The organism is Collinsella sp. AF18-8LB, assembly GCF_003459795.1.
GTDB lineage: Bacteria > Actinomycetota > Coriobacteriia > Coriobacteriales > Coriobacteriaceae > Collinsella.
This window is the reverse complement of sequence record NZ_QRWU01000005.1, coordinates 1-115343: the sequence shown is the minus strand read 5'-3', so window position 1 is coordinate 115343 and position 115343 is coordinate 1. Positions and strand designations below refer to the sequence as shown.

Sequence of the window (115343 nt, the reverse complement as noted above, 5' to 3'; positions counted from 1 at the left end):
ATCTGGCTCGAAAACGCTCCCCATCTTATATCGAACGTATTCCGAAAAACTCAACGGAAAAAGCTCTCGTATAAGAGAACGACCCCTGAACTCGCTCTTAAGTTCTGAGGACAGCATCTTAGAAGAAGATCCCGTCACATAGACGGTCGCTTTCTCCGTATCGACTACACGCCGCAGAAACGCACCCCATTCGGGAATTTCCTGGATCTCGTCAAAGAAAATGTAAGCGCCCTCGGTTCGAGCAGCAGGATGCAGCGCATAGAACGTGTCGAGCACGTCCGCCAGCAACGATGGCTCATACGGGCGCAAGCGCTCGTCCTCAAAATTAAAGTAAAGCATCCGATCAAGCTCGACGCCCCGGCCCCGAAGCCGCTGCATCTCCTGATACAAGCGATACGTCTTTCCACAACGGCGGGCCCCCACAACCACATTTACGATGTTGTCGCGCTTTGGCTCCTGTGGGTTTCCCAGATCAAGGTCTCGCTCAAAGACCTGTGGAACCCCCTGCTGTTCAAAGTCCTTTATTTTCTGGGCGATCAAGTCGTTGAATGCCATGATTCTCCAATCTTGCTCTCTAGCTAATCAAAATTATACCGATTCTTGATTAGCTAGAGAGCAAGATTACGTGCAACTTGATTAATAGAAAATCAAGTTTTACTGTTGCCGAGCATCAAGGTCCAAGACTAGCAGCCCGCGACACCCAAATTAGCTACTTAACGCCAGGGGTCAGCTTCGAAGAGAGGTTCGCGCTCGGGGCGGCGATCGCTGTAGGGATCGTAGCCGTCGTCGTCCTCGTTCTCGGCACGGATGTAGGGGTCGCGCGGCTTGGGTGCCGGCTTAGGCGCAGGCTTGGGTGCGGCGGGTGCGGCATCGGTCGCCGGCGCGCTTGTCTTGATCTCGTCTTTCATCTGCATAGCTCCTTGCATCGCATCCGTTCAGCATCATCGATTGTCGCACGAAAAAGGGCGGCGGACCCCATTGGATCCGCCGCCCTTGGCGTTCGGCTCAAAAGGTAGATTATAAGGCATGCGCCAAAAACCTACTGCGCGTCGGGCACCTCGTAGGTAGCAGACGGCGTGTTATCGCACACGACGGTAAAGCCGCCGTCCTTGTCGGCATCGACCGTCACCTGATCGCCCTCGCGCACCGTACCGTCGATGATGGCGGCGGCGATGGCGTCCACGACCTCGCGCTGGACCAGGCGCTTGAGCGGACGGGCACCGAACACGGGGTCCAGGCCACCCACGGCGAGCATCTGCTTGGCCGCCGGGGTGATGGCAAGCGTCATGCGCTCCTTGGCAAGACGTGCGCGGACATCGGCAAGCTGGATATCGACGATCTTTTCGATTTGCGCCATGCCGAGCGGATGGAACACCACGATATCGTCGATGCGGTTGAGGAACTCGGGGCGGAAGGTCTGAGCCATGGCCGCATCGACCTGGTGGCGCATCTCTTCCTCGTCCTTGCCCGAAAGATCGGCGATGGCCTTAGAGCCCACGTTGCTCGTCATGATGATAATCGTGTTCTTGAAGGACACTTGGCGACCCTGGCCATCGGTTAGACGGCCATCGTCGAGCACCTGCAGCAGCACGTTAAAGACATCCGGGTGAGCTTTCTCCATCTCGTCGAGCAAGATCACGGAGTACGGACGACGGCGCACGGCCTCGGTGAGCTGGCCGCCCTCGTCGTAGCCCACGTATCCCGGAGGCGCACCGATCAGACGCTGGACGCTGAACTTCTCCATGTACTCGGACATGTCGATACGCACGAGCGCGCGCTCGTCATCGAACAGGCACTCGGCCAGCGCCTTGGCGAGCTCGGTCTTGCCCACGCCGGTGGGGCCCAGGAAGAAGAAGCTGCCGATGGGCTTGTCCGGATCGGAGAGGCCCGCACGGCTGCGGCGCACAGCTGCGGCGACGGCGGAGACGGCTTCGTCCTGGCCGATGACGCGCTTATGCAGCTCGCCCTCCAGACCTTTCAGCTTGTCGAGCTCGCCCTGCATCATCTTGGACACGGGCACGCCGGTCCAGGCGCTCACGACCTCGGCGATCTCATCGGAGGTCACCTGTTCGTTGAGGCCCTCGCCGTCCTGCTGCTTTTGCGCCTCGAGCGCGGCCTCGGAATCCTGAATCTGCTGCTGCAGGCCCGGAATCACGGAGTAGCGCAGCTCGGACGCACGGCCCAGGTCGCCGCTGCGCGTCGCGCGCTCCTCTTCGCTCTTGGCCTCGTCGAGCTGACCCTTGAGCTCCTGCACGTGGTCGATGGCGTTCTTCTGGTTGAGCCAGCCGGCCTTTTGCACGTTGAGCTTTTCTTGGACCTCGGCAATCTCCTGGCGCAGGGCTTCCAGACGCTCCTTGGAGGCGTCGTCGGTCTCCTTCATGAGCGCCTGCTCCTCGATCTGCAGCTGGGTGAGCTGGCGCGTGGTGGCGTCAATCTCGACCGGCATGCTGTCGAGCTCCATGCGCAGGCGACTTGCGGCCTCATCGACCAGGTCGATGGCCTTGTCGGGCAGGAAGCGGTCGGCGATGTAGCGATCGGAGAGGTCGGCGGCGGCCACGAGCGCGCTGTCGGTGATGTGCACGCCGTGGAAGATCTCGTACTTCTCCTTGAGGCCACGCAGGATCGAGATGGTGTCCTCGACGGTAGGCTCGCTCACCATAACGGTCTGGAAACGACGGGCGAGCGCCGCGTCCTTCTCGATGTACTTACGGTACTCGTCGAGCGTGGTCGCGCCGATCGCGTGCAGGTCGCCGCGGGCGAGCGCCGGCTTGAGGATGTTACCGGCGTCCATGGAGCCCTCGGTAGCGCCCGCGCCCACGATGGTGTGGAGCTCATCGATGAACAGGATGACCTTACCCTCGGACTTCTGCACCTCCTTGAGCACGGCCTTCAAGCGGTCCTCGAACTCGCCGCGGTACTTGGCGCCGGCGACCAGCGCGCTCATGTCGAGCTCGATGAGGTCGCGGTCGCGCAGGGTGCTCGGCACGTCGCCGGCCACGATACGCTGGGCGATGCCCTCGACGATGGCCGTCTTGCCGACGCCCGGCTCGCCGATGAGCACGGGGTTGTTCTTGGTGCGGCGGGACAGAACCTGGATGGTACGGCGAATCTCGTCGGTGCGACCGATGACCGGGTCGAGCTTGCCGGCACGGGCGAGGTCGCAGATGTTGCGGCCGTACTGCTCCAGCGCTTCAAACTGGGTCTTGTCCTCGGCAGACGTCACGCGGTCATCGCCGCGCAGCTCCTCGTAGACCTGCTCGATACGCTCCTTGGTAACGCCGGCGTCGCGCAGCACGCGGCCCGCCTCGCCCTTGTCCTCGGCAAGCGCCATCAGCAGATGCTCGGTCACCACAAAGCTGTCGCCCATCTTGGTGGCCTTCTTCTCGGCCTTTTCGATCACGCGGACGAGCTCGTTGGAAAGACCCATCTGCTGGCCTTCGCCCGAAACCTTGGGCGCGCGGTCGATGGCGTCCTGGGTGGAGCGCGCAAGCTGGGCCGGGTCGGCACCGATGCGCTCGATAATCACGGAGATATTGCGCTCGCCGGCACCGAGCAGGGCGGACAGCAGGTGAATCGGCTCCACCGCGCCGGCCTGCGCGTCGGCAGCCGTGCTCATGGCGGTCTGTAACGCCTCGCGCGACGTCATTGCTAGCTTATCGATTCTCATGGAATCACCTCTCTTGGGGCGGCCGCCCTACGGGGCGGCTTCACGTTGTTCGAGAAGTATTGTTGCCAGCTTTACGCGATCTTATACATAAATCTAAGTCTCTATATATAAGATTTTCTGAGTGATTGAGAGATAGGGAGCAGGCACGCTCACCCGCTACGGCCTCGTCCCCTTACTATCTCAATCTGTAACATCTACTCGGCAAATAGAGCTCTACCTGTTACAGATTGAGACAAACAGAAGACACCCGAATCGAAAATCTAAATCTGTAACACCAGGCCCACTTTTAGCGGCCAAGATGTTACAGATCGAGACAAACAGAAACCACCACAAAGGTTCCCCAATGTGGTGGTTCTTGTGCGCTAGATTGCGCCGTACTCTTTGAGGAGCTTGGCAATGTCGGTGCCCTCGACCTTCTTGAGCACTTCTTTGAGTGCAATTCGCTCGACCATGGGCAGCTTCATGCTGGTGATGGGCTCACCGTCGCGTAGTTTAACGCTGCTCATAAGGAGGTCACGCACGTCAAAGACCGAACCCCAGACCTCGGGTACGCCGCGGTCGACATCGCAGAGCGTGTAGACGGCTTCCATGCCGGTGCGCATGGAGTACTCAGTCGTAAAGATCGTGTCACGCGGCGTCTCGGCAAACTGGCCCAGGAACGCGAAGTTCACGGCGCCATCGGGCACCACGTCGGGGCGGTCGCCTGCTTCACGCGGCATAAAGAAGGCGGTGATGTAGGGCATCATGACGGGCACGGTGTTGGCGTGATTTGCCGCCAGCTCAACAATCTTATCCTCGGGAACGCCCAGGTGATACAGCCATTCCTGGCAAATCTCCTCGCCGGTGCAGTCGCGCATGGCCTTCTTGACGTAGTTGCCGGGCTTGTCGGTAAACAGGCCATACACCCACACGCAAAGCTGGTCTTTGGGCTGATCGCGGAACTGCTGTTGGCGGTTGATCGTCCAGCTCATAAGCCAGCCCGAATCCTCGCAGGTCACAATGCCACCGGTCACGACGTGCCCGGTAAAGGGATCGCGATGGCAGATCTTTTGGATATAGGGCACAATCTCGCCGTCGAGCGTGGTGACCGTGGCGCTCATCCAGTTGCTCTTCTCGGGGTCACCGCAGAACTTATCGGGATGACCAAAGCTCGGATCTTGCGCTGCGATACGACGCCACATGTCCCAACCGCCACCGGGGCGAATCGTCGGATCCCATGCGGCGGGCTTATCCTGCGCGCCGATCGTCGAGTTTTCCACACAGCCGCCGTTGGTGATAAAGACCAGGTCATCCTCAGTGAGGTCGATGTTCGAAATCTCGCCTGCATGCGTCACGGTGATGCGACGCGCGACCTTCTTGGTGCTCGTACTGTAGGGGTTGCGCGCAAAGGCGGCCTGCTGGATGCGCTGAATCGTGTCCTGGCCGGTGCCAGTGACGGCGCGGCGCGGACCCTCGCCGCCGCCCACCTCAAACACCACGTTTTCGACCTTGGTGTCAAAGTGGAACTGCACGCCGTGCGCCTCGAGATAGCGCTGCATGGGCAGAATCATCGACTCGTACTGGTTGTAGCGGGTGAAGCGCAGGGCGCTAAAGTCGGGCAGACCCGCGATGTGGTGGATGTAGCGGCGGATATAGAGCTTCATCTCGAGCGCCGAGTGCCAGTTCTCAAAGGCGAACATGGTGCGCCAGTACATCCAGAAATTCGAGTTGAGCACCTCGTCGTCAAAGAAATCGGTGATGGGACGGTTCGCCAGCTCCTCGTCGGGCGTAAAGAACAGATCCATGATCTCGGTCGCTGCCTTGTCCGACAGGCCGAACTTGCCATCGGTGCCGCCGTCTTGGCCACGGTTCTTAGTCGAGCGGCACAGCGAGTAGTTGGGATCCTCCTTATTGAGCCAGTAGTACTCGTCGAGCACGGAGATGTCCGGATCTTCAATCGAGGGAATGGAGCGGAAAAGATCCCACATGACCTCAAAGTGGTTGTCCATCTCGCGGCCGCCGCGCATGACATAGCCCACGCCGGGGATGTCGGCGCCATCGCAGGCGCCGCCCGCAACGGGGTCCTTTTCGAGGATATGGATGTGGCTTCCGGGCATTTGCGCATCGCGCACCAGATAGCAGGCTGCGGTAAGCGCGCCCAGGCCGGTGCCGATGATGTAGGCGCTCTTGTGGTCGATGCCCGCAGGCTTCTTGGGACGAGCAAAGGCTTCATAGTTTCCACTTGAATAGTACATGGTTCCTCCTTGCTAACGAAGTTCGTTAACAAGCTTTTGCCCTGATCAACGCAGCCTAGCCGATACAAGATCGTCACCTTGTACGATTTTTAATCAACGGGGGCGGATTGTACAAATCTGCTTGGCTTTGGTCTCCCAAGGTCATGCCGGGCCGGGTTTCGGTTTGGGAAGTGGGCTTCGCTAACTTCCCAAACCGAAACCCGGCCCGGCATGACGCACTTGGTCGCTTTGCGCTCCAACGTGAAATAGTCAAAATCTCGCCAGCGCTGCGTCAATCTGGCCTTCGCATATTTTGGAAACGCGCTCGGCTACTGTGCTCGGGTCCTCGGCCATGCCTGCGGCAATCCAGTCGAGCATTACACCTATAAATGCATGTGCGAAAAAGCGGGACAGAAAGTCCTTGTCGCCTTGTGAGATGTTCTTGCCCGCGGCGTGCTCTTCGACCACGCCTTCGATCAGGTCGAATGTCACGGGCTGCAGAAAACGCTGGATGCGCTCGGCGCTCACACAGTGATAGACGTTCATGATAAAGGGCTTGTTGTCGCGCACCGCGAGCATGATGTTTTCCAGGCCCACCTGCCAGGTATCGGCCGTCTTGTTGTTGGCGAGCGCGCGGCCGGCGTCTTCCTCACATGCCCATTCAACCAGGTCGTAGATGTCCTGAAAGTGATAGTAGAACGTCATGCGGCTGACCCCGCAGTCCTCAGTGAGGTCCGCGATGGTGATCTTAGTCAGTGGCTTTTGAAGCAGTAGTCGCTTAAGAGAATCTTCCAACGCGCGCTTTGTCAGTTGTCCAGCCATTGCTCTCCCGCCATCAAAGTTGAATCATGAAATATTCCCATGGTACCCCGCATGCAATCACCATCCACGAAGGGAACAGACACCTTTGTGGTGGTCGCGCTCTCTACTCTTTCGCCGAACCCGTGCTTCCCGATTCGGCGTTCCAGGGCATCTCATCCTCGAACAGCCATGTACGGGCAGATCCACTATCGCGTGCAGTCTGCGGGTCGGGTAAGCAGGTCTGTTTATAGGCATCTTGGATACACTTGCCCATAAAATCGTTGAGCTCGGTCTGGTCGCCCTCCATGACATAGGCGACATCGCCGTCCATGATGTAGATGCTCGGACCCTCATTGCCCTCGTAGCCCGGATCGTACGAAACATCACATAACTTGGCGCCATTCGTGGTGTCCAACTCGATGGACGAGCGGTATCCGCCAACCATGTCGTTCGCCTTTGCTCGATAGGACGCATATCCATACCAACGCTTGAAGGTTTTACCCTTGAGTAGCTCGGACGCCCTATCGATCAGGCTTGTATCCGTGGTATAGCGCATGGCCCCAAGCTGAATGCGCGGATAATTGCTAATTCCCAGCGCAGCCGGTTGCTCATCAAAATCAACAGTAATGGTCTCGGGCTTGTCGTCGCCGGTCAGAAGTTCGATAGATTGAATCACAGGCTTAACCACCGGTTCCGTCACCGCAGCAGGTAGCAATGCCATGCCGACAACGCCCGCGCCAACCACGGCGATCGCAAGCGCCAAGACAATCAATCCAATACGGGTTGAACGGCTCACGGCAAAACACCTCACAATACAAACCTGCGACGTGCGCTAATGATACCGCCAGCTAACACTATCACCAAAAGAAACCGTCCACTCCCCACCACCACGAAAGGGACAGGCCCTTTTGTGGTGGTTTTCGACTCTGGCGCTCAACTGTCTCGATCCATAACATCTAGCTGCCGTTTTGGACCTCAGATGTTACAGATTGAGATGAAATGTTCAGCAGCTCCCGTTTATCTAAATCTGTAACAACTACTCGGCAAATAGAGGTCCACCTGTTACAGATTGAGATAAACCTCGGACACCACCAAGGCGCCCGTCCCCAATGCGGTGCTTCGACAAAAAGAAGCCGCCCCGATAACAGGGGCGGCATCAAGCAAGTCTATTTATTAGCGTCCCTCAAGACCCAACGAGAGCGTCGCGGTAGCCCCGGACACACCTTTCCCTCGGGCGGCCCTCGCGAAGCGCGTGAGCACGAGGGAAAGGTGTGTCCGGGGCGCACAGCAACGTTACTCGGCAGCGGCCTTGAACTTGTTGTAGTTGATCAGACAGCCGGCCTTGACGATGGCACGCTCCTCCGCCGTCATATCGGCAATGTAGAGCTCAATCTGCTCGACCGCACCATCGCCGCGTACTACGTACGCGGCGATGTTCTTCAGGTCGCCATCGAGCGCGGCGCGGATACCCGGCACAAAGACGTAGTCGCCCACCTCAAAGTTGGGCTCCGTCTCCATCTGGAAGGGCACCATGCCCCAGTTCATCACGTTGGAGCGATAGCGCTTGGTGGCGTACTCGTGGACGATGTTGGCCAGACCGCCGATCACGCGCTGGCAGCTCGCGGCCTGCTCGCGGGCGCTGCCGTCGCCGGGCTTCTTGGCGTAAATCATGGAACCGAACTCGGTCGCCTTGGCATCGGCCGCGACACCCGCGCCGGCCAGCGCCTCAAACACACCGGCAAGCTCGACATCGAGCACCGACAGGTCACCCGCGGACTCGCCGGCAACGCGACGCTTCTCCACAGCGTCAACCTCCTTGGAGCGGCCCACGTAGGCAGGGTCGCGGCGGCTGAGCGTAAACTCGGCCAGGCCCAGCGGGTTGGAGCGGAAGGAGCTCGTCTCGCCCGAGGGAATGAGCTCGTCGGTCGTGGTGACCGGGTCCATGATCTTGGAGCACACCTTGAGCAGAATGTCGTCGCCGAGCGGCTCCATCGCAGGCCACGGCTTGATATTGGGACCTTCGACCAGCTCGTCGGCAGGCTCGGCCTTGCCAAAGCCCCAGTATACGCGCTTCTTGTAGGGAGCGTCGTCGAAGGTGTACTCGCAGGCCTCGTCCCAAGTCTCCTCGGGCAGATCGGTCGCCGGAGTGAGCACGCCGCCGTTGGCCGCGGTCGCCGCAATGGAGCGGGCGTCCATCAGGGCCACGGCACTCAGCTGGCCATTGCCCGGCTTGGAACCCTCGCGGTTGGGGAAGTTGCGCGTGGTGTGGCGGATGGACAGCCCGTTGTTGGCGGGCGTGTCGCCGGCGCCAAAGCACGGACCGCAGAACGCCGTGCGCACGATCGCACCGGCCTCCATGAGGTCGTACATATAGCCGCGACGCGTGAGCTCAAGCGCCACGGGCTGGCTTGTGGGATAGACCGACAGCGAGAACTCGCCGCAGCCGGTATTGGCGCCCTTGAGCACGCGGGCAGCCTGCACCACGGAGTCGTAGTTGCCGCCCGAGCAGCCGGCGATAACGCCCTGCTGCACGTGCAGCTTGCCGTCGACGATCTTATCGAGCAGGCTAAAGTGCGTCTTGCCCTCGCCGATCTTGGCGGCCTCAAGTTCCACCTCGTGCAGGATGTCCTCGAGGTTCTCGTTGAGCTCGTCAATCTCAAAGCCGTTGGAAGGATGGAACGGCAGCGCGATCATGGGCTTGATGCTCGACAGGTCGACCTCGACGCAGCCGTCGTAGTAGGCAACATCGGCGGGCTTGAGCTCGCGGTAGTCGTCGCCGCGGCCGTGCATGGTCAAAAACGCGTGCGTGTCCTCGTCGGTTGCCCAGATGGAGGAAAGGCAGGTGGTCTCGGTGGTCATGACGTCGACGCCGTTGCGGTAGTCGGTCGTCATGCTCGCGATACCGGGGCCCACGAACTCCATGACCTTGTTCTTAACGTAACCCTTGGCAAAGACGGCACGGATGATGGCGAGCGCCACGTCGTGCGGGCCGACGCCGGGGCGCGGGGCGCCCGTGAGGTAGATGGCAACGACACCGGGATAAGCGACGTCGTAGGTGTCGCGCAGCAGCTGCTTGGCCAGCTCGCCGCCGCCCTCGCCCACGGCCATGGTGCCCAGGGCGCCGTAGCGGGTGTGCGAGTCCGAACCCAGAATCATCTTGCCACAACCGGCGAAGTTCTCGCGCATAAAGGAGTGGATGACCGCGATGTGCGGCGGGACGAAGATGCCGCCGTACTTCTTGGCCGCAGAGAGGCCAAAGACGTGATCGTCCTCGTTGATGGTGCCGCCCACAGCGCACAGCGAGTTATGGCAGTTGGTAAGCACGTAGGGCAGCGGGAACTGCTCCATGCCCGAGGCACGCGCCGTCTGGATGATGCCGACGAAGGTGATGTCGTGGCTCGCCATGGCGTCGAAGCGAATCTTGAGCGCCTCGGGGTCGCCGGACGTATTGTGTGCCTGAAGAATCGAATACGCGATGGTGCCACGCTTGGCATCCTCGGGCGTCTGCGTAATACCGCGCTCAGCAGCCTCGGCCGCAGGCACAACCTCGCTGCCACGGCGCAGGTAGATGCCGTCCTCGTACAGCTTGACCATACTGTCTCCCACTCTGCCCAAAAGATTTGGGCGCATAGCATACATTCGTTCAATATCGTGCCATAGAACGGTTGCGAGTGGGTTACGAATCTGCGCGTTCACTTTATCTCAGTAAAGCATAAGGCGAGCCGGGGGCGGGAAGACGGGTTTGGCGCACGGAATGTCCCCAAGTGCCGGCAGAAAAGGAACGTCCCCAAGTGCCGAAATGGCGAGAGTGGATAATCTCCCACTTTGAGCCTGCACAAAGGCCAAAAACGGGAGATTATCCACTCTCATTCTGTGGGCACTCATTTAAGTACGTCCCCAATGAGTGCCCGGCGGCGCCGGCGGAACTACAGGTCGCCGCCCGTGCCCAGTAACTTGCGCATGACTTGCTCGGGGTTGACCGAGCCATCGCGCGGGGCCAGTGCGGTGATCTTCTTCTGCATCTTGTACTCGTGCAGCTCGTCCTCGAGCTGGCGCACGCGGGCGCGGAGCTTCTCGTTTTCGCGCTCGCGCTCCTCGGCACGCTCCTTCATATCGAGAATGCGCACCACGCCGGCAAGGTTGATGCCCTCATCGGTCAGCTGGTTGATGAGCTCCAGGCGCTCGATATCGGCACGCGAATACAGGCGCGTGTTGCCGCCCGAGCGCTGGGGGTTCACCAGGCCCTTGGACTCGTAGACGCGCAGAGTCTGCGGGTGCATGCCGGTCAGCTCAGCCGCCACGCTGATCATGTACAGCGGTTTGTTCCTATTGTCCTCGGCCATGCTACCTGACCCCTTTCCGTTTCGCACGTCTACATCATAAGCCCGCGGACGCGGGCGGGCACACAGGCGCCCTAGTACGTCGCCTTGTAACGGTTGACCTTCTCGCGATAGTCGCGCGTGTCGGCCTCGCGCAGTTTGGTCATCGCGTCGCGCTCGTCATCGGATAGGTTCGTGGGAACCTGCACCCTGATCTCGACGAGCAGCGCACCCGTGCGGCCGCGGTGCTTAACGTCGGGCGCGCCCATTTCCTTAAAGCGGAACTTCTTGCCCGTCTGGGTACCCGCGGGCACCTTCAGACGAACCGTCGCGCCACCGGGCGTGGGCACGTCCACCGTGCAGCCGAGTGCCGCCTCGTAGACCGAAATCGGCACCTCCATGGTCACATCGGCGCCCTTGCGCTTAAACAGCGGGTGCTCCTCCACGTGCGTGGTCACGACCAGGTCGCCGCGCTCGCCACCGGCGACGCCGTACTCGCCGCGACGCTTGTAGCGCAGCTTGCCGCCATCCACGGCGCCCGCGGGAACCGAGACCGTAATGGTCTGCTGCTCGCCCGTCGAGGGAATGCGGTAGGTGACCTTGTGCGTCACGCCGCGAAACGCGTCCTCGGCCGTTACGTCGACAGTCAGCGACAGGTCGCCGCCCTTGCGCGCGCGGTTGCGGCCCGCGCCGGCACCGGCATTACCCGCAGCCCCAGCAAAGCCAGAGCCCCAATCGCTGCCCCAGGCGCCGTTGCCGCTAAAGATGCTGTCGAAGATATCACCCCAGCCGCTGGCGCCCGCGCCGGCGCCGTAGCCACCGCTATACGCGCCGCCCGCGCCCGGCATGCCGCCGAACATGAGCATCTGGTCGTACTCTTTGCGCTTCTTCTCGTCCGAAAGCGTCTCGTAGGCCTCGCTGATCTCCTTAAACTTGGCCTCGTCGCCGCCGGCATCGGGGTGATATTTTTGCGCGAGCTTGCGAAACGCGCTCTTGATCTCTTTGTCGGAGGCGCTCTTGGATACGCCCAGGATGTCATAGAAGGTTTTGCCTGCAGCCATCGTAGCTCCTCTCCTGTTTCATCCACCGTCCAACGGGCGGCGGCTCATACTGTCATATGGCACTAGGCCAGAAAGGGCCCCGGGTGTTGCCCCGGGGCCCTTCTCAATTACTCCTCGGTGCTCTCGGCCGTGTCGGCCGCAGCATCCTCGGGCGCCGCTTCGGGCTCCGGTGCGGGGCGCTTCTCGCCACCGTAGGTCACCGTCACCATCGCGGAACGCAGGATGCGGTCCGCCATGCGGTAGCCCTTCTGGTACACGTCGTTGACGGTCTCGTCGTACTGCGACGCGTCCTCGACGCGACCCACGGCCTGGTGCTCGAGCGGATCGAACGCCTCGCCCTTGGGGTCGATGGGCTCAACGCCCTCGTGTGCAAACACATCGAGCAGCTTGGCATGCACCGCATCGACGCCGTCGACGAACTGCTTAAAGTCGTCGGCAAGCTCCTGGCTGCGGGCATGGTCGATCGCACGCTCGATATCGTCGACCACCGGCAGCAGCGCGGTGACGAGCTTCTCGGTCGCGCGCTCGCGCTCGGCGATGCGCTCGTTGGCGGTGCGACGACGGAAGTTCTCCCAGTCGGCCTGCAGACGGGCGGTGCGCTCGGTGGCGTCCTTTGCCTTGTCCTCGGCGGCCTTCTGAGCCTCTGCCGCAGCATCGAGCTCATGACGAACGTCGGCAAGCTCCTTCTGGGCCTGCTCGAACTTGAACTTAAAGTCGTTGTCGGCGGCTTCCTCACCGGCGCGGATAGCGGCTTCCACCATCTCGTCCTCGGTCATCGTCGCCTCCTTGTTGGAATCCTCTACCTGGTTCTCGGCAGCCTCGGCGGCCGGGGCCTCGTTGGCCTCGGTATCGTCTACGGCCTCTACGGGAATCTTCACGTCCTTCTCCTCAGAGTCAACGGGGGCGGCGCTGGTGGCAGCCGCCTCCGTGCGAGCTTTACAGTCGGACATGATTACTTGTCCTCGTCGTCTACAACCTCGTAGTCGGCGTCGACCACATCGTCGTCGGTCTGGGCGCCGGCGGCACCGTCGGTCTGCTGCTGAGCGTCGGCGTAGACAACCTGAGCCAGCTCGTAGGCCACGGACTGCAGGGACTCGCCAGCGGCCTTGATGGCCTCGACGTCAGAGCCCTCAAGCGCCTTCTTGGCGTCGGCGATAGCGGCCTCGGCCTTGGACTTCACATCGGCGGAAACCTTGTCGCCCAGCTCGTTGAGGGTCTGCTCGGTGGAGTAGCACAGGCTGTCGGTCTGGTTGCGGACCTCGACCTCTTCCTTCTGCTTCTTGTCCTCCTCGGCATGAGCCTCGGCGTCCTTGACCATACGATCGACTTCGTCGTCGGAAAGCGCGGTAGAGCCGGAGATGGTGATCTGCTGCTCCTTGCCGGTGCCCTTGTCCTTAGCGGAGACCTTGACGATGCCGTTGGCGTCGATGTCGAAGGTGACCTCGATCTGCGGCACGCCGCGGCGGGCGGCCGGGATACCGGTCAGCTGGAACTTACCGAGCGACTTGTTGTCGCGAGCAAGCTCGCGCTCGCCCTGGAGCACGTTGATCTCGACGCTGGTCTGGTTGTCGGCAGCGGTGGAGTAGACCTCGGTCTTGGAGGTCGGGATCGTGGTGTTGCGGTCGATCATCTTGGTCATGATGCCGCCCATAGTCTCGACGCCCAGCGACAGCGGGGTAACATCGAGCAGCAGGATGCCCTCGACGTCGCCGGTGAGCACGCCGCCCTGGACGGCAGCGCCGTCGGCAACGACCTCGTCGGGGTTCACGGACATGTTGGGCTGCTTGCCGGTCATGGTCTTGACGAGCTCCTGGACGGCGGGCATACGGGTGGAGCCGCCGACGAGGATGACCTCGGTCAGATCGGAGAGCTTGAGCTTAGCGTCGCGCAGGGCGTTGGTGACAGGCTGCTTGCAGCGCTCGAGCAGGTCGCGGGTGATCTTCTCGAACTCGGCGCGGGTCAGCGTGTAGTTGAGGTGCAGCGGGCCGGACTGGTTCATGGTAATGAACGGCAGGTTGATGGTGGTCTGCTGGGCGGCGGAGAGCTCCTTCTTGGCGTTCTCGGCGGCCTCCTTCAGACGCTGCAGGGCCATGGGGTCCTGACGCAGGTCGACACCGTTCTCCTGCTGGAACTTATCGGCCATCCAATCGATGACGCGCTGATCCCAGTCGTCGCCGCCCAGGTGGTTGTCGCCCGAGGTGGACAGAACCTCAAACACGCCGTCGGCGAGGTCGAGGATGGAGACGTCGAAGGTGCCGCCGCCCAGGTCGAAGACCAGGATGCGCTGGTCGGTGCCCTGCTTGTCCAGGCCATAGGCAAGAGCAGCAGCAGTCGGCTCGTTGACGATACGCTTGACGTTGAGGCCGGCGATCTTACCGGCGTCCTTGGTGGCCTGACGCTGGGCGTCGTTGAAGTAGGCCGGGACGGTGATGACGGCGTCGGTGACGGTCTCGCCCAGATACTTCTCGGCGTCGGCCTTCATCTTTGCGAGCACCATGGCGCTCACCTGCTCGGCGGTGTAATCCTTGCCCTCGATGTCGACGACGGCACGGCCGCCCTGGCCCTCCTTGACCTCATACGGCACGGTCTTGAGCTCGGAGGTGCACTCGGAGTACTTACGGCCCATGAAGCGTTTGATGGAGAACACGGTGTTCTTGGGGTTGGTGACAGCCTGGTTCTTAGCGGCCTTACCCACGACGCGGTCGCCGTCGGCACGGAAGCCCACGACGGACGGGGTGGTGCGGTCGCCCTCGGCGTTCACGATGATGGTCGGAGAACCGCCCTCGAGGACGGCCATAGCGGAGTTAGTAGTACCAAGGTCGATACCAAGAATCTTGCCCATTAGAAATTCCCTCTCTCTTGTGCGTTTGCGCCGCCTCGGCGGTCTGTCGCGCGGCGCTTCGGCTTGTCTTTCAGGATGTAGTGTATCCCCTTATGGGCCGGAATATACAAAATCTAAGTCAATTCATATAAGATTTCTTATTGCTCAGAGTTTAGGTTCGAAAAATCGCAGGTAGAAGCGCTATTTGAGTTCTCGGCAAATCTATTGAGATCTATGTAGAGATAACTGAGGTTTGCGACCCGGAGCCCTGCATGTCATTTCTAGCCCGTCCACAAATGGCAGGATAACTTGCCCAATCGCTCAATATTTCGAGTCACCTATAGCTAACATTTGCGCAGCTCAACGGCCCCACCTGCGCGTTTTTTAGTAAACCTTGGCATACTCGGCGAACGGTATGAAGATGCCGGCCAGAGGGTATTGCAAACGGTCGCTCCCGTGGTATGTTTTTGCCCGAATCAAACCGGCGCGCATCGCCTGTAGCGTCGGTCAACAGAGAGGAAACTACCATGGCTCATCCCGTAATTGATGCCGACGAGTGCATCGCTTGTGGCGTTTGCGTCGACTCCTGCCCCGCTGGCGTTCTGGAGCTCCAGGACGTCGCTACCGTCGCTGACGAGGACTCCTGCGTCGCCTGTGGCGCTTGCCAGGACGCTTGCCCCGCCGGCGCGATCACCGAGATCGTCGAGGAGTAACAACTCCCCCACTTGCACACTCAAAAGTACACCGTGCACAAATAAAGGAGGCCTCCGCATCGCCGCGGAGGCCTCCTTTTTTGTGCGGATAACTAATTTGGCACCGTCGCAGGTTGAGCTCACGTCAGCGAAAACGCCCCTAAGCGAGCAAGGTGACGTGAAAGAGGAGGGAAGCGTACTTTGGTACGCGACCGACGATTGAACGTCAGATTGCCGCTTAGGAGCGTTTGCAGCGTCGGCTAAGAGAGATCGTCCTCGTAGGGCATTAAATCGGCAAGGTAGCCCTTCTCCTTGAGCATGGCCTCGATCTCGTCGAGGGTTTGCTCGTCCTCTGCCGCAATGCGATGGAAGTGATAGCCGCTCGTCACCGTTAGCAGTGGAAAGCTCTTGCCGCTCTCGATATCGTGCAGATAGCGCTCAACATCGCGACGGTTGCGGATGTCCAGGTCGGCCGTGATCTTACCGTACACGCGGTGATTGACGATCACGTTGAGCACGGCGCCGCCGGCGTCGACGATACTCGTGAGCTCATCGCCTGCCTGCTCCACGCTGTGGCGAACCTTGACCAAGCGCGTGGGCACGGCGGGGCTGCTGGGGGCCTCCTGCAGCACATAGCCACGGTTGGTTGCCACGACATCGTGCCCATCGGCACGCAACAGGGCAATATCCTGAACCACGACCTGGCGGCTCACGCCAACCTCGCGGGCAAGTGCGCTGCCCGAAACGGGCTCCCTGGCTCCCTCGAGCACGCCCATGATGGCACGACGGCGCTCGCGGGCGTTCATTATTTACCGTCCAGCAGACGCAGGTGCTTAAGCGAGAGGTCGAGAATCGGCGCAGAGTGCGTCAATGCCCCCGAGCTAATAAAGTCAACGCCCAGGTCGGCGAGCGCGCGGATATTGCCGGCATCCACATTGCCCGAGCACTCGGTCTTGGCGCGGCCGGCGATAAGCTCAATCGCGGCAGCCATGTCATCGTGGGTCATGTTGTCGAACATGATGATGTCGGCACCGGCCTCCACGGCCTCGCGTACCATGTCCAGGTTCTCGCACTCAATCTCAACCGTCGTGGTAAACGATGCGTGAGCGCGTGCCATCTCAATCGCACGCGTCACACCACCGGCGGCGTCGATATGGTTGTCCTTGAGCATGACAGCCGTCGACAGGTTGTAGCGGTGGTTGCTGCCGCCGCCGATCTCGACCGCGGCCTTCTCAAAGACGCGCATGCCCGGCGTGGTCTTGCGTGTGTCGACAAGCACGGTCTTAGCACCCTCGAGCGCCGCCGCCATGTTGTGTGTGTAGGTGGCGATACCGCTCATACGCTGCAGATAGTTGAGCGCCACGCGCTCGCCCGAAAGCAGCACGCGCGCGTCGCCGCGCACCTGGCCCACGTGGTCGCCGGCGTGCACCTCGTCACCGTCGGCAACATCAAACAGCACCGAGCTCTGCGAATCCAGCAGCTCAAAGGTGCGAGCGAACACATCCAGGCCGGCAATGATGCCATCGGCCTTGGCGATGAGCTCCACCGTGGCGGGGCGCGCCGTGGGGCACACGCTCGCCGTGCTCACGTCCTCAAACGTAATGTCCTCGCGCAGAGCCTGCAGAATCAGATCATCGACGACGAGTTTCATAGTAATGGGATTCATGGTCTACTCCTCCACGGCCTGCGTGCCGGCGGCACGGGCCAGATCATCGATTGCCAGGGTGTCGGCGCTCAGGGCGCGATGACGGCCATCGAGCGCGGGCTCGCCCACCTGCTCCACGGCAAGCGACTCGCCGGTGCACATACGCCAAGCAGCGCGGCGACCCCAGACTAGGGATTCGAGCAAGCTGTTGGAAGCTAGGCGATTCTTGCCGTGAACGCCGTTGCAGGCCGTCTCGCCGGCGGCGTAGAGCTCGGGCATCGAGGTACGGCCGTCCTTGTCGACCCACACGCCGCCCATAAAGTAGTGCTGTGTGGGCGTGACGGGGATAGGCTCATCCAGGATGTCGCGACCGTCCTCAAGGCAGCGTGCGCGGATGTTGGCGAAGTGCCCGGTCACCACGTCGCGCTCGACGGGGGCAAAGCTCAGCCACTCGTGCTCGGTGCCGTCCTGCTTCATCTGCTCGCGGATAGCGGCGGCGACCACGTCGCGCGGCTGCAGCTCGTCGGTAAAGCGCTCGCCGGCGGCGTTAAGCAGAATCGCGCCCTCGCCGCGGCAACTCTCGCTGATCAGGAAGGTACGGCCCGGCTGCGGCGAGAACAGTCCCGTGGGGTGAATCTGCACGTAGTCCAGATGCTCCATCGTGATGCCGTGCTCCTGCGCGATGTAGCAGGCGTCGCCGGTGAGCTGCGGGTAGTTGGTGGAGTGATCGTACACGCCGCCAATGCCACCCGTCGCCCACAGCGTATGGCGGGCATGGATCTTAAACGGCTCGCCGGCATGCACGCCCTCGGCGGCATTTGCCAGCTCGTCGGCGGGACGAACCGAGTTGTCCTCGTCCACGGGAACGGCGATGACGCCGCCGCACACCGTGGCGCCGTCGCGCTCGGCCGTCAGGATGTCGGTCATGGCCACGTGCTCCAAAATCTGCACGTTGTCCAGCTTGCGCACGGCCTGGAGCAGCTTGGTCGTGATCTCCTTGCCCGTAATGTCGGCGTGGAAGGCGATGCGCGAGCGGCTGTGCGCGCCCTCGCGGGTAAAGTCGAGGCTGCCGTCGGCCTTGCGCTCAAAGTCCACGCCCATGGCCAGCAGGTCGTTGATGACCGAGCGGCTCGAGCGAATCATGATGTCAACGCTCTCGCGGCGGTTCTCGTAGTGGCCGGCGTGCATGGTGTCCTCAAAGAAGGCATCGTAGTCCGAGCCTTCGGGCAGCACGCAGATGCCGCCCTGCGCGAGCATCGAATCGCACTCGTCGACAGCGCCCTTGGAGAGCATGATTACGCGCGTGCTCGTCGGCAGATTGAGAGCCGCATACAGGCCCGCCACGCCGCAACCGGCAATGACGACGTCGCACTCCATGTCGGGGTATTGTTTGGTTTCCACAGGAATCCTCTCCCTTGTAATGTGACATGCGGGACCGTCCCTCATGTCACATTGTTCTAGCGCGCCGCGTACTCGAGCATGCGGTCGAGCGTGAGTTTGGCCTGGTCGGCGGCCTCGTCCGATACGCCGATCTGCACCTCGCCCTCGCCCGTCTCCAGGCAACGCACGAGCTTTTCGAGCGTGATGAGATCCATGTTGACGCAGGTGGGCTGCACCGCGGGGAAGTAGAACTTCTTGCCGGTGCCCTGACAGCGGCGCTCGAGCTCGTAGAGCACGCCGCGGACCGTCACGATGATGAACTCGTTTGCGTCCGACTCCTCAGCGTACTTGATGATGCCGGCGGTAGAGCCAATGTAGTCGGCCTCGGCAAGGACATCGGCCTTGCACTCGGGGTGCGCCAGCACGAGCGCGTCGGGGTGGGCCTCCGTCGCATCGACGATCTGCTCGACGGTGATGATGTGGTGGCGCGGGCAGTAGCCGTTGTTGAGAATGACGTGCTTTTGCGGCACCTGCTCGGCTACGAAACGGCCCAGGTTTTGATCGGGGATGAACAGGATGTGCTGTTGCGGCAGCTCGGACACGATCTTGACGGCGTTGGAGCTGGTGACGCACACGTCGCTCCAGCTCTTGATCTCGACCGTCGAGTTGACGTAGCAGACCACGGCAAGGTCGTCACCGTACTCGGCGCGCGCCGCGTCGACCGTCTCGCGCTTGACCATGTGAGCCATGGGGCAGTCCGCACCCGGCTCGGGCAGCAGCACGGTCTTAGTGGGATTGAGCAGCTTGGCGCTCTCGCCCATAAACTCTACGCCGCACAGCACGATGGTCTGCTGCGGCAGGCTCTTGGCGAGCTTAGCCAGGTAGAAGCTGTCGCCGACGTAATCGGCCACAGCCTGGACCTCGGGCGCCACGTAATAGTGCGCCAGGATCACCGCGTCGCGCTGGGTTTTAAGTTGCTGAATGGCCTCGACGAGCTCTGCGGGCACCAATGCCGCGCGCTCCGTTGCCGTCGTTGCCGATGCCAGGCCGGCCGCGATATCGCGTGCAAGCTCCGACGCATCCATGTTCGCGCTCTGTGCCATCAAGGCCCCTCTCTTTTAGCGAATCTTGGGGCTTTAGTATGACACCTAGGTTTACAGCTGACAAGACAGCTGTAAACCTAGGTGTAAAGTTGAAATAAAGATTCAATCATGCGGCAGGTCCATTTTCGAACTGGCAAGCTGAGGATAGTTGAAAATGGACCCGCCCCAAGATTCGAGCAGCCCTTTTGTCCTGGCCCGAGAGGCAGTGGTCAAAAAAGGCCAAATATGAGTACTGTCACCAAATTAGTAGCAGCGATTTTCCGGTCCAGATCAGCAAAATCGCCTTGTTTGGAGCCCGATCGTGACTCTGACGGACGAAAATCGATGCGCTTTTGGCCGCTGGCACCGATTTTGGAGGCCATGTGGCTGCCACTAAACTGGTAACAGTACTCATATTTGGCCTTTTTTGACCACCGGGCTTCCGGCAGGCCCCAAAAGCGGGCCCGAATCGCTCGATCCGGGCCCGCTGGGGGTAACGCGCACAGTCGTGGTGCAAGAAGCAAGGGAGGGCCAGCGCCTAGATATTCGACGAAAGGAAAGACGATGGCCCGCAGCGACATGCTATCCCAGCCGGACCGGGGGCTCGGCCTCGACCGGCCCCAGACCGAGGCATTTCACCGACGAGTTCAAGAGGCAGATAGTCGACCTCCACAACGCCGGAAAGCCCAGGCGCGAGGCCATGGACGAATACGACCTCGGCAAGAGCACCGTGGAGAGGCGGGTCAAGCCGATAAACGCGACCGGCTCGCCGCGCGCCGCCGATAACCGCACGCCCGAGCAGAACCGGATCCTGGAGCTCGAGCGCGAGAACCGCAGGCTCCGGATGGAGGTCGACATCTTAAGACGAGCGGCGCCGGTATACGCTCGGAAATGAGGGCCATGGCGGCCAACGGGGACCGCTACCCCATATCGGCGCAGCGCGGGCATCGAGGTATTCCACACGGACCGCGGCAGCGAGTTCGACAACGCCGAGATCGACCTGATGCTCGAGGTCTTCGGCATAGAGAGGTCGCTGTCGGCCAAGGGCTGCCCCCACGACAGCGCCGTCGACGAGTCGGCCGACGGGATACCGAGGGCCGAGCTCGCCCGCCGCGAGGCGTTCGGCACGATGCGCGAGCTCCGGGCCAAGCTCTCGGACTACGTGCACCGGTACGACAACTTCAGGATCCACTCGGCGAGCCCGGCGGTGGACAGGCCCGCCAGCGCCTTGGTGACGCTCGTCTTGGAGTAGCCCAGCAGGCACGCTATGTCCACGTTGTGGCAGGAGCCGCGCTCGGAGCGGATGCGCAGGATGGCCTCCAGATAGTCCTCCGAGGATTCCGTGGAACGCTGCTTGTTCATCGGTTTACGCCCCCAGCCTCCAGTCGGCCGCCTCTTCGCGCATGCGGATGAAGCGGTGGTAGATCCCGTCTTCACGCATGAACTCGTCGTGCGTGCCGCGCTGCACGATGTGGCCGGCGTCCACGACGAGAATCTGGCCGGCGTTGCGCACCGTGTTCAGGCGGTGGGCGATGGTGACGAGCGTCTTGCCGCGCGTGAGCTCGCCGATCGCCTCCATGAGCAGATGCTCATTCTCGGGGTCGACGGAGCTGGTCGCCTCATCCAGGATGACGATGGGCGCGTCCTTCATGATGGCGCGCGCGATGGATATGCGCTGCCGCTCGCCGCCCGACAGGTCGGCTCCGCCCTCTTCCAGCACCGTGTCGTAACCTTGCGGAAGGCGCTCGATGAAGTCGTGGCATCGCGCGCGCTTCGCCGTGGCGACCACCTCATCGCGCGATGCATCCGGCCGCCCGAACCGTATGTTGTTCTCCACCGTGTCGTTGAACAGGTATACGTTCTGGAACACCAGGGATATATGCGAAAGTAGGCTCTCCGCCGTGCCGTCACGCACGTCCGCGCCGCCCACGCTCACGAATCCTTCATCGACGTCCCAGAACCGCGCGAGCAGGTTCACCAGCGTGGTCTTGCCCGACCCGCTTGGCCCCACGATGGCGCACGAGGTGCCCTCGGGGATGCGAAGCGTCACGTGGTCGATGACGCGCCGGTCGTCGTAGCCGAACGACACGTCGTCCATCGCCAGGTCGAAACCTCTCGGCGCAAGAGGCTCGTCGGTCGTGTCCTGACGCGGAACCGCGCACACCTCGTCCACGCGGTCGAGCTCGCCCTCTATCTTCTTAGTGAGAAAGGCGCTATTGTTCGCGCTGATCAGCTCGCCATAGATCATGAACGCGGCGACGAGCAGCGTGAGCGCCCACGAGAGTGGCAGCCCACCCGTGAGGTACAGGGCGCACGCCGCGAACAGCACCGCGCAGCTCGCCAGATTGAACACCAGCGCATAGAGCTTGAGAATTCCCTGGGCCGCCTGCTCCTGACGGTAGTCGACCAGGCGCTTCTGCTCGAAAGACGCCTTCGCCTCGGCAAGCGCCTCGTCGGGCGTGGCGAACGTGCGCAGCACCGCCATCCCGCGGGCGTACTCGATCACCTTGTCGGTCATGGCCTCCTGGGCGGCGGTTACCTCGCGCGTCACCGCGGTGGAGCGGCGGCGCAGCCATTCGAGCACCACAAGCCCCATGGCGATGCCCGCGAACGTGATGAACGCCACCGGCGGCGCGAACAGCATGAAATACAAGCTCATGATGACCGCCATCGCCACGCCACCCGAAAGACCGGTGAGGCAGATGGTCATGAACTCCTCCAGCTGGTGCAGCGTCGTGGTGAGCGTGGTGGTGATGGCGGAAAGGCGCTGCTCGGAGAAATAGCCCATGGGAGCACCCTTCAGCCGATCGCCCACGCGCAGGCGCATGTCGCGGAAGATGTGGAACCCCTCGGCGTCCATCTTGATGTCCACGAGGTATTGGAAGATATACTGGCCCGCCACGCTCGCCAGCAGGATGCCCAGGCACTGCAGCGCCACATCCGCACCCATATGGTCACGATTCTCGAGCGCCCACCACACCGCGGCAAGCATCCCGGACATGAAGAACGCTTTTAGGACGTTGCACACCATGCCAACAATGAGACTGCGTCGCGACGCAGGCGAGAAACTTCCCGCCACGTCGAGTATGCGTTTTACGATGGCGAACATCTACCTCGCCTCCTCGGGGCGGATGGCCGCCCAGTCTTCCACGTTTTTGTCCGTGAGCACCTCTGCCGCGCCCTGATGCTCACGCCACATGCGGGCGTACAGCGGGCAGCTTTGCAGCAGCTCATCGTGCCGCCCGCGCCCCACGATGCGCCCCGCGTCCATAACGAGAATCTGGTCGGCGCCCGTGATGGTCGAGAGCTGCTGCGCGCGAGGCGGGCGGGCGGACGCTCCGTCCGAGGTGCGCGGGAACGCAAATCCTTCCGGCGAGGATGCGCCCCCGGCGGGGGCTATCGCCTCGTCGACATGCACTGCCACCTGAGCCACATGGCGAACGGCCCAGAAGTCGCAGCCGCCGTACGGCAACGCGGTATCGCCCTGCTCGACGCCACGCTCGCACCGTCCGAGTACCCGGCAGCGTGCGAGCGCTTCGCCGCGGCACCCAACGTGCGTGTCGCTTCCGGGCTCCATCCCTGGCGCATCGAGGCGGGCCCTGCCGGCGAGAAGACGGCTGCGTGGGCGAAGTCGGGCTCGACTTCTCGCGCGCCCATGCATCGACGCGCGCGGCGCAGCTCTGCGCCTTCGACCGCATCGTGGCCGCCTGCGCCGCGCAGCCGCGCGCGGGCCGCGTCGTGTCCATCCATGCCGTGCACGCCGCCACAGAAGCGCTCGACATCCTCGAGCGCCACGGCCTCCCCGCGCACGCGACCTGCATCTTCCACTGGTTTTCGGGCAGCGGCGAGGACTTGAACCGCCTGCGCGCGCTCGGGTGCCTCGTCTCGGTCAACGAGTGCATGCTCGCGACCAGGCGCGGGCGCGCCTACGCGCGCCAACTGCCGGAAGACGCACTGCTCTTGGAGACGGATGCGCCCGCATGGCTCGATGCCCCCTGCTCCGCCGCAGAGCTGGAAGCCTCGCTCGCCCACACGCTCTCCCTGCTCGCCGAGATCCGCGGCACCTCTACGCAAACGCTCGCCCCCGCTCTTGCGGAGACGAGCGTGCGTCTCTTGCGATTGTAATCAGCAGATGCGCGGGGCGGCGCATCGCGCAACTCGATTAACCGCCCCGCCGCAGTCCGGACGGTTAGACCACATTGAACGTGAAGCGCGTGCCCGCACGCAGGCCGTCGAGCAGCATGAGCTCCGCGCCATCGATATACCCCACCACATTCGTCCGCCCGCTGTTTTCCATGGCCGCGAGCGCAATCTGAACCTCGCCGGCATACTGGCCGTAACCGTCGTTGTCCACGAGCACATCGCCCCGCCGGATATCGACCGTGTTGAAGGGAGCGACCTCCCCTTTCACCATCCGGCTCTCGACGGTGCGCACGAGATAGCCGTTTTGCTCGGGACGACACGACAGGCCGAGGCGCAGGCGCCGCTCAAGCTCCTTCGGCAAACCGGGAGCACGATGCAAGGTGAACGCCATCGGGGCTGCGACGCCCGCAGCGATTGCCGCAAGCTCGCGCTCGCTCGCAAAGCAGTTGCCCACGATGATGTCATCCACGCAGCCGAGTTGCACGAGGTGACGGGCCTGCACGGCGGCGGGCAGATCGCGATGCATCTCAAGCGTAGGCAAACCGTCGCATGCCGGCCACGGGCCGAAGGCCTCCGGCTCCTGCGATGACACGAATGCCTGGAGTGGAAGCCCGCGCTCCTTCCACCGACGCGAGCAGGTCAGAAAATACTCGAGCGTCAGACCCGTGTAGCGATGCGGATAGTAGTTATGGCAGCCTACGATGCGCGCCGGCTCCCCACCGCTCGCGAGCAGCGCCCCGATGTGGTCGCACGCGTTTGCCGAGGCGTTGAGGCACACCCCGATGCCCGCCTCGTTGCGCGTGAGAAACGCCTCCTCCATCTCGGAGAGACCGAGATCGAGACGCATGACATCGCAGCCTATCTCCTGGAGAAATCCCAGATCGAGCTTGCCGCGCAAAACGCTCGCATTCACGCCGAATCGCGCAAGCACCGAAGGGTTCACGTCGCAGAACACCTCGAAGCCGAGCGCATGCGCCTCGTCGGTCAAAGCCCGGTAACGTGCCGTGACTTCATCGCGTTCATCGCGGACGCCGAGCAGCGCCACGAACAGCACGCGATAGCCGTGACGGGCGGCGAGGCGCAGGTATTCTCGGCACGCCTCGGCAGAGGCGAATTCCGGGTAGAGGGAAATGCCCAACCGCACCTCACGCATGGGAGACCTCCCCGCCGAGATCCTCGCCGTTCGTCTCGATCACGCGCTGGTACCAATAGAACGAGTCCTTGCGGCTGCGCTCGAAGGTGCCCGTTCCGTCATCGTGGCGATCGACGTAGATGAAACCGTAGCGCTTCGCGAACTCGCCGGTCGAGGCGCTCACCAAGTCGATGGGGCCCCACGAGGTGTAACCCATGAGGTCGACGCCGTCGGCCACCGCCTCGGCCATCTGCTCGATGTGCTGGCGCAAATACTCGATGCGGTACGGGTCGTGGATGGAACCGTCCTCCTCGACCGTATCGTAGGCACCCAAGCCGTTCTCCACGAGCATGACGGGCTTCTGATAGCGATCCCAGATGGCATTCAGCGACCAGCGCAGGCCCACCGGATCGACCTGCCAACCCCAGTCGCTCGTCTTGAGGTAGGGATTCTTTGCGCCGAAGGCGAAGTTGCCGCCCGTCGTCTCGAGCTTCTCGGGATGCGCGGAGAGGCAGACCGACATGTAGTAGCTGAACGTGACGAAGTCGACCGTGCCGCGCGCGAGCGTCTCGGCGTCGTCCGGCTCCATCGCGACCTCGATGCCCTTCTCGGCAAAGTGGCGCCTCATGTAGCTGGGATAGTATCCTCGCACCTGAACATCGGAGCAGAACCAATTGGCCACGCGCATGCGCTGCTGCACGAGCACCGCGTCATCGGGATCGCAGGTATAGGGGTACATGAGCGCAAACGAGGACATGCAGCCGATGCGGTACTCGGGATAGCGCTCGTGGGCCAGAGCCGTCACGCGCGCGGCAGCGACGAGCATATGGTGCAGCGCTTGGAAGCGCTCGGCGGGGTTATCGGGCAGGCCGTTGACGGGCCCCTCGTACCCGCGGACGGTGCTCAAGTTGAGCACGGCCCCGCCGCGACCGATGCCCGTATTCATCTCGTTCAGCGTGAGCCAGTAGCGCACCTTGCCCCGATAGCGCTCGAACACGCAGGCGCAAAAGCGCTCGAAGCACGCGATGAGCTCATGGCCGGCCCAGCCGTTGTACTTGCTCGCCAGCGCATAGGGCATCTCATAATGGCTGAGCGTCACGATGGGCTCGATGCCGTGCTCGCGGCAGCAGTCGAACACGCGATCATAGAACGCCAGACCGAGCTCGTTGGGCTCCGCCTCCTCCCCCGTAGGGAAGACGCGCGTCCACGCAATCGAGAGCCGCAACGCCTTGAAGCCCATCTCCGCGAGCATCGCGATGTCCTCGCGATAGCGATGGTAGAAATCGCACGCCTCGTGGCTCGGATAGAACGTGTCCGGCTCAAGGGTCGGCGTGATGCGCTTGTCGACCTTATGCGAACCGGCCGTGCACACGTCAGGCACCGAGACGCCCTTGCCGTCCACATCCCATGCGCCCTCGATCTGATTGGCCGAGATGGCGCCGCCCCACAAGAATCCATCGGGAAATCTACCCATGGAACACCTCCAAATACAACGAGGGGCGAGACTCGAAGAGCCGCGCCCCAATCACAAGTCACCCGCAGAGAGCGGGGCACATGCGCACATGCGCCAAGATGGTCCCTACGCTTCGGAAGCGGCCTTCTCGGCAGCCTCCTTCTCGCACAGCTGATGGTCATACACCTTCACGAACGGCAGGTAGACCAAGAAGGCGATGACGAAGGCCATAGGGGCAATGAAGAGGTTCTGCCACGCAAGGGAGGGCATGAAGCTCTGCATGATGATCGGCAGCTGCGTCATGATGAGCAGGTGGCCGGGCTGGAAGAAATCGAGCGAGTAGCCGATATAGGCAAAGAACATGATGATCATGGGGTTCAGGATAAACGGGATGGCCATGATGGGGTTATAGATGATGGGAGTACCGAACGCCATGGGCTCGGAGATGTTGAACACCGCAGGAACGATACCGGCCTTGCCCACAGCGCGAAGCTGCTCGGACTTGGAACGCATGCAAAGCACGGCGAGCGGCAGCACGTTGCCGCTACCACCGCAGCAAGACATGACGCCATACAGGGCGATCGGAGCGAACATGGCAGCCTGGCCGGAGGCGACGAGCTCGGCGTTCTGGGTGTAGAACTGGATCATGGGGGCCATGATGACCGGAGAGAGCACCATCGCGCCGTGGATGCCGAGACTCCAGAGCAGCTGGCACACAAACGCGAGTACGAACATGCCGGGCACCGACATGAGGGGCGTCAGCGGGATGGACAGGATACCGGCGATGGCGCCCGGGAGCACGACGCCGATGGTCATCTGGGCAAGCGTGTTGAGACCATGCCAGAGCAGGATGCAGATGACGAGCGGCACGAGGGTCGCGAAAGCGTCCGAAAGGAACTGCGGAACCGCGTCGGGCATCTTGAGGCTCACGTGATGCTTCTGGCAGAAATCGATGATCTTGACCGAAACCAGCGGGATGATGAGCGCGGTGAAGAGACCGGTGCCGCCAAGGTAGGTGGTGGCGAGCACTCTCATGGTCGAGCCATCCTGCAGGGTGACACTCTGAACGGGAGCACACACGAGCAGGAAGAGAATCATGGTGACGATGCCGTTCGCCAGCGCGCCCTCCATCTCCAAGTTCTTGGAGTAGATGTAGCCCACGGCGAAGGCCACGACGACGCCCAGGATGCCCATGGTCATGTTATAGGGCGTGGTGAGCCACATATAGGCGGCGTCGGTCGTCTCGAGCACGCCTACGATATCCAGCAGCGTGGCGACGACGGTGAAGATGGCGCCGGCGAGGATGACCGCCATGGCCGCCATCATGCCACCGCTGATGGCGGACAGGGCCTTGTTGGCCTGGAGCTTGCCGCCCCATTCCTGCAGCTTCATCATCACTGGGGATTGATACAGGTTGTCAAGTTTGGACATTGGTGTTCCGTTTCTCTTCGATCGAGACGGGTATCTAGCCCTGGACGAGAGACTCGATGAGCTTCATGATATTGGCGCAGTTGCCCGTGCCGTAATCGGTCGGCGGAATGACGGCGACCGGCATGCCGGACTCGGCGGCGATGTTGTCCTTCTGATAGGAAATCTGCGGACCCATGAGGATGCAGTCATACTCATGGCAGACCGTCTTGTACGTGTTGACGCTCTGGGCGGCGATGCTGAAATTGATCCCCTGCTCAGCGGCATACTTCTCAAGCTTCTTCATGAGAATGCTCGTGGACATCCCCATGGCGCAAACCAGCAATACCTTCATTGTTTTGATTCTCCTTGCATAACGGTCGTATCAACAAAGACGGCGGCCTTGAGCGCGCCATCCCGCCCGCATTACTCGGCGCGCGTCGCGTCGAGCTCGCGATACACATTCACGATCTCCTCGACCAGCTCCTGCGCGAGCATCGAGGTCATGAGATGGTCCTGGGCGTGCACGAGCATCACGTCGACGACGGTATGGTCGCCCGAAGCCTCCTTGGAAAGAAGCTGGGTCTGCACGTGATGGGCCTCGAGCGCGGCCTCCTTGCTCTGCTCGAGCAGGGCCTTCGCCGCCTCGAAATCATGCTCCTTGGCCTTCTTCAGCGCCTCGAAGGCGAGGCTGCGCGCCTGACCCGCCGAAGCGATGATGCCGAAGGAGATCATCTCGGTGCTCTGTTCCTCCTCTGCCATGGTTTTCACCTCCCTCTCGGTTTGCAAATATCTCAATGGAAAACGTATGGGCTATCGTGCGGAGCACGACTCGATGGGATCGACCAACTCGATGAGCGTCTGCCAAGAGCGCTCGGAAAGCAGGCGGTCGATGAACGCCTCGCTCAAAACCAGCTCAGACATCGCCGAGAAGAAGCCCTCGGAGACGTCGGTCGCATCGCGGGCGATTGAGACGAGGAACACCGCCTGCACCTCGCGACCTCCCCAGATGATGGGTTCGTCGGTGAGGGCGAGGGCCACGAAGCTCTGCGTGCTCGCCGCTTCGAGCGGGTGCGGCATGGCGACCCGGTTGCCGAATGCCGTCGGAGCCGTCTGCTCGCGGCGATACACCAAATCGAGGAAATCGGGCGAAAGGTCGTAGACGCGCGAGGCCTTGCCGACCAGCAGCTCGATTGCCTCCTCGGGCGTCGAGCACGACGCATGCGGCAGAAAAAGCTCCTCGCAGAACAGCGGGCGGGCATCCGACCGCCGCGAATCGGAAAGCAGGATTTCACGCACGTCGCTCACCTCTGCCGCGTCCAGAAAATAGCCCACTTGGCGTACCGGGACCGGCACCTCCTCGGCAAGCGGAACCGTCGTGAACACATAGTCGATGCGCGAGAAGTCGACGAAGCGCACGTGGGCGGCATCGCATGTCTCGATATGCTCGACGTACGAACCGAACTCCTGACGATAGCGGTGCTCCAGCAGCCGGGCGCTGCCCGAGCCCGAGGCACAGACCACCAGAATGCGTTTCTTGGGGGCATCGGTCTTTTGGCGCTCGAGCGCCAAGGCGAAGGAGAGAGCGATGTAGCCAATCTCTTCCTCGGAAAGCTCAGCTTCATAATGCGCCGCCAACGAGGAGCCCGCCTCGACGGCCATGGAATAGGCAAGCGGAAAACGCGACTTGATGTCCCCCAAGATGGGATTATCGAGATGCAGATGGTGATGCAAGCGCACCTCGAGCGGCACGAGATGGCGCGCGAGATTCATGCGCAGCTCCAAATCGTGCCTCAAGTCGAATCGGAACGTGCGCCACACCGCGTCGAGCATGCCCGTCACGACATCCCACACCTCATCCGAGATGACAAGCCCCGCCTCCTGATCATCCCCGGCATCGAAATCCCCGAGCAGGCGCTTGCCCGCCAGATGGATGGCGATATAGGCGACCTCCTCGTCGGGCAAAACGACGCCGGTGCGTGCGCCGATGGCATCGGAGATGCGCCGGGCAATCGGGAAACTCGGGGACTTCCGAATCTCGGTGAGCTGCTCGCCCTCCATGGGCACATAGCAACCTTCGCGTATCCGCAACAAAGCGATGACGATATGCGTGATGAGGTTGCGGTAGGCGACCGAGTTGATGGCGAAGCGTTCCTCGGTCGTCACGTCGTCGACGCAATCGGAAACCACGTCGAACAGCGCACGATACGCCTCGGCGTCGACCGAGAGGCGCGCCGCGCCCTTCAGCTCATCCGAGCCCTCCATGGCGAGGCTCGCGAGGCACAGACGCTTGGCCATCTCGGATCCGATGACCTTGATGCCATGATGGCTGCGCCTGTCGATGGCGAGGCCAAACTGCGCCAAGCGCTCCTCGACCTGTTTCAAATCGTTCGATATGCTCGTCCGGGATACATAAAGGACGCTCGCCAGTGTGTCGATGGCGATGTAATCACTGCGCGAGAGCAAATCGTTGAGGAGATAGGAGACGCGGGCCTCGGCCGTCTGGGGCAACGACGCACGCCGCTGCTTGCGCGCCTGCTCGAATATCGCATCAAGCGCCTGCTCGTCGGCGACGGAAACGGTATAGCCCCGCCCGCGCGCAAGGTCGATAGACGCGACGCCCTCAAGGCTGCGATTGACCGCCTGCACATGGTTGCGCACGGTACGAACGCTCACGCCGAACGCCTCGGCAAGCTCAGCGGGCTTGATGCCCTCGTGCTCCATGATGTGGAGCGCAAATCGCGCCAGCTGCACGTCCATCGGCTTTGACCTCCTTTCGCCTAGCTATGATACCAGCGGCGATGGGACGGGTTCTATACCCGGCTTTTCCCTTCCGAGAAGGAAAGCGTTTGCCGAAAACGAGCGCGCGGCGTGCGTGTGGCGCTCGCCGCGCTCTTTGAGACCCGCCAAGACCTCGTGCACGCCGGGATTCATCAGTGCGGCGTAATCGACCTCGCGCCCGTTCTTCCAATCCCGATAGATGCGCAGGGCCTCGTCCGGCGTCACCACGCGCCCGATGCGGCCCAACCAGTCGACGAGGGAGCGCTGGAACGACTGGAACGAGGCGCCCACGGTCGCCAACAGCTCCTCGTCGCTCACCTCGATGCCGAATTCCTCGAAGAACTCGCGCTGCTCGATCTGGTAATACGCCTCGGTATCGACGATGACGCCGTCCATATCGAAGATGACGGCTTTGAAGGGAAGGCTCCTTGGACCATGATGATGGTTCTCCTGAATCCACTCGTGCGCCGCAACGGCGAAGGGCGCCCTTCGCGACGCTACATCGAAAAGGTGTATCGCGACCCGATGATATATTGCTGCCCCACGTACAGCGGCTTGTTGAATTGATCGCGATACCTGCCCCTCAGATTGAAGAGGGGCTCGGCGAGAGGGACCTCGAGCAGTTTCGCGAGCTCGTCATTTGCCAGTTGGATACCAAGCGACTGCTCGCTGCCGCGAAACGCGCGACGATCCGTCCGCTCGCGAATCGCCGCCGTTTATGTTGCAGCTGGCGCTTCGTGCAACATTGAGGGCATATTGCTACCCTGTTTGATGTTGAACAGCCATCAAGTTTGCTCAACCCGCCCGTTAATCTTATCGTTCACGTAGACCGTGCCATCGATGTAGATCCTCACAGGATTAATCCGAGACGCATCCGGCGCGTCGATGGTGCAACCCGAAGATGGCGTGACCTTACCCTCAGCCGTCTTAAGTACGTAACTGCCCGGCTCGGAGATTTGGATGGATTCGTTGTTGGCCTGCGTAAGCGGCAGCACCTCCGCCTTCACCCCGTCTGGCATGATCTGAGTCTCGGCGCTGGCCACCGCTGGCGTCGCCACGAGTGCGCATGCCACGGTGGCGATGCTCAGCAGACGAGTCAACACAGCGCGCATCCCCATCTTCTTCTCCCTCATCACAGCTCCCCTTACCCCTATGCTTTCGCGATGTCCGATATCGCTTGGCACTGGCGGCCGGCATGCTCCCTCGTCAGCCGTCAGCTCAAATTGACATATATATCCACCTGGTATTGTGCAACCGCATGTTTTGACACCCTGCTGCTCGGCGCGAGTTGCGTACCGTGAGGCGCAAATGGAACGCACCCCCGCGGGCGGCGCGTGCACGATGTGGCAAAATCGAGGTACTAAGGGGGCCCAATATGCTCAAAATCATCGCCTGCGACGACGACGTCGCCTTTCTAGATAATCTGCACCGCATGATCAACCGCTGGTCGGCCGAGACGGGTACGGCGGTCGATGTTGCGCTCGTTACGCGCGGCGAGGACCTGCTGGCACGCCATGCCGCATCGCGCGCCGACATTATCATGCTCGACATGATCATGCCGCTCGTCAACGGCATGGACACCGCCCGCGAGCTGCGCCAATCCGATACCGCCGTACGCTTGGTGTTTCTGACCTCATCGCCCGAGTTCGCGCTTGAGTCCTACGAGGTCCGCGCCTTCGACTACCTGCTCAAACCCGTGACCTACGAGCGCTTGGCGCAACTGCTCGACGAGCTTTCGAGCCTGCGTCCGGCCGCGACCGAAGAGCTCGTCATCAAAACGTCCTTTGGCTACCATGCCCTGCGCCTATCCGATATCGAATATGCCGAGGCTCGCAACAAGCACGTGGTCTTCCACCTGCGCGATGGCCGCGATATCGAGGCGCTCGAGCCGTTCCGCAGCATCGAGGACCAGCTGGCCCAAAACGCGACCTTCTTTAAATGTCACCGCAGCTACCAGGTCAACCTGCGCAATATCGACCACTTTAACCGCACGGATATCGTCATGCGCTCGGGCGCGTGCATCCCGCTGACGCGCAGCTGCAAGCAGGGATTCCAGGATGCCTACTTTGCGGCACGGTTCGAGGGCGGGAGGCGCTGATGCTTTCCTCGGCAGAACTGGTACTTTGGGCAATCCACCATGCGACGACATTGCTCTTTGGCGTCTTTGCCTCGGCGGCTCTATGCGGCGTCGAGATCGACGGCCGCCATTCGCTCGAGCTGGTGGGGGTCGGCGCCGCAACCGGATGCGCATTCGGCCTCGCCAATGCCGTCGGCGGCGAGCTTTTCGCCCGTCAGGCCTATCCGCTCGTCGTGCATCTGCCGCTTGTCGTCTACCTGTGCGTACGCTATCGCCTGAGTCCGCTGCTCGCCATCCTGGGCGTTACCAGTGCCTACCTGAGCTGCCAGTTTAGCAACTGGATGGGCATCGCCGCATTCGCCGCCACCGATTCGCAGGTCGCATACTACGTGGCGCGCATCATCACCACGCTCGGCGTCTTTGCCGTCTTATTGCATTGGGCAAGCGACATTGGCCCCCGCCTGGCGATCAAAAGCCCCACCGAGCTGGAGATTCTGCTCATCCTGCCGCTCGTCTACTACATCTTCGACTACGCCACCAACGTCTATACCACGCTCTTCCACTCGGGCTCGGTGGTAACCGTTGAGTTTTTGGCGTTCGCTCTCTGCGCCTTCTACCTTATGTTTCTTGCCGTCTACCTTCGCGAATACGAAGCAAAGGAAATCGCCGAGCGCGAGCGCTGGATGCTCGCGACCCGCGACAACGCGGCCATCAAAGAGCTCGAAGCCTGGCGCCAGTCCGGACGCGAGCTCTCGGTTCTCCGTCACGACATGCGCCACTACCTGCGCGGTCTAGCGGCCCTGATCGAAGAGGGTCACACCGATGAGGCACTCGAGCGCATCGACGCGCTCTGCGAGACCAACGACCGCACCGCCGTGCGCCGCTACTGCGCCAACGAAACGGTCAACATTGCGCTCTCGTCGCTTTCCGCGGACATCAACGCGCACGGCATCACCGCCGACCTGCGCGCCGCCGTGCCCGAAACCGTCCACGTGGGCGATGTCGATCTATTCAGTGTGGTATCGAACGCCCTGGACAATGCCATCGCCGCGGCGAGCGCCGCCCCCGAAGGCGAGCGGTTTGTCGACCTGGACCTTCGCTACGAAGACGGTCAGCTTCTATTGCTGGTTTCCAACACGTTTGGCCGTGCGCCGCACATGGTCGACGGCATGCCCGTGGCTCAGCACACTGGGCACGGCTTTGGCACCAAGAGCATTAAGCTTGCCGTCGAGCGCATGAACGGCAACTGCCAGTTCCGCATTAACGGCGACCGGTTTGAGCTGCGCGCCGTGATGTAGGGGCCGCCGCCAGCCTCGCTACAGCGGTGCAGCCGCCGGGGTCAGCTGCTTAATGTAGGCCCACATGCGCTGCTTGGCGGCCTTGTCGGTGAGCGCCGCCTCAAAACCGTCGAGCGCCAGCACGCGGCGCCCCTGCACATGGGCGACCAGGCCGGGCTTGAGCATGGCGGTGTCAAAGTCATCAATCGCCACAAGCATATCGGCATAGGTCTCGCGCATGACATCGGCCGCACTGTTGTCCAGCAGCAGCACCGCCTCGGGGTCCAAGGTCTCCAGCGCCTCGCGGAACAGGTCACACGTCAGGGCATCGCCCGCCGCGACCGCTCCGTCGCCCGCGCCGGCGACGCTTGCCAGCACGCAAAAATCCTCGGGGGCATATCCGATGGCGCCGAGCGCCTTGCGCAACGCGGCGCCATCCGCGCCGGCGGCCAGCTCGCCGCCCAAGCACTCGGCTTCATCCAAATCGCCTTTGACCAGCACAATCGGCGAGCACGCGTTGCCCGCGATACGCACACCGCGATCTGCAAGCGACGCGAGCTCCTGCTCGGTCGCCTGAGCGATGGCTTCTTTTTTCTGGCTTTGTGACGTGGGCATGCGCTCTCCAATCGTTTGCGTGCCCACCATTATATAAAAGAGCCGCCCGCGAGTGGTTGCTTTGCGGGCCGCTGGGTATAAGCACGGTCGTACTGATTTTTACGCGGCCAAGCCGCGTCGCATTATGGAGGTCACCATGGCTGACATTAAGCAGATTACCCCCGAGAACTTCGACGCTGTCGTCAACGATAGCCTGCCCGTACTGGTTGATTTTTGGGCCCCGTGGTGCGGCCCCTGCCGCTCGCTCTCGCCCATCGTAGACGAGGTTGCCGACGAGCTGGCCGGCAAGCTGGCTGTGGCCAAGTGCAACGTCGACGACAACCAGGACCTGGCCATGAAGTTTGGCGTCATGAGCATCCCCACGCTGATCGTCTTTAAGAACGGCGAGGAGGTCGACCGCTCGGTCGGCGCCTTACCCAAGGCAAGACTTCAGGCACTGCTGGAGAAACATCTGTAATACGCTTGTTACTTGCCTGCCGTCCATGAGCGGTTTCGCACCGCTCGCCGGAGTGCCAAACGCAAGGCACGCGACCACGGATAGTATGGTAGATACAAACAGCCCCCAGTGAACGGGTGCGGGTCAGACGGACTCGCACCCGTTTTCTTATGCGGCGGCGCCCAAGGCGGGCGTAGTAGAATCTGAACCACCATATCGCCCCGTACAAAAGGAGACTCCCCATGCATGACGTCGGAATGAACATGAGCCAGCTTGCTATGAGCGTCAAGCAGGTCGACGACACCATTGAGCTCGCTCACGAGTGGAGCCATCAGCTGCTGCATGCGACCGAGAACTTTGATATGGAGCGCATTGGCGCCAAGCTCGAGGCCGCCATGTCTGCGCTGCACGAGGCGCACGATGCGCTCGAGGGCTACGAGGAGGCCATCGAGGCAGATCACAACTCCGTCGGCTCTGTGAAACTGGTGTAACGTGGCCGAGCACGAGCACGCGCACGGCCACGGTGCGGACGACGATGCGAGCTGCCGCTGCAGCGGCCCCAGCTCCGAGCTGGTCCGCTTTTCGGTCACCGCGCCCGACGACCTGCTGCGCCGCTTTGACGAGCAGATCGCGCGCCGCGGTGACGTGGCTAACCGATCCGAGGCCGTACGCGATCTGATTCGCGCCTCGATCGCTAAGGAGCAGATGCGCACGCCCGACGAGCAGGTCATCGGTTCGCTCACCATGATCTATGACCATCATACCGGCGATCTGACGCGCCGTCTGGACGAGGTGCAGCACGACTACACCGACGAGATCGTCTCGACCATGCACGTGCATCTGGACCACCACAACTGCCTGGAGATTCTGGCACTCAAGGGTCGCGGCAAACGCGTCTATGAGCTAGCGGACCGGTTGCTAGGGCTGCGCGGCGTTAAGCACGGCGAGCTCACCTGCGCCGCCACCAAGCAAAGCCTGGGGCTCTAACAGCACACACTTCAATGAAGGGGAGCCACATGCGGCATGTGCATATTCATGTAACGGGCATTGTGCAGGGCGTTGGCATGCGGCCATTTGTGTATCGCGAGGCTATGGCGCATGGCATTTGCGGCTGGGTGCTCAACGCGGGCGATGGCGTACACATCGAGGCGCATGCTTCGGTCGAGGCACTCGACGGCTTTGTCGCCGCGCTGTCGGAGCACGCGCCTGCCGCGGCCCGCGTTGAGCATGTCGCTGTTGCAGACCTGGAGCCCGATGCTTGGGATGCCGACGATGAGCAGGCCTTTCGTATCGTAGCGTCGCGGGATCAGACCATGCACACGACGCTCATCTCCCCCGATATCGCCACCTGTGACGACTGCCTGCGCGAACTGTTCGACCCCGCCGACCGACGCTATCACTACCCCTTTATCAACTGCACCAACTGCGGGCCGCGCTTTACCATCATCCGGTCGCTGCCTTATGACCGAGCGGCCACGTCGATGGATTGCTTTCCCATGTGCCCCGAGTGCGCCGCAGAGTATGCCGACCCGCTTGACCGGCGCTTTCATGCGCAGCCCGATGCCTGCTTTGACTGCGGGCCACATATTACCTGGCGCGAGGCGGCGGGCGACATGGAGCTCGAGGACTCGGGGGCGACGCCAGCCGTCGGCAGCACGCGCGAAACCAGCGATGCCATTATTGACCGCTGTGTCGAGTTGCTGGCCAGCGGCGGTATTGTCGCCATCAAGGGCCTGGGCGGATTCCATCTGGCCTGCAACGCCGCCAATGAGCAGGCGGTGGTCGAGCTGCGCCGTCGCAAGCGCCGCAGCAACAAGCCGCTTGCCGTTATGGTGCGCAGCCTTGCCGATACTGAACGCCTGTGCCATGTCGATGATGCCGAGCGCGGCTTGCTGGCCGGTAGCATCCGCCCCATTGTGCTGCTGCGCCGCCGTGCTGTTGGCGAGGGAGATTCCCCCGACGGCCTTACACTCGCGCCATCCGTCGCGCACGATCTACCCGAGCTCGGCGTCATGCTCCCCTATACACCGCTTCAGCATCTGCTGCTTGCAGCTGCCGCGTCGCATGGCATGCACGCGCTGGTCATGACCAGCGGAAACCTGAGCGAGGAACCTATCGAAACTGATGACGGCCTTGCCTGGGAACACCTCGTTGCCGCCGGCATTGCCGACGCGCTACTCGGCAACGACCGCGCGATCCTCTCGCGCTACGATGATTCCGTGGTGCGCGCAGTCGGTGGGGTCGTTATGCCCGTGCGCCGCGCTCGCGGATATGCGCCTCGGCCGTTGCCGCTGCCGGTACTCGACGCCGTCGCGCCCTGCGTGCTCGCCTGCGGGCCGCAGCAAAAAGCCACGATCGCGCTCACGCGCGAGGACGCCGACGGCCATGTGGCCTGTTTTGTGTCGCAGCATATCGGCGATGTCGAAAACGGCGCGACCTTCGATGCCTGGAGCGCCGCCCGCGCACGTCTAGAAAACCTCTTTGACCTGACGCCTGCCGCCCTGGCATGCGACATGCATCCCAACTATCTATCGAGCCAGTGGGCGCGTGAGCGGGCACGGGAGCACAGTCTGCCGCTTATCGAAATCCAGCATCATCATGCGCACATCGCGAGCGTAATGGCAGAGGCGATTGTCGCTGGCCGGCTTGCGCCTGATGCACGCGTCCTCGGTATTGCCTTCGATGGTACGGGTGCCGGCACCGATGGGACCATTTGGGGCGGCGAGTTTCTTGTTGCCAGCCTTGGCGGCTTTGAGCGCGCCGCGCACCTGCGCACCTGGGCGCTCCCCGGCGGGGCGGCCTCCGTGCGCGACGCCCGGCGCAATGCCTTTGCCCTGCTCAGTGAGCTCGGCCTGCTCGAGCACCCGGGTGCCGCTCGGCTTTTGGACAGCCTCGACGAGCAAACGCGCAGCGTGACAGCCACCATGATCGAGCGCGGCATCAACAGCCCGCGCACCAGCAGCATGGGGCGTCTCTTTGATGCCGCAGCAGCGATTCTGGGCATCTGCGGCAAGGCAACCTACGAGGGCGAACCCGCCATAGAACTCGAAGCCGCCGCCTGGCGCGCGCTTGACGGTAAGCCCGTTCGTCTCGACGGCAATCATACAGGCGTATTCACGTCTGCGGACGACTCCCCCATCTTGGACCCCCAACCGCTCATCGAAGCTCTTCTGAATGGAATCGTGGCAGGCGTGCCGGCCGACCGGCTCGCCCTCGGGTTTCACATCGACATTACGCACGCTACGACCCACATCGCGTGCGAGATCTGTGATCGCGAAGGCCTCGATACCGTCGCGCTCTCGGGCGGTGTGTTCATGAACCGGCTTTTGCTTCAGCTCCTTACCCACGAACTCAAAGACGCCGGTCTTGCCGTCTTGGTCCCCCACGCTGTACCCGCCAACGACGGCTGCATCGCCTACGGTCAGGCCGCCATCGCTCGCGCTCGCCTCGCGCAGACGGCGTTGCGATAGGCTGTTTTGCCAGCCTGCGCGCCGCCGTCTCACAGGTGTAACGCGTTTGCTCGTGACTCCCGCGAGCGCTACCATCAACTGATGGGTAATTAGGCGCCTGTCCAGCGCAAAACGTATAAAAGGGGAACATTATGTGCCTTGCCGTTCCCGGTAAAGTGGTCAAACGCGACGACGACCTTAAGGCGACCGTCGACATGATGGGCATCGAGCGCCCCATTTCGCTGCGCCTCGTGCCGACGGCACAGGTAGGCGACTATATTCTCGTGCACGCCGGCTTTGGCATTCAGATTGTCGACGAGCAGGAAGCCCAAGAGACACTCGAGCTCGTCAATACCATGACCGAGCTGGCCGAAGAAGACCAACTGGCCAGCAATCCGGCCGAGGCATACTAGTGGCGGCCGGACAGCCGGCGCGCTCCGGTATCGACTTTTCGGCATTTCGCGACCCCAGGCTGGCTCGCGAGCTCATCGATCGTATTCATGAGCTTGTCGGCAAGCGCCGCATCAACCTTATGGAAGTCTGCGGTACGCATACCGTGAGCATTGGCCGCTATGGCTTTCGCTCCATTATGCCGACGGGGCTCAAACTGCTAAGCGGCCCGGGGTGCCCCGTTTGCGTCACCGCCAACCGCGACATCGATCACGCAATCGCGCTTTCCAACATGGACGGCGCCATCATCACCACCTTTGGCGACATGATGCGCGTGCCCGGATCGTCCACCTCGCTTGCCGCGCAAAAGGCGGCGGGGCGCGACATCCGCATCGTCTATTCTCCGCTCGACGCACTCGACATTGCCGAGCAAAATCCCGAACGCCCGGTCATCTTTATGGGCGTCGGCTTTGAGACCACAACGCCCACCATTGCCGCCGCTATCCTGGAGGCCGACGCGCGCGGGCTCCAGAACTTCTCGGTCTACTGTGCTCACAAGACCACGCCGCCGGCTCTGCGTGCGATCTCCAACGACCCCGAGACCGCCATCGACGGCTTTATCCTGCCTGGTCACGTCGCTACCATCACAGGCCTGGCACCCTTTGGGTTTTTGGTCGATGAGTTCGAGACCCCCGGCGTAGTCACCGGGTTTGAGCCGGTCGATATCTTGCAGGGCATCTGCATGCTGGTCCAGATGGTTGTCGAGCACAGGCCCGCAATCGACAACGCCTACCGCCGTGGCGTCAACGCAGACGGCAACCCCGTGGCGCGCCAGCTGGTCGAGCAGGTGTTTGAGCCATGCGACACCACGTGGCGCGGGCTGGGGCCGATTGCCAACTCGGGCCTTTCCATCCGCCCCAAGTTCTCGCGCTTTGATGCCCGCACTCGCTTTGACGTGCCCGTTGAGGCGACGGTTGAGCCGCGCGGATGCCGCTGCGGCGACGTGCTGCGCGGGGCCATTACACCGAGCGACTGCCCGCTGTTCGGCCACGCATGTACGCCCGAACATCCCGTCGGACCGTGCATGGTGAGCTCCGAGGGCAGCTGTGCAGCATATTTCCGCTACCGAGGCTGTTAGGTTCCGCCGTTCTAACGAACGGCGGACCGGTCGACGCTGCGCGCCATTCAGGCGAGCGATTTGCCTTTCAATCGTCGGCTGCGGGCAAAAGCCCAGCAGCCTCCTCTTTCAAGGCAACTCACTTCGCCTGAATGGCGCTCGCTGACTTTTACTTAACATCGATTCTGCCACACTCAGCTATTGCCGACCCCCCACGATTGGAGTTTTCGATATGTCCCGTACTGCCACCGATAGCACTGTCCTGTTGGGCCACGGCTCTGGCGGTCAGATGATGAAGCGCATCATCGACGAGGTCTTTCTGGATGCCTTTGGGTCGCCCGAGCTGCTTGAGGGCAACGATGCCGGCGTCGCCGCACTGCCTGTGAGCGGGCGCATCGCCATGTCGACCGACAGCTTTGTGGTCTCGCCACAGTTCTTCCCCGGTGGCAACATCGGCCGACTCGCCGTGTGCGGAACCGTCAACGATGTCGCGACCTCGGGCGCCAACGTGCGCTACCTATCGTGCGGCTTTATCCTCGAAGAGGGCTATCCCATGGAGAAGCTCCGCCAGATCGTGCAGACCATGGCCGAGACCGCGCGCGAGGCGGGCGTGGCGATCATCACGGGCGACACCAAAGTGGTCGAGCGCGGCGGGGCCGACGGCGTCTACATCAATACCGCCGGCGTGGGCGAGGTGCCCGAGGGCGTGGCGCTCAGCGGCGCCAACTGCCAGCCTGGCGATGTCATCCTGGTGTCGGGTACACTCGGCGACCACGGCATCGCCATCATGAGCCAACGCGAGGGTCTGGCGTTTTCGAGCACCATCGAAAGCGATGCCGCGCCGCTCAACCACCTGATCGCCGACGTACTGGCCGCAGCGCCCGACACGCGCTGCTTCCGCGACCCCACGCGCGGTGGCCTGGCGTCCACACTCAACGAGTTTGCTCAGGCCAGCGGCGTTGCCATGGAGGTCGACGAGGATGCCGTGCCCGTGCGCCCCGACGTGCAGGCAGCCTGCGAGATGCTCGGCTACGATGTGCTGCAGGTGGCAAACGAGGGCAAGATGGTCGCCGTGGTGCCGGCTGAGCAGGCCGATGCCGCGCTGGCGGCCATGCGCGCCGCCCGCTACGGAGAGAACGCTGCCATTATCGGCCGCGTGCTGCCGCTTGCCGAGGGCGCCCGCCCCGCCGTGCGCGTACGCACCGGCTGGGGCTCGACCCGTATCCTCGACATGCTCGTAGGAGAGCAGCTGCCGAGGATTTGCTAACGACAAAGGCTCGGGGCTATTAAAGATATTCAGATTCCAAACATGCCCGGCACGCATGCCCAGTATCATGGGGTGCGTTTTACAACTCAAGCGGCAGGAGCACCCATGGCAGCAGCTTTTACCCATGTGATCTTTGATCTGGACGGCACCATCCTCAACACGCTCGAGGACCTGGCAGCCGCCGGTAACCATACCTGTGAGATGCACGGCTGGCCCACGTTTGCCGTTGACGAATACCGCTATAAGGTGGGAAACGGCATGCTCAAGCTGGTTGAGCGCTTTATGCCCGCCGAGTATGCGGGCGACGGGCGTATGTTTGAGCAGACGCTTGCCGAGTTTAGGGCCTATTACGGCGAGCACAAGGAGGACCACACCGCGCCCTATGCCGGTACGATCGAAATGCTCGACCGCCTGCGCACCGCGGGCGTCACGCTCGCCGTGCTCACTAACAAGGACCACGTCTCGACGGCACCGCTCATCGAGAAGTATTTTGGTTCCGAGCGCTTTGCGCTGGTGCAGGGCCGTGTTGATTCGTTTCCGCCCAAGCCCGAAGCACCCGTCACACTGCATGTGATGGAAGAACTGGGCGCCGATCCGGCAACCACGCTCTATGTGGGCGATTCGAATGTCGATGTTCTGACCGGCCACAACGCCGGCCTTAAGAGCGCGGGTGTCAGCTGGGGCTTCCGCGGCCGCGCAGAGCTGGAAGCCGCCGGCGCCGACTACGTGGTGGACACCCAAGACGAGCTCACGGCGCTGATCCTGGGCGAGTAACGAAGTCGCCACCTAACGCGGCCGTAGCGACTCTGCCACGCGGAAAGCGCGCCCCACTATTCGGCCAAAACCGGGTCGCATTTTCCCGAGCCCTCGATGCAACGCTGGCGCAAGGAGTGTCCCCGGCTGCCGACAGAAAAGGAACGTCCCCATCTGCCGCCTTAAGCCAGCCAAGGGAGCGTCGTTGTTTTGGCAACGACAGCGAAAGCCCGCCAGAGCGAGCAAGGTGACGTGAAATGAAAGGGCGCTGACCTTCTGGTCGCGCCCTTGAAATTGAACGTCAGATTGCCGCTCTGGCGGGCTTGCAGCGTCGAGCCGTTACGCGGTTTGGCAAAACCGCGTAACAAACTACCGCGTAACTCCCCTAGTTCATCATTGCATTCATCATCTCGGTGGTTGCGGAATCGTCGGCAGACCACTCGTTATCCTCGTTGGCGGAATACTTAAAGGTGACCTTGGTGTCCTTGGGCTTGGCGGCCTTGGTCACATCGACCATAACCTGACCGGCCATCTTGTACAGCTCGTCATCGGAAGGAACCGTATCAAGCGCGGCGACCTTCTCCTGATACTGGGTGGAAAAGTCCTCGACGATCTGATTCATGGACTTGCAGGTAATGGTGACCTCGGCAGTCGCGGTACCCTTGTCCTCGTCGACCGTCACGTCGCCGATCTTGTAGTCAAAGCCCTCGAGATAGCTCTTGGCGTACTCCTTGGGATCGATGCCCAGCTGCTCGAACTCGTCGCCCGAAGCCTCTTCCAGGCCGGCGAGGAAGTCGTCGCCACCGTTCTTGACCTCGTCAAACTGCGTCGTAAGATCCTCGGTAATGAGCTCCTCAACCGAAGGACCTCCGCAGCCGGAAAGCACAACCACGCACGCGACCAGAACAGCCATCAGGGGCGCAAGCAGCAGCTTCTTCTTCATGACATTCCTCCCAACAAGCGGCACCGCGCTTCCCAACACGGTGCACGTCGTAACAATAAGGCCATACTAGCCGCTAACGAACACCCCCGGCAAAGCAAAAGCGCAGTCGGCTCGATTTAACGTCCGAACGGTTTACCGGTCCGCCCAACGCGCAATAAAACGTTCCGCCGCATTGTAATAAAAAAGGGCGGCCGGATAACCCGACCACCCTTGTACATCCTTATGTTGCCGCAGCTTACTTGCGGACGACCTTGACGATGGCATCACCGGCGGCGACAGCGGAGTCAGCCTCGACGGCGAGCTCGACGTCGGCGAACTCGGCGGTGTTGGACACAGCCACGACGACGCAGTCCTTGTAGCCGGCAGCGGCGATCTTGGCGCGGTCGATCTTGAGCATGGGCTGGCCAGCCTTAACGACATCGTCGGCCTTGACGAAGCCCTCGAAGCCGTCGCCGTTCATGTTGACGGTATCGACGCCAACGTGCACCAGGACCTCGATGCCATTATCGGACTGCAGACCCACGGCGTGACCCATGGTGACGGTCACCTTGCCGTCGCAGGGGGCATAGACCAGGTCGTCCTCGGGCCACACGGCGCAGCCCTTGCCCAGAACCTCGCCACCAAAGACGGGATCGGGCACGTCGGCCATCTTGATGACCTTGCCCTTGACGGGCGAGCACAGCACGTCGGCGCCGGCAGAAGCAGAGATGGAGGCCGGAGCAGCGGCAGCCGCGGGCTCAGCCTTCTTCTTGAACATGTCAAACAGACCCATAGGTTTTCTCCTCTTGATTAAGCGCAACGTTATGCGCATGCCTATGGTGATTATAGTGCCAAATGGTTCAAATGCTAAGGTGGGGACTCGAATCGCGAGCCCATCCCGAGGCTTTTCCACGGTGGCACTCATCTTGTCGATTAAGCCAGGCCCTCGGTACCGTTGGACTTGATGATCTTCTGGTAGGCGAAGAAGCTGTCCTTGCGGCGGCGCTCGTAAGTGCCGGTGCCGTCATCGTACTTATCGACGTGGATAAAGCCGTAGCGCTTGCGCATCTCGCCGGTGCCGGCAGAGACCAGGTCGATGGGACCCCACCAGGTATAGGCGATCAGGTCGACGCCGTCCTCGATAGCCTCGCCCATGGCTTTGACATGGCTCTGGAGGTAGGCGATGCGGTACGGGTCGTGAATGGAGCCGTCCTCCTCCACCTCGTCGTAGGCGCCCATGCCGTTCTCGACCACCATCAGCGGAATCTCGTAGCGGGCGTAGATCTCGTTGAGGGCGATACGCAGGCCCGTCGGGTCAATCTGCCAGCCCCAGTCGGTGCTCTCGAGGTAGGGGTTCTTGCCGCCAAGGGTCATGTTGCCCTCGGTCATCTCGTGGTCCTTGTGGGTGCCCACGGTGCCCGACATGTAGTAGCTAAAGGTGTAGAAGTCGACCTTGCCGTCGGCGATGTCCTGCAGGTCGCCGTCGGCGATGTTAAGCTCGATACCGTTCTCGGCCCAGAAGCGCTTGGCGTAGAACGGGTATTTGCCGCGCACCTGCACGTCGGAGCAGTACCAGTTCATGGTGTTCATCTCCTGCTGGGTGGCAAAGACGTCGGCCGGGTCGCACGTGGCGGCATAGGACAGGATAAAGCAGTCCATGTTGCCCATCTTGAGTTTGGGGAAGTGCTCGTGCGCATAGCGGATGGCGCGACCGCTCGCCACAAACTGGTGGTGGAGGGCCTGGAAGCGCTGCTGCGGGGTGGTGTGGGCGCCGGAGGCCGGGCCCTCGTAGCCGCGAATCATGCTGGTCTCAAAGAGGTTGCCCAGGTCCAGGGCGCCACAGTTGATCTCGTTGAAGGTGAGCCAGTAGGTCACCTTGTCGTGATAGCGCTCGAGCACGGTCTGGGCATAGCGTTCAAAGAAGCCGATAAGCTCGCGGCTCTCCCAACCGTTGTACTTCTCGACCAGGGCATAGGGCATCTCGTAGTGGCTGAGCGTAACAAGCGGCTCGATGTTGTGTGCGCGCAGGCAGTCGAAGACACGGTCGTAGAAGGCGAGGCCGGCCTCGTTGGGCTCGGCATCGTCACCGTTGGGGAAGATGCGGCTCCAGGAAATGGACATGCGGAACATGTTGAAGCCCATCTCGGCAAAGAGCGCGATGTCTTCCTCGTAGTGATGGTAGAAGTCGATACCGTCGTGATTGGGGTAGAAGCGGTTGGGGTCGATGTCGAGCGTAATCTGACGTGGCTCCTTGTAGCTGCCGCCCAGGAAGTGGTCATCTACGCTGGGGCCGCGGCCGTCAACGTTCCATGCGCCCTCAAACTGGTTTGCGGCCGTGGCGCCGCCCCAAAAGAATCCCTCGGGAAATCCCATATGTGCCTCCTCGCAGCGGGTTTTATGTGCTGAGCTGAGTATCGCGCGCGCCCGGGCGCCCAAGGCGCGGAGGCGCTGCATTGGACACTTCTTTTCGCCCCAACACGTCCGCCGGCTGACACTTTTTGATACCGAGGCCTAGACGGGGCAAAAATCGACCTGACGGCCACCCTCCAACCTGGGTGGATGAAACGAAACATGAGACACAGTATTTAGGTGTGGCATATCGATAGCTAAAAGCCCGTTCCGTCTTACTCATCCACGGTATTTTGCCGGCGTGCAGCCGTAGGCGGCGCGGAACTTGCGATAGAAAAAGCTCATGTTCTCGTAGCCAACGGCGCGCGCCGCCGCCTCGGCCGTGGCACCCGCGCGCAAGAGCTCCACGGCACGCACGAGTCTGCGCTCCTGGACCAGCTGCCGATAGGTCTTTCCCACATGCTGCTTGAGCAGCGCCGACGCGTAGTTGGGGCTCACATGAAAGCGTGCCGCCATCTCCTCGAGCGAGCAGGCGGCAAACGAACGCTCGATATAGCCGAGCATCCCTGCTACGAGCGAGGCCGCGCGCCCCGACTCATCGCGCCCCGCCGCCGCGCCGCGCACGAGCTCGCGCTCGTAGCAATCCATGAGCTCGGCCAACAGGAGCTGAAACAGGCGCAGAACGATCTCGGCGCTGTTGAGGCTCGGCTCGTAGTGTTCGCAGAGCATCTCCTGCATGTAGCGTCGCACGCGCCGACTCTCCCCGCAGCGAAAGCGCACGTGCCCGCGATGGTCGGTCTCACTGTTGAGCGCGTTAAACAAAAACCGCGATACTGCACTCTCGCGCGAGAGGCTCGCCTCGAGGCTGCGCTGTAAAAAGGTGCGTGAAACGGTCATACTCAACATGATGTCTTCCTCGCCGAGCGCCGCCACCGCATGCGGGCAGGCGGCGTCGAGCAGCAGCACCTCGTTGCGCTCGAGCACGAGCTTCTCCCCCGCAACCGCCTGCGGACAGCGCCCCCGGTACACATAGCTGATCTCAACGTAGTCGTGCACATGCTCGGGTACCGCGTTAAAGCGCGAGTTTCTCCTAATCATCAGGCCAGCTGGCATTCCGGCCTGAGTATATTCCGTCCCAATCTGCCCGATCTTTCGCACCGACCGTCCGTCGACCTCAACACGCTCGGTCATGATCGACCAGTCAAAGGGAGCCTCGTCCCTATATCGCCTCTCGCTGGCGCTCAGCTCGCTCAGCCGGCGCTCGAGCTCCAAGATCTCCATGTCCCCGCCAATCGTTGATTCGGTCATATTCTGCCGTGATTTGGATATTAGCACGCCGCCGCCCGCACGCCAGAATGGAGTCATGCAACATACGCTGCCCACCATCGGCTTGCAAGGAGGATCCATGACCGCGTACTACCAGCAGGTACTCAACGGTACCTACGACAACCACGTGCTCCCGTTTTTGTGGATGAAGGGCGAGAGCCAACAGACCATTGCCGAGTATCTGGAGAAGATTGCCGGCGCCGATACCCACGAGGTCTGCCTCGAGAGTCGCCCGCATCCCGATTTTTGCGGTGAGGGCTGGTGGCGCGACCTGCGCTTTGTGATCGACACGTGTAAGCAGCTGGGCCTCAAGATCTGGATCTTGGACGACGCACACTTTCCCACCGGATACGCCAACGGCGCCGTCAAGAAGGCGGCGCCCGAGCTCCGCAAGGTCGTTCTCACCCACCGCACCATCGACGTGGTGGGCCCCACGCCGCAGGCGAGCATCGTGCTCACCAACATGTTCGACAAGACGGAGCGCTTCTATGGCGTTACGTTTATGCAGGAGGGGTGCGCCGTCGAGGTGGAGCACCGCGTAATCGAGGACGAGCACGGCATGCCCTGCCGCTTGGTCTTTGACGCACCGGCCGGCATTACGCAGGCGTGCGTAATGTTCACGAGCGGCAAGACCTCCTACAACGAGGACTACATCAACATGGTCGACCGTGCCTCGGTGGCGCAGCTCATCAATGCCGTGTACGAGCCGCACTTTGCGCATCTGGGCGATGAGTTTGGCGAGACCATCCTGGGCTTTTTCTCCGATGAACCCGGCTTTGCCAACGAGAAGGGCGCCACCGATGCCGATGGTATCTCCGACACGCTCATCGGTAAGGCCACCGCGCCCCTGCCCTGGTCGGCTGAGCTCGAGCGCCGCCTGCGCGCGGCGCTGGGCGAGCGCTACCTGGACGAGCTCCCGCATCTGTGGGATCGCAAGGACGCCGGCGCGCACGTGCGCCACGTGTACATGGACATTGCGAGCACGCTCTACAAGGAGTGCTTCTGCGACCAGCTCGGCGACTGGTGCCGCGCGCACGGCGTGCAGTATATCGGCCACGTGATCGAAGACAAGGATTGCCACGCGCGCCTGGGTGTGGGCGCCGGCCACTACTTCCGCGCCGTGGGCGGCCAGGACATGGCGGGCGTGGACATCGTGATCAACCAGCTCATCCCCGGCATGGACCAGGGACTCCACTCCTACGGCCGCGGCGTGTGGGACCTGGAGTTCTACAACTACGTGCTGCCCAAGCTGGGCTCCTCGGCAGCGCATCTCGACCCCAAAAAGCAGGGCCGCTGCATGGCCGAGGTGTTTGGCGCTTTTGGCTGGCACGAGGGCCTGCGCGAGATGAAATGGATCGCCGACCACTTTATGGTGCGCGGCGTCAACTGGTTTGTGCCGCACGCCTTTAGCATGGCCGCCTTCCCCGACTTCGACTGCCCGCCGCACTTCTACGCGCACGGTCAGAACCCCCAGTTTGCGCACCTTGGCAAGCTCATGAGCTACATGAACCGCACCTCGAGCCTGCTTTCGGGTGGACGAGCCGTCACGCCGGTGGCGCTTCTGTACCACGCCGACGCCGAGTGGGCGGGCGAGGCCTCGTTTATGCAGCATGCCGCCGCCGAGCTTGTGCGTGCGCAGATCGATTTCGATATCGTGCCGGCCGAGGCGTTTGAAGATACCGAGCGCTACGTCGTGGAGTTCGCCGCAGACGGCAGCGGCTTTAGCGTGAACGGCCAGGCGTACCGCTGCCTGGTGATGCCCGGCGCCGAATATGCCGGCGGGGCCGTACTCAACTTTGCCGCGCGCGCTGCGGCCGCAGGCGTTGGCGTATATGCCCTGGATAAGCTGCCGAGCAAGCGCTATGACGGCGAAGCTGCCAGCCGCGCGGGCTTTGCCCCTGTGGAGGCCAACGAGCTTGCAGGCGTGCGCGTTGTTGCCACTTCTGAGCTTGCGAGCGTGCTCGCCGCAGCTGGCATGCAGACCGTGGCGTGCACCGATCCGCAGCCGTGGCTGCGCGCGCTTCGCTACGACCGCGCCAACGAGAGCTACCTCATGCTGGTAAACGAGCATCCCAAGCAGGGCATTCACACGCATGTTGAGCTCGCTGACGGCGCGCCCGTGCACGGCGTGCGCCTCGATTTGCTCAACGGCAGCGCACCCGTCGCCTTTGACGGCACGCTTGAGCTCGCGCCCTACGAGAGCTGCATTGTGGTGCTCGGGACCGAGGCGCCCGCTGCCGACGAGCGCGGAGGCTCCGATGCCGAGCGTGAGGTCACGCGCGTTGACGGCCCCTGGAACGTCTCCTTTGCCGCGCCCGGCGCCGATGTCGCGCACCTGGCCTTTGGCGAGTCCGTCGAGCTTGACGACCTGCACGATCTTTCCTGCGCCGAATTCCCCGGCAAAGCGGGCATCTTCCGCTATCAGGTAAGCTTTGTCGTTGCTGAGAACCTCGCCGGCGCCGCGCTCGACCTGGGCGAGGTCTTTGAGACCGCCACGGTCACGCTTGACGGTGTGGACCTGGGATGCCGCATCTGTCCGCCCTACCGCTTTGAGCTCGGCACCCTTGCCGCCGGCGAGCACACGCTCACAATCGATGTGATCAACACCCTCGACCACGCCATTCCCGACATCTTCGCCCTCACCGAACCCTCCGAACCCAGCGGCCTGCTCGGCCCCGTCCGCTTGCTCGGGTAACGGCCCCTTACGGGACGCCCGGCTTGCTCTCCCCAGCCAAGCCGGGCGTTTTGTTTACCGCTATGATTGATACATCGCGATACGAACGCATAGGAGTCATATGGACATCAAGCGCAAAATCACGCAGGGCAAGGAGCTCACCCCCACCGAGCAGCAGCTCGGGCAGACGGTTCTTGCCATGGGCGAGGACGTCCGCGGGCTCTCCATTAAGGAATTTGCGCGCCAGGCCAATGTCTCCGTTGCGAGCATCCACCGCTTTTGCAAAAAGCTCGGCCTCGAGGGCTTCAAAGAACTCAAGGTCGAGCTGATGCGCGCAGCCTCGCGCGCGGACTCCGCCCCCGAGGTGGATATCAACTTTCCCTTTGATGCGACCTCCAGCGCCCAGGAGATCTCCGAGCGCATGGCGCGACTGTACGAGACCACGCTTTCCGAGACGCGCGAGATCCTCGACCCGGCACAGCTCGACTACGCCGCCAAACTCGTCTTACGCGCCGACACCGTGGACATCTACACGGGCTCGCATAACCTGTATCCGGCGGGAATGTTTCGCGATCGCCTGCTTTCCGCCGGTAAGAGCTCGACGTGCTACGACAATATCGAGGCCCAAGTGCGCACGGCGCTCGCCTCGGGCCCCGACCATACGGCAATCGTCATCTCCTACAGCGGCCTTGCCCCCAACCTCAAGGAGATCTTGCCGATCCTCTGCAGTCGACATGTCCCGGTCATCGTCATCGGCACGCCATACTGTGCCCGCATTCACCCCGGCTTTGCCGCCTATCTCACCGTGAGCGATATCGAGAGCCTGAGCCACCGCATCACGCAGTTTGCCAGTCACATCGCCGTGCAATACGTGCTCGATTCGCTCTACAGCAGCTACTTTGCCAAAGATTACGCCCGCTGCTCCGAGTTCCTCGAGCAGTCCTTCCCCTTTACCAAGCTGCCCGGGCTCAAATAAAACGAGAGAGGATTTTTGGACACTTAAATGACGAGGGTGGATAATCTCCCACTTTGAGCCTGCGCACAGGCCAAAAACGGGAGATTATCCACCCTCATTCTGTAGTCGTTACTCGGGCCCTTTTGCCGCTGGTCGCGTTGGAACCGCGCGCTACTGAGCGGGCGAGACCACCAGGAGCGCGTCGTGCTCAAAGGGGTGCTGGGCCACGCGCACGGCATCGTCGACGGACATAACCGGCAGGTTGGCCACACGCTTGTTCTCTAGGTCAAACGCCACAGCATTCCAGGCGGTGGTGCCGCCCTCGAGCTTGAGCTTGACGGCCGTGGTCCTCGGCAGATAGACCACCACGCGTTCGCCCACGCGCGCCACACGGATGGCTTCGCGTGCATCGTCGAGCAGCTCCTGCGCGGGTTCAACAGCTACCGCCCCATCCGCGCTCGTGGCACCCAGGCCGCGCAGCACGTGCTCGATCAGGCCAAAGTCCCACACGCCCGCAAACTGCAGGCACTCTTGCCAGCGGAACGGCATGTCAAAGCCCTCGCCAAGGACGCTGCCACGGCTCTGAGAGGTCTGCCAGTTCCACACGCCGTGCGCACCGTAGGTAATGCCGGCACTGGCACCGGCCAGAATGCTCGACCAAACACTCGCGCGACAATCCTGCGCGGTAAAACGCCAGTACACGTTGCGGCTCGCGCCCATTTGCTCGTAGCAGGGCTCGGAATTAACCATCGGCTTTTTGGGATACTGCGCGCGAAAATCCTCGGGCAGCTTCCAAGCTTCCTCCTGACCGCTATAGTTGTGGCCGGGCTGGAACATGTAGAAGTCCAAGCGATCGGCAAACTGCTCGGGCAGGGCGCGGTTGCCACGGTTGATATGCATGGTGTGCAAGGACTCGGGAGCCAGCTTGGTGACCTCGTCGAGTGCATCCCCGTAATAGGCGATAGCCTCGTCGGTCTTAAAGTCGGTGTCGCCTGTCACCACGTAGACGGGGTCGAACTCGCCCAGGTTCTCGACGACGCGGGCAACGTGGGCGCGAACCTCCTCGCGCGGCATGACCTCGGCACCCAGGCGCTCGGCGATCACGGAGCCCCAGGTACCGGGCACGTAGTTGCACCACATGAGCACGAGCGCCGGGCGAATGCCGTGCTCCACGGCTGCCTGGCACATGCGGCGGGCGCGGTCCCAGTACTCCTGGTTGGGTGCACTCCAATCAAAGTGCACGCCGTCCTCGCTCGCATAGGGCCAAATGCCCAGGTCGGGCAGGCAGCGGTCCCACTGCGGAAGGGTATTGATCTGCAGTACGTTCATACCCTGCTCGGCACGGCGGGTGAGGTAGTAGTCCCAATCGTTCTCGGTGATGCTCGTAAAGGCACTCCAGCACGTATCGGCAAACCAAAAGAATGGTTTGCCGTCGCAGAGGAACCCGTCCTCACGGGTATTGACGGTCAGTTTTCCCAAGCTCATACGGCACCTTTCTCTTGGGGAGACTTGCTAGGAGGGAGGTAAAGAAGTCGCCTGCCGCATTATCACAGTAGGGTCTGCGGCTGCAGTTGCTCAGCTCAAATTGAACGCACGCGAAGCACAGGGCCCTTACGTCTCTCCTAAAAAGTCTACAGGAAGGCCCCGCCGGGCTTATGCCAAGCGGGGCCTGTCGTGTAGGGGGTCTTATTTAGACCAAGGCCGGGGCGACTAGGCCTCCATCTCGGCGAGCTCCTCCTTGGAGAAGCCGGTGACAAAGACGACGGCAGCGGCAATAGCAAAGGAGATTGCCATACCGACGATAGCCCAGACGGTGTTCATCTGGCCACCCTGCAGGTAGTTGGTGAAGACCAGGAAGTTGGAGGCACCGCCTGCGAGGTAATAGGTGACGCCCATGAGGCCCGAGAACACAGCGCCGATGGCGCCGCCGATGAACATGCCGAGCATGGTGCGGCGGAAGCGCATGAGGATACCGAAGAGCGCGGGCTCGGTGACGCCGCCGGCGATGGCGGAGATGACGTAGCCCAGGGCAAGACTCTTCTCGTCAGCGTTCTTCATCTTGAGGAAGGCACCGAAGGCGCAGCCCCAGACAGCGGCCATAGCGCAGTTAGTGGAAACGAAGACGAAGGGATCGTAGCCAGCAGCGATGATCTGCACCTGAGCGAGCAGGATAACGGGCATGTGCATACCGCAGACCACGAAGAGCTGCCAGAAGGCGCCGAGGATGGCCATCACGATCAGGATACCGATGCCGCCAAGGTCAGCAAGCCCGAAAAGAATGTTGGCGATGAGGCTGCCGAGCTCGTTGCCGATCGGAGCGAGGACGATAAAAGCGATGGGAATCGTGACGATCATGGTGCAGAACGGCGTGAAGACCGTGGAGAGCACGTCGGGCATGACCTTCTTAAAGAACTTCTCGATGAAGTAGAGGACCGGCACCGAAAGGATGATCGGCAGGACGGACTGCTGATAGTTGGCAGCGGCGATCTGGATGCCGTAGACCGAGATGATTCCGCCGCCCTCCTGGGTGGCGACGCTCACCACGGACGGGGCCATAAGGGCACCGCCGAGAAGCATGCCGAGAACGGGGCTGGCGCCGAGCTTCTTAGCCGCAGCATAACCCAGGTAGATCGGGATAAACGTAAACGTGGCCTCATACAGTGTGGTGTAGAGGAACGTATAAGTCGGGTCCGTGTCCGGAATAACGCCCAGCATGGTGGGGCCAAGGACAGCCGCGATGGTGCGGAACAGACCGCCGGCCATGAGCAGTGGGATCAGCTGGGTCATGGAGCCCGACAGATAGTCGAGGATGATGTTGGGCAGGTTCTTGAGCTCGAACTTCTCCTTGGGAGCATCGAGATTCTCGTCAACGGCGGCACCCTGCTTGACGCCGGAGATGGCGACGAACTCGGTGAGCACCTTGGGCACGTTCTGGCCGATGATGACCTGGAGCTGACTGCCGGCGAACTGGCAACCCAGAACACCCTTGACCTTCTTGATCTTCTCCACGTCGGCCTTGCTGTTGTCCTTGAGCGTCAGACGCAAGCGCGTCATGCAGTTGGTGGCGACGGTAACGTTCTCCGCGCCGCCCACGAGCTCGAGGACATCGGTGGCAATCTGCTTGTTGTCTGCCATGGGACCCCTCCTCAATAATCATGCGGCGTACCTAACGCCGCGACTTGCATGGACCCTTACCGCTATAACCCCTTACGGCGGCCCGGGCTTTAGCGTTGCGGTAAACAATTTGTTTACTGAACGTTTACGGGCTTTAGTTTACACGGAGTGCCTGATTTGTGGCGATTTTGCCGTCTGGAGTCCGGTGAACGGTAGGAAATCGGGGATAAGCGTATTTAGACGGTAGAAGATCGTCTATTTGACCAGATATTGATATATGGCTATTTATGTGGGCTTTTATTTTGATAAACACCTTTGTAACGAGCTAGATCCTCAACAAAAGTCCTGCTAGTTAATAGTAAACGTCTGTTTAGTAGTTCATTGCGTGTTCAGTTTTACCGTTTACCGAGTTCATCTGCTCATTCTACAATTCTGCATTAAACTAAACATGTTTAGTCTGTATTGCCGCTTTTGTTTAGTACTTGCGGCACAAAGGAGTAGCTCATGGAACTCAAATCGTGTACCTACGCAACCGTCACCACGCTGGGCGATTTTGGCCCCTGGATCAGCAAGGTCGTACTCGACCTGCCCTGTACCGTGCGCGCCAACGACGTGAACGAGCACACGTTCAATATCTACTGTGCCCGCCATGAGCGCACGGGCGAGGTCCTGATGCGCAAGGAGCACGGCACCGATCACGCAGCGCCCTCCGTGGGCTACGTGCCGGTCCTCGCCGCCTACCCCTGCGATGAGAACGGTCAGCCCCTACCCAAGGGCACACACGTAGCGCTCGAGACGCCCGAGGTGCGTCTCACCAAAGAGATCGAGGGTGGCGTGCTGGGTTCGCGCTATATAGAGAACCACCTGCGCGTGACGCAGCTTGTGGCCCTCCCGGGCGAAGACGGCGATGACCCCACCGCGGGCCTCGTCTTCGATCGCAGCCGCGGCGACATCTGCCCCGCGCTCAAGGGCTGGCATAACGCCGTGCAGCAGACGCCCGTCGACGGCTTCGCGCTCGAGTACGGCTATTTTGAGCCGAGCTTTGAGCCCGCTGACTCCGCGCTTTTCAACCCGTTTGCGCCCAAGGACACGCCCGCCGTCGAGAAGGCGCCGCTGATCGTGTACCTGCACGGCGCCGGCGAGGGCAAGGGCGCCACACAGGGCGAGGGCGCAACGCGTGCCTACACCGGCAACCGCGTGACAGCGCTCTCGCAAAAGCAGATCCAGCGCTACTTTGGCGGCTTTGCCTGGGTTCTTGTGCCGCAGTCGCCCACGTTTTGGATGGACAACGGCGTCGAGCAGCTCGGTCGCTCCAACCAGAGCATCTACTCCCCCGTGCTCAAGGCGCTCATCGACGAGTTTGTCGCCGAGCATGCCGACCGCATCGACACCGATCGCATCGTGGTCGCCGGCCTTTCCAACGGCGGCTTTATGACCCTGCGCCTGTGCGCCGACTACCCCGATTTCTTCGCCGCGGGCCTTCCCTGCTGCGCGCCGTGGTACAACGCCACGGACGAGGACGTGGCCGCACTCTCCAAGACGCCGCTGTGGTTTACGCACTCCAAGGGCGACGAGCTCGTGTTCCCGCAGCAGACTGTGCTGCCGCTCACGGCGCGCCTGCGTGATGCCGACGCCAACGTGCACCTCACCTACTTTAGCCATGTCGAGGACCTGACCGGCGTGTACCGCGAGGCCGACGGCTCGCCCAAGAAGACGTTCAATCACGGCGTGTGGATCCACCAGTTCAACGACCTGTGTTATCAAGACTTCGACGGGGGCAACGTACTCATCGACGGCGAGCCGGTGGGCTGCTGGGAGTGGTCGGCCAGGGTTTCGAGATAGCCATCCCATCGGGGGTCCTGACCTTTAGTTTTGTAGACGTCCTCGCGCATGGGCCCGTTCATCCTGCTCCTCCGGAGCATCGGATAAACGGGCCCGCGCTGCGGAATGTTTACAAAACTAAAGGTCAGGACCCCCTAAGTTTACGTTGTTCGAAACGCTGGCCGGGCGCTTCCGGTGGGCCGCCGGGTCGGTGGCGATGGGGGCGTGGGTCCCGTCTTGCCTTGCGCGTAACTGGCTGAAAGATTCTTGGTTGGAGCTGTTCTTATGTCTCATGATTTGACTCGGGTGATTGTTACTACCGATATGGAAGTCGATGATATGAACTCTTTGGTTCATTTGGCTCTGTATCTCAATGTGCTCGATGTGCAGGCTGTGGTGTACACGGCTTCGCAGTATCACTTTCTTGGCGACGGCGTCCATACGCTGGGCGAGGTGAATGCGCATTGGCGCACCAAAGGTGTGCGCTCTTATACCTGGGATGTCGTTCCGCATGAGCCCGATCCCGAGGCCGGCTCGCTCATGGAGTACCGTCCCTTCCCCGAGGGCTGGATCGAAAGCCTTTGGAGCAATGAGTATTCGGACGCTTGGCCCACGCTGAACGCCAACGCGCAGGCCGCCGACGAGCCGTCCTTCCCCACGCCAGCGGAAATGATCGAGCGTACCTATGTGGGCAACGTTGCCTTTGAGGGCGACGTTCGCGAGGAGACGCCTGGTTCGCGCGTCATCGCCCGCGCCATTATGGACGACGACCCGCGCACGCTGTGGCTCCTTTCCTGGGGTGGTATGAACACCATCGTTCGTGCGCTCATGTCCATCGTCGAGCAGTGGCAGAGCACGCCCGAGTGGCCCGCCGTGCAGCAGCGGGTCTATCAGAAGGTGCGCGTGCTGGGCGTGGCCGATGGCGTGGGGCAGGACAACTCATGGCTCGACCATGGACGCGAGCTCTTTCCCGACCTCATCTTTTGGCGTGTTCCCTATATGTATGGCGGCTATGTCGACGCCAAGATCGCTCAGCCCGATACACTGCCGCTGTTTAAGGCTCCTTGGCCTGAGCAAAATCTCACGCAGGGCAACGGCCCCCTCATGGCGCGCTATATGCTCTATGGCGATGGCAAGGTTTACGAAAACGAGCCCGAGCGCTTTCAGTTTGGCAAGCATGCCCGTCTGGATTGGGGCCTGGAAGGCATGCCCGCGATGCAGTTTGAGCGCGGCGACTTTATGGCCGAAGGCGACAGTATGACCTATATTCCGCTGCTGCCGTTTGGCCTGCGCGGCATCGACGACCGCGACTTCGACACGCTGCTCGGCCGCATGTTTCTTGATGGACATCCCGATGCAGACGCGAACGCGCCCGCCGGCCTTGCCGACATCAGCACACCCGCAGACGACAATCCCAATCCCTATCTGCGTGCCTATCAGGAGGACTTTGCCGCCCGCGCGCAATGGTGCGCCCACGATCCGGCGGCCTGCTCGCATCCGGCACACGTTGTCGAGGTCACGGCCGACCGCAGCGCCGCAACCGGCGAGCGCGTCGCCCTGGCGGCGACCATCGTCGACCCCGACGGCCGGGGCTTCGACGCACATTGGGATGTCGCCGTGGACCCGTCGAGCTATGCAGGTTCCCAAAATCTGTCGCTGTGGCAGGAATGCACGGTGGACGCCGTTTTCGTCGTACCCGCCGACGCACGACCCGGCGACCGCTTCGTGCTCACCCTCACCATGCAGACGCACGCCGAGCGCCCCTGCACCCGCTACGCCCAGGTCGCCATCACCGTCGCGTAGCAACCGGCGGTCCACATTCGACAAGGAGTGTCCCCAGGTGCCGGCACAAAAGGAACGTCCCCAAGTGCCAAAATGACGAGAGTGGATAATCTCCCACTTTGAGCCCGCAAACAGACCAAAAACGGGCGATTATCCGCTCTCATTTTGCGGACACTCATTTAAGTACGTCCCCAATGAGTACCCCCACAGCAGCGGCAACGCCGATGTTTTGGCAACGACAGCGAAAACCCGCCAGAGCGAGCAAGGTGCCTTGAAACGAGGCGGCATTGACCTTCTGGTCATGCCGCCGAAGTTGAAAGGCAGATTGCCGCTCTGGCGGGTTTGCAGCGTCAAGTGGTTACGCGGGTTGGTAAACCCGCGTAACTAACGAACTCCGTACTGCTCGTAGTAGGCGTCGATGGCGGCCTTGAGCTCGTCGTCGATGACGACCTTGCCGTCGATCTCGTGGTTGTAGAGGGTCTCGACGACCTCGTCCATAGAGACGATGCTCGCGACGGGGAAACCGTACTTGGCCTCGATCTCCTTCTGAGCGGTGGTCACGCCACCCTTGCCGACCTCCATGCGGTTGAGCGAGACGATAAGGCCCTTGATCTCGACATCGGCCGCAGCCATGACCTTGGGATAGGTCTCGTCGATGGACTTGCCGCTGGTAGTAACGTCCTCGACCATCACCACGCGGTCGCCGTCCTGGGGCTCATAACCCAGCAGGTTGCCCTTATCGGCACCGTGGTCCTTGGCCTCCTTGCGGTCGCAGCAGTACTTGACCTCCTTGCCGTACAGCTCGTGGTAGGCAATGGCGGTCACGACGGCCAGCGGAATACCCTTGTAGGCCGGTCCAAACAGCACATCAAAGTCGTCGCCAAAATTATCGTGGATGGCCTGGGCGTAATACTCGCCCAGCTTCTTGAGCTGATAGCCCGTCACGTAAGCGCCGGCGTTCATAAAGAACGGGGATTGACGGCCGCTCTTGAGCGTAAAGCTGCCGAATTTAAGAACGTCGGACTCGACCATAAACTTGATGAACTCTTGCTTGTAAGCCTCCATGCGGGCTCCTCTCGTAATCGCGTACGTGCCTTCCAGTTTAGCGCAGGCGAAGCGTCGATGCGGGCGCGCTTTGAGGCCACGGCATTCTGTAAAGGCTTTGTCAGGGGCAACGGTTTTCCGAACAATGGGGGTTGACATGTCAAACCCCCTCATCAAGAATACGGGCGGATTAAAACGGGTACGAGATACCCAAAGCGCGCTGCGCCCGTCCATAAGGAGGTGTGCCATGGAAGGCAGTCATAGTCGAAAAACCTGCATGCCGCCCTCGGCACGCCGCGAGGACTCCGCACACGCATAAGCACCAATAGCCGATCGTCAAAACCACCACAAAGGTGCCTGTCCCCTTTGTGGTGGCTCGCAAGCATGACGTGAGCGACATCTAGTTTTTTTGAAGCAAATACGACACGTACGCTAACTCCCTTCAACAAGGAGGACCCTATGCTGATGCTCAAAACCGCCACGGTACTCGAAGCTATCTCCAAGCGCCGCCGCACGGCGCGCCCTGCCGCTCACACCGGCCTTGCCAAGAACACCATATTCGCCGCCACCCATAGCGCCGATGACGCCCTCGTGCTGCTCGACGCCACGGCCGACGGGCTCACTGCCGAGCACGCCGCCGAGCGCCTGGACGCCGCCGGCCCCAACACCATCGAGGCGCCGACCAAGACGCTCGCCCGCCGCATCGCCGACGCATTCATCGATCCCTTCGCCGGCATCCTCGCCGCGCTCGCGCTGGTCTCGCTCTACATCGACGTGCTCGCCGTGCCCGAGCCGCAGCGCGATCCCTCCACGGTCATCGTCATCGGCATCATGCTGCTGGTATCGGGCGGCATGAAGTTTATCCAGGAAGCCCGCGGCGGCAATGCGGCCGAGGCCCTCAAGGACCTGGTCTCCAACACCTGCTGCGCCCTGCGCGGCGGCGAGCGCCTCGAGATCCCCTTTGACGAGCTCGTCCCCGGCGATGTGATTCGCCTCTCTGCCGGCGATATGGTGCCGGCCGACGCCCGCATCATCACCGCGCGCGACCTGTTTGTGATCGAGTCCGCGCTCACCGGCGAGAGCGAGGCCGTCGAGAAGACCGCTGCCACAACGATCGTCGAGGGCGCCGACAGCTCCGCACTGCCGCTCTCTGCCTGCAAGAACATCGTCTTTACCGGCACCTCCGTGCAAAACGGCACTGCCATGGCGCTTGTCGTTGCCACCGGCTCGGACACCTACCTGGGCAGCATCGCCAAGATGCTCAACGGGCGCGGCGAGAAGAGCGCGTTTGACCGCGGTGTCTCGAGCGTCTCTATGCTGCTCGTGCGCCTCATGCTCGTTATGGCGCCGGCAGTCTTTGCCATCAACGCCGCTACCAAGGGCAACGTCATCGACGCGCTGCTGTTCGCCACGAGCGTAGCCGTGGGCATCACGCCGCAGATGCTTCCCGTCATCGTGACCACGAGCCTGTCGCAGGGCGCCAAGGACCTCGCCCGTCGTCAGGTCATCGTCAAGGAACTGCCGGCGATCCAAAACCTCGGCGCGATGGACGTCCTGTGCTGCGACAAGACCGGCACCCTCACCGAAGACCGCATCGTGCTCGAGCGCTACCTCAACACCGACGGCAACGAGGACGCACGCGTGCTGCGCCATGCGTTTTTGAACAGCTTCTTCCAGACTGGCCTCAAGAACCTTATCGACCTGGCCGTCATCGACCGCGCCGACGTGACGCCCTCGACCGTCGCGCCCGATTCCATGCTGGGCCAGAGCCTGCGTGACCGCTATGCCAAGGTCGACGAGGTGCCCTTCGATTTCTCGCGCCGTCGCCTGAGCGTAGTTGTAGCCGACGCCCAAGGCAAAACCCAGATGGTTACCAAGGGAGCTGCCGAGGAGATGCTCGAGATCTGCTCCTTTGTCGAGGCCGATGGCATCGCTCAGCCGCTCACCGACGAGAAGCTCGCCCAGATTCGCAAGCAGGTCGCTGGGCTTAACGCCGAGGGCCTGCGCGTGATTGCTGTGGCGCAGAAGACCGATCCGCGCTGCGTGGGCGAGTTTGGCATCGCCGACGAGTGCGACATGGTGCTGATGGGCTTTTTGGCCTTCCTCGATCCGCCCAAAGCAAGTGCCGCGGGCGCCGTCGCCACCCTCGAGGCCAAGGGCGTCGCCGTTAAGGTCCTGACCGGCGACAATGACCGTGTCGCCGCCACCGTCTGCGAGCAGATCGGCATCGACGCGAGCAACGTCTTGCTGGGCTCCGAGATCGATGCGCTCGACGACGCCGAGCTTGCCGAGCGCGCCGAGAACACCCACCTCTTCGCCAAGCTCTCGCCGCTGCAGAAGGCGCGCCTGGTGCGCGTCATGCGCGAGTTGCTCGGCCACACCGTGGGCTTTATGGGCGACGGCATCAACGACGCCGCCGCGATGCGTGCGAGCGACTGCGGCATCTCGGTCGACTCCGCCGTCGATATCGCCAAGGAATCCGCCGATATCATCTTGCTCCAAAAGGACCTGGGCGTGCTCGAGCGCGGCATCATCGAAGGCCGCCGCACCTACGGCAACCTGCTCAAGTACCTCAAGACCACGGTGAGCTCCAACTTTGGCAACGTGCTGTCCGTAACCGCTGCGAGCCTGTTCTTGCCGTTTTTGCCCATGAGCGCTCTGCAGCTGGTGCTGCTGTCGCTGGTCTACGAGATCGTGTGCATCGCACTGCCGTGGGACACCGTCGACAACGCCTGGACTGCCCGCCCGCGCGCTTGGGACGCTGCGTCCATCAAGGGCTTTATGCTCGAGCTGGGCCCCGTGAGCTCGCTGTTTGACATCGTGACCTTCGCCGCGCTCTTCTTTGTGGTGTGCCCCGCCGCCGTGGGCGCAAGCTGGTCCGAGCTTGCCGCCGCGGGCGACGTCGCGGGTATGGCGACCTTTGCGGCGCTCTTCCAGAGTGGCTGGTTTGTCGAGTCCATGTGGTCGCAGACGCTCGTGATCCACATGCTGCGCTCCCCGCGCCTGCCGAGCCCGCGCGACCACGCCGCGCCCGCGCTGTGCGTTCTCACCGTGCTGGGCCTGGCGCTCGTCACTTGGCTGCCGGCAAGCCCCATCGCCGATGCACTGGGGCTCATGCCGCTGCCAACGAGCTTCTTCGCGCTGCTCATCGGCATCGTCGGCTCCTACATCGCGCTCACCCAGCTGGCCAAGCGCCGCTACATCGCCCGCCACGGCGAGCTGCTGTAGCGTTGCCGGCACCATCGTCAAGAATGTCTGGGCCGTCGCGACCCACCCCTGCTGGCTGCAGCGGCCCAAAACAGCTAAAAAAGCCCCGTCCCAAATTAGCTAGTCTTGAGGCGTCCAGGACCAGAAGAAGTTAATGAGGGCCACGCGCGAGGCGGCACCGGTCTTTTTGTTGATTGAGGCGATATGACGGTAGAGCGTAGAGCGCGAAAGGAAGAGCGTTGCAGCGATATCCTGAACGCTCTCGTGCGATGCGACCAAGGCCTCCAAAATATCGCGCTCGCGCTCTGTAAGCTCAAAGGCGGCGACAAAGGCATGGAGACGTTCGTCGAGCGTGAGCTCCGGCACCTCCGCGGAAGCGGGCTCGCTCTGAGCAGACGCGCGATCCGCGCCAAGATCATCGGCAGCAAACGCCAGCTCGCCGGGCACCGCAGCGTCATCTGCCCGATGCCCAAACTGTCCCAGCAGCGAAATCGCAATGCCCACAAACAGTACGAGCACCGCACCCACCGCCAGCAGCACGTTCTGGCTCGAGATAATCGCCACCGCCGGCGCCGTCACGAGCATCGCGCAAATGTTGCTGATGACACGACCCATGCACGGCCACAGATACGACCAGTGCGCATAAACCGAAATGGCAGCAAATTTCGTCGTAAAAAACACCACGAAGAAGCCCGAACCCAGATAGAAAATCGCCATGGCCGCAAGCACATTGCCGCCATTGCCGTCGACGAGCAAGACAAAGAACGAAAGCGTGGACAACATGGCAGTACAAGTCATGGTGATGTTCATATACGAACGACCGTGCAGGTCAAACAAGGCGCCGGCAGCTAGAGCGCTCGCCGCCATCAACAGGCGCGGCCAATCGCCCAAATCGATGGCCCCGGCGGCATGCGAGGTCGTGAGCCCTGCATTGAGGGCGGCAAACACACCGGTAAGGCAGGCGGTTGCGACCGTCAGACGCACCACGGCGCGCCGAAAAGCCGCCGTTGATTCAGAATCGTCTTGCCACTTGGCGCCAAATTCCGACGCATCCACCGAAAGCTCGGCGATATCGGACTCGCGCCCAACCTCAGGCTCACCGTGTAGCTTGGCGCGACGGACGTTGTGGAGCAGTACCACCTGCGCAACCGCACAGGCAACAAGAACAAACTGCTGCGGAATCCCCGCAGGCATCACCATATGGTTGAGCACCTGCAGCAAAACGCCCAAAGCATACGAAAGTGCCAACACGCGCCAAATACGGCGTCCGTGCAAAGCGTCGCGCAAAGTTGGCATGGGCGGTCGATCCGCAGTAGCCCAGTGTGCAGAACGTCAGCAACCCGCCGGCAATGAGCATCTCAAATTGAGCCGCCATCATCAACAGCAGCAACGCCGATGCCAGCAACACGCCCGCGATGTCGCTTGTCGTATCGATCGCACGGGGACGGCGGTAGTACAGAAGGGGAAGCACAAGAAAGCCGATTGCGCTCGCGCCGACGATGAAGCTCTCGTAGACAACGACCTCGCTCGGCGGCACAAACTCGGCAACGCGCACGTCAAAAAGATACTCGCCAGCCAAATACGTAAAATAGAACAGCGCTAGGCATATAATCTCCCGAATGCCCCGACGTAAGTATGCGGCTGTGTCTCCCATGCCTCTCATGAATCCCCCCCCCGCCGCTCAACTGTTTGGATTTCAATTTTAATAAAGAATCAGTCCCGATAACGAAGCCAAGCTCGAAATGCCGCGAATTTGACCCCAGTAGTCCACGGCGTGCAGCGTTTTTGAGCCGTCTGTCCCAGAAGGAGCACGACGTGGACTGCTTGCTCGGCAAAGAGTGTCCCCGGCGACCAGTCGTTTAAGAACGTCCCCAATGACTACCCTAGAGCTCTCAACCCTTCATCTATGGCATTTCTTTTAGCAGGCCCGCCATATATAGGGGCAAATACAATATCGCCTTTCCATCCACCACGTTGTCCCGGTGAAGCACGACCGCCCGAGCCAATCCATAGTTTTCAACGCTCATCAGGCGATCGAGGGCAACGTGCTTTGTGCTGTACCTACCCGATTTGACCTCGATAGGCAAAACGACGGGGCTCCGCTTATCCTCGATAATAAAATCGACTTCTCCAACCTTGGCCGCGTTAAAGTAGAACAACGAAGAGTAGCCGCATGCGCGCAGCTCCTGGGCGACCGCATTCTCAAAAGCCTGCCCAAAGTTGATCGATTCCCGCTGCGCAACAATGGCCTCGACATCAGCGGGAGAAAAAGTAGAGAACAGCAGCCCCACATCGCTCAGGTAGAACTTGAAAAAACTGTCTTCCCGCGAGAGACCCAAGGGGAACATGGGCTCGCTCACCCTCTTAACCGGGATCGCAACGCCCGCATTAACAAGCCAGTCAAAATCAGGCTGCAAATCCAAAAATCGTTTCCGCTTGTCTATCCCGGTAACGAGAAAGCGCTTGTTCTCTTTATTGAGCTGCGCGGGCATGGCATCGTAGATCGTCCTGATCCGTTGAGCATGCGCGGGGGCTTCGGCGTACCGTGCGATATCTGCGCGATATGCTTCGAGAATGCCCTGCTGACGAGCGCGCATCGCCTGTGTATCATGAGTTGAGACGAACAGCTGAACGGCCTCAGGCATGCCACCCACAAGGACATACCGATAATACGTCTCGATCAACCGTTCATGAATAAACGGAGGCACTTGTTCCCGTTTGCGATAACAGGCACGAACGACATCCCATAATGATTCGTCGACTCCCAGAGCCCAGGAGAATTCCTCGAAATCCATGGGAAACATCTCGAGGATATCGATAGTACCTACCGGCAACGACCGAAAATGGAACGCCTCAATCCCGAGCATGGAGCCGGAGTAAATGACATCGAAACGATCGTCTTGCGCAAGATAACGCATCCAGGTGATGGCGTCTCCGCAACGCTGCACCTCATCAAAAAACAGAAGCGTCTTTGTATCCGAAGCGATGGGCGATGAAGCCAGTGCGGTGATTCTCACAATGAGGTCATCGAGGCTCCTTGCCTCCCCTATGAGCTCGACCGCGTCGGGTCTCTCCACGAAGTCGATTTTCAGGAAGCTTCTATAGTTGTCACGGGCGAACTGCTCGACAGCGCTTGTTTTGCCAACTTGTCGAGCACCGGTAATAAGCAGTCCCTGCCCGGTTTTAGTCTGTTTCCAGCTTTCAATTTTCTCGATTATTTTACGCTTGAGCATAACTTGCCTCCCTTTTCCTATTTTAACTGGGATAACTGCAAAATTCCAATTGAGTATTTATATATTTCAACATAATCTCAATTGGAATTGACCTCTATTGAACATTTTTAGAAAGCGTTGATCGAATTTCCGACAGCGGGTGGGGCCATAACCAACCTGTCTCTCGAGAAGAGCCCCCCCACAAGGAGTGTCCCCAGGTGCCGGCAGAAAGGAACGTCCCCAAGTGCCACCCTTTGGCAAAGAGTGTCCCCGGCGACTAGTCGTTTAAGAACGTCCCCGATGACTGCCCAAAATGGGCCATGTGTCCCAGTTGTGGAGACTTCTTGAGCCGCTTGGGTATCGTGAAAGGCCGCGCACTCACCCATCATCAAAAGTGACACACGCTACCAGTTGATGGGAGGCAGCCATGGGCTTCTTTGACAAGATGTTCGAGAAGAAAGAGTGCGCGATTTGCGGTACCGAGCTGGGTCTTTTGGGAAAGACCAAGATCAACGAAGGCTGCCTGTGCAAAGAGTGCGCCGGCAAGCTCTCCCCCTTCTTTAGCGGCTGGCGCTCTAGCACCGCAGACGACATCCGCGAGCAGCTCGCCTACCGCGAGGCCAACGCCGAACGCCTGGCGTCGTTCAACCCCACGCGCACGCTTTCTGCCGGACGCACCAACATCATGCTCGACGAGGACGCGGGCCAGCTGATCATTACCTCGCAGAGCCGCTGGCGCGACGCCAACCCCGACATCATCGAGTTTTCGCAGGTACTCGGCTGCGACATGGACATCGACGAGCATCGGACCGAGGTCTATCGCGAGACCAAGGACGGCGAGCGCAAGAGCTATGATCCGCCGCGCTACGACTTGGATTACGACTTTAACCTGACCATCCACGTCAACACGCCGTACTTTACCGAGATCGGCCTGCGCGTGAACGACTCCACCATCGAGCAGCGCGGATCCGTTGAGTACCGCGAGGCCAAGCGCCAGGCAACCGAAGTCCGCGACGCGCTGGTGCAGCTGCGCCAGGAGACGCGCGATAGCGTCGCGGCCGCCAAGGCTCCCAAGACTGCAGTCACCTGTCCCTTCTGTGGTGCAACCACGATTCCCGATGCCAGTGGGCGCTGCGAATACTGCGGCGGCGCCATCGGCGCATAGTCCCCGGCGCAGAAAGGACCGATCATGGCCTTCGAGAGCGTCAACTATCAGTGCCCTGCGTGTGGCGGCCCCCTTCACTTTGCCAGCGCCGAGCAAAAGCTCGTCTGCGACTACTGCGATTCGCGCTTTGAAGTCGAAGAGGTCGAGGCTCTCTATCGCGAGCGCCAGGGCAAGGCGGATGCCAAAGCCGACGCCGCGGCCACGGCGTCCAAGCCCGCTGTCGACGACGCGGTACAGGAGCTTGCCCAAAACGCCGGCTATATCTGCTCGTCGTGCGGCGCCGAGCTGGTCTCGGACGGCACGGTCGCCGTTACCACCTGCCCATACTGCGGCAACCCCGCCGTGGCACCCGGTCAGCTCTCGGGCGACTTCTCGCCCGACCTGGTGATCCCGTTTAAGCTCGGGCGCGATGACGTTATGGCCGCACTCAAAGAGCACTACAAGGGCAAGATCTTGCTGCCCAAGAACTTTGTCACCGGCAACCACATCGACGAGGTCCAAGGTGTCTACGTGCCGTTTTGGCTCTACGGCGCCCGCGTTGACGGCGAAGTGTACTTTGACGCGACCAACGAGACCGTGACCGAGGAATCCGACCGCACCGTCACGACCACCGACCACTACGATGCCTATCGCAAGGGCAATATCTCGTTTAAGCGCGTGCCCGTCGACGGATCGTCCAAGATGCCCGACGGCCATATGGACGCCATCGAGCCGTTTGATTACGAGGCTCTGCGCCCGTTCTCGGTCGCCTATATGCCCGGCTACATCGCCAACCGTTACGATGAGGATTGCGAGACGTGCAAGGCGCGCGCCGAGCGCCGCATGGAGGAGAGCACGATCTCGGCCCTGCGCGAGACCGTCGTCGACGAATACGACGATGCCACGGTCGAAAGCAAGCAGCTCGACTACACCTGGGAAGACAGCGACTACGCCCTGTTCCCCGTCTGGATGCTTTCCACCTCATGGAACGGCAAGAGCTACCTGTTTGCCATGAACGGCCAGACCGGCCGCATGGTCGGCGAGCTCCCCTGCTCCAAGCCCAAGCTCGCTATTGCCTCGGTGCTGTTCTTTGTGATCGGATTTATCCTCTCCCAGATTCTCTTTATGGGGGAATACGCCTTCGATCCAGATTACCTCACCTTCGATGTCGAGGGCATTCTCATCAACATCATCGCGCCGCTGATCATCGTGATTATCGGAGACGTGCTACTGGTAGGCCAGCTCAAGACGGCCAACGAGGCCACCCACGCCGACGAGTACTGCGGCGAGCTCGACCTGACCGAGAAGCACGACACCTTCAGCCACACCGAGACCACCGTTGTCATGAAAGACGACAAGGACGACTAAGCAATCCGACCAATACCACCCGGCCTTTGACGAGAAAGGAAGATCACCATGGGACTCTTGAAAGCTGGATTGGGAGCTGCCGGCGGCGTCATGGCCGACCAGTGGAAGGAATATATCTACTGCGAATCGATGCCTGCTGACGTCTTGGCCTGCAAGGGCAGCAAACGTACCGGTGGCCGCAGCTCCAACACGCGCGGCGAGGACAACGTCATCTCCAACGGCTCGGTCATCGCCGTCAACGACGGCCAGGGCATGCTCGTGGTGCAAAACGGCAAGATCATCGAAGTCGCGCTGGAGCCCGGTGAGTTCGTCTTCGATACCGGCAGCGAGCCGAGCGTCTTTAGCGGCAACCTGGGCGATTCCATCAAGGAGACCTTCGCCAATATCGGCAGCCGCTTTACCTTTGGCGGCGACGCGGGCAAGGACCAGCGCGTCTACTTCATCAACACCAAGGAGATCATCGGCAACAAGTACGGCACCGCCTCGCCCGTACCCTTCCGCGTGGTCGATAACAACATTGGCCTGGACGTCGACATCTCCGTGCGCTGCAACGGCGAGTATTCGTACCGCATCACCAACCCGCTGCTGTTCTACACCAACGTATGCGGCAACGTGACCGATAGTTACACGCGCGACAAGATCGACAGCCAGCTTAAGTCCGAGCTGCTCACCGCCTTGCAGCCCGCCTTTGCCAAGATCTCGGAGATGGGAATCCGCTACAGCGCCATCCCCGGCCACACCACCGAGCTCGCCCGCGCGCTCAACGAGGTTCTCTCTGCCGACTGGCGTGACCTGCGCGGCGTCGAGATCGTGAGCTTTGGCGTTAACTCCATCGCCGCCTCGCAAGAAGACGAGCAGATGATCAAGGATCTGCAGAAGGCAGCGGTCATGCGCGACCCCACCATGGCGGCCGCCAACATCGCCAGCGCCCAGAGCGACGCGATGCGTGCCGCGGCGGCCAACCCCAACGGCGCGATGGCAGGCTTTATGGGCATGGGCATGGCAGGTGGCATGGGCGGCATGAACGCCAGCCAGCTGTTCGCCGCCGGCCAGGCGCAGCAGCAGACCGCCCCGCAGCCGGCTCCGGCACCCGCTCCCGCACCGGCTCCCGCCGCACCTGCGGCCGGCACGTGGACCTGCAGCTGCGGCGCCACCAACACCGGCAAGTTCTGCTCCGAGTGCGGCAGTCCCGCACCCGCCCCGGCGCCGGCCAAGTGGTTCTGCCCCAACTGCGGTAGCGAAAACGGCGGCAAGTTCTGCAGCAACTGCGGAACGCCTAGGCCCTAACCCCTTTATCTGGTAATTGGCGGGGGATCCGCCACCCCCGCATTTGCTTCTATGGGTTTTCACACAAGAAGGAGGACACCATGAAGACAACGTTCAAAAAGTCCGCACTCGCATTTCTGACATGCGTCTTGGCGCTCGCCTTTGCCCTCACGGGCTGCAGCGGCGGCAAAGACCCCAAGGCCAACTTTGTCGGTAGCTGGAAGCTCTCGGGTGGAACCACGGAGGGCGAAGAGCTGACCGATGAGTATATGGATATGTTCGAGGAATGGGGCATCAGCTGCATCTTGGTCCTGGACGAAGACGGCACGGGCAGCCTCGATTTGTTCTCCGAAGTTTCCGACCTAAAGTGGGAGGCCAAGGACGCTACCACCGCGAGTATCACCGTCGACAAGGAGACGACCGACGTGAAGCTCGAGGACGGCAAGCTTGTCCTTGAGGACGGCGAGGACAAGCTCATCTTTAGCAAGTCCGATAAGGACCTGTCCGGTACCGTGAAGAAGGATCGCGATGCCGCCGAGAAGGAAGAGGAAGTCGAGGAGGCCGTCGAAGACGGCGATGTCCAGAGCGTCGAAATCTCCCCCGCCGTCACTGTCGCCGATGACGACCTGTGCACCATCACCATCACCGAGAAGTTCCAGGACGACTGGGGCGACATCGGCTTTGTCGTCAACATCGTCAACAAGAGCGACAAGGACCTGACCTTCTACGCCCCCACCGGCAAGACAAACGTCAACGGCACCATGAAGGAAGCCTGGTTCTCGGCCCACCTGATGCCCGGCACCAACGCCACCGAAGAGTTCACCTTCTCGAACGGCACGCTTGACAGCTTCGACAGCCTAGTCAACACGACCATCGGCATCGACGCCTACCTGACCGATTCCTACGAGGACGTCGCTTCCTACAGCGCAACCATCGCGTAGCGACAGACATCGACAGCCGCGGATTGGCGGACAAACCCGCGCGCGTACCAGACGGGGCCGCAGGAAATGATCCTGCGGCCCCGTCGCTTTGCGCCAGCAACGCTCTGCCCACGCAAACAGGCCGCCCGCCGCTTCCAGGTGCGATGCGGCGGGCGGCCTGCTTTTTAGCGTCGAAGCGCGGTCGAGAGCATCGATTACGGACGCTCCATATTGGGGACGATGCTGCCCTCGGTCACCGCATGCACGGCCAGGCGCATGATATTGTCGTAGCCGGTCTTGCTCAGAATCTCCGAGATGCGGCGCTTGACGGTGCCCTCACTCATAAACAGCTCGGCCGCGATCTCGCGACGGCTCTTGCCCTCGCAGGCAAGGCGCAAAATCGACAGCTCAATATCATCGAGGGCCGCCGTGCCCGAGAAAATGCTCTCGGGCGGTTTGGGAAACGTGCAGTAGCCCGCCAGCGTGGAGCGCATCACGCCAAACAGCTCGTCGATACCGACATTCTTGTACACAAAGCTATCGACGCCCGCCTCGCGCGCCTGATCGACAAAGGTGATCTCGGGCATACCCGTCATAATGATGACACGGCACTCGGGCAGTTCTTCTTTAATACGCGCTGCCGCCACGATGCCATTGGAATCGTGCTCGGTGCACACGTCCATCAGTATCATGTCCGGGCGCTCCTTGAGCACGACATCGAGGGCTTCGGAAGCATCGGCTATCGCGGCGACAACGGTCATATCGGACTGGTCGCCAACGGAGCGTGCGAGACTCTCGCGCAAGATGGCCTGGTCTTCGACGATGAGCACGCGGATCATGAGCTTCTCCTTTGGACCGTGGCGTTGGAGTGCAGCGGAATGGATACCGCAAGCGTAAAGGGCGGGGCGGAGCGGACTTCCAAGCTGCCGCCCAGATCTTGCGCGACACGCCTCATACTTGGGATACCCGTTCCTTCGCGATACGATACGGGGGCTGGGGACCCGTCGTTAGAAATAGTCATGTGCGAGACGGCACCAGCATCCGTCCCCTCCTGCCACAGGCGCACGTGGACCTGATGTGCCTGCGCATGCTTGGTAGCATTGGTCGAGGCTTCGCGGATAATCTGCAAGAATGCTGCGGCGACACGTGCATCCTGGGGCAGTGCACCCTCGACATCGATCTGCACGCTCACCAGGCCGAAGGCGTGGACGATATCGCCCAGCTGCTCCGAAGGCTCGCCGGCACCGCCACGGCGCAGATCGGCGGCGATTGAGCGCAGCAACGGGTCAATCTGCTCGAGCGACTCGTCGTCCAAACGCCCCTCCTCCAGATAGCGATGGAGGATAGACAGGCGCTGGCCGATCACATCGTGAACGCGGGCACGCATGCGCAGATAAGCCGCGTTGTCGGCAACTTTTTTGACTTCTTCGATCTGAGCCTGGAGCTCTTTGCCCGCAAGCTCAAGCAGGTGGTTGGCCTGCGCCAGGCGGTCATGCGCATGCGCATACTCTGTCACATCCAGACCGATTATGCGCTCGAACGAACGGCCCGAGACCATAACGTCATCGCACACAAACAGGCGAATCTCGGCGGGAGAAACCTCGACCACAACGCGCGCCTCACCAAAGCGGTCTAAATTGATGCGCACGCGGCTCTGGCTGCTTTCGGGCATTTGCATACTGAGTTTGCGCAGGTCGTTCCATGTACCGCTCATATCGCCTAGGTCGGTGGGCATATGAAGCTCCACCAGGTTTTTGCGCATGCAGCGGTTCATGAGCAGCGGATGGCCCCTCGGGTCTAGATACAGAATGCCCACGGGAATCACGTTGATGGTTTCAATCGTCGAGAACGCGGTGATGTCCTCCTGGCGGTTACGGACGTCCATCAAAAGCGCTGCGATGGAGCGGAACAGGAAGAACGCTCCCTCTGCGATAAGGACAACGGCCCACGCCGAGCCCATGGCAAAAACCACCGGCGGTGTAACGGCGACAACAAGCAGCAGCTCGGCCAGCATGACAGGGCGACGATAGTGCACCATAAGGACCACGCCATAGGCAAAGATCGCGGCATTGAGCCACAGCACTCCGCCCATTGCCCTGGCGCAAACGTCAAGCGGCGCCACCAGATACGAGCCAGACGACGCGAATAAGATGAGCGCCGAAATCATCAGGTGAAGCACAAGGCTCGCCTCGTAGGCGCAAATCACCTTGCGGTTATAGGACGAGCGCCGCGACGCGATGAGCGGGACGTGGATCGTCTGCAGACACGCAGCCAGGGCAAAGACAACGTCGAGCGCAACAATCTGAGGAAGGATAAGCGGAATCTGCATGGTCACTCACCCGTCCGCGGCATCAAGACGATCATGCGCAGCTGGCCGGGCTCGCCCTCAAGGCGGTATGCCACGTTGCGCCCTTGCAGAGCGCTTTCGAGCTCTTGTGCAGCGGGCGTCTGCGAAAGATCTTCATCATCGTTGGAAAAAAGCGTGGCGCGCAGCTCGACACTGCACCGGTCATGGTCGCCCAAGTGATACATAAGCGCCGGATGGTCGGTGGTGTAGGCAAAAAACGCAAAGTCATACACGCAGTCGTACAGGGCGCTTACCGTACTGGCGTGCAGTGGGCGGCGTATGGCGACAATCGAGGCGCAGTCGACATCGATGGTGCGCAGATCGCTTGCGAGCTCGTTGGCAATCAGCTGAATACGGTCGCGGTCAAAGCCGCTCTCCTCGTGTTGCGCCAACGTGAGCGACCCTTTGCGCTTGCAATAGGCAACGAGCATTTTGGCGCACTGCAGCATGCGGTAACGCTCATGCGAGGATGCCTCGTCGGTAAGCGGAGGCAGCGAGCTCAGCAGGCTGTACATCTCATCGAGCGCGCGGGCAAGCGCCCGGTCCACATCTTGAACCAGCAGCGCCTCGGCCTCCTGGTCTGCCAAATGCGCCTTAAGGTCATAGTCGGCCGCGAGCAGTTCGTTTTGACGTTGCAGTTCCATACGCCGATACGCCAGCTCGCGATTGAGCTCGTTGAGTTCCGAGACCTCCTGGGCAAGGAGAGCCGACCCGCCCAGCAGCGGAAAAGCTCGATACATCACATCGGGGGCAGACGCCACGGTAAAGGCGTGGGCACGCCCGTACTCCTGCGCACGAAGCTCTTCGCGCACATCTGGCGTGATTGGTCCCGACATCGGCGTGGCATATGCCACCTGCAAGTCGCGCGTCAGAACCTTGAGATCGAGCGGCAGGGTATCGAAGATGCCGGCGATATCGTGATACGACGGGATAACGCCACAATCGAGGCAAATCTCGAATGTTACCACGCACAGCACGCAATAGACCAGCGAAAAGTTGAGTTTCCACGCCCAGGGCACACGCAGGGCATACGAAGCGGCAAAGAACGCGCCGCCCAGCAACACGAGTGCTGCCGTGCCTGAAAAGCGCTGGATTCTATAAGACGAGGACCGTCCCACCAGGACAAAAAAGGCAACGACGTTAAAAGCCGTCCACGCCAGAAAGAGAAAGTAACCCCAGCCATACGTGTAGTCGTTGCTCCAGGTTTCGCTTGCGCGGTCAAAGTGGAATATCTGCCGGTGCGCATCGTTGGTGAGCACAAACGCGATAAGCAGGGCGGCCGCAATCCACAAGGCCGTGCGGTAGCGGCGGCCCGCGCGATGTTGCTCCACGCCCACGAGGCGCATGCCGCATAGCTGAAAGAGCAGCGGGATGAGCGTCATGGGCACGTAGTACAGGTACCAAAGCAGCGTGGCGTAAGTTGGCGTGAATGAGTTGTACTTAAAGATGACCTCGATCATCCACAGGGGGCAGATGGCAGCGATAGCAACAAGGCGGCGGCGCAACATATAGTCCAGGCAGCGCAGGTAAGCGAGAACGCCCCAGATTGAAAACGTGACTGCGGCGACAAGTAGCGGAAAGGAGCTCGTATGGGCAAGCTCGTCCGCGACCTCTTTGGACACCTCACCATAGACGGGCACGGTGTTGGAAAGCTTGGGGTCCGAGGCGAACAGCGCCGGCAAGACCGCTAAAAGCATAAGGAACAACGCGGTGATGGCGCCGGCGATAGCAAAGACGCGGCGGCGGTATACACGATGCGATATGCCAACAAGGAATCGCGGCATGGCAAAGAGCTTGCCGCCCCTGGGATCCGCCGCGGGTGCGGATCGGGCGGCCGCGTGACCGATATGTCGCTCGCGGGTACCCATAGTGCTTTTAGTGTACCGACAGATGGGCTAAAAAAGCGGGCCGCATGTCCCAAAATCCGCAGACGGCAGGGCGCGCAAGGAGTGTCCCTGACGACTAGTCGTTTAAGAACGTCCCCAATGACTACCTCTCAGGAGTGTCCCCAGGTGCCGACAGAAAAGGAACGTCCCCAAGTGCCAACTCAAACAGTACATGTTTAATCTGTTTCGTTAATTGAAATGCGTAAATATGGTTAACCAAAAAATTGATATTTGGTTAATTGGTAACTGTAAATTCGGTTAAACGCGCTGGTAAACAATGGTGATAATTAGGCAAGTAGTCATTGGGGACATTCTTAAACGACCAGTCAAACAAGAACGTCCCCCAATGACTAATCGACAGCGAGGGTCTCCTCTAGGTATTCCTTAAAATACGGAAGGTCAAAGCCAACCCTTCCTCGGCCGCGCTCACCAATAATCCCTTGCTCAATCAGGCGAGCGCGGTATTGCGACGCATAATTGCTCTTTACGCCCATTCGCTCTGCAACGTCCGCAATCTTGCTCTCGCCCCCGTCTGCAAGCATTGCCTCCAAGAACGCTTTATCGCCTTCGGACAGTTCGTAATACGTCGGCGCCAACACGCGCTGCTCCATGTCAGAACGCGCAAGCGCAATGCCCCTTGCAGCATCTTGGGCGGTTATCTCTTCTGCCTGAGGCCGTATATCCCAAGAGCGGAAACCGACGAGCTGCATAAGAAACGGAAAACCGCCGATGGCATCTACCATCTTCTGAAGGCCGTCAGCACTCACGCGCCTGCCACCGCCCTCGATGGTCTCCTTCAATGCAACGGCAATTTCCTTGTCGCTAATATTCCCCAAGTGGTGCTGAACTGATCGACGCAAAAATGAAACGGACTGGTTGCGCAGCAGCATTGACACCTGATGCGGCAGCCCCGCCATCAGCACTCCCACACGTCGGCCTTCGCGCACAAACATCTGGTACGTAGAGGCAAAACTAATCATTTCATCGAACGAAGCCGACACCTCATCGATCGTGAACAGCAAACCGATGTCATATTTGTCCAAAGCTTTTATAAGGCGAGTCATCCGCGTGCGCCAGTTTGCCGAAGGTGCCTGCTCCGGCTCCCATTCCACGCTAAATAGCTGGCCCACACTCAAACCTCTGAGCCTAGGATTTAAGCCGCTATCGATATATTCAGCCGCAACTTCACGCGTTTGCTCGTAAATGTCTTCCAACATTCCAGGAGCAGCAGCCACGCCGACCGAAATCCAACCATGCCTTTGCGCCTCGGAGCTAAGGTATGAGAGCAGGGCCGTTTTACCTGTTCCTCGTGCGCCAACATAGATTGTTGCCAAGTTGGGATCGCCGGGTCCGCGGTCGAGCGCTCGCACAACATCATCAATAAGATACGTGCGGCCGGCCATAATTGGCGGGACGATGCCAAATGTCGGCGTAAACGGATTAATGGGCACATCCATGGAACACTCCCCCGTCAGCTCTATCCTGCTTTCACTAGTTTTGCAAGTTTTAACTTCTTTTGCAAGTTTTAACTTCTTTTGCTTTCTTTCACTTCTTTTAACAAAGCGCCCGGCGGGCATAAACTGCTCGCCGGGCGCCTTGGTTAGGAAGCTATAAAGCATAACTTTCGAAATGCGGCGGTCAGGTCCACCTCCTAAGGGCCTGAGGTGCTCAAGATTGGAAGCGACAAGCCCGACGAAGCGTACTTTAGGTACGCGAGGAGAGTTGGAGCCCCAAGGTTGAGTGCCTCAGTGCCCTTAGGCCAAATCTTCGCCGTTGGTGGCGATTACCTTCTTGTACCAGTCGAAGCTCTTCTTCTTGGAACGCTTGAGGGTGCCGTTGCCCGCGTCGTCGCGGTCGACGTAGATAAAGCCGTAGCGCTTGGACATTTCGCCGGTGCCGGCAGAGACGAGGTCGATCGGGCCCCAGGTGGTGTAGCCCAAAAGGTCCACGCCGTCCTCGGTCACCGCGTCGCGCATGGTCTCGATATGCTGGCGCAGGTAGTCGATACGGTAGTCGTCGTTGATGGAGCCATCCTCCTCGACAACATCCTTGGCGCCCAGGCCGTTCTCGACCACAAACAGCGGCTTCTGATAACGGTCGTACAGGTCGTTGAGGGTAATGCGGAAGCCCAGCGGATCGATGGCCCAGCCCCACTGGCTCTCCTGCAGATAGGGATTCTTGGCGCCGGCGAAGGCGTTGCCCTTGGTCTTCTCAACATCGGGGTTATCGGCACCGGCAGAGCAACGGGTGCTGTAGTAGCTAAAGCTGATGAAGTCGACGGTGTTGGCGGCCAGGACCTCGCGATCCTCGTCAGTCATACCCACGTCGATGCCCAGGCGCTCGAGTTTCTTGAGCGCATAAGCCGGATAGTAGCCACGGCTCTGGACGTCGACGAAAAAGTAGTTGTCCTGGTTATCGAGCTGCGCCTGGCGCACATCGCCCGGACGGCAGCTGTAGGGGTAGTAGGTGCCGGCAGCGAGCATGCAGCCGATCTTGACCTCGGGGTCGATCTCGTGGGCGATCTTGGTTGCCCAGGCGCTGGCGACGAGCTCGTTGTGGGCGGCCAGGTACTCGACGGCCTCCTTGTTCTCGCCCTCCTCAAAGACCAGGCCGGCACCCATAAACGGCAGGTGCAAGATCATATTGATCTCGTTGAAGGTAAGCCAGTACTTCACCAGGCCCTTGTAGCGGGTGAAGATCGTGGTCGCGAGGTTCTTGTAGAAGTCGATGAGCTTGCGGTTGCGCCAGCCGCCGTACTCCTTGATGAGGTGAATCGGGCAGTCGAAGTGCGTGATGGTCACGAGCGGCTCAATGCCGTGCGCCTGACACTCGCGGAACACGTCCTCGTAGAAGGCCAAGCCGGCCTCGTTGGGCTCAGTCTCGTCACCGTTGGGGAAGATGCGGGTCCACGCCAGGCTCATGCGGAAGGTCTTAAAGCCCATCTCGGCAAAGAGGGCGATGTCCTCCTTGTAATGGTGATAGAAATCGATGCCAGTCTGCGCGGGGTAGTAATAGCCGTCCTCGAAGTCGAGCATCTTGCGCTGGCCGGAGACCACCGCATAGCGCTCGGGGCCGTGCGGTGCCACATCCACGTTGGCTAGGCCGCGGCCATCCACGTCGTAAGCGCCCTCGCACTGGTTGGCAGCCGTCGCGCCGCCCCACAGGAAGTCTTTACGGAAAGCCATACATCGATCCTTTCACACGATAATTGTCATAGGTTCAGTATCTCTACAAACAGCGCGTCGCTCAACGGCAACGGCACAGCTCGAAACTTCTTTTCGCCCCAACGGCCTCATCCGCCCGCAGCGACTGACACTTCCTGATACCTCGCTTCGTCCCCTGGCAACAGGTTCGCCTCTCGAGGTTTTTCCTCCACAGGAACCCGTCCCCGGGGAGGAAAGGAAGTGAGGGGCCGGGCGGCAATGACTGCGGCTAAGCGTACGTGATGGCCTCCAAACGAAGAAGCACGGGAGAGCTATAGCGCATAATGGCGACCTCGTCGCCGTTGAGACGGCAGTCGCGCACCCACGCGCCGTTCTCAACGGTCCCCGTCTCGAGCGACGCCACATCCACATGCGGCTCACCCGCCGCGTGCGACTCGAGCGCCAAGCCGCAACGAAGCGCAAGCAGGTACACGGCGCCGTCGGCGGCGCGAAGGACCGCACACGCACCGGGCAGGGCACCCTCATCAAAGCTCACCTTAATTGCTATGGAACCCATATCGAGCAGGCCCTCGGCTGCCACCTCACTCGTCACGGCATCGAGCGTCGCGTACGCGGCATCGTCCTCGGCAAGTTCAAATAACTGAGCCAGCCCACGCGTGACCTCCGCATATTCCTCCCGGTCCTGAGGCGTGAGCAAAGCGGGGTCGCTCGTATCCATGCCAAAGAGAATACCCGCCGAATCGCCAAAGGGCTCGCCCATCTCCTCGTAGCCAAAAGGAGCGAAGCACAGGGCATGGTGATGGGCCACCGCCCAGACCTGGCGCGCGGCGGCGTAGGCGTGCGTCGCGGTCTCGGGGATAAAGAGCGGGTTGTCCTCGCACGCATATTCGTCGCAGACCTTGCAAAACGCCGGGATGTAGATATCGGGGCCCAGCATGTCGATGCTCGGGGCGGCATGCTTCCACACGCCCATCACGCGCAGGTTGGGACCGCCCGTGGGAAAGCGCCCAGGCTTGTGACCCTTGTCGAGCCAGCAATTGCAGGCCGTGGGCAGCGGATGCTCGGCGCGGCCCGCTGCGGCGACCGCCTCCACGTAGCGAGCCATGTGGTAGGTGGTAAACATCTCCTCGGCATGCTCGCCAAAAACCTGTTCCCACGAACCAGAGCCGGCGCCCGCTTCAAGGGCTTCCGCAAGCTCAGACGCCAGGGAGGTAGGATCGACCGCAAGCGCCTCGATCAGCTCCGTAGGCACGCTCTCCGCAAAGGCGGCATCCGCCCAAGGCGAGTGCTCACGTGCCGCGACCATCTGGCCGCACTCGTTTTCTACCTGCACGAGTATCACCGTATGATCTTGCGCATCCACCTCGCGCAGGTGCGCCATCAAAGCCGCGTAGGCGCCGGCATCCGCCGCGCGCGTCTCCTCGCAATAGAGCGAAAGCGCCGTGATCTCAAAGTTATGGAACTCGGCATAGCGAACCTTGTTCTGCCCGGGCACCATCTGCGCACGGCGAAAACGCTCGATATCGCGTTTGACCCACGCGGGCGCATAGTAGCACTGCGCATTTTTGTACGCGCCAAACCACAGCACGCCCAGGCGCAGCCCGCGCTCGCGGGCAAGCTCGAGCATCATGTCCACTTGGCCAAAGTCAAACTCGCCCTCTGCGGGCTCCAAAAGCTCCCAGGTAACCGGGGCGAGCACGGTATTCATACCGAGCGCCCGCGCGCGATCGAGAGCATCCGCAAAGGCGCGGCGCCCACCCGAGGCGGAGTTATGGCACTCGCCCGCAAACAGCGTATAGGGCCGGCCGTCCACCATCAGGCGTTGCCCGCCGCCAGCACAGGTGTACAACTGCGGAATCTCCGCCATGGCAACTCCATTCTTCCGTTTTGTTTCAACCCCCTGAGGGCCGAGCCGTGTTGAGAGCACCGGACGCGCGACCAGGGCCTACCTGTCGTCCGTGCGAGCCCGCCCCTCCGATGGGAGATGGGTTAAAGGACGGCAAACGAGGCGAGATCGACCGAACCGACGCCCTCGATAGCCAGGTAGAGTGCATGGTCACCGGCAACGGTCTTCGTCAGGGATGCGACCACCGTGCACCAGCCCTCGCCTGGCACGAGCTCGACGCGCGTCAACTCAGCGCCATCCGGCGCGTCCAAGCGCACACTCACCACACCGGCAAGATCCCCGCGCACCTCGAGCTCCACCGTGCGCTCCGCACCGGAAAACGCCAGGTATTTGTAGCCCACGCCCGCTCCATCGCAGAGGTTGGCCACATAGGTACGTGCCGAAGTCACACAGCCCGCATCGACTTCCTGGGTAATCACCGGATGGTTATCGGCGATTTCCAGATTGCCGGAATAGTGAACCGCGCCGGCCGGCCCCACCAAGTAGCAGCAAATACTCGCCGGGTACGCGCGCCCGCAAGGAAGCGCTCCGCCATTGAGCCCACAGCTCGTTATCTCTACTTGTTCGATATGTCCATCGGAAGCAATCTCGATGGGCTCAGCGCACCCCTGGCGCGCGTGCTGCGCACCGTGCGTATGACGGTGATAGAAGATGTAGTCGCGCCCGGCAATGCGCGCCATGCCGCCATGGTTGTTGCCCAGGTCCATCACAGCGGCGTCCTCGGCCTCGTGCCCTGGCAGGCCCACATCGCCGTTGGAAACGAGCACGCCGCCGTAGGTTACCGGACCTTCCGGCGTTGGCATCGTGGCCCAGCAGAGCTCATGTCCGTTTTCGCTCGAGTAGACAAAGTAGTAGCGCCCGTCGAGCACGCGGATGCTCGAGGCCTCAAAGAAGGCATGCCCTTCAAAACCCGTGTCCGCCGCCTGCGTCACTGCCGGAGCCAGATGCTTGGGTGCCGCGGCCATCGTGCGCATATCGGCGCCGAGCCGCACCACGTAGCCGCCCTCCATGGAAAATGCGGGCATGCGCGAGCTCGGCTTCTTGGCGCCAAACCCATAGTAGAGCCAGCAGCCCCCGTCCCCGCAGGGAAGGACCGCCGGGTCAAAGGGCATGCCCCAGCCCTCCTCGCCCGCAAACGGCGAGCCGTCGGGCTTGGCAATAGGGCCCAGATAGCGGTAGCGTCCCGCTGGCTCATCGCACACGGCGACCGACATGATGCAACCACTCGTCATGCTTAGCGTGAAGTAATACAGATAGAACCGCCCGTCGGCACCCTGGCACACATCGGGCGCGCCGTACCCGGTTCGATCGACATTGGCCGGGTCATCCTCTTTGCGCCAGATGGTCCCCTCAAACGTCCAGGAGCCCAGATCGTCCACCGGGGCTGACCAGCACACGTAGTCACCCGGGCAGTATGCGGTGCCCTCGGGTGCGTCATGGCTTCCATACACGTAGACTCGGTCACCAAAGACATGCGGTTCGCCATCGGGGATATACTCCCATCCCGGGAGATACGGATTGGTTGCGATATGAGCCATGTCAGACCCCTCCTATCGATATCGGGCGCGGTACCGGACGGGCGCCGGCGACAAGACCGAACGCCTGCCGCGCACCGCGTGCACCATTCGTTAAGCAAATGCAGCTAGACGAGCTCGAACTCCCCCACCAACAGGTCGCGGCTGTTAGGCCCCGCCATGACCTCAAACGCGCCGGGCTCGCTTGCCCAGCCGTGCTCGGGCGTCCAAAAACGCAGAGCCTCCTCGCGCAGGATAAACGTCACCGTGCGGCGCTCACGCGGCGCAAGCTCAACACGCGCAAAGTCACGCAGTTCGAGCATGGGGCGCACGCGCGTTGCCACCTTGTCGTGGATATAGAGCTGCACGACCTCAGTACCAGCAATATCGCCCTCATTGGTCACGTCGATTGAGACCTCGATGACACCGTCCGCCGTAAGCTCGTCCGCACTCAGGCGCAGGTTATCGTAGCGCGCCGTATGATACGAGAGGCCGTAGCCAAAGGGGAACATCGCATCGTTAGGGCAGTCCATATAGCGGCTCACAAAGCGACCGCTATGCGTTGATGCCTTAGCGGGACGTCCGGTGGAGAGCTGCGCATAGTAGAGCGGCTCCTGGCCCACGTTATGTGGGAAGCTCACCGTGAGCCTGCCGCTCGGATTGACCGTTCCAAAGAGCACGTCGGCTACCGAACGCCCACCAGCCGTACCGGGGAACCACGCCTCTACGATTGCATCGCAATCATCGATCACGTCAGTGAGGGCAAGAGGACGCCCGTTAAAGAGCACGAGCACCACAGGCTTGCCGAGCGCGCGCACGCGCTTGAGCAGGCGCTTCTGCGGAGCCGGTATCGTAATGTCCGTACGCGCTCCGCCCTCACCGCTCTGCAGCATGTGTTCTCCGAGCGCCATGACCACCACATCGCTCGATGCGGCCAGCTCGAGCGCCTCGGCAGCCATCGTCTCTAGATCCGCGCCCTCGCCCGTCGGCGCACCGAACGCGGGAATCTTGCCAAACTCCCCAAGCTCGCTGTAGTCGTCGAGCGTGGGACAGCCTTGGGCCCACGCAAAGCCGTCGTCGCCCAATACCCCGGCAAATGCCTCGGCAAGCGTTACGGAATGAGTTTTATCGGCATGAATCGCCCACATGCCGATGATGTCTCGGCTGTTGGCATAGGGACCGATGAGCGCCACGCGCGGAGCGTTGCCCCCGGTCGTAAGCGGTAGCAGCCCGCCTTCGTTTTTAAGGAGCACGAGGGCCTCGTCGCACGTTTTACGCGCGCTCTCAAGACGCTCCGGCGTGCACGTGACCTCCGTACGGCGCTCGGGCGAGCACGTACGATACGGGTCCTCAAACAGACCGAGTCTGTTCTTGAGCTCGAGCACGCGCATGCAGGCGGTATCGATCTGCTCGAGCGAAACCTCACCCGTTTCGATAAGGGCCTCAAGCTCATGTGCGTAGCAGGGCGTCTTCATGTCGATGTCCACGGTGGCATTCATGGCGAGCTTGGCCGCCTCGCGACGGTTTGCCGCCACACCGTGTGCCCTGAGCTCGTCGATCGCCGCGTAATCGGTGATGATGGGACCGTCAAAGCCCCACTCGTCGCGCAACACGTCGTGCATGAGCCAGCGGTTTGCCGTGGCGGGGATGCCATCGATGGTGTTGAAGCTCGTCATCACCAAATCGCAACCAGCCTCGACCGCCGCACGGTACGGAGGCAGGTACTCGTTGCGCAGGCGCCACTCGCTCATATCCACCGTGTTGTACTCGCGACCCGCCTCGGGCGCACCATAGCCCGCAAAGTGTTTGACGCAGCTGGCCAGGCTCTTCTGCGGCGTACCGTCACCCTTAAAGCCCTCGACCATCGCGCGGGCGAAGCGGCTGCTTAGGTACGGATCCTCGCCCGGCATCTCCAGGCAGCGACCCCAACGGGCATCGCGCACCACGTCCACCGGCGGGCTAAAGGTCACCATGCAGCCATCGGCCACGGCCTCTTCGGCAATAAGCTTGTAATCCTCGCGGATAAGCTCTGGGTCCCACGTGGCTCCCAGGCCCAGGGGGATTGGATAGCAGGTTTGATAGCCATAGATCACATCGGCCATAAAGACGAGCGGGATCTTAAGACGGCTGCGCTCAAGATATGCATCTTGGATACGATGCACTTCCTCGGCGCCCAACACGTTGAGCACGCTGCCGCATACGTCAACATCTTCTTGCGTCACGCCCAGCTTGGCACGCGGACCAACCGCTACGGCATCGGTGCCAAAGCACCCACCGTCAAGCTGCACCAACTGCCCGATCTTCTCGCGCAGGGTCATACGCCCCAAAAGCTCAACGAGCTCGGATTGCTTCATGGCTACCTCGTTTCTGTTGTGTGCCCTTATGGGAGGACGCCGGATTCGTGTAGGGGTCAGCGCCCTCCCATAAGGGCGCACGGGGCGCATCTGGCGCCGCGCCCCGTGCGCCGGCGTCCAAAGACGCCGGTTTCCCAGAACTAGTTGTTCTCGAGGATCATGTCGTCGTTGAAGCCGAAGGTCAGCGTGCCCACAAAGGTGAGGACGGAGGCGACGGCGAGCGCGATGACGTCCTCCATACCCACCGAGCCGATGATGGCCGGGATGGTGATGAGCGAGGTGGTCATGAGCGCGGGCTGGTGCAGGCCAAAAGCGGCAGCGATGGCACCGCAGATGCCGCAAGAGACGATTGCGATCACAAACGGGCGCTTGTACTTGAGGACGGCGCCGTAGATGGCGGGCTCGGTGATGCCGGCGAGGAGCGCAGAGATGGCGGCAGCGCCGGCGAGCTCCTTGAGCTCGGTGTTCTTGGTCTTGAGGAAGATGGCAAGGACCGCGAAACCCATGGCAAAGTTGGTGCCGACGGTAATGGGCAGGATGACGTCATAGCCGAGCATACCGATGTTCATCTGGATGATGGGGATAAAGGCCCAGTGCATACCAAAGATGATGAGGCAGGGCCAAAGCAGACCGATGAGGAAGCCTGCGGGCAGCGGGGCAACCTCAAGCAGGGAAACCAGGCCGTTAGCGATGAGACCACCGATGAAGTCGGTGACGGGGCCGATGATGTAGAGGGTGAGCGCAGTGGCCACGACGAGGGTCACGACGGGAACGATCAAGCCCTTGAGGATATCGGGGACGACCTTATTGAGGCCCTTCTCGATCCAGGACTGTGCGTACACGGCAAAGATGATGGGGATAACCGAGCTCGTGTAGCTGATGAGCGTTACCGGGATGCCAAAGAGGTCAACCGGGTCGCCGGCGCTAAAGAGCGTGGAGAGCGTGGGGTAGCACAGCGCAACGGCGATGGCCGTGGCCGTCCAGTCGTTGCACTTGAACTTCTTGGCCGCAGTGCGGGCAAGGAAGACCGGCATGAAGTAGAACACGCCGTCGCCGATGGCGTAAAGCAGCTGGTAGGTGGTGGACTCGGCCGCGAGCCAACCAAAGGAGTTGGCCATGATCACAAAGGCCTTGAGAAGGCCGGCGGCGGACATGGCGGGAAGCATCGGCATAAAGATGCCGCTGATGAGCTGGATGGCGCGGTTGACGATGCTGCCACCGGCCTCGTCCTCGACCTCGCCGCCAAGCTGGATGTTGGAAACCTTGGGCAGGGCGTCATACACGTCGGTAACGTGATTGCCGATAACAATCTGGTACTGACCGGCGGCCACTAGAACGGAGATAACGCCCTCGGTCTGGTTGAGCTTCTCGGTCTGGGCCTTCTTCTCGTCGTTGAGGGTAAAGCGCAAACGGGTAATGCAGTGGGTGACGGACTTGACGTTGTCCTCGCCACCGACGAGTTCAACGATGGTACGGGCGAGAGCCTCGTAATCGCGTGCCATGTGAAACCTCCTTGTTTCACTCGTTACAAAGATATCTGCAGCCCCGGCGCCTTGGAGCTTAACAGCAGGTTGCGCGGCGATGCCGCGATGTCTGCCGACGCAAAGCCGGCCAGTTGGGCAGTTAGACGGGTGCCCGGCCGCCGTATCAATGTCCCGGGCAGAGCCGGTTGATATGCATCATCAGATAGAGCAGCTCTTCGTCCGTGCAGTGCCAGCCGCAGGTTGCCCTCATGTATTCGTCGATTGCGCGTGCACAGGCGTACGCGTCTGAAAACTCGCTGGTCGCTCGTTTGAAAAGATCGCTATTGCGCGTCTCCTCGTCCTCACCCTTGATAAGGCGACTGATAAGAAAGCGCATATGGGTCACAAAGCGCGCATAGCTATATGAGTAGCGGTCGATGGTCTCGCCAAGCGTACGCTCGATAATCCCGGTGACCGCATCGATGACCTCGGTACTCTTTACGACCAAGTCCATGTTGCCCTTTGCGCCCGCGTTCTCGTCATCGACCATCTCGGCGTTGACGATATGCAGCGCAATCGAAGCGGCCTCGGTCTCAGGAAAATCAACGTCCTCAGCCACAGCCATAACGAGCTTGACGCCGCGGCGACCGACCTCGGCCTCGCGCGGATAGACGAGGCGGACTTCCTCGTAGAGCGGGTTCTTGATCGAAGCACCCTTGCGGGCGCGGTCGATGGCAAACTGAAGGTGGTCGGCGAGCGTAAAGACTAGATTGGGATTGAGCGTGCAGTTGAGCTCGTTGCGTGCGATATCCACGATACCCGACGCGATAATGATGACATCGTCCGAAAGCGATGCGACAGCATCGTACATCTCAGGGCTGATATCGCGGAAGCTCCGCTGGATGGCGCTTTCGTCCTCAATATAGGAAGGGGCGCCGCGAAAGCCAAGGCCCTTGCCAAACAACACGAGCTCGCGCCCGGCATCGTCCTCCGCAAGGACAACGTTGTTGTTTATTGCCTTGGTTATCAGCATGAAAAAACTCCCCTGGGCTCCACTTGGACATCTCGCGACACCGGCTCTCGAGTCGGCGGTTGCTATGACATGTGCTCGTGGCGCCTCCCGAGGAGTAACGCGGTGCAGCTGCCAGTATAGAGGTTTTGCTGGGTTATTAAAGTGATTATATAGAAGTTACCGTTCGCCCCTGTTTTTCTACCGTTCATCCCTTGACCCCCCCAGGCAAAGGCAACCAAAGGCGCACCACAAAGGGGACAGGCACCTTTGTGGTGGTTTGAGACAAGGACCCTAGTCCACGGTGATGTCGAAGTTCTTGCCCGTGAGGCCTACGTAGCCGCCCTCGGCAGCAGGTCATTTGACCGAATAGGAAAAAAAGGAAAAAATAGGAAAAAAAGGAAAGGAGACTTATGACAGAAACCATCTTCTCCCCCTCATTTGGAAATCGCCCGTCCTATCTGGTGGGGCGTGGGAGCGTGATTTCGACATTCATCTCCGGCCTTGAGCAGGAGCCGGGCAATCGAGACCGTGCCATGCTCATGCTTGGCCAGCGAGGCAGCGGCAAAACGGTTCTCCTGTGGGAACTTGCCGATCGCGCCCGCAAGCTCGGCTTCGTTGTTGCCACACCCACCGTAGCCTCCGAGGACATGCTCGAGCGTATTGTTGAAAAAATCCAAGAGGCAGGCGAGCCCTATGCTAACAAACGCCATCTTCCTAAACTCACGAGTGGCAGCCTGAGCGTCTTCGGCTTCTCAGCCGGCCTTGAGTTCACGCGCGATGTGCAGGAAACCAAAAGCTTCCAGTTCAAGCTCACGCAGCTGGCGCGCAAACTGACCGAGCAAGGACATGGCATCCTCATCCTCATCGATGAGCTCCAGGCCAATTCAGCCGAAATCAGGCAACTCGTCACCGCCTATCAAGAGCTCGTCGGCGAGGGACTCAACGTCGCGCTTGTTATGGCAGGGCTCCCGGGAGCAGTCTCCGCGACACTCAACGACCGCGTACTGACATTTCTCAACCGCGCACGCAAGGTCACGCTCGAACCGCTTTCAGTCGGAGATGTGGATGCCTGCTATCAGCGAGCTTTCGAAGAACTCGGCCTTGATATCCCAAGCGATCTTCGGCTGGACGCCGCTCGCGCAACTCAGGGCTCGCCCTACATGCTGCAGCTCATCGGCTACAACATCGCCAATCATTGCCAGGCAGGAGAACACGTAACGCCAAAGCAAGTTGACGGAGCAATCGAAGCGTCAAAGGCCGATTTCGAAAACGATGTGTGCGAAACGACGCTCGCCGCGCTCTCGGACCAAGATGTTGCGTTTCTCGCCGCAATGACCGACGACGAAGACGGCACGTCGCGCATTTCCGATGTGGCCGAGCGCATGTCAGTCACGCCCGACTACGCGCAAAAGTATCGCCGGCGCCTCATCGACGCCGGCGTAATCGAACAGGCGCGCCGCGGTTACGTGCGCTTCGCTGTTCCATATATGGCTGACTACTTGCGCAGCCAGCTCTAGGCAGCCGCCACAATGGGGGCAGGTACCTTTGAGGTGGATTGGGCCCGGTTTATCTCAATCTGTAACAGGAAGAGGCGATTTAGCCCGCTAGATGTTACAGATCGAGACGGAAGATTCTAGTCCACGGCGATGTCGAGGTTCTTGCCGACGAGGCCCACGTAGCCGCCTTCGGCTGCCTTGGGGCTGTCGGCGTGGCAGAGGACCCACTTGTCGGCCTTCCAGTAGCAGTAGCTGTCACCGGCGGCAGGCATGTCGGCTGCAGCCTCGGGGCGCGGACCATTGGTGCCGGCGGGCAGCGCAACCATCACCTGGAAGCCGCCATCGTCGACCATGCACGGCGTGTAGTGGAGCGTGGTGTTGAAGACTTCGACGACCGTACCCGCCGGCACGCGGAACGCCTTGACGCACGCGGTGTCGAGCTTGCCGTCCTCGATCTCCCAGCGATGCGCCACGAGCAGGATAAAGTCGCGGGCGCCCAGGTTAAACTCGCTGGCGCGGTGATACTCCAGGCAGTTGAGGCGTGTGTTGTGGCCGTTGCACCAGCCGAGCTGGAAGGGGCGGCCGCCAAACATGAGAAAGCCCAGTTTGTCGGCATCCTTGACGCCCTCGAGCTCCGGCGCACTTGCTACGTACTTGCTGCCCTCGGGAATGGGCGTGGCAGAGAGCGCCTCGAGCACGGGCGACGTGAGCTCGGACGGAACGTTATCCCAAACGTTGCCATAGGATTTGAACTCGGGATCGTTGACAGAGTAGATATGCATGTTCACTCCTGTTCGTTTATGTGACAGTACGAACATTCTAGAACAAACATAAGCGATTTTGAACGCCATCCCGACCACTCAACAAAAAGGCGCCCCCGCATAAGCGAAGGCGCCCAATGCGCGCGTTTTGGGCGATAAAGCCCTTACGCCTGCTGATAGTGCAGGTGCTTCTCGTCGATATCGGCCAGGTCGCGGTCGAGATAACGGCGCGCAAGCCAGTTGGCCATGGGGAGGTTCTGGTCCAGGTAGTTGCCGCACTCCTCGGGAGCGGCACCGGGGACATCGCCCTCAAAGTCGGCGACAAACTCGAACAGCTCACGCACGAGCGGCAGGATCTCCTCGCTCGTCACTTCGCCAAATACGACGAGGTAAAAGCCCGTGCGGCAACCCATGGGGCCAAAGTAGACAATGCGGCTCGACCACTCGGCATGGTTACGAAGAAACGTCGCGCCCAGGTGCTCGATGGTATGGCACTCGGCCGTGTTCATGACCGGCTCTTTGTTGGGCGTGGTCAGGCGCAGGTCAAACGTGGTGACGGCAGCACCGGTCGCCGGATCGCGGTCGATGCGGCTCACATACACGCCGGGCTCAAGCAGCAGATGGTCAACGGAAAAGCTGGCGATGCGCTCCATGGCAGATCCTCTCGATAGTCATTGGGACGGAACTCTTTTAGCCGGTTCGAATGGTCGCACCAATCATACCAGTCAAAAAAGCCCCGTCCCAAATAAGCTGCCCGGGACGAGCGAGCTCATCGAGCATGAGATGGCGGTCCGGAAGGAATCCAAGCGCGCAAGGCTGTTCAGGAAGGCGAAATTCCCCTGCGTGAAGTCGTTCGAAGGGCACGACTTCACGCAGGCAGCCTTTCCCGACAGCTATGGCGCGAACCACCCGAAAACGCTGTCGTTCGTCGAGGCAGCGCAGGGCCCCACGTTCCATGGGCAGACGGGCCGAAGGGAAACCCACCTCGCGATAGCCGTCGGCCACGCATGCGTGATAGAAGGCAAGACGCGCGCCCCACTCGAGAGAGCGAGGCGCGGGCTATTTCAGGCTGCATCAATCATGGAGTTTCCCTCTAAAGGAGCAAGGGCTCAATGCTATTTGGCGTTTGCCTGATCGAGTTCCTTCTTGCTAAAGCCGAAGAGATACGTGCACACAGCTGCGACGACCAGGGAAATGAGGCTCGCGATAATACCCTGGATGAAATTGGCGTTGGTGCCGCCCACATAGCTCAGGACGGACAGGAAGTTCGCAGAGGTGATGACGTACTGGGTGAGATTGGCGATACCAGCATACGCACCGCCGACAAAGCTACCGACCATCAAGGCGCCGAAACAGCGCACGTGAGACAGGCAGATGCCATAGAGCACAGGCTCGGTAACGCCGCCCAAGATACCGGATACGAAGGCGCCGAAGGCGTTGCCGCGCTCCGCCTTACCTTTGAGTCGAAGAGCCGCACCGAGGGCGACGCCGAAGCATGCCCACGTGGCGAAGCTACCCGCGAGCATGACACCGGTCATCTCGCCAGTCTCGAAGAACGAGGCCATCATGGGCATCATAAGGGCCAGATGCATACCGCTCATGACGAGGAACTCCCAAAGGGCGGCGATCACGCCGACACCGAAGAATCCGGTATTCATACCGAACCAGGCAAGGCCGCCGCTGATGGCGTTGCCCACAATCGTACCGAAGGGGGCGAGCAGGCACAGGATGAACGGCGAGGTGACAAGGAGGCTCAAAATGGGCGTGAACACGGTTGAGAGCATGTCGGGCATGTGCTTACCGACAAACTTATAAACAACAGCGAACAGCGGAACGGACATCATGATGGGCAGGACAGTCTGGGCATAGGCGGCAGACGTGTTGCAGGGGATGCCGAAGACGGTAAACGCCTTACCCTCGGCGATGATTGCGGCGAAATCCGGCGACATGAGGATGCAGCCGATAAATCCGCCGAGCATACCGTTGATGCCAAGTTGCTTCGCCGCGTTGACGCCCGCGAGGATAGGCATGAAGTACAGGGCGGCATCGTAGATGAAGTCGAAGAGCACGTAGATGTCGCTCTCCGCGGGGTACAGGCCCAGGAGCTGCGGACCGCACAGGGCATTGATCGCATTTGCGAGACCGCCCGTGAGCAGCACCGGGATCATCGGGGTCATGCATCCCGCCATGTAACCGACGACGTTCTTCAGGATCTGCATGGGCGTAAGCTTCTTCTTGCCGACAAGCTCGACGTCGGCGGCGGCAGCCTCGGCGTCCTCAACCGCCTCGAGCTCGTTGACGTTGGCAAGTGAGCAGAACTCCGCGTACACCCTGGGCACGTTCGTCCCCACGATGATCTGATACTGCTGACCGCCGTGGACAATGCCCATCACGCCGTCAACGGCCTTGACTTCGTCATCGTCGATGCTGGACTCGTCCTTGAGCACAAGGCGGAGCCTCGTCATGCAGTGGGTCGCCGAAGTCACGTTCTTCGGGCCGCCCACCGCCTTGAGGATATCCTCGGCGATACGCTTGTTATCTGCCATGGTACTTCCTTTCCCGTTTCTTTCTATCCCCCATCGGCGACTTCGCGCCAACCGGAAAACCTGCGTTTATTCGGGCAGCTGATTGCCCGCGATGACCTTCTGATACCAATAGAAGCTGTCCTTGCGAATCCGGTCGCAAGTCCTGATGTCGTCATCGGTGCGATCCACGTATACAAGGCCATAGCGCTTGGCGAAGCCCTGATGACTGGAGACCACATCGACAAAGCTCCACGGACAATACCCAAAGATGGGATAACCCTGCTCGATAAGCTCGCCGACCTGGGCGATATGCGCGGAGAGATAGGCGATACGCTGCTCGTCGTGAATCGCGCCGGACTCATCGGGCTCCTCGCTCAAAGCCATGCCGTTCTCGGTGATGATCATGGGCAGGCCGTAGCGGTCATGCACCTTGCGCATGCCGATCGACAGCCCGATGGGGTCGAGGCCGTTGGGCATCCACTCGGTCTTCTCGAGCCTCGGGTTGTCGCAGAGGACGAAGTCGCCCGCGCCCCAAGGCGGGAAGCCACCGAATACGATGGGCTCGGTGCGCTCCTTGACGCAGCTGCTGGAGTAATAGTTAATGCCGATGAAATCGGGCGTCGACCCGTGCAGGACCGCATCGTCCTCGGGCTCGACCGCGGGATAGAACCCCTCGCGCTTGAGATAGCTCGCCGCATACGGGGAATACGATCCACGCACGCTCATGTCGAGCATGTAGAACTGCTCCATCTCCTCGGCATTGAGCGCCGCCATCACATCTGCAGGCGAGCTGCTGAGCGGATAGGTCACCTGGATGGCACAGACCGGCCCGATCTTCGCCTCGGGATCGATTGAGTGCAAAAGCTCGAAAGCACGGTGCTCTGCGAGAGACATGTGGTAACTCATCTGATAGGTATTGCCCTGATGTCTCTTGGGGTCGGTCTCGGTATCCCCGGTGTTCACCGACGACGCCGTCGCGATAAGCTGCTCGTTGATAGTCGCCCACAGCTTTACACGGCCCTTAAAGTGCCTAAAGCAGACCTCTGCGTAGCGGGCGAAGGCATCGATCATCCTGCGATCTAACCATCCGCCGAACTCGTCGACGAGTGCTTGGGGGCACTCGAAGTGATACAACGTCACAAAGGGCTCGATGCCCTTTTCCAGAAGGTAATCGATCAGACCGTCGTAGAACGCCAGGGCTTCGGGATTCGGCTCGCAAGTCGCACCGGGCATAATGCGACACCACGAGAAGCTCATGCGGTACGTCTTGAGTCCGAGTTCGGCCATGAGGTCGACATCCTCTTTCCAGCGATGGTAGTGGTCGGACGCCACGCTGCCATCTGTGATTCCGGGGATGCCGAAGCCGCGATCGGTCGTCGACTTGCCTCGGCCGCCCTCCCCCCAGGCGCCCTCTACCTGAAATGCGCTCGTCGACGCACCCCATAGGAATCCATCGGGAAACCTGTTTGCCATACTTGCCACCTTTCTCCTTAGCTCAGATCGTCGTATGTCACCAACGCGATGTCCTGACTCACCAGCCATTCACGGGTTGCGGGATCGCAAAGCATCGACGCCTCACGCGCCCGCGCCGTCATCATGCTCGAGTGGTCCATGAGATAGGCATCGATATAACCCGGATGGAACACCATGAGGGTGCACGCGTCGTCGTTCGCATTCTCGACGGCGCCGCGCACCGCCGAGAACGGATCCATCTCATAGGCGCGAAAATCTGTGGGCATGTACGCAGCGACACGCGTGCTCTTGAACGTGACCGCTTCCCCCGGCGCGCCCATCGGGAACAGCGGCAGTCCGTGGCGCTCCGCCACGATCTCCAACCCCTTATAAAACGCCGGGCTCGCCACCGCATGACCCTCAAAGTAGGAGGGTTCTCTATCCACAAGCGATACGAACTTTCGATACTGAGCCTCGATCTCCAAGACGACCTCATCGAGCACCACGAAGTCGATTCCCCGCTTCATGGCGTCCCGATACGCCCCGCTCGGCTTGAACATGCCATCCGGTCCACAGAGACTCGGAATGAGCGCAGGGTCGGTAAGCGGCCTGCCGACGCAGATGTTCGTGTGCTGGCCAAGGCACACGTCGAGCCCGTCGAGCAATTCGAGGCCGTGGTCCACGGATTCCATGTTGGTCATGACCCCGACTGACCCGACGAGTCCGCCGCGGACCGAATCGACGATGCCGTAGTTGACGCCCCGAGAGTAGCCAAGGTCGTCGGCGCGTATCAGCAGGCGCTTCATCGGGCATCACCGATCTCGACGCAGGCACCGTTACAGCGCGCTATGCTTCCCAGGTGTGTAGCGCTTGGCTTTACGGTGCGGCGTTGTGTCTCGCGGTCGACGGAGATGATCCCGTACTTCGGGCCATACCCGAAAACCCACTCGAAATTGTCAAACGCGGACCAGCAGGTGTATCCCAAGACCGGGATACCGTCGCGGACGCAACGCCCCACACCGGCGACAGCCCGATCCAAAAAGCGCTCTCTCTGCTCGTCGTCCTCGGAAGCTATGCCGTTTTCGGTGACGAACAGAGGCGTGCCCGACTGGTCCCAAGCAGCTCGCAGGCTCTCCTCGATGGCCTCGGGATAAAACTCCTCATCGCGCTGGGTGAGCTCCACGCCGGCAGGCGGGTCAACCGGGCCATCCGCGCCGTACCACGAGCGCGAGTACGTCTGGATACCCACGAAATCATCGCCTGCGGAAGCACGGTAAAAGCGATCGCGAATCTCCTCGCGGGCAGCTGCGGCGCGCTCCTCGCCACCGGGAGCCGCCTTAAAGGGACTTCCCACGAGCGTCCAACCTGCCGGGAGATCGGGACGGATTGCATGCACGGCGTCAACGGCAGCCTTGTGAGCGGCGAGCTTCACATCGAACGCCCGCTCGGTGGCTGCGAACTGGAATTGGGCCAGGGATGCCGGCTCGACTCCCAACGCCTTGGCGACGCTGCGGAACATGGGGTCCTCAGCGCGATCGGAGGCGTTGCGCGACGTGGCCCCGACATCAGCCAAGAGCCATGCCAGGTTTGGCTCGTTCATGGTGCATGCGTAGTCCATCAAATCGCCCATCTTCTCGACCACACGCGCGCAGTACCGCGCGAAAAGGGAGGGAGTCTCGGGCGACTCCCAGCCGCCTTGGGCGAGCAGCCAGATCGGCGACGTGAAATGATGGAGTGTGACGATCGTCTTGAGACCGTTGTCACGGCAGCACTGGAGCACTTCGCGATAGTGCGCGAGCTCTGCTTTGGAGAACAAGCCGCGCGCCGGCTCGATGCGCGACCACTCGACACTCAGACGATAGGAGGTGAGGCCAAGAGATGCGATAAGGGCGATATCCTCGCGGAAACGATGGTAGTGGTCCATCGCGTCGCCAGAAGGCTCCATGAACGCCGTGTCCTCAACATTCTCGAACAGCCACGTGTCGCTGTTCACGTTGTTGCCTTCAACCTGGTGCGCAGCGGTCGCGACGCCCCAGAGAAACGTCTCGGGAAATACCGAAGTCGACTGATGTGCCATGCAATCTCCCTTTCATGTATCCGCATCCGGGCTTAATCGCCCGGCTCCTGTTACCATTGAGTACAACACGAATGCACAGGGTTTTGCGTTCCATCCTGGACACCGATGTTACAGAATGGAGACATGAGTTTCACGATATGAAACCCGCTGGTATTTAATGGTTTTGAAACGTCTGATGGGAGTGGACTCTTGAATTGTGCCAACCCGATGGGCTCTGTTGGGGAAAAGCTCCTCAGCTATATAGACACCAGCATGCAGCGCGACAACAACTATCAGATAGCCGTCAAGATGTTGGAAAACTACGACGCGCTCAAGGACATGTCCATCGCGCAGATCGCCGATATGTGCTACGTCTCGAAGGCTTCCGTCTCGCGTTTTTGCCGATTCTTAGGCTACGAGAGCTTCAAAGAGATGCATGACGCGCTCGGGGTCGACTATCCCATCAGCTACGACTACTCCCAGCGCTTCTTTTGCAATCTCACCGCGAACCCGCACGCGACGTTTCTTGAATATGCGAGGGAAGCTCAGCAAAACATCGCCGCGACCATTTCCGAGAAAAACCTGGCCGAACTTCCAAAAATCGCCTATGCAATTCATAATTGCCGCCGAGTCGCGTTCTTTTCCCATCATTTTCTTTGGGATACTGGACGCTACCTTCAGAACAAGCTGTTTTCTATGGGAAAGGTCATGGACCTGTATCTGGATCAAGCCTCCCAGCTTGCATGTGCCCAATCCCTCCAGCCCGAGGACCTGGCGATCATCTGCAGCGTTGGGGGCAGCTATCCCATTCGATATGTCGATGTCTGCAACAGCATCAGGGATAGCAAGTGCTCCGTGCTGGCAATCACGCAAAACGCCTCGAACCCATATTGGAATCAGGCCGCCTTCATCATGCAGTGCGGCGAGTCGAATGCCAACGACACGGGCAAATACGGGGCGCTCGCGGCAATTGACCTCGTCGTTCAGCAGTATCTGCTCCAATATGGAAGCGATGCCTTCCCGAGCGCGCCCAATCGCCCGTACGGCGACATGCCGGGGCGCTAGAGTCGCTCACAATTGAAGCAGCGTCCCTCCCGCGAGCCGCGAGCTTTTCGCCATGGAAAGGTATTGATCGAGGCGGTTGCCGCACTCCTACCGTGATTTTATAATCCCCGTCCCAGAAAGCCAGATGAGATTCGGGGAATAGCCGGCAGAAGGCGAGCGACGCCCAAGCGCCACAGGTTGCCGTGAAAGAGGAGCGCCGCGTACTTTGGTACGCAAGCGACGGCTTGAACGGCAAGATGCGGTGCTTGGGCGCCGCGCAGCCGTCTAGGCGGTATACGCGATTGTAGCGTCGACGGCGCGGCGCCAGCCGGCGATCTTTTTGGCGCGCTCGTCGACGGACATGGTGGGCTCCACGATGCCGCGGGCGCCATAGACGTCAACGACATCGCGCGCGTACATGCCCAGCGCAATGCCGCAGGCCCAAGCTGCGCCCAGACCGCTCATCTCGTCATTGCTCGCAATGCGGATGGGCGAGCCGACCAAGTCGCTCTCAAACTGCATCAGGTACGCGTCACGCGTGGGGCCGCCGTCAACACGAAGCTCGGCCAGTGCGGCGCCCGAATCCTCGACCATCGCATCAATGACGTCGAAGATCTGATAGGCGATCGACTCATCGGCGGCCTTTACGAACTCCGCGCGGCCCGTGGTGCGCGTCATGCCAAAGACGCAGCCCTCGGCATCACTTGCCCAGTGCGGCGCACCCAGGCCGGTAAACGCCGGCACAAAGTAGACGCGGCTCGCCGGATTGGCGGCGTAGCACAGGTCGGTGACCTCCTCGGGGTTGTTGATGAGCTCCAGGTCGTCGCGCAGCCAGGTCTTGACGGCGCCGGCGTAGCTCACGTTGCCCTCGAGCACATACTCGGTCACGCCATCCATACGCCATGCAAGCGAGCTCGAAAGCCCGTGCGAGCTGGCGACAAACTCGTCGCCGACGTTCATCATGACCGAGCTGCCGGTGCCATAGGTCGCCTTGGCCATGCCGCGGCTGTGGCAGCCTTGCGCAAACAGGGCCGCATGGCTGTCGCCCAGCACGCCGTGCACCGGCACGGGGGCCGGCAAAAAGCCGCCCAGGTCCGTTGTGCCGAACAGGCCGTCGGAATCGGTCACCTGCGGCAAGCAGGCCGGATCGATGCCAAAGGCCTCGCACACCGGCTCGCTCCAGCAGCCACGGCGCAGGTCGAAGAGCTGCGTGCGGCTGGCGTTGGACCAGTCGCAACGAAACTCGGCGCCGCCCGTGAGCGTCCAGACCACCCAGGCGTCAATCGTGCCCAGGCACAGCTCGCCCGCCGCAGCGGCCTTAGCAGCCGCCGGCACGTTTGCGAGAATCCAGGCCATCTTGCCCGCCGGATAGTAGGGCGAGAGCACCAGGCCCGTCGTGTCGCGCACCAACTCGGCCACGCCTTCGCGCGCGGCCAGTTCGTCGCACAGCTCGCGGGCACGGGCGCACTGCCACACCACGGCGTCGCACAGCGGCTCGCCCGTCGTGCGGTTCCAGGCAACGGTGGTCTCGCGCTGGTTGGAAATGCCGATGCCAGCGATATCGGCCGGGTCGACCCCGGTCTCCTCCACCACAGCACGCGCCACGGCCAGCACGTTGGCCGCAATCTCGGCCGGATCATGGCTCACCCAGCCGGCCTCGTTGACGATCTGGCGATGCGAGCGGTCGGCACGATGAATCAGATGGCCGCCCTCGTCCACCAGCAGCGCCTTGGAGCCCTGCGTGGACTGATCGATTCCGATGATGTAGCGGCCCATGGCCACCCCTTTCAAAATGAATGTGACAAAGGGACTGTCCCTTTGTCACATTCCAATTACTCTGCGGGCAGGAACTCGGCGACGGTCTGCGCGATTCCGGCACCCGTCAGGCCGTAGTGCGCAAAGACCTCGGGGCTCGTGCCGGTGATGACCGGCGCGTCGGGCAGACTCAGGCACTTGACCGGACGCGGGCAATGCTCGCCCACGACCTGCGCGACCATGGAGCCCAGGCCGCCAAAGGGGCTGTGCTCCTCGACGGTCACGACGGCGCGCGTGGCACCGGCGGCCTCGATCACGGCCTCGGCGTCGAGCGGCTTGACGCAGTACATGTCGAGCACGGTGGCGGAGATGCCTTGCTCGGCGAGCAGATCGGCGGCGTCCACGGCATGGCGGACCATCTCGCCGGTGGCGACAATCGTCACATCGGTGCCACGACGCACCCAGGTGGCACGGTCCATCTGGAACGGACAGTTATCCTCGGTGTACACGTCCTCGACCGGGTTGCGACCCACGCGGATATAGGCCGGCTTGTTGTCGGCAACCAGGGCGCGCACGAGCTCAGCAGTCTGAAAACGATCGCTCGGCAGATACACGCGCATGTTGGGAATCGCGCTCATGGCGGCGATATCCTGCGCGGAGTGATGGCTCATGCCCAGAGCGCCGTAGGACACGCCACCCGAAATGCCGATGAGCTTGACGTTGGTGTTGGAGTACGAGACGTCGACCTTGCACTGCTCATACGAGCGCGTGGTCACAAAGGACGCCGGCGAGGCGGCCCAGGCCTTCTTGCCGCACGAAGCCATGCCGGCGGCGATACTCACCAGGTCCTGTTCGGCGATGCCGACCTCGACGGACTGCTGGGGATACTGATCGAAGAACGGCGTGAGCGATGCGGAGCCGCGGGAGTCGGAGCACAGGACGACGATGTCCTTATCGGTCTCGGCGGCCTCGAGCAGCGTGTCGCAGATAACCTTGCGGTTGGCGATCTTGTTAGCCATTGATGGCCTCCTTATGGGCAGCGAAATCGGCGATGATCTGGGCATATTCCTCATCGTTGGGCAGGTGATGATGCCAGGAGGCCTTGTCCTCCATGACAGGCGAGCCATAGCCCTTCACCGTGTTGAGGATGATGACCGTGGGCTTTCCGCAGGTCTCGGCCGCAAGCGTCAGCGCGGCGTCGATGGCCCGAACGTCGTTGCCCGGAATGGAGAGCACGTTCCAGCCGAAGGCAGCCCAGCGCTCCTCCTGCGAATCCTGCTTCATGACGTCCTCGGTGCTGCCGCTGATCTGCAGGCGGTTGCGGTCCACGAGCGCGCACAGGTTATCGAGCTGGTAGTTGCCACCGCTCATGGCGCCCTCCCAGACCGAGCCCTCGGCAAGCTCGCCGTCGCCCATGATGGTGTAGACGCGGTAGTCGCGGCCGTCCATCTTGCCGGCAAGCGCCATGCCGACGGCCACGGGCAGGCCATGGCCCAGCGAACCGGAGTTCATCTCGATGCCCTTGAGCTTGTTGTTGGGGTGGCCGATGTAGGGGCTGCCGAACTTGGAGAAACGGGCCTTGACGTCGTCGAGGTCCAGATAGCCCTCGTGGCACAGCACCGCGTAGTATGCCTCCATGGCATGGCCCTTGGAGAGCACAAAACGGTCGCGGTTGGGATCGTCGACGGTCTCGGGCGAAATGTTAAGGTGGTTGGCATAGAGGGTCATGAGGGCGTCGATCACCGACATGTCGCCGCCAATATGGCCGCCGGCGCCAGCCATGATGATATCGACGCAATCGCGGCGAAGGTCCCAGCGCAGGGACTCAAGCTCTTCGATAGTTGCCATTTCTACTCTCCTCGCAGGTAGGCTTTGACGTCTTCTTCAATGGGGTCGTACAGGTCGGGCTGGATGCCAAGGTACTTGCACGCCTCGTAGAGCACCGGTACCACGTTGGCGTGAATAGCGACGCAGTGATGAATGTAGGGGCCCTCGACGATCTTGGCCTCGAGGCGCTTGAGGTTTTCGACCTCGACCCACAGGTAGGTGCCCATGCCGGCCGGGCCGTCGATGCCGCGGGCGTTGCCCAGCAGCAGCGAATACTCGCCGTTGTCGCCGTCAAAGCGGGCAAGGGTGAGATCGCCGTGCTTGGCCTCGGCCGTCAGCGCGCCGGGGTGGTCGAAAGCCAGCGGGTAGGTGAGCTTGGGCTTGACGGCCGCGCAGCTGCAGGGCCAGGGGCCGCAGTGCTGCAGCAGCTCGCCGTTCTCGTTATCGGGATGGCGCACGGTCCAGTCGGCGAACATGCCGCGGTGACGGCCCAGGTCGGCGGCCTCGACCATCAGCGCGGTGATGGCGCCATGGATATCGGTCTCGCATACGATGGGAATGCCCATCTCGTTGAGGATGGCGTTGGCGGCGCAGGGCATAATGCCCAGCTCGTCCTGCAGGGCGTTCCAGCACTGGATGGCGCCGGCGTTGCAGCCGTACTTCTCGACCAGGCGCTTCATAGCGATGGCGAGCCCTGCGACCGCGGGGACCTTGTCCTCGGGTATGCAGATCTCAAAGCTGCGGCGAATGTGGTCGAGCATGGCGGCCATGGCCTGCTCGTCGCTCTGAGCGTCGTGCACAGCCTGAACAAGTTCGGTCATGGGGATGGGCGAAAGCTGAATATTGAACTTCTCGAGCAGCTCGCCCTCGTTGCACATGGTGGACCAGAAGTCGAACGGACGGGTCGCCATCTGCAGGATGCGCGTGTGCTTGAAGGTCTTGACCACGTTGCACACGGCCAAAAAGTCCCAGACGCCGCGCTCGAACTCGGGATCGGTCAGGCGGCAGTTGGTCATATAGGTAAAGGGAACCTGGAAGCGGCGCAGAACCTTGCCGGTGGCGAACAGGCCGCACTGGCTATCGCGCAGGCGGGTGCCGTCGGGCTCGGGGCGCTCGTCGCGCGGGCCCCACAGCAGCACAGGCAGACCGAGCTCGCGGGCAAGGCGGGCGCAAACGTACTCGGTGCCAAAGTTGGCGTGGCACAGCATGATGCCGTCGACGCCCTCGGCGCGGAACTTCTTGACGATAGGCTCGATATGGCTGTCGTCAAACAGCAGGCCCTCGTCATTAATGTCGTCGATGTCCACGATGTCGACGCCGATCTCGCGCAGGCGATCAGCCGTCAAGCCGCGATACTTGATCGCGTCCGGCGCGCTAAAAATGCTTCGGCGCGTGGGCACAAAGCCGAGCTTGATCTTATCCATGTACGTCCTCCCCTAGTCATATGTTCAGTAAACAGACGATTGTTTCGTTTTGTTCTGTTTACTAAATGTTTTACTATTCTGTTTAGAAGTTTAGCGCGAAATACCCGCAGGAGGTAGAGAAATCAGCCTAAACGGTATGTAAACAAACTGAACATACAAGGAGAACAAAAAAGGGTCCCGAAGGACCCCCTTTTGAACGGTGTTGCACTTACTGCCCTCGCGCGCTTTGACGCGCCGCGAGCGATGCTGCCTTCGCCTAGATTTCGCGCACGCTCTGGCGCTCGACAAAATACGTCGATACGGCCGTCTTGCAGGTATAGCTCTTGGGATTGCGGATGTTGCCCACCAGTCGGCGCACCGCGATCTCGCCCACCTCGTGCTTGGGAACGTGCACCGTGGTGAGCGGCGGGTTTGAGAAGGCGCCCAGAGACAGGTCGTCAAAGCCGATGATCGAGACATCCTCGGGCACGCGTACGCCATGTTCGCTCAGCGCGCGCATGGCGCCCACGGCAAGCACGTCGTTCTCGGCAAAGAAAGCCGTCGGCAGGTCGTCGCGCGAGATGCTGTCGAGCCACGCGCCCATGTCGCGATAAGCGCCCTCGAGTGTGGTTCCCAGCGTGACGCGCCACGCCGGGTTGGCCTCAAGGTCTGCATCTTCAAGCGCTTGGCGATAGCCGCGCTCGCGATCCTTAAAGTTGCGGATGCGAAGGTCGCCTGCTAGGTAGCCAATTTGCTTGTGACCCTTCTCGATAAGGTAATCCACGGCACGCAGCACCGAATCGGTGTTGGCAATGACTACAGCATCAAAGTACTGGCGGTCGCTCCAGCCGTCGAGCACGATCAGGTGGGCGGCAGCGTTGGCGAACAAGGCATAATCTTCCTCACCCAACTCGGTGCCCATCAGCACGATGGCGGCAGCCGGGTCGGCGATAAGGCCCTCGACCTGCGGGCGTACGGCGTTCAAGTCGCTAAAGTCGAGCGAGACAAAGCTCGTGCTCATGCCGTGGCGACGCGCCTGGCGCTCCACGCCCTCGATGACCGCGGGGTGAAAGGTGCTCTCGTCCAGGATGGCGCCCGTCTTGCGCGCGAGCACAAACTGAATGCTCTCGAGCTGCGTCGATTGCTGGTAGCCGAGCGATTGCGCGCACTCCAGGATGACCTTGGCGGTCTCCTCGCTCACGCTGCGCTTGCGGTTGAGCGCGTTGGACACAGTCGCAGGCGAAAAACCGGTGATGCGGCTGATCTCGCGAACACTTGCTTTAGCCATTGTTCCCCCTAGTAACGGTCGCGGTCGAACATCGTGGCCTGACCGCCCCGTGACTCGACAACTAAACGACCGCAAATTCAATCTAAACAGAATAGTAAATGTTTAATAGCTAGTTTAGCCTGTTGTCAAGCGAAGTGGTGCGACTATTCCCCCAACGGGCACATTTACTCGGTAGCTAATTTGGGACGGGGCGTGAAAAACATTTAACCTAGGACGCGGGCCATACGCGCCTTAAACTCCGCGAGGAAGCGCGGGGCGTCGACGGTCAGTGCCACGAGCGCGCTCTTGTCCGGATCGGACAGGCGGTGCTCGTCGCAGATGGTGCGGCCGCGATACTCGCCCAGCAGGTCGACGCGCAGGTTACAGCCGAGCGCACCCACAAGCGTGGGGTCAATCGCCACGGCAACCGCCAGCGGATCGTGCAGTGCGCAGCCTCCCAGGTAGGGTGCGTTCATTTCGTACGAGCCAATATAGTGCTCGACCATGCTCGCAAATGCGCAGCCCGCCATGGTGCCCGAGCCCGTCCAGCCGGCAATATCGCGACGCGTGAGCACCACGCGATGCGTCACATCCAGACCCACCATAGTGAGCTTGCGGCCCGAGCGCAGCACGGCGTCGGCGGCCTCGGGGTCGCTTGCTATGTTGGCCTCGGCGCCCGCGCTCACGTTGCCGGGCACGGTGAGCGCACCGCCCATCACGACCACGCGGCCGATGAACGTCATCGCCGCCGCATCGCGCTCCAGGGCAAGCGCCAGGTTGGAGAGCGGACCGGTCGCCACGTAGATCAGGTCGGGACCATAGGTGCGCGCGGCATCAATCAGGTAATCGACCGCCGCATTGCCATCGGCCGACGTCGCCCCCACCGGCTCGTACGGCGATGCGGGCACGCTCGCGCCGCCGATGCCGTTCTTGCCGTGGATAAGCGTGGTGGACGCCGGCGGCGTGTAGGGTTCGGTCGCCTTCATGGGACGATCGGCGCCCAGGTACACCGGCACCTCGGGACGGCCCAACAGGTCGAGCACCGCCAAGCAGTTGTGCGCCGACTGCTCGACGCGCACGTTGCCAAAGCACGTGGTGATGCCGACGAGCTCCACCTCGGGGCTCGCGATGGCATAGGCAAGCGCCATCGCATCATCCACACCCATATCCAGATCAAGGATCAGCTTCTTGGTTGCCATTGTTCTACTCCGCTTCTCCGTCTACATCCAAACCGTCTAAACCAAACTTGTGCTCGACTTCCGCACGCGTGGGAATTGATTGCTGAGCGCCCAGGCGCGACACCGTCACCGCCGAGGCGCGAGCGCCCGCCGCCATGCACTCAAAGAGCGGCAGGCCCTCCAGACGAGCTGCCGCCAACGCGCCGATAAACGTATCGCCCGCGGCCGTCGTATCGACCACCGCGCTCGAAAGCGCCGGCATGCGCAGCGGCTCACCGCCATCGCCGAGCGTAACCGAGCCGGCGCCGCCCAACGTGATGACCGCAGCCCCGGCGCCCTTGTCGAGCAGCGCATTGAGCGCGGCGACGCAACTCGCATCATCCGTAGGCAGAACGCCCGTCAGCACCTGGCACTCGGTCTCGTTGGGGCAGACCAGGTCGACCGCTGGCCACGCTCCTGCCGGCAGGTCGCAGGCGGGCGCCGGGTTAAAGATCGTATAGAACCCCAGCTCGTGAGCGCAAGAGAGTGCCGCGGCCGTTGCCGCAAGGTCACATTCGCCCTGGACAATAAAGACGCTTCCGGCAGCCGGGGCAATCTCGCTGGCATCGCCGTCGAGCTCGTCGGCCACCAAGCGCCTCAGTGCGCGGGCAACGTCCTCGCCCGCAAGCGCATGGTTGGCGCCCGGCGACAGCACGATGCGGTTGTCGCTCTCGCAGCGAATGATAGTCGCGGTACCGGTCTCCACGTCATCGCGACGCGCCACAAACTCAACGCCCACGCCGGCATCCTGGAGCCCTGCCACGAGCGCATCGCCAAAGGTATCGCGCCCAACAGCGCCGATCATGCACGTGCGCGCACCCATGCGCGCAGCGGCAACGGCCTGGTTAGCGCCCTTGCCACCGGCGTTGGTGATAAAACCGCTACCGCCAACGGTCTCGCCCGCGCGCGGCATGCGCTCGCACGCCACCGAAAGGTCCATGTTCATGCTGCCGAACACCGCAACGATGCTGTGATCCGCCATGGAAACCTCCTCGCCTTCAGGCTTTGCGCCCACCGTCGACCAACGATTGTGCACTCTCGCACCCCCTATAACTTTAGTCCACTTTGATGTGGACGCGCGCTTGAGCTTGCGCCAGCAGCAAGCATTCACAGGGGCAGGCAGCTACAATGAATATGTGCTGATTATTCTCGTCATTGGATGATGTTTTATGGAACAATTCTCGCAATCGGGCTCGCGCGGTCGACGCCGCACGGGCAACGAGCCGGCGCCGCACGAACGCGTGAAGGGCGAACGCCGTGCCAACGAGCCGCGACGCACCGCGAGCCCCCATCGCGCTTCCGCCAACAACGAGGGCCGCGCCAACACTCCCGCCGCGGAGCAGACGCCTGCTCGTCCCAAGTCCCGCTATATCCCTGCGCTCGACGGTCTGCGCACGCTTGCCGTCGTCGCGGTGGTGCTCTATCACCTCAACCTCACGTGGGCGCAGGGCGGTCTGCTCGGCGTCACGATCTTCTTTGTGCTTTCGGGCTATCTGATCACACGCCTGCTGCTCAATGAAGTCGCTAAGACCGGCCGCATCGACCTCAAGAGCTTCTGGATCCGCCGTATCCGTCGCCTGGTCCCCGCCGTGGTAACCGTCGTGGTGGTGACCTGCGCGCTGTGCACCGTCTTCAACCACGTGATGCTCACCAAGATGCGCCCCGACATTCTGCCGTCGCTGCTGTTCTTCAACAACTGGTGGCAGATTGCCCAAAACGTCTCGTACTTCAATGCTCTGGGCGACCCCTCGCCGCTCACGCACTTTTGGTCGCTTGCCATCGAGGAACAGTTCTACCTGATTTGGCCGCCACTGCTGTTTGCCATGGTATCCATGCATGTGAGCAAGCCCAACACGCGCCGCGTGGTTCTGGGCCTTGCCGCGGTATCTGCCCTCGCCATGATGGTGCTCTATAACCCTGCCGCCGACCCCAGCCGCGTGTACTACGGCACCGACACCCGCGTCTTCTCGCTGCTGCTGGGCGCCTGGATGGCCTTTATCCCCGATCGCGACCTAGCTCCGGTGCGTCTCGCTCATCGTTTGGGGCTCAATCGCCTGGCTGGCGCCGCCAAGCACGGCAAGAACGCCGAGGGCAAGTCTGGCGAGAAGGCCGACGAAGCAGCCGAGACCGCCCCGGCACAGCCGAGCGCCCTCGTGCGCTTTTGGTCCTCGCCCGCATCCATCGATGTGTTGGGCGTCGTGGGTCTGGTTGGCCTTGCCGCCATGGTCGCGCTCACCAACGGCTACACCGCGTTCCAGTATCGCGGCGGCACGCTGTTATGTTCCATCCTCACGCTCATGGTCATCGCGGCCTGCGTGCAGCCCCAGGGAATGGTTGCCCGCGCGCTGTCCACCGAGCCGCTCGTGTGGGTTGGCAAGCGCTCGTACAGCATCTACCTGTGGCACTATCCGCTGCTGTTGCTCATGAACCCGGTCGCCAACATCAACGACACGCCCTGGTGGCAGTACATCTTGCAGGTGTTGTTGGTGATCGCCGTGGCCGAATGTTCTTATCGCTTTATCGAGACGCCGTTTAGGAAGGGCGCCTTCGGCCGTACCGTCGCCGAGTTCCGCGACGGCACCACCACACCCGCCAACTGGGTGCGCGCGCATATTCCTGTGTGCGCCACTTGCGGGATCGTGCTTGTCATCGCGCTGGGCGGCCTGATCTTTGTGCCGGAGACCTCCGCGCTGAGCGGTGAGGGCGCCGAAGTCCTCAACAAGGAAGCCAAAAACACCGCGCCCACCGACCAGCAGGCGGCCGACGACACCGACAAGGACAACGACGGCTTCCCCGATGGCTCCTACGACCTGTTGATGATCGGCGACTCCGTGTCGCTGCGCGCCGTTGATTCCTTTGACAGCGTGTTTCCTCACAGCCATATCGATGCCGAAAAGGGCCGCCAGTTTGATGCGGGCCGCGCGACATTTGAGGGCTATATCCAGCAGAACCTTGCCGGCAAGATCGTGGTCTTTGCCCTGGGCACTAACGGTTTGGTAACGGACGCCCAGGTCGATGCGATCATGGCCGACGCCGGCGAGCAGCGTATTGTCGTGTTTGTAAACACGCGTAGCCCGCAGCCGTGGGTCGGGTCCACGAACCAGGCCATCGCCAACGCCGCCACGCGCTACAAGAATGTACGCGTTATCGACTGGTACGGGCACAGTGCCAACCGCAACGACCTGTTCGATGGCGACGGCACGCACCTGTCGACTACCGGCGTGACCGAGTACCTCAACCTGATCCACGATGCGGTCAAGAAAGACCTGCCCGTGCACCCCGAGGACCACGTCAACGATCCGCAGCCGGCAGCCGTCAAGTCCGCCGCCGACGCGCTCGTCAATGCGCTCGCTCTCAAGCCGCACAAGCTGGGCACCGACAAGTAACCTGCAGCGCAAACTCCCCCCTCCGGCAGTTAGGGACGTTCCTTATGTGCCGGCACCTAGGGACACTCCTGACACAGCCGAGGAACGCCCTCCTTGCGACCGAATTCTGGACGCCTCGCCACCCCGAGCGTTGTTTCCAAGCCCACACCCGCAGCAAACAACCCAAAATCACTCTTTTCGAGCCGGCTCCAAGAGGTCGTGGACAAAAAGGGGCAAATATGAGTACTGTTACAATTTTAGTAGCAGGCAAAACCACCCAAAATGGCGCCCATGCGGTAGCGCGCGACCCTTCCAGTTGACCAGAATGGCCGGCTTAGGACTTGGAGCTCCGCTTTTAATGAACAGATTTTTAGATATGTTTATTATTTTCTTAGTTGTAAATGCTATCGGCCAGGCAACAGTACTCATATTTGGCATTTTTTGTCCACACGAATATTACTAACCCCCTATAACAGGCAAAATACAGGCCGCAACCCATGGCGGCGGCCTGTTTGGAGTCCAAAAGAGGCGCTAAGCGCTGTAACCCATCGCCTGCAGGACAAACATGACAACCGTCAGCACCGTGATCACGCCGATAGTCGCCCACGTAAGCACATTCCACACGCGGCCGTTGCGGTTGGCGCCCATAATGTGACGATCGGCGGCAATAACCACCTGAAACACCAAAACCACGGGCAACAGCACGCCGTTGATGACCTGCGAGGTCATCATAATCTGGAACAAATCGACGCCAGGCATGAGCACCAACACGGCAGAAATACCGATGATGGCCGTAATGATGCCGCGATATACCGGGGCCTCGTCCCAGCTGCGATCGGCGCCGCGCTCCCAACCAAAAGCCTCGCAGATGGCACTCGACGTAACGCCCGGCAGCACGCAGGCAGCCAAAAAGCTCGCTGCGACCAGGCCCGAGGCAAACAGCACCGTGGACCACTGACCCGCGATGGGCTCCAGCGCGCGGGCGGCATCGGCGGCATCGCTAATCTGAATACCCGCCGGGAACAGCACCGTACCGGTCGTGATGATAATGAAGCCCGCAATGATATCAGCAGCGATCGAGCCGCTCACGGTATCAATACGCTGCAGCACGATATCGTCCTCGCCCGCATTCTTATCGACCACGTTATTCTGCGCCAAGAAAATCATCCACGGCGCGATGGTGGTACCGATCGTTGCGACCACGAGCGACACGTAGCTGGGATCGTTCTGAATATTGGGGACGACCAAGTCGACCGCGACCTCACCCCAGTTGGGACCGGCCATAAACGCGGCGACAATATAGGTCACGAAGACGCAGCTTACCAGCAGCAGAATCTTCTCGATGCGCTGGAAGCTACCCGACATGGTAAGCATCCACACCAGCAGCGCCACCAACGGCACCGAGATGCTCGCCGGCACGCCAAAGAGGGCAAGGCCGCTGGCGATACCCGCAAACTCCGAAATGGTCACAGCTGTGTTGGCGATCAACAGCGCCGCCATAGCAAGTACACTCTTGCGCACGCCAAAGCGCTCGCGAATGAGCGACGCCAGGCCCTTGCCCGTGACGCAGCCGCAGCGCGCCGCGGTCTCCTGCGTCACGATAAGCAGCACGGTCATGACGGGAAGCATCCAGAGCATCTTATAGCCATAGCTGGCGCCCGCACTGGAATACGTTGCAATGCCGCCGGCGTCATTGCCCGAAAGCGCCGCCAGCAGGCCGGGACCCATAGCGCCAAAGATGGCGGCGATGGTCAGCTTTTGCTTGGCGCTCGCCTTTTGTTTCGTGTTTTCCACGAGACCACCTAACCCATGACTGACATGGTGAGCAGCACCGCGGCGATGCAGTACGCCACACACGAGATCATGACGGCGATGACGTTCATAGCGGTACCCGACGTGTTGAGGTCGTGCTCATCGCGCCAGAACAGCACCATCAGATAAATCACGGCGCTCATGTTGCCCACCAGGCAGATGATGGCAGCAATGTTAAAGCAGCCGGTAAAGAGCTGCTCCTCAAACATAGGGGCATCGGGGAACGCGGCGGTGCGCACCAGCTGCGCACACAGGTAAGTAACAAGCGAAAGGATCAGGCCCATACCCGTGCTCTGGAAGAAGAACCCCAGATACGGCTTGGGCTCATCGTCATGGCCGTCGTACTCCAGGAAGTAGTTCTTGACGAACGACACCATGCGCGAGGCAGCCAGCAGCACGAGCGGCATGGCGCACATGGGGAACACCACCAGATACGCGGAGCCCAGCGCCGTCCCCAGCACCGTCGCCATGATGCACGAGGCAATGCCCCACACGACGACCCAGTACTGGCGATGCACAAACCAGCTGAGCACGTTCGTCGAGTCGTCCGATGCGCTATCGCCCGAACCGACACCGGCGATCTGCAGGTCCTCCTGGTGCTCCTCGGCAATAACGTCCATGGCGTCGTCGAAGGTCACGATACCCAGGATGTGGCGGTTCTCGTCACAGACGGGGATAGCTACCAGGTCATACTTGGTCATCTCATCTGTCACGTCTTCCTGGTCCTCGTCGGGCGACACATAGACCAGATCGCGATAAGCAAGCTGGCCTAGCGTGGCGTCGCGGTCGGCCACGATCAGCGTGCGCAGCGAAAGCACGCCCGTCAGCATGCCACTCGGATCCTCGGTATAGACGTAGTAGACGCTCTCGAAGTCCTCGTCGAGTTTGCGAATTGCCTCGATGGCATCGCCGACCGTCGCCGTGGCGGGCAGGGAGACAAACTCCGAGGTCATGATGCGGCCGGCGGTGTTGTCCTCGTAGCCCAACAGATTACGAATCGCCTTCTCCTCCTTGACGCCCATCAGGCGCAGGAGCTTCTCGGCCTTCTCATAATCGAGCTCGTCGATCAGGTCGGCAGCGTCGTCCGGGTCCATCATGGCCAGCATCGACGATGCGTCGGTATCGGACAGGCCCTCGAGCATCTCGGTCATGAGCTCGTCATCATCGAACTCCGAGATGGCCTCGGCGGCCTGCGCCGTATCGAGCTGCGCGAACACCTGCGCGCGCAGGCGCGGGTCGAGCTGCTCGATGATGTCAGCGATGTCGGCAGGATGCAGCTCGCCAAGCGTCTTGTGTGACACCGAGAGCTGGATGTTCTTAGTCGAGCGGTCGAGCAGGTCCATGTAAGACCAGGCGATAATGTCCTCGCTGAGCGGCTTGCCCAAGTGCTTCATAAAGCCCTCGACGATATGCTCGAGCGCGGGACCGATTGCACGCAGCAGACCGCGGGCGCCGACCTCGGCACCCAGCAGACGCAGCTGATTTTCGCCCGACATGGAGAACTTGATGTCGTTGACACGCACGACCTTCATGCCTTGCGTATCGACGATCTGCTTATTGAGAACATCGCGCGACAGCAGGAGCTCGGTCGGCTGCAGGTACGAAAAGCGAATGTTGGTGGCAGACGTATTGAGATACACGCCCGTCTCGTCGATACGGTCGACCCATTTGCGCCAGCTGATCATAAACGGCGTCTTGCCGGGACCACGGAACGCAAGCGACGTCACGTGCGGAAAAACTTCGCCGGTTGCAATGCCAAAATCGTTCACAACGCCGAGCTTTTCGCCGTCGACGTCCAAGACCGGCAATTTGAGCATCTCACTCAGATAATTCAATGGTGCTCCCCATCATTATCCCTGCGGACCGCGGCCGGACGGGCACGCTATCCGTGGACTGTTTGATATGTATACGCATGCGCGGGCGGCACGCCGCTCGACGCTTACACCCCGTGCATGCGCAGAAAGCACCTGCATGGGGTCATCGACTGTATGGTCGAGGTTTGGATTTCACCTGTAACCTTTCTCTTGACCCTTATTAACCGCAGTAACTATAGCATCAGCATCGCGCTGCGGCACCGAATTTATGCGCTGCACATTGCAGGCATACCAAACGCTGACGTATCCGTGACATAGTCGTCCGCAGCGAAGTGGTGGGACAAAATTATCAGTAGTGTTTGTCCCAGGGTCGCTTGCGACGACAAGCCCGATGCGCCTTTCGCACCTGGGACAAACACTACTGATAATTTTGTCCCACCGTGCCACTCGTTTGAGCTACTCCGTGGCGTCGTCGTCCTCGGCAAGTTGGGGAAATACGGCGTTCTTGGGCATGGTGACCTTCGTCAGTGACGTGAGCTTTTTGCTGAGCGACGTGTCCGTCTTGACCAGATCGCTGAGCGTCACGATCTTGTAGCCGTCGGCAATAAGCCCGTCGATAATCTGCGGCAGCGCCTCGAGCGTCTGCTCGGCGCATTCGTCTCTATCGGTGAGCAGCACGATATTGCCTGGCGTCACCGAATCGAGCACCGTCGAGACCTGCTCGTCGGCACCGTTGAGCAGCCAGTCACCCGAATCGATATTCCACGAGACCACGGCGGAGACCAGGTCCATCGAGTCGATCCAGTTTTGCTCGTCAAACGCGGCGTAGGGGGCACGCAGCAACATCGTCTCGACGCCGGTCGCCGACTTAATCGCCTCGGTGCCCTTCGTGATCTGCTTGCGCACCGTCTCGCGATCCTCGCCCTTGAGCGAATCATCGCTGTAGCTGTTGGAGCCAATCTCGCACCCGGCATCGGCAATCGCTTTGGCAGTAGCGGGCGAGGCTTCCGTGGCATCGCCCGAAAGGAAGAACGTCGCGGTGACGCCCTTTTCCTTGAGCACCTGCAAGATCTGTTTGGTGGCGCCGCTCGGGCCCTCGTCAAACGTCAGCGCCACGTACTTTTCGTTGCCTTTGGGCGCCACGCTGGCGCACTCGACTACGCAATCGGTAGCGGGCACGACCTCGCCGCGGTCCTGCGTCTTGCCCGACTGCTCACCAACCCACACCTCGGAGCGGCCCTGGACACCCCACGTCTGCACATACTCGATGGCACCCGTGCCCTCGACCTTGAGCTTGGGCTCGATAACCGTAGCCTGAACCTCGTGCTTCTCGTAGGTGTTACGGCCATCCTTGACCGTCACCTTCTCGCCGCCCTCAAGTTCGCGGCTATCCCATTTGCCCTGCTTCACGCGCTTGCCGTCGACCTTCACCGACAGCTTTTCGCCCCCATGGCGCTTGAGCACGCTGTCATCGACGGCCAACAGGTCGCCTGCGTCGTAGGTGTCAGCCAACTCCTGGTCGTCGATAAGATTCTGCAACGTAGAGCCCACGCGCACCGCGGTCTTTTGCCCGTTGAGTTCCACGTCCACGCTGCGGTTTACGTAGCCCACGACGGCAGCGATAAACAGTACGAGCGCGCAACCCACGGCGATGAGCGCATAGGGCAGGCGGGACGGTCGGCGCGGTGAGCGCCCGTTGCCGATGCGCGCGCTGCGATCGCTAAACCCACGGCTATGGTTGAGGTACATCGCGCCGGGCTTACGGCGACGTCGACGCTGACCGCTGGGCAGCTGCCCCAGATCGCGGCGCGCCGTCGGACGCGCACCCGAGCGCCCGTTTAAGTTAGATCCGTTTTGGCGCATGTGCCCTCCCCCATAAACACAGCGAGCCGGAGCAACAGGTCTCCGGCTCGCCTCCCATCATTTGGTACGTCGCTATTTGCTAGTTTTTGACGAGCCCCCGCTCGCCTTTTGGTATTCGTCCTTAAACGCCTTGAACATACCGCGCGTCTTGCCGAGCTGCTTGCCCAGTGCGCGGCTGCCCTTGTCCACGGCGACCGATCCCTTGTCATCGAGCACCTTGGCGCCCTTTTTGACCTTATCGCCCACCACGACGCTGGCCTCGGCAGCTTTTGCAGCGGCGCCGCCCGAATACCCGAGTGCCTTGACCTCGTCCGAAACGATCATCGCGCCGTTCTCGTATCCGCGCAGCATCGTCGGCGGCACCTGCGTGTCACCGACCAGCACGCTCGAAGCGGCACCGGCGGTCACATAGAACATCTGAACGATGCCCGAGCGTGGCTTGAACTCAACGTCCGAGCAATAGCCCACGACGTCGCCCGATTCCGTGCGCACGTCCATACCGACCCAGATGATGCAATCGTCCAGGTTGATGTCGAGGCGCTTGGCGGCGGCGGCATCGTACGTGTCCTTGACGTCATCGACCGCAATGGCGCCCTCGTAGACACCAATGGCGTCGAGCGCTACGAATCGGTCGGGACGCTCGATCATGCCCGCGATATCGGACTGGCGGACCATAAAGCCGACCACGCGCGTACCGCCCGGGGTAAAAACCGGAAAGTGAATCTTTCCGAGCTTTTTAGGGCTGCGCGGCGTGCCGTCCTTTTTGATGCGCTTGTCCTCGGTAGGCTTGCGATAGATCTTGGCGCCGACAAAATCCCCGGCGCGCATTATGCCTCGGTCGAGGGCTCCGCAGCCTCGGTATCAGCCTCGACGGCGTTCTCGACCACGACGTCGGCGGCAGGCGTCACGTTGCCGCCCGAAATGGCGTCGTTGAGCTGCTCGCGCAGCTGGTCCATGCGCTCGCGGGCCAGGTCGACCTTGGCGCGCAGGTCGTCGGTCTTGGCGTCGACCATCGGGCCAAAATCGTTGACCGCAGCACGGGCCTCCTCGGCGCCGTGCTCGTAGGTGTCGCGCATATTGTCCCAGGCGTCGTTGGCGATATCGGCAGCCATGGCGCGGGTCTCGGCGCCCGAGCGCGGGGCCAGAGCAACGCCGATAATAGCGCCGGCAGCGGCACCAAAAAGTGCGCCGGAGACAAAGCTGAAAGTCTTACCCATGATCATTCCTCTCCTGCGGGCACGTCGGTGCCCACCGTTTGAATGCTGTCCATTATACCCGCAGCGCATCACTTGCCGCTCTGCTCATCTGCGTACGGCAAAGGCGCAGGTCCGTGATGGTAATAAACGCGTAGGCCTACTCCTGAGGCATAGCCGGCATGGCCACCGTGGCACCCGGGTCCTCGCCGGCGCCGTCCACGAGCGGCAGGCCGCCCTCATGCGCAGGTCCCGCCGGAACCGTCGCCGCACCGCCAAAGACGGCAGCGGAAGCCTCGTGGTTTTCGGCAACCGCGCCCTCGGTATCAATCGCCACCTGGGGCTCGTCGTCAAAGTTGGGGACGCCCTGGGGCTCGGTGGGAACGGGCTCGGCGGTCGCATCTGCAACGGGCTCGGCGTCAACCGGCACATCGCCCTCGTCATCGCCCTCGTCCACGGCAGCATCTTCGCCGTTCGCGGCGGCGACGGCCTCGTGAGGATCCTTGCCCTCGGCCTCGGCGCGCATCCCCAGCACCAGGTTGCGCAGGCCCGCGACCGTACCGTCCACATCGGGAGCCGGCTGGTCGGCGTGCAGATAGGCCCAATCCATCATAAAGGTGGCCGAAGACAGCGCGCCAATGGCCAGCGCGTCGTCGGGACACGAAAGCTCAACCTCAAAGACGCGCTCGTCGTGCTCGCTTACGCGCGTGCGACCGCACGAGATGCTGCCGGCAAGACCGGTCTCGTTCATGAGCTCGACCGTCACGTGCTCCAGCAGGTGGCAAAGCTCGGTCTGACCCATGCAATCCTGGAACTCGCGGCCGGAATCGCCCAAGCACAGGTGCTTGGCAATCGCCGGCACCAGGTAGTACACGCGCGCCGTGGCCTCGATATCCTCCGAGGTCATCAGCGGCATGCCGGGGTTCACCAGCACATGCGCGCAGATCTTGTCCTCGCTGACGGTGACCTTAAGGATGTTGAACAGGCCTGCCATAACTCTCCCCTACTCTTCCTTGCCCTACTCGTCGCCGTCGTGCGGATTCGCAGAACCCGCACCCGACGCTGCCGGCTTATCTGCCGAAGACTCGGAATCCTTCTTATCGGTTTCGGCCGGAGCGATCACGCGAATGAGCGAGATGCGCTGGCCACGCATCGACTGCACCTTAAACTTGTACCCCGCGACCTCGAACACCTCTCCGATGTCGGGCACCGAGTCGCAAAGCTCCAAAATCCAGCCGGCGATGGTCTCATAATCATCGCTTTCCTCGAGCGGCCAACCAAGCTCAATCGCGTCATCGCACGAAAAACGCCCATCGACAAGCCACTCGCGGCGCGAAAGGCGCGTGAGGTACTTGTTGTCGGGGTCGAACTCGTCTTCGATCTCGCCCACGATCTCCTCGACGATGTCCTCGATGGTGATGATGCCGGCCGTGCCGCCGTACTCGTCCACGACCACTACGATCTGGTCGTGCGAGGTCTGCATCTCGGACAGCAGCGGCAGGATGTCCTTGGTGTCGGGCACAAAGGTGGCGTCGCGCAAAAAGCCGGCGATGGGCTGGTCTCCCTTGCCGTCGAGCGCGGGCTGAATCAGGTCCTTGATATGCGCGATGCCCGCCACGCTGTCGGGGTCCTCGTGATAGACGGGGATGCGGCTAAAGCCGGTCTGGCGCATGGTGGATAGCACGCTGGCGACCGTCTCGTCATCCTCGCACATGGTGGTGTCCACGCGCGGCACCATAACCTCGCGGGCAACGGTGTCGCCCAAGTCAAAGATCTCGTGGATCATACGCTTTTCCTCGTCGAGCAGGTCGTCCTGCTCCGAGACCATGTACTTGATCTCTTCTTCCGAGACGTTCTGACGGTCGTCGGCACTCTTGATGCGCAGGATGCGGGCTAGGCCATCGGAGCAAGCGCCAGTCAGCCACACGAGCGGACGGGCGATCTTTTGGAAAAACGACAACGGCCCCACGACCTGCTTGGACACGCCCTCGGCATTGGCCAGGCCGATGCGCTTGGGCACAAGCTCGCCAATCACGATGGACACGAAGGCGACCGCGACGGTGATGATGACCGGCGCCAGGCCGCGCGCGATGGCGGAGAGCGGCGCGATGCCAAAACTCATGAGCCACGTGGCGAGCGGGTCGGACAGACTCGTCGAGGCGACGGCGGACGAGGCGAATCCCACGAGCGTGATGGCGACCTGGATGGTGGCGAGCAGCTGGTCGGAGTCGGCAGCCAGCTTAATGGCACGCTCGGCGCGCCTGTCGCCTTCCTCGGCCTCGTGCTCCAGCACGGCGCGCTTGGCCGTGGTGAGCGCCATCTCCGACATGGAGAAGTAGCCGTTGATGAGGGTCAAAACGAGGGTGGTGATAAGGGAGATGGTTATGTCCATCGGGAGTTTCTCGAACCTCCAAGATTCGGGACGTCAGGTTAAAACGTTGGTGACGGATAGGGCAGTTGCGCCCGGTGGCCGCCTGGATGGGTCCGCGGGCACAGACGCGATCGCTAGATTACGAAGAGAATCACCGCCATGAACTGGAAGATGCTGCCGGCGAGCACCCACAGGTGAAACACGCTGTGCAGATAGCGCACGTTTTTGGCGATGTAGAACGGCACGCCCACGGTGTAGCACACGCCGCCGACAGCGAGCAGGGCAAGCGCCACGGGATTCAGCAGCGCCACAAGCTCGGGCAACTTAAAGACGACGAGCCAGCCCATCAGCAGGTAGACCAGGCCGCATACCCAGTGCGGTTGACGTTCGCGCATAAAGCACTCGAGGGCGATGCCGATGATGGCGATGGCCCACACGGCAAAGAACAGCGCGGGGCCGCCGTCGTTTGCGAGCGTGATGAGGCAAAACGGGGTGTAGCTGCCCGCGATGAGCACGTAGATGCCGCAATGGTCGATCACGCGGAAGACGCGCTTGGCGGCCTGCGGGGCGATGGCGTGGTAGAGCGTGGAAGCGAGGTACTCGAGGATGAGTGTGATGCCGAAAACCAGAGCACATGCAAGGGACGCGGGGTGCTGTCCGGCCACGACCGCCTTGACGATCATGATGACGAGCGCCGCGATTGAGAGCGCCGCGCCGATGCCGTGCGTGACGGAGTTGGCGATCTCCTCGCCGAGAGTGTAGTGCGGGAGGGCATGGTACTTGACCGCGCTCGCGGCGTCGCGCGCCGTTGAGCCGGCAGCCCGAGCGATGCGCTGCGCCCGCGAAGATGCGTCGGCACGCGCTATGGGAACAGGGGCAGCCGCGATGCCAGGTCGCGGCGTGGAACTGTCACTCGAATCGGGCATGTGCTTGGTTCGTTCTCCTAAGATATACAATGCTCAGAACTATAGCAGAACCCGGGCCTCCCTGCAGGTACGAGGGAGGCCCGGGCCGTTATCTATCACAATCTGCGGACACGATGGCATGCGCAACACCGTTCATGTGGCGCCGCGTTCGGCCCCGCGTACCCCGTCTTAACGACGCTTTTTTCGGAGCACCAACGCCGCGATGACGCAGAGAGCGCCCGTGGCGGCGACCACGCCGGGGATCATCGGGCTGAACGGGTCGCCCGTCTTGACCAGCTTGCCGTCGCTGTCATGCCCGCCGTCGCCGTCATGCCCGCCGTCGCTGTCATGCCCGCCGTCGCTGTCATGCCCGCCGTCGTTACCGCCGGGGTTGTCAGGGGCATCGGGGCTGGACGGCTTCTTGTACACGTTGGTGAACAGGGGCTCGTCCCCGTTATCGAACGCGATCTCGGCCACGAGGCTTCCCCT

General features: G+C 61.4%; 96 protein-coding genes (1 of these 96 running past the window's edge). 27 read left to right on the top strand and 69 right to left on the bottom strand.

Annotated elements, in window-relative coordinates:
* The 11 genes from DWX25_RS06675 to dnaK all read right to left on the bottom strand — a co-directional run.
* A protein-coding gene (locus tag DWX25_RS06675; protein WP_117798904.1) for an ATP-binding protein crosses the window boundary here: on the bottom strand, positions 1–555 show its start. Its footprint begins 798 nt before the window's first position; only the first 555 of its 1353 coding nucleotides appear in the window; it begins with the start codon at positions 553–555; the stop codon falls past the left edge of the window.
* A 158-nt stretch (positions 556–713) separates the two neighbouring features.
* Positions 714–908, bottom strand: a complete 195-nt coding sequence (locus tag DWX25_RS06670; RefSeq protein ID WP_233505209.1) for a hypothetical protein — start codon at positions 906–908, stop codon at positions 714–716.
* Between the two features lie 131 nt (positions 909–1039).
* The gene (gene clpB, locus DWX25_RS06665; protein WP_117798903.1) at positions 1040–3667 is read right to left on the bottom strand and encodes an ATP-dependent chaperone ClpB; all 2628 of its coding nucleotides are present in this window, start codon (positions 3665–3667) and stop codon (positions 1040–1042) included.
* Positions 3668–4029: 362 nt separating this feature from the next.
* Complete coding sequence (locus DWX25_RS06660; RefSeq protein ID WP_117735387.1) at positions 4030–5901, bottom strand: oleate hydratase; 1872 nt, start codon at positions 5899–5901, stop codon at positions 4030–4032.
* A gap of 249 nt (positions 5902–6150) precedes the next feature.
* Positions 6151–6702, bottom strand: coding sequence for a TetR/AcrR family transcriptional regulator (locus DWX25_RS06655; protein WP_117735386.1), 552 nt, complete (start codon positions 6700–6702; stop codon positions 6151–6153).
* A gap of 103 nt (positions 6703–6805) precedes the next feature.
* On the bottom strand, positions 6806–7477 hold the full coding sequence (locus tag DWX25_RS06650; RefSeq protein ID WP_147326618.1) for a hypothetical protein: 672 nt from the start codon (positions 7475–7477) through the stop codon (positions 6806–6808).
* A gap of 497 nt (positions 7478–7974) precedes the next feature.
* Entirely contained in the window at positions 7975–10275 is a 2301-nt protein-coding gene (locus tag DWX25_RS06645) for a hydratase (RefSeq protein WP_117763360.1), read from the bottom strand.
* Between the two features lie 332 nt (positions 10276–10607).
* A complete protein-coding gene (locus DWX25_RS06640) occupies positions 10608–11024 on the bottom strand; it encodes a heat shock protein transcriptional repressor HspR (RefSeq protein ID WP_055250809.1) in 417 nt (138 codons plus the stop codon).
* Between the two features lie 71 nt (positions 11025–11095).
* Positions 11096–12061, bottom strand: a complete 966-nt coding sequence (locus DWX25_RS06635) for a DnaJ C-terminal domain-containing protein (protein ID WP_117798902.1) — start codon at positions 12059–12061, stop codon at positions 11096–11098.
* A gap of 107 nt (positions 12062–12168) precedes the next feature.
* On the bottom strand, positions 12169–13011 hold the full coding sequence (locus tag DWX25_RS06630; protein WP_117735382.1) for a nucleotide exchange factor GrpE: 843 nt from the start codon (positions 13009–13011) through the stop codon (positions 12169–12171).
* 2 nt (positions 13012–13013) lie between these two features.
* Entirely contained in the window at positions 13014–14903 is a 1890-nt protein-coding gene (gene dnaK / locus DWX25_RS06625; protein ID WP_117798901.1) for a molecular chaperone DnaK, read from the bottom strand.
* Between the two features lie 506 nt (positions 14904–15409).
* On the opposite strand from dnaK, the gene DWX25_RS06620 reads away from it, so the two are divergent.
* Positions 15410–15595, top strand: coding sequence for a DUF362 domain-containing protein (locus DWX25_RS06620; RefSeq protein ID WP_006235216.1), 186 nt, complete (start codon positions 15410–15412; stop codon positions 15593–15595).
* A 239-nt stretch (positions 15596–15834) separates the two neighbouring features.
* On the opposite strand, the gene DWX25_RS06615 is transcribed toward DWX25_RS06620, so the two are convergent.
* Genes DWX25_RS06615 through nadA form a run of 4 tightly spaced genes read right to left on the bottom strand, consistent with a single transcriptional unit; the run spans position 15835 to position 19702 of the window.
* Positions 15835–16380: a transcription repressor NadR gene (locus DWX25_RS06615; protein WP_117770262.1), complete on the bottom strand. Its 546-nt coding sequence runs from the start codon at positions 16378–16380 to the stop codon at positions 15835–15837.
* On the bottom strand, positions 16380–17240 hold the full coding sequence (gene nadC / locus DWX25_RS06610; RefSeq protein WP_117798900.1) for a carboxylating nicotinate-nucleotide diphosphorylase: 861 nt from the start codon (positions 17238–17240) through the stop codon (positions 16380–16382). The genes DWX25_RS06615 and nadC overlap by 1 nt, the downstream gene beginning before the upstream one ends.
* 3 nt (positions 17241–17243) lie before the next feature.
* Positions 17244–18620: an L-aspartate oxidase gene (locus DWX25_RS06605; RefSeq protein ID WP_233505207.1), complete on the bottom strand. Its 1377-nt coding sequence runs from the start codon at positions 18618–18620 to the stop codon at positions 17244–17246.
* Between the two features lie 56 nt (positions 18621–18676).
* Positions 18677–19702, bottom strand: coding sequence for a quinolinate synthase NadA (gene nadA, locus DWX25_RS06600; RefSeq protein WP_117793937.1), 1026 nt, complete (start codon positions 19700–19702; stop codon positions 18677–18679).
* A gap of 679 nt (positions 19703–20381) precedes the next feature.
* On the opposite strand from nadA, the gene DWX25_RS09710 reads away from it, so the two are divergent.
* Positions 20382–20576 (top strand): hypothetical protein, encoded by a 195-nt coding sequence (locus DWX25_RS09710; protein WP_233505055.1) that lies wholly within the window; start codon positions 20382–20384, stop codon positions 20574–20576.
* A 108-nt stretch (positions 20577–20684) separates the two neighbouring features.
* Entirely contained in the window at positions 20685–20933 is a 249-nt protein-coding gene (locus DWX25_RS09705) for an integrase core domain-containing protein (protein ID WP_233505056.1), read from the top strand.
* On the opposite strand, the gene DWX25_RS06590 is transcribed toward DWX25_RS09705, so the two are convergent.
* From DWX25_RS06590 to DWX25_RS09775, 3 genes are read right to left on the bottom strand one after another with little or no spacing between them, the layout of a single operon-like run.
* Positions 20840–21043: a hypothetical protein gene (locus DWX25_RS06590; RefSeq protein WP_117742906.1), complete on the bottom strand. Its 204-nt coding sequence runs from the start codon at positions 21041–21043 to the stop codon at positions 20840–20842. The genes DWX25_RS09705 and DWX25_RS06590 overlap by 94 nt on opposite strands.
* A gap of 4 nt (positions 21044–21047) precedes the next feature.
* A complete protein-coding gene (locus DWX25_RS06585) occupies positions 21048–22790 on the bottom strand; it encodes an ABC transporter ATP-binding protein (RefSeq protein WP_117742907.1) in 1743 nt (580 codons plus the stop codon).
* On the bottom strand, positions 22791–23258 hold the full coding sequence (locus DWX25_RS09775) for a hypothetical protein (RefSeq protein WP_158553121.1): 468 nt from the start codon (positions 23256–23258) through the stop codon (positions 22791–22793).
* A 44-nt stretch (positions 23259–23302) separates the two neighbouring features.
* Between DWX25_RS09775 and DWX25_RS06575 the strand changes: the two genes are divergently transcribed.
* Complete coding sequence (locus DWX25_RS06575) at positions 23303–23806, top strand: TatD family hydrolase (RefSeq protein WP_158553122.1); 504 nt, start codon at positions 23303–23305, stop codon at positions 23804–23806.
* 64 nt (positions 23807–23870) lie between these two features.
* On the opposite strand, the gene DWX25_RS06570 is transcribed toward DWX25_RS06575, so the two are convergent.
* The 9 genes from DWX25_RS06570 to DWX25_RS06530 form a co-directional block, all read right to left on the bottom strand.
* Positions 23871–24977: a DUF871 domain-containing protein gene (locus tag DWX25_RS06570; RefSeq protein ID WP_117742909.1), complete on the bottom strand. Its 1107-nt coding sequence runs from the start codon at positions 24975–24977 to the stop codon at positions 23871–23873.
* Positions 24970–26430, bottom strand: a complete 1461-nt coding sequence (locus tag DWX25_RS06565; protein WP_117793936.1) for a glycoside hydrolase family 1 protein — start codon at positions 26428–26430, stop codon at positions 24970–24972. Before DWX25_RS06565 ends, DWX25_RS06570 begins: the two co-directional genes overlap by 8 nt.
* A gap of 105 nt (positions 26431–26535) precedes the next feature.
* Positions 26536–27840: a PTS sugar transporter subunit IIC gene (locus tag DWX25_RS06560; protein ID WP_117742911.1), complete on the bottom strand. Its 1305-nt coding sequence runs from the start codon at positions 27838–27840 to the stop codon at positions 26536–26538.
* A 34-nt stretch (positions 27841–27874) separates the two neighbouring features.
* Complete coding sequence (locus tag DWX25_RS06555) at positions 27875–28171, bottom strand: PTS sugar transporter subunit IIB (protein ID WP_117742912.1); 297 nt, start codon at positions 28169–28171, stop codon at positions 27875–27877.
* Positions 28172–28242: 71 nt separating this feature from the next.
* Entirely contained in the window at positions 28243–28578 is a 336-nt protein-coding gene (locus tag DWX25_RS06550) for a PTS lactose/cellobiose transporter subunit IIA (protein WP_117742913.1), read from the bottom strand.
* Positions 28579–28629: 51 nt separating this feature from the next.
* Positions 28630–30576, bottom strand: a complete 1947-nt coding sequence (locus DWX25_RS06545) for a BglG family transcription antiterminator (protein ID WP_117742914.1) — start codon at positions 30574–30576, stop codon at positions 28630–28632.
* Positions 30577–30600: 24 nt separating this feature from the next.
* Positions 30601–31002, bottom strand: a complete 402-nt coding sequence (locus DWX25_RS06540; RefSeq protein ID WP_369831593.1) for an HAD hydrolase-like protein — start codon at positions 31000–31002, stop codon at positions 30601–30603.
* A 92-nt stretch (positions 31003–31094) separates the two neighbouring features.
* Entirely contained in the window at positions 31095–31304 is a 210-nt protein-coding gene (locus tag DWX25_RS09805; RefSeq protein ID WP_117742962.1) for a UTRA domain-containing protein, read from the bottom strand.
* Positions 31305–31382: 78 nt separating this feature from the next.
* The gene (locus DWX25_RS06530; protein WP_147336102.1) at positions 31383–31715 is read right to left on the bottom strand and encodes a hypothetical protein; all 333 of its coding nucleotides are present in this window, start codon (positions 31713–31715) and stop codon (positions 31383–31385) included.
* Positions 31716–31972: 257 nt separating this feature from the next.
* On the opposite strand from DWX25_RS06530, the gene DWX25_RS06525 reads away from it, so the two are divergent.
* The gene (locus tag DWX25_RS06525; RefSeq protein ID WP_117798899.1) at positions 31973–32695 is read left to right on the top strand and encodes a LytTR family DNA-binding domain-containing protein; all 723 of its coding nucleotides are present in this window, start codon (positions 31973–31975) and stop codon (positions 32693–32695) included.
* Positions 32695–33972, top strand: a complete 1278-nt coding sequence (locus DWX25_RS06520; RefSeq protein WP_117793934.1) for a sensor histidine kinase — start codon at positions 32695–32697, stop codon at positions 33970–33972. Before DWX25_RS06525 ends, DWX25_RS06520 begins: the two co-directional genes overlap by 1 nt.
* Positions 33973–33990: 18 nt before the next feature.
* Here DWX25_RS06520 and DWX25_RS06515 read toward each other — a convergent pair whose 3' ends face one another.
* Entirely contained in the window at positions 33991–34566 is a 576-nt protein-coding gene (locus tag DWX25_RS06515) for a hypothetical protein (RefSeq protein ID WP_117793933.1), read from the bottom strand.
* Positions 34567–34702: 136 nt separating this feature from the next.
* On the opposite strand from DWX25_RS06515, the gene trxA reads away from it, so the two are divergent.
* The 8 genes from trxA to DWX25_RS06475 all read left to right on the top strand — a co-directional run bounded on the left by trxA (position 34703) and on the right by DWX25_RS06475 (position 41999).
* Entirely contained in the window at positions 34703–35023 is a 321-nt protein-coding gene (gene trxA, locus DWX25_RS06510) for a thioredoxin (RefSeq protein WP_117793968.1), read from the top strand.
* Positions 35024–35244: 221 nt separating this feature from the next.
* Positions 35245–35493: a hypothetical protein gene (locus DWX25_RS06505; RefSeq protein WP_117564540.1), complete on the top strand. Its 249-nt coding sequence runs from the start codon at positions 35245–35247 to the stop codon at positions 35491–35493.
* 1 nt (position 35494) lies between these two features.
* Complete coding sequence (gene nikR / locus DWX25_RS06500; RefSeq protein WP_117793932.1) at positions 35495–35989, top strand: nickel-responsive transcriptional regulator NikR; 495 nt, start codon at positions 35495–35497, stop codon at positions 35987–35989.
* A gap of 29 nt (positions 35990–36018) precedes the next feature.
* On the top strand, positions 36019–38472 hold the full coding sequence (gene hypF, locus DWX25_RS06495) for a carbamoyltransferase HypF (protein ID WP_117798897.1): 2454 nt from the start codon (positions 36019–36021) through the stop codon (positions 38470–38472).
* Positions 38473–38603: 131 nt separating this feature from the next.
* Complete coding sequence (locus DWX25_RS06490; RefSeq protein WP_117793930.1) at positions 38604–38864, top strand: HypC/HybG/HupF family hydrogenase formation chaperone; 261 nt, start codon at positions 38604–38606, stop codon at positions 38862–38864.
* Positions 38864–39979, top strand: a complete 1116-nt coding sequence (gene hypD / locus DWX25_RS06485; RefSeq protein ID WP_233505206.1) for a hydrogenase formation protein HypD — start codon at positions 38864–38866, stop codon at positions 39977–39979. The genes DWX25_RS06490 and hypD overlap by 1 nt, the downstream gene beginning before the upstream one ends.
* A 211-nt stretch (positions 39980–40190) precedes the next feature.
* On the top strand, positions 40191–41225 hold the full coding sequence (hypE, locus tag DWX25_RS06480; protein WP_117798896.1) for a hydrogenase expression/formation protein HypE: 1035 nt from the start codon (positions 40191–40193) through the stop codon (positions 41223–41225).
* 105 nt (positions 41226–41330) lie between these two features.
* Positions 41331–41999, top strand: a complete 669-nt coding sequence (locus DWX25_RS06475) for an HAD family hydrolase (RefSeq protein ID WP_117798895.1) — start codon at positions 41331–41333, stop codon at positions 41997–41999.
* A gap of 364 nt (positions 42000–42363) precedes the next feature.
* Here DWX25_RS06475 and DWX25_RS06470 read toward each other — a convergent pair whose 3' ends face one another.
* The 4 genes from DWX25_RS06470 to DWX25_RS09390 all read right to left on the bottom strand — a co-directional run bounded on the left by DWX25_RS06470 (position 42364) and on the right by DWX25_RS09390 (position 46530).
* The gene (locus tag DWX25_RS06470; RefSeq protein WP_117798894.1) at positions 42364–42921 is read right to left on the bottom strand and encodes a hypothetical protein; all 558 of its coding nucleotides are present in this window, start codon (positions 42919–42921) and stop codon (positions 42364–42366) included.
* A gap of 235 nt (positions 42922–43156) precedes the next feature.
* On the bottom strand, positions 43157–43693 hold the full coding sequence (locus DWX25_RS06465; RefSeq protein ID WP_117735368.1) for a PTS glucose transporter subunit IIA: 537 nt from the start codon (positions 43691–43693) through the stop codon (positions 43157–43159).
* A 140-nt stretch (positions 43694–43833) separates the two neighbouring features.
* A complete protein-coding gene (locus tag DWX25_RS06460) occupies positions 43834–45273 on the bottom strand; it encodes a glycoside hydrolase family 1 protein (RefSeq protein WP_117798893.1) in 1440 nt (479 codons plus the stop codon).
* A 255-nt stretch (positions 45274–45528) separates the two neighbouring features.
* A complete protein-coding gene (locus DWX25_RS09390; RefSeq protein ID WP_158557565.1) occupies positions 45529–46530 on the bottom strand; it encodes an AraC family transcriptional regulator in 1002 nt (333 codons plus the stop codon).
* A gap of 124 nt (positions 46531–46654) precedes the next feature.
* Between DWX25_RS09390 and DWX25_RS06445 the strand changes: the two genes are divergently transcribed.
* Positions 46655–49270 (top strand): glycosyl hydrolase, encoded by a 2616-nt coding sequence (locus DWX25_RS06445; RefSeq protein WP_158557564.1) that lies wholly within the window; start codon positions 46655–46657, stop codon positions 49268–49270.
* Between the two features lie 100 nt (positions 49271–49370).
* Positions 49371–50225, top strand: coding sequence for a MurR/RpiR family transcriptional regulator (locus DWX25_RS06440; RefSeq protein WP_117735663.1), 855 nt, complete (start codon positions 49371–49373; stop codon positions 50223–50225).
* A gap of 150 nt (positions 50226–50375) precedes the next feature.
* Here the strand turns inward: DWX25_RS06440 and DWX25_RS06435 are convergent, their stop codons facing one another.
* Positions 50376–51689 (bottom strand): DUF4038 domain-containing protein, encoded by a 1314-nt coding sequence (locus tag DWX25_RS06435; protein ID WP_117735662.1) that lies wholly within the window; start codon positions 51687–51689, stop codon positions 50376–50378.
* Positions 51690–51914: 225 nt separating this feature from the next.
* Positions 51915–53339: a PTS transporter subunit EIIC gene (locus DWX25_RS06430; protein WP_117798890.1), complete on the bottom strand. Its 1425-nt coding sequence runs from the start codon at positions 53337–53339 to the stop codon at positions 51915–51917.
* A gap of 483 nt (positions 53340–53822) precedes the next feature.
* Here DWX25_RS06430 and DWX25_RS06425 point away from each other — a divergent pair, with 483 nt between their 5' ends.
* Positions 53823–55160: a prolyl oligopeptidase family serine peptidase gene (locus DWX25_RS06425; protein ID WP_117793919.1), complete on the top strand. Its 1338-nt coding sequence runs from the start codon at positions 53823–53825 to the stop codon at positions 55158–55160.
* 264 nt (positions 55161–55424) lie between these two features.
* Positions 55425–56942, top strand: a complete 1518-nt coding sequence (locus DWX25_RS06420; protein ID WP_117735659.1) for a nucleoside hydrolase-like domain-containing protein — start codon at positions 55425–55427, stop codon at positions 56940–56942.
* 363 nt (positions 56943–57305) lie between these two features.
* On the opposite strand, the gene pyrE is transcribed toward DWX25_RS06420, so the two are convergent.
* Positions 57306–57986, bottom strand: coding sequence for an orotate phosphoribosyltransferase (pyrE, locus tag DWX25_RS06415; protein WP_117735658.1), 681 nt, complete (start codon positions 57984–57986; stop codon positions 57306–57308).
* A gap of 438 nt (positions 57987–58424) precedes the next feature.
* Between pyrE and mgtA the strand changes: the two genes are divergently transcribed.
* Positions 58425–61193 (top strand): magnesium-translocating P-type ATPase, encoded by a 2769-nt coding sequence (mgtA, locus tag DWX25_RS06410; RefSeq protein WP_117798889.1) that lies wholly within the window; start codon positions 58425–58427, stop codon positions 61191–61193.
* Positions 61194–61292: 99 nt separating this feature from the next.
* Here mgtA and DWX25_RS06405 read toward each other — a convergent pair whose 3' ends face one another.
* Together DWX25_RS06405 and DWX25_RS06400 are read right to left on the bottom strand one after the other, a co-directional pair.
* Positions 61293–62468, bottom strand: coding sequence for a helix-turn-helix domain-containing protein (locus DWX25_RS06405; RefSeq protein WP_117798888.1), 1176 nt, complete (start codon positions 62466–62468; stop codon positions 61293–61295).
* 608 nt (positions 62469–63076) lie between these two features.
* Positions 63077–64405 (bottom strand): ATP-binding protein, encoded by a 1329-nt coding sequence (locus DWX25_RS06400; RefSeq protein WP_117735655.1) that lies wholly within the window; start codon positions 64403–64405, stop codon positions 63077–63079.
* A 406-nt stretch (positions 64406–64811) separates the two neighbouring features.
* On the opposite strand from DWX25_RS06400, the gene DWX25_RS06395 reads away from it, so the two are divergent.
* The 4 genes from DWX25_RS06395 (at position 64812) to DWX25_RS06380 (ending at position 69103) form a co-directional block, all read left to right on the top strand.
* Complete coding sequence (locus DWX25_RS06395) at positions 64812–65549, top strand: DUF4428 domain-containing protein (protein WP_117798886.1); 738 nt, start codon at positions 64812–64814, stop codon at positions 65547–65549.
* A gap of 24 nt (positions 65550–65573) precedes the next feature.
* Positions 65574–66896 (top strand): hypothetical protein, encoded by a 1323-nt coding sequence (locus tag DWX25_RS06390; protein ID WP_117798885.1) that lies wholly within the window; start codon positions 65574–65576, stop codon positions 66894–66896.
* 48 nt (positions 66897–66944) lie between these two features.
* The gene (locus DWX25_RS06385; RefSeq protein WP_117798884.1) at positions 66945–68183 is read left to right on the top strand and encodes an SPFH domain-containing protein; all 1239 of its coding nucleotides are present in this window, start codon (positions 66945–66947) and stop codon (positions 68181–68183) included.
* A gap of 80 nt (positions 68184–68263) precedes the next feature.
* Positions 68264–69103 (top strand): hypothetical protein, encoded by an 840-nt coding sequence (locus DWX25_RS06380; protein WP_117798883.1) that lies wholly within the window; start codon positions 68264–68266, stop codon positions 69101–69103.
* Positions 69104–69297: 194 nt separating this feature from the next.
* Here the strand turns inward: DWX25_RS06380 and DWX25_RS06375 are convergent, their stop codons facing one another.
* The 10 genes from DWX25_RS06375 to DWX25_RS06330 form a co-directional block, all read right to left on the bottom strand.
* Positions 69298–69921 carry a response regulator transcription factor gene (locus DWX25_RS06375; RefSeq protein WP_117798882.1) on the bottom strand — a complete coding sequence of 208 codons (624 nt, stop codon included), beginning with the start codon at positions 69919–69921 and terminating at the stop codon, positions 69298–69300.
* Positions 69918–71411 (bottom strand): sensor histidine kinase, encoded by a 1494-nt coding sequence (locus DWX25_RS06370; RefSeq protein ID WP_117735649.1) that lies wholly within the window; start codon positions 71409–71411, stop codon positions 69918–69920. The genes DWX25_RS06375 and DWX25_RS06370 overlap by 4 nt, the downstream gene beginning before the upstream one ends.
* Before the next feature lie 2 nt (positions 71412–71413).
* Positions 71414–73213 (bottom strand): histidine kinase N-terminal 7TM domain-containing protein, encoded by a 1800-nt coding sequence (locus tag DWX25_RS06365; protein ID WP_158557563.1) that lies wholly within the window; start codon positions 73211–73213, stop codon positions 71414–71416.
* A 452-nt stretch (positions 73214–73665) separates the two neighbouring features.
* Positions 73666–74772 carry an ATP-binding protein gene (locus DWX25_RS06360; RefSeq protein WP_117798923.1) on the bottom strand — a complete coding sequence of 369 codons (1107 nt, stop codon included), beginning with the start codon at positions 74770–74772 and terminating at the stop codon, positions 73666–73668.
* A 297-nt stretch (positions 74773–75069) separates the two neighbouring features.
* Positions 75070–76500 (bottom strand): 6-phospho-beta-glucosidase, encoded by a 1431-nt coding sequence (locus tag DWX25_RS06355; RefSeq protein ID WP_117798880.1) that lies wholly within the window; start codon positions 76498–76500, stop codon positions 75070–75072.
* 247 nt (positions 76501–76747) lie between these two features.
* Positions 76748–78346 (bottom strand): beta-galactosidase, encoded by a 1599-nt coding sequence (locus DWX25_RS06350; protein WP_117798879.1) that lies wholly within the window; start codon positions 78344–78346, stop codon positions 76748–76750.
* A gap of 122 nt (positions 78347–78468) precedes the next feature.
* On the bottom strand, positions 78469–79923 hold the full coding sequence (locus DWX25_RS06345) for a family 43 glycosylhydrolase (RefSeq protein WP_117798878.1): 1455 nt from the start codon (positions 79921–79923) through the stop codon (positions 78469–78471).
* Between the two features lie 104 nt (positions 79924–80027).
* Entirely contained in the window at positions 80028–82253 is a 2226-nt protein-coding gene (bglX, locus tag DWX25_RS06340; protein WP_117798877.1) for a beta-glucosidase BglX, read from the bottom strand.
* A gap of 140 nt (positions 82254–82393) precedes the next feature.
* Positions 82394–83755 (bottom strand): PTS transporter subunit EIIC, encoded by a 1362-nt coding sequence (locus DWX25_RS06335; protein WP_117798876.1) that lies wholly within the window; start codon positions 83753–83755, stop codon positions 82394–82396.
* 145 nt (positions 83756–83900) lie between these two features.
* Positions 83901–84749, bottom strand: a complete 849-nt coding sequence (locus tag DWX25_RS06330; protein WP_117798875.1) for a PRD domain-containing protein — start codon at positions 84747–84749, stop codon at positions 83901–83903.
* 389 nt (positions 84750–85138) lie between these two features.
* Here DWX25_RS06330 and DWX25_RS06325 point away from each other — a divergent pair, with 389 nt between their 5' ends.
* Complete coding sequence (locus tag DWX25_RS06325) at positions 85139–86245, top strand: ATP-binding protein (protein WP_117798874.1); 1107 nt, start codon at positions 85139–85141, stop codon at positions 86243–86245.
* Between the two features lie 116 nt (positions 86246–86361).
* Here the strand turns inward: DWX25_RS06325 and DWX25_RS06320 are convergent, their stop codons facing one another.
* Positions 86362–87006: a DUF4867 family protein gene (locus DWX25_RS06320; protein WP_117798873.1), complete on the bottom strand. Its 645-nt coding sequence runs from the start codon at positions 87004–87006 to the stop codon at positions 86362–86364.
* 143 nt (positions 87007–87149) lie between these two features.
* Positions 87150–87638: an S-ribosylhomocysteine lyase gene (locus DWX25_RS06315; protein WP_117798872.1), complete on the bottom strand. Its 489-nt coding sequence runs from the start codon at positions 87636–87638 to the stop codon at positions 87150–87152.
* Between DWX25_RS06315 and DWX25_RS09800 the strand changes: the two genes are divergently transcribed.
* On the top strand, positions 87571–88119 hold the full coding sequence (locus DWX25_RS09800) for an ATP-binding protein (RefSeq protein ID WP_117798922.1): 549 nt from the start codon (positions 87571–87573) through the stop codon (positions 88117–88119). The two genes, DWX25_RS06315 and DWX25_RS09800, sit on opposite strands and share 68 nt — an antisense overlap.
* Here DWX25_RS09800 and DWX25_RS06305 read toward each other — a convergent pair.
* The 4 genes from DWX25_RS06305 to DWX25_RS06290 form a co-directional block, all read right to left on the bottom strand.
* Positions 88101–89531, bottom strand: a complete 1431-nt coding sequence (locus DWX25_RS06305) for a PTS transporter subunit EIIC (RefSeq protein WP_117798871.1) — start codon at positions 89529–89531, stop codon at positions 88101–88103. The genes DWX25_RS09800 and DWX25_RS06305 overlap by 19 nt on opposite strands.
* A 66-nt stretch (positions 89532–89597) precedes the next feature.
* Positions 89598–90983, bottom strand: coding sequence for a glycoside hydrolase family 1 protein (locus tag DWX25_RS06300; protein WP_117798870.1), 1386 nt, complete (start codon positions 90981–90983; stop codon positions 89598–89600).
* A gap of 17 nt (positions 90984–91000) precedes the next feature.
* Positions 91001–91768 (bottom strand): ChbG/HpnK family deacetylase, encoded by a 768-nt coding sequence (locus tag DWX25_RS06295; protein WP_117798869.1) that lies wholly within the window; start codon positions 91766–91768, stop codon positions 91001–91003.
* On the bottom strand, positions 91765–93039 hold the full coding sequence (locus DWX25_RS06290; protein ID WP_117798868.1) for a glycoside hydrolase family 1 protein: 1275 nt from the start codon (positions 93037–93039) through the stop codon (positions 91765–91767). The genes DWX25_RS06295 and DWX25_RS06290 overlap by 4 nt, the downstream gene beginning before the upstream one ends.
* Positions 93040–93228: 189 nt before the next feature.
* Between DWX25_RS06290 and DWX25_RS06285 the strand changes: the two genes are divergently transcribed.
* Positions 93229–94083 carry a MurR/RpiR family transcriptional regulator gene (locus DWX25_RS06285; protein WP_147335812.1) on the top strand — a complete coding sequence of 285 codons (855 nt, stop codon included), beginning with the start codon at positions 93229–93231 and terminating at the stop codon, positions 94081–94083.
* A gap of 264 nt (positions 94084–94347) precedes the next feature.
* Here DWX25_RS06285 and DWX25_RS06280 read toward each other — a convergent pair whose 3' ends face one another.
* The 7 genes from DWX25_RS06280 to DWX25_RS06250 form a co-directional block, all read right to left on the bottom strand.
* Positions 94348–95838, bottom strand: a complete 1491-nt coding sequence (locus DWX25_RS06280) for a glycerol kinase GlpK (RefSeq protein ID WP_117798866.1) — start codon at positions 95836–95838, stop codon at positions 94348–94350.
* 56 nt (positions 95839–95894) lie between these two features.
* Positions 95895–96836, bottom strand: a complete 942-nt coding sequence (locus tag DWX25_RS06275) for a transketolase family protein (protein WP_117798865.1) — start codon at positions 96834–96836, stop codon at positions 95895–95897.
* The gene (locus tag DWX25_RS06270) at positions 96829–97665 is read right to left on the bottom strand and encodes a transketolase (protein WP_199412327.1); all 837 of its coding nucleotides are present in this window, start codon (positions 97663–97665) and stop codon (positions 96829–96831) included. Before DWX25_RS06270 ends, DWX25_RS06275 begins: the two co-directional genes overlap by 8 nt.
* Positions 97666–97667: 2 nt before the next feature.
* Positions 97668–99068, bottom strand: a complete 1401-nt coding sequence (locus tag DWX25_RS06265; RefSeq protein WP_117798864.1) for an L-fucose/L-arabinose isomerase family protein — start codon at positions 99066–99068, stop codon at positions 97668–97670.
* Between the two features lie 256 nt (positions 99069–99324).
* Entirely contained in the window at positions 99325–100335 is a 1011-nt protein-coding gene (locus DWX25_RS06260; protein ID WP_117798863.1) for a LacI family DNA-binding transcriptional regulator, read from the bottom strand.
* Positions 100336–100538: 203 nt separating this feature from the next.
* Complete coding sequence (locus DWX25_RS06255; RefSeq protein WP_117798862.1) at positions 100539–101513, bottom strand: nucleoside hydrolase; 975 nt, start codon at positions 101511–101513, stop codon at positions 100539–100541.
* A gap of 4 nt (positions 101514–101517) precedes the next feature.
* The gene (locus DWX25_RS06250) at positions 101518–102513 is read right to left on the bottom strand and encodes a ribokinase (protein WP_117798861.1); all 996 of its coding nucleotides are present in this window, start codon (positions 102511–102513) and stop codon (positions 101518–101520) included.
* 187 nt (positions 102514–102700) lie between these two features.
* Between DWX25_RS06250 and DWX25_RS06245 the strand changes: the two genes are divergently transcribed.
* Positions 102701–104917: an acyltransferase family protein gene (locus DWX25_RS06245; protein WP_117798860.1), complete on the top strand. Its 2217-nt coding sequence runs from the start codon at positions 102701–102703 to the stop codon at positions 104915–104917.
* A 510-nt stretch (positions 104918–105427) separates the two neighbouring features.
* Here DWX25_RS06245 and DWX25_RS06240 read toward each other — a convergent pair.
* The 9 genes from DWX25_RS06240 to DWX25_RS06200 form a co-directional block, all read right to left on the bottom strand.
* Positions 105428–106624 carry an Nramp family divalent metal transporter gene (locus DWX25_RS06240; RefSeq protein ID WP_055252163.1) on the bottom strand — a complete coding sequence of 399 codons (1197 nt, stop codon included), beginning with the start codon at positions 106622–106624 and terminating at the stop codon, positions 105428–105430.
* A 74-nt stretch (positions 106625–106698) separates the two neighbouring features.
* Complete coding sequence (locus tag DWX25_RS06235) at positions 106699–108543, bottom strand: magnesium transporter (protein WP_117858877.1); 1845 nt, start codon at positions 108541–108543, stop codon at positions 106699–106701.
* A gap of 435 nt (positions 108544–108978) precedes the next feature.
* Entirely contained in the window at positions 108979–110385 is a 1407-nt protein-coding gene (locus DWX25_RS06230; protein ID WP_233505058.1) for a polysaccharide deacetylase family protein, read from the bottom strand.
* A 72-nt stretch (positions 110386–110457) separates the two neighbouring features.
* Positions 110458–111213: a PRC-barrel domain containing protein gene (locus DWX25_RS06225; protein WP_117742951.1), complete on the bottom strand. Its 756-nt coding sequence runs from the start codon at positions 111211–111213 to the stop codon at positions 110458–110460.
* A complete protein-coding gene (locus DWX25_RS06220; protein WP_117742967.1) occupies positions 111213–111602 on the bottom strand; it encodes a YtxH domain-containing protein in 390 nt (129 codons plus the stop codon). Before DWX25_RS06220 ends, DWX25_RS06225 begins: the two co-directional genes overlap by 1 nt.
* 136 nt (positions 111603–111738) lie before the next feature.
* Positions 111739–112572: a hypothetical protein gene (locus DWX25_RS09695; RefSeq protein ID WP_233505059.1), complete on the bottom strand. Its 834-nt coding sequence runs from the start codon at positions 112570–112572 to the stop codon at positions 111739–111741.
* Positions 112573–112596: 24 nt separating this feature from the next.
* Positions 112597–113970, bottom strand: a complete 1374-nt coding sequence (locus DWX25_RS06210) for a hemolysin family protein (protein ID WP_117798859.1) — start codon at positions 113968–113970, stop codon at positions 112597–112599.
* A gap of 113 nt (positions 113971–114083) precedes the next feature.
* Positions 114084–114875 (bottom strand): hemolysin III family protein, encoded by a 792-nt coding sequence (locus tag DWX25_RS06205; RefSeq protein ID WP_117798858.1) that lies wholly within the window; start codon positions 114873–114875, stop codon positions 114084–114086.
* A gap of 168 nt (positions 114876–115043) precedes the next feature.
* A partial coding sequence (locus DWX25_RS06200) for a hypothetical protein (protein ID WP_233514238.1) occupies positions 115044–115343 on the bottom strand: 300 nt, incomplete at its 5' end.

Coding starts and splice junctions, on each gene's coding strand:
- DWX25_RS06670 (WP_233505209.1), bottom strand. CDS start 908: ATGAAAGACGAGATCAAGACAAGCGCGCCGGCGACCGATGCCGCACCC.
- clpB (WP_117798903.1), bottom strand. CDS start 3,667: ATGAGAATCGATAAGCTAGCAATGACGTCGCGCGAGGCGTTACAGACC.
- DWX25_RS06660 (WP_117735387.1), bottom strand. CDS start 5,901: ATGTACTATTCAAGTGGAAACTATGAAGCCTTTGCTCGTCCCAAGAAG.
- DWX25_RS06655 (WP_117735386.1), bottom strand. CDS start 6,702: ATGGCTGGACAACTGACAAAGCGCGCGTTGGAAGATTCTCTTAAGCGA.
- DWX25_RS06645 (WP_117763360.1), bottom strand. CDS start 10,275: ATGGTCAAGCTGTACGAGGACGGCATCTACCTGCGCCGTGGCAGCGAG.
- DWX25_RS06640 (WP_055250809.1), bottom strand. CDS start 11,024: ATGGCCGAGGACAATAGGAACAAACCGCTGTACATGATCAGCGTGGCG.
- DWX25_RS06635 (WP_117798902.1), bottom strand. CDS start 12,061: ATGGCTGCAGGCAAAACCTTCTATGACATCCTGGGCGTATCCAAGAGC.
- DWX25_RS06630 (WP_117735382.1), bottom strand. CDS start 13,011: ATGTCCGACTGTAAAGCTCGCACGGAGGCGGCTGCCACCAGCGCCGCC.
- dnaK (WP_117798901.1), bottom strand. CDS start 14,903: ATGGGCAAGATTCTTGGTATCGACCTTGGTACTACTAACTCCGCTATG.
- DWX25_RS06620 (WP_006235216.1), top strand. CDS start 15,410: ATGGCTCATCCCGTAATTGATGCCGACGAGTGCATCGCTTGTGGCGTT.
- DWX25_RS06615 (WP_117770262.1), bottom strand. CDS start 16,380: ATGAACGCCCGCGAGCGCCGTCGTGCCATCATGGGCGTGCTCGAGGGA.
- nadC (WP_117798900.1), bottom strand. CDS start 17,240: ATGAATCCCATTACTATGAAACTCGTCGTCGATGATCTGATTCTGCAG.
- nadA (WP_117793937.1), bottom strand. CDS start 19,702: ATGGCACAGAGCGCGAACATGGATGCGTCGGAGCTTGCACGCGATATC.
- DWX25_RS09710 (WP_233505055.1), top strand. CDS start 20,382: ATGGACGAATACGACCTCGGCAAGAGCACCGTGGAGAGGCGGGTCAAG.
- DWX25_RS09705 (WP_233505056.1), top strand. CDS start 20,685: ATGCTCGAGGTCTTCGGCATAGAGAGGTCGCTGTCGGCCAAGGGCTGC.
- DWX25_RS06590 (WP_117742906.1), bottom strand. CDS start 21,043: ATGAACAAGCAGCGTTCCACGGAATCCTCGGAGGACTATCTGGAGGCC.
- DWX25_RS06585 (WP_117742907.1), bottom strand. CDS start 22,790: ATGTTCGCCATCGTAAAACGCATACTCGACGTGGCGGGAAGTTTCTCG.
- DWX25_RS09775 (WP_158553121.1), bottom strand. CDS start 23,258: ATGGAGCCCGGAAGCGACACGCACGTTGGGTGCCGCGGCGAAGCGCTC.
- DWX25_RS06570 (WP_117742909.1), bottom strand. CDS start 24,977: ATGCGTGAGGTGCGGTTGGGCATTTCCCTCTACCCGGAATTCGCCTCT.
- DWX25_RS06565 (WP_117793936.1), bottom strand. CDS start 26,430: ATGGGTAGATTTCCCGATGGATTCTTGTGGGGCGGCGCCATCTCGGCC.
- DWX25_RS06560 (WP_117742911.1), bottom strand. CDS start 27,840: ATGTCCAAACTTGACAACCTGTATCAATCCCCAGTGATGATGAAGCTG.
- DWX25_RS06555 (WP_117742912.1), bottom strand. CDS start 28,171: ATGAAGGTATTGCTGGTTTGCGCCATGGGGATGTCCACGAGCATTCTC.
- DWX25_RS06550 (WP_117742913.1), bottom strand. CDS start 28,578: ATGGCAGAGGAGGAACAGAGCACCGAGATGATCTCCTTCGGCATCATC.
- DWX25_RS06545 (WP_117742914.1), bottom strand. CDS start 30,576: ATGGACGTGCAGCTGGCGCGATTTGCGCTCCACATCATGGAGCACGAG.
- DWX25_RS06530 (WP_147336102.1), bottom strand. CDS start 31,715: ATGGGGATGCGCGCTGTGTTGACTCGTCTGCTGAGCATCGCCACCGTG.
- DWX25_RS06525 (WP_117798899.1), top strand. CDS start 31,973: ATGCTCAAAATCATCGCCTGCGACGACGACGTCGCCTTTCTAGATAAT.
- DWX25_RS06520 (WP_117793934.1), top strand. CDS start 32,695: ATGCTTTCCTCGGCAGAACTGGTACTTTGGGCAATCCACCATGCGACG.
- DWX25_RS06515 (WP_117793933.1), bottom strand. CDS start 34,566: ATGCCCACGTCACAAAGCCAGAAAAAAGAAGCCATCGCTCAGGCGACC.
- trxA (WP_117793968.1), top strand. CDS start 34,703: ATGGCTGACATTAAGCAGATTACCCCCGAGAACTTCGACGCTGTCGTC.
- DWX25_RS06505 (WP_117564540.1), top strand. CDS start 35,245: ATGCATGACGTCGGAATGAACATGAGCCAGCTTGCTATGAGCGTCAAG.
- hypF (WP_117798897.1), top strand. CDS start 36,019: ATGCGGCATGTGCATATTCATGTAACGGGCATTGTGCAGGGCGTTGGC.
- DWX25_RS06490 (WP_117793930.1), top strand. CDS start 38,604: ATGTGCCTTGCCGTTCCCGGTAAAGTGGTCAAACGCGACGACGACCTT.
- hypE (WP_117798896.1), top strand. CDS start 40,191: ATGTCCCGTACTGCCACCGATAGCACTGTCCTGTTGGGCCACGGCTCT.
- DWX25_RS06475 (WP_117798895.1), top strand. CDS start 41,331: ATGGCAGCAGCTTTTACCCATGTGATCTTTGATCTGGACGGCACCATC.
- DWX25_RS06470 (WP_117798894.1), bottom strand. CDS start 42,921: ATGAAGAAGAAGCTGCTGCTTGCGCCCCTGATGGCTGTTCTGGTCGCG.
- DWX25_RS06465 (WP_117735368.1), bottom strand. CDS start 43,693: ATGGGTCTGTTTGACATGTTCAAGAAGAAGGCTGAGCCCGCGGCTGCC.
- DWX25_RS06460 (WP_117798893.1), bottom strand. CDS start 45,273: ATGGGATTTCCCGAGGGATTCTTTTGGGGCGGCGCCACGGCCGCAAAC.
- DWX25_RS09390 (WP_158557565.1), bottom strand. CDS start 46,530: ATGGAGATCTTGGAGCTCGAGCGCCGGCTGAGCGAGCTGAGCGCCAGC.
- DWX25_RS06445 (WP_158557564.1), top strand. CDS start 46,655: ATGACCGCGTACTACCAGCAGGTACTCAACGGTACCTACGACAACCAC.
- DWX25_RS06440 (WP_117735663.1), top strand. CDS start 49,371: ATGGACATCAAGCGCAAAATCACGCAGGGCAAGGAGCTCACCCCCACC.
- DWX25_RS06435 (WP_117735662.1), bottom strand. CDS start 51,689: ATGAGCTTGGGAAAACTGACCGTCAATACCCGTGAGGACGGGTTCCTC.
- DWX25_RS06430 (WP_117798890.1), bottom strand. CDS start 53,339: ATGGCAGACAACAAGCAGATTGCCACCGATGTCCTCGAGCTCGTGGGC.
- DWX25_RS06425 (WP_117793919.1), top strand. CDS start 53,823: ATGGAACTCAAATCGTGTACCTACGCAACCGTCACCACGCTGGGCGAT.
- DWX25_RS06420 (WP_117735659.1), top strand. CDS start 55,425: ATGTCTCATGATTTGACTCGGGTGATTGTTACTACCGATATGGAAGTC.
- pyrE (WP_117735658.1), bottom strand. CDS start 57,986: ATGGAGGCTTACAAGCAAGAGTTCATCAAGTTTATGGTCGAGTCCGAC.
- mgtA (WP_117798889.1), top strand. CDS start 58,425: ATGCTGATGCTCAAAACCGCCACGGTACTCGAAGCTATCTCCAAGCGC.
- DWX25_RS06405 (WP_117798888.1), bottom strand. CDS start 62,468: ATGCCAACTTTGCGCGACGCTTTGCACGGACGCCGTATTTGGCGCGTG.
- DWX25_RS06400 (WP_117735655.1), bottom strand. CDS start 64,405: ATGCTCAAGCGTAAAATAATCGAGAAAATTGAAAGCTGGAAACAGACT.
- DWX25_RS06395 (WP_117798886.1), top strand. CDS start 64,812: ATGGGCTTCTTTGACAAGATGTTCGAGAAGAAAGAGTGCGCGATTTGC.
- DWX25_RS06390 (WP_117798885.1), top strand. CDS start 65,574: ATGGCCTTCGAGAGCGTCAACTATCAGTGCCCTGCGTGTGGCGGCCCC.
- DWX25_RS06385 (WP_117798884.1), top strand. CDS start 66,945: ATGGGACTCTTGAAAGCTGGATTGGGAGCTGCCGGCGGCGTCATGGCC.
- DWX25_RS06380 (WP_117798883.1), top strand. CDS start 68,264: ATGAAGACAACGTTCAAAAAGTCCGCACTCGCATTTCTGACATGCGTC.
- DWX25_RS06375 (WP_117798882.1), bottom strand. CDS start 69,921: ATGATCCGCGTGCTCATCGTCGAAGACCAGGCCATCTTGCGCGAGAGT.
- DWX25_RS06370 (WP_117735649.1), bottom strand. CDS start 71,411: ATGCAGATTCCGCTTATCCTTCCTCAGATTGTTGCGCTCGACGTTGTC.
- DWX25_RS06365 (WP_158557563.1), bottom strand. CDS start 73,213: ATGCCGCGATTCCTTGTTGGCATATCGCATCGTGTATACCGCCGCCGC.
- DWX25_RS06360 (WP_117798923.1), bottom strand. CDS start 74,772: ATGGATGTGCCCATTAATCCGTTTACGCCGACATTTGGCATCGTCCCG.
- DWX25_RS06355 (WP_117798880.1), bottom strand. CDS start 76,500: ATGGCTTTCCGTAAAGACTTCCTGTGGGGCGGCGCGACGGCTGCCAAC.
- DWX25_RS06350 (WP_117798879.1), bottom strand. CDS start 78,346: ATGGCGGAGATTCCGCAGTTGTACACCTGTGCTGGCGGCGGGCAACGC.
- DWX25_RS06345 (WP_117798878.1), bottom strand. CDS start 79,923: ATGGCTCATATCGCAACCAATCCGTATCTCCCGGGATGGGAGTATATC.
- bglX (WP_117798877.1), bottom strand. CDS start 82,253: ATGAAGCAATCCGAGCTCGTTGAGCTTTTGGGGCGTATGACCCTGCGC.
- DWX25_RS06335 (WP_117798876.1), bottom strand. CDS start 83,755: ATGGCACGCGATTACGAGGCTCTCGCCCGTACCATCGTTGAACTCGTC.
- DWX25_RS06330 (WP_117798875.1), bottom strand. CDS start 84,749: ATGCTGATAACCAAGGCAATAAACAACAACGTTGTCCTTGCGGAGGAC.
- DWX25_RS06325 (WP_117798874.1), top strand. CDS start 85,139: ATGACAGAAACCATCTTCTCCCCCTCATTTGGAAATCGCCCGTCCTAT.
- DWX25_RS06320 (WP_117798873.1), bottom strand. CDS start 87,006: ATGCATATCTACTCTGTCAACGATCCCGAGTTCAAATCCTATGGCAAC.
- DWX25_RS09800 (WP_117798922.1), top strand. CDS start 87,571: ATGCGGCTCACATACACGCCGGGCTCAAGCAGCAGATGGTCAACGGAA.
- DWX25_RS06315 (WP_117798872.1), bottom strand. CDS start 87,638: ATGGAGCGCATCGCCAGCTTTTCCGTTGACCATCTGCTGCTTGAGCCC.
- DWX25_RS06305 (WP_117798871.1), bottom strand. CDS start 89,531: ATGGCAGATAACAAGCGTATCGCCGAGGATATCCTCAAGGCGGTGGGC.
- DWX25_RS06300 (WP_117798870.1), bottom strand. CDS start 90,983: ATGGCAAACAGGTTTCCCGATGGATTCCTATGGGGTGCGTCGACGAGC.
- DWX25_RS06295 (WP_117798869.1), bottom strand. CDS start 91,768: ATGAAGCGCCTGCTGATACGCGCCGACGACCTTGGCTACTCTCGGGGC.
- DWX25_RS06290 (WP_117798868.1), bottom strand. CDS start 93,039: ATGGCACATCAGTCGACTTCGGTATTTCCCGAGACGTTTCTCTGGGGC.
- DWX25_RS06280 (WP_117798866.1), bottom strand. CDS start 95,838: ATGGGCCGCTACATCATCGGAATCGATCAGTCCACGCAGGGCTCCAAG.
- DWX25_RS06275 (WP_117798865.1), bottom strand. CDS start 96,836: ATGGCTAACAAGATCGCCAACCGCAAGGTTATCTGCGACACGCTGCTC.
- DWX25_RS06270 (WP_199412327.1), bottom strand. CDS start 97,665: ATGGCAACTATCGAAGAGCTTGAGTCCCTGCGCTGGGACCTTCGCCGC.
- DWX25_RS06265 (WP_117798864.1), bottom strand. CDS start 99,068: ATGGATAAGATCAAGCTCGGCTTTGTGCCCACGCGCCGAAGCATTTTT.
- DWX25_RS06260 (WP_117798863.1), bottom strand. CDS start 100,335: ATGGCTAAAGCAAGTGTTCGCGAGATCAGCCGCATCACCGGTTTTTCG.
- DWX25_RS06255 (WP_117798862.1), bottom strand. CDS start 101,513: ATGGCAACCAAGAAGCTGATCCTTGATCTGGATATGGGTGTGGATGAT.
- DWX25_RS06250 (WP_117798861.1), bottom strand. CDS start 102,513: ATGGCGGATCACAGCATCGTTGCGGTGTTCGGCAGCATGAACATGGAC.
- DWX25_RS06245 (WP_117798860.1), top strand. CDS start 102,701: ATGGAACAATTCTCGCAATCGGGCTCGCGCGGTCGACGCCGCACGGGC.
- DWX25_RS06240 (WP_055252163.1), bottom strand. CDS start 106,624: ATGGGTCCCGGCCTGCTGGCGGCGCTTTCGGGCAATGACGCCGGCGGC.
- DWX25_RS06230 (WP_233505058.1), bottom strand. CDS start 110,385: ATGCGCCAAAACGGATCTAACTTAAACGGGCGCTCGGGTGCGCGTCCG.
- DWX25_RS06225 (WP_117742951.1), bottom strand. CDS start 111,213: ATGCGCGCCGGGGATTTTGTCGGCGCCAAGATCTATCGCAAGCCTACC.
- DWX25_RS06220 (WP_117742967.1), bottom strand. CDS start 111,602: ATGGGTAAGACTTTCAGCTTTGTCTCCGGCGCACTTTTTGGTGCCGCT.
- DWX25_RS09695 (WP_233505059.1), bottom strand. CDS start 112,572: ATGGCAGGCCTGTTCAACATCCTTAAGGTCACCGTCAGCGAGGACAAG.
- DWX25_RS06210 (WP_117798859.1), bottom strand. CDS start 113,970: ATGGACATAACCATCTCCCTTATCACCACCCTCGTTTTGACCCTCATC.
- DWX25_RS06205 (WP_117798858.1), bottom strand. CDS start 114,875: ATGCCCGATTCGAGTGACAGTTCCACGCCGCGACCTGGCATCGCGGCT.